At 59.0% G+C, this 103,869-nt stretch carries 90 protein-coding genes and 3 tRNA genes (1 of these 93 cut by a window edge); 64 read left to right on the forward strand and 29 right to left on the reverse strand.

From position 1 onward, the window contains the following. From HMPREF3175_RS06235 to HMPREF3175_RS06245, 3 genes are all read right to left on the reverse strand, one after another. Nucleotides 1-388, reverse strand: partial view of an acyltransferase family protein gene (locus HMPREF3175_RS06235; RefSeq protein ID WP_070491297.1) — the start only. 1,862 nt of this gene lie to the left of the window's left edge; 388 of the gene's 2,250 nt are visible here — the first part of the coding sequence; the start codon lies at nucleotides 386-388; its stop codon lies beyond the left edge, outside the window. 66 nt (nucleotides 389-454) lie between these two features. Beyond that, nucleotides 455-1,741, reverse strand: a complete 1,287-nt coding sequence (locus HMPREF3175_RS06240) for a M18 family aminopeptidase (RefSeq protein ID WP_070491299.1) — start codon at nucleotides 1,739-1,741, stop codon at nucleotides 455-457. Continuing rightward, a complete protein-coding gene (locus HMPREF3175_RS06245) occupies nucleotides 1,738-3,333 on the reverse strand; it encodes a glycosyltransferase family 87 protein (protein WP_083289456.1) in 1,596 nt (531 codons plus the stop codon). The genes HMPREF3175_RS06240 and HMPREF3175_RS06245 overlap by 4 nt, the downstream gene beginning before the upstream one ends. Nucleotides 3,334-3,450: 117 nt before the next feature. Between HMPREF3175_RS06245 and HMPREF3175_RS06250 the strand changes: the two genes are divergently transcribed. The 7 genes from HMPREF3175_RS06250 to HMPREF3175_RS06280 all read left to right on the forward strand — a co-directional run bounded on the left by HMPREF3175_RS06250 (nucleotide 3,451) and on the right by HMPREF3175_RS06280 (nucleotide 12,282). Next, nucleotides 3,451-4,755, forward strand: coding sequence for an acylneuraminate cytidylyltransferase (locus HMPREF3175_RS06250; RefSeq protein ID WP_083289457.1), 1,305 nt, complete (start codon nucleotides 3,451-3,453; stop codon nucleotides 4,753-4,755). Between the two features lie 76 nt (nucleotides 4,756-4,831). Further along, nucleotides 4,832-5,743, forward strand: a complete 912-nt coding sequence (locus HMPREF3175_RS06255; RefSeq protein WP_070491302.1) for an N-acetylneuraminate synthase family protein — start codon at nucleotides 4,832-4,834, stop codon at nucleotides 5,741-5,743. A gap of 56 nt (nucleotides 5,744-5,799) precedes the next feature. Then, nucleotides 5,800-6,924: a glycosyltransferase family 2 protein gene (locus tag HMPREF3175_RS06260; RefSeq protein ID WP_070491304.1), complete on the forward strand. Its 1,125-nt coding sequence runs from the start codon at nucleotides 5,800-5,802 to the stop codon at nucleotides 6,922-6,924. Next, nucleotides 6,921-8,405: a polysialyltransferase family glycosyltransferase gene (locus HMPREF3175_RS06265; protein ID WP_070491306.1), complete on the forward strand. Its 1,485-nt coding sequence runs from the start codon at nucleotides 6,921-6,923 to the stop codon at nucleotides 8,403-8,405. The genes HMPREF3175_RS06260 and HMPREF3175_RS06265 overlap by 4 nt, the downstream gene beginning before the upstream one ends. Then, nucleotides 8,402-9,469 (forward strand): hypothetical protein, encoded by a 1,068-nt coding sequence (locus HMPREF3175_RS06270; RefSeq protein WP_070491308.1) that lies wholly within the window; start codon nucleotides 8,402-8,404, stop codon nucleotides 9,467-9,469. The genes HMPREF3175_RS06265 and HMPREF3175_RS06270 overlap by 4 nt, the downstream gene beginning before the upstream one ends. Then, entirely contained in the window at nucleotides 9,459-10,967 is a 1,509-nt protein-coding gene (locus HMPREF3175_RS06275) for a DUF6716 putative glycosyltransferase (RefSeq protein WP_070491310.1), read from the forward strand. Before HMPREF3175_RS06270 ends, HMPREF3175_RS06275 begins: the two co-directional genes overlap by 11 nt. Before the next feature lie 229 nt (nucleotides 10,968-11,196). Further along, nucleotides 11,197-12,282 carry an inositol-3-phosphate synthase gene (locus HMPREF3175_RS06280; RefSeq protein WP_035755750.1) on the forward strand — a complete coding sequence of 362 codons (1,086 nt, stop codon included), beginning with the start codon at nucleotides 11,197-11,199 and terminating at the stop codon, nucleotides 12,280-12,282. Nucleotides 12,283-12,379: 97 nt separating this feature from the next. On the opposite strand, the gene HMPREF3175_RS06285 is transcribed toward HMPREF3175_RS06280, so the two are convergent. After that, complete coding sequence (locus tag HMPREF3175_RS06285) at nucleotides 12,380-13,792, reverse strand: CCA tRNA nucleotidyltransferase (protein ID WP_083289459.1); 1,413 nt, start codon at nucleotides 13,790-13,792, stop codon at nucleotides 12,380-12,382. A 113-nt stretch (nucleotides 13,793-13,905) separates the two neighbouring features. On the opposite strand from HMPREF3175_RS06285, the gene HMPREF3175_RS06290 reads away from it, so the two are divergent. From HMPREF3175_RS06290 to trxA, 5 genes are all read left to right on the forward strand, one after another. Further along, nucleotides 13,906-14,457, forward strand: a complete 552-nt coding sequence (locus HMPREF3175_RS06290) for an NUDIX hydrolase (protein WP_083285482.1) — start codon at nucleotides 13,906-13,908, stop codon at nucleotides 14,455-14,457. Further along, entirely contained in the window at nucleotides 14,447-16,168 is a 1,722-nt protein-coding gene (murJ, locus tag HMPREF3175_RS06295) for a murein biosynthesis integral membrane protein MurJ (RefSeq protein WP_083285466.1), read from the forward strand. The genes HMPREF3175_RS06290 and murJ overlap by 11 nt, the downstream gene beginning before the upstream one ends. Nucleotides 16,169-16,287: 119 nt before the next feature. Next, nucleotides 16,288-18,168 (forward strand): hypothetical protein, encoded by a 1,881-nt coding sequence (locus tag HMPREF3175_RS10310; RefSeq protein ID WP_070491311.1) that lies wholly within the window; start codon nucleotides 16,288-16,290, stop codon nucleotides 18,166-18,168. Between the two features lie 292 nt (nucleotides 18,169-18,460). After that, a complete protein-coding gene (trxB, locus tag HMPREF3175_RS06305; protein ID WP_035755745.1) occupies nucleotides 18,461-19,405 on the forward strand; it encodes a thioredoxin-disulfide reductase in 945 nt (314 codons plus the stop codon). A 160-nt stretch (nucleotides 19,406-19,565) separates the two neighbouring features. Beyond that, nucleotides 19,566-19,889: a thioredoxin gene (trxA, locus tag HMPREF3175_RS06310; protein WP_070491313.1), complete on the forward strand. Its 324-nt coding sequence runs from the start codon at nucleotides 19,566-19,568 to the stop codon at nucleotides 19,887-19,889. Between the two features lie 1,587 nt (nucleotides 19,890-21,476). Here the strand turns inward: trxA and HMPREF3175_RS06315 are convergent. The 8 genes from HMPREF3175_RS06315 to rpmH form a co-directional block, all read right to left on the reverse strand. Beyond that, nucleotides 21,477-23,021 carry a ParB/RepB/Spo0J family partition protein gene (locus tag HMPREF3175_RS06315; RefSeq protein WP_083289460.1) on the reverse strand — a complete coding sequence of 515 codons (1,545 nt, stop codon included), beginning with the start codon at nucleotides 23,019-23,021 and terminating at the stop codon, nucleotides 21,477-21,479. 1,587 nt (nucleotides 23,022-24,608) lie between these two features. Then, nucleotides 24,609-25,409, reverse strand: coding sequence for a ParA family protein (locus tag HMPREF3175_RS06320; protein ID WP_070491389.1), 801 nt, complete (start codon nucleotides 25,407-25,409; stop codon nucleotides 24,609-24,611). A 118-nt stretch (nucleotides 25,410-25,527) separates the two neighbouring features. Next, nucleotides 25,528-26,289: a 16S rRNA (guanine(527)-N(7))-methyltransferase RsmG gene (gene rsmG / locus HMPREF3175_RS06325; protein WP_083289461.1), complete on the reverse strand. Its 762-nt coding sequence runs from the start codon at nucleotides 26,287-26,289 to the stop codon at nucleotides 25,528-25,530. Then, nucleotides 26,289-26,873 carry a Jag family protein gene (locus HMPREF3175_RS06330; protein ID WP_070491315.1) on the reverse strand — a complete coding sequence of 195 codons (585 nt, stop codon included), beginning with the start codon at nucleotides 26,871-26,873 and terminating at the stop codon, nucleotides 26,289-26,291. Before HMPREF3175_RS06330 ends, rsmG begins: the two co-directional genes overlap by 1 nt. After that, nucleotides 26,873-27,844, reverse strand: coding sequence for a membrane protein insertase YidC (gene yidC / locus HMPREF3175_RS06335; RefSeq protein ID WP_035755736.1), 972 nt, complete (start codon nucleotides 27,842-27,844; stop codon nucleotides 26,873-26,875). The genes HMPREF3175_RS06330 and yidC overlap by 1 nt, the downstream gene beginning before the upstream one ends. After that, a complete protein-coding gene (yidD, locus tag HMPREF3175_RS06340) occupies nucleotides 27,841-28,422 on the reverse strand; it encodes a membrane protein insertion efficiency factor YidD (protein WP_256276302.1) in 582 nt (193 codons plus the stop codon). Before yidD ends, yidC begins: the two co-directional genes overlap by 4 nt. After that, the gene (gene rnpA, locus HMPREF3175_RS09980) at nucleotides 28,403-28,759 is read right to left on the reverse strand and encodes a ribonuclease P protein component (RefSeq protein ID WP_083289462.1); all 357 of its coding nucleotides are present in this window, start codon (nucleotides 28,757-28,759) and stop codon (nucleotides 28,403-28,405) included. Before rnpA ends, yidD begins: the two co-directional genes overlap by 20 nt. Before the next feature lie 72 nt (nucleotides 28,760-28,831). After that, complete coding sequence (gene rpmH, locus HMPREF3175_RS06345; protein WP_035755734.1) at nucleotides 28,832-28,969, reverse strand: 50S ribosomal protein L34; 138 nt, start codon at nucleotides 28,967-28,969, stop codon at nucleotides 28,832-28,834. A gap of 588 nt (nucleotides 28,970-29,557) precedes the next feature. Here rpmH and dnaA point away from each other — a divergent pair. From dnaA to HMPREF3175_RS06390, 9 genes are all read left to right on the forward strand, one after another. Next, entirely contained in the window at nucleotides 29,558-31,294 is a 1,737-nt protein-coding gene (gene dnaA, locus HMPREF3175_RS06350; RefSeq protein ID WP_070491316.1) for a chromosomal replication initiator protein DnaA, read from the forward strand. A gap of 472 nt (nucleotides 31,295-31,766) precedes the next feature. Then, nucleotides 31,767-32,891, forward strand: a complete 1,125-nt coding sequence (gene dnaN / locus HMPREF3175_RS06355; RefSeq protein WP_035755732.1) for a DNA polymerase III subunit beta — start codon at nucleotides 31,767-31,769, stop codon at nucleotides 32,889-32,891. Nucleotides 32,892-32,898: 7 nt separating this feature from the next. Beyond that, nucleotides 32,899-34,092: a DNA replication/repair protein RecF gene (gene recF, locus HMPREF3175_RS06360; RefSeq protein ID WP_070491318.1), complete on the forward strand. Its 1,194-nt coding sequence runs from the start codon at nucleotides 32,899-32,901 to the stop codon at nucleotides 34,090-34,092. Further along, entirely contained in the window at nucleotides 34,073-34,729 is a 657-nt protein-coding gene (locus HMPREF3175_RS06365) for a DciA family protein (RefSeq protein ID WP_083289463.1), read from the forward strand. The genes recF and HMPREF3175_RS06365 overlap by 20 nt, the downstream gene beginning before the upstream one ends. A 429-nt stretch (nucleotides 34,730-35,158) precedes the next feature. Next, nucleotides 35,159-37,165 (forward strand): DNA topoisomerase (ATP-hydrolyzing) subunit B, encoded by a 2,007-nt coding sequence (gyrB, locus tag HMPREF3175_RS06370; protein ID WP_141742488.1) that lies wholly within the window; start codon nucleotides 35,159-35,161, stop codon nucleotides 37,163-37,165. Nucleotides 37,166-37,279: 114 nt separating this feature from the next. Continuing rightward, nucleotides 37,280-39,949, forward strand: a complete 2,670-nt coding sequence (gene gyrA, locus HMPREF3175_RS06375; protein WP_070491320.1) for a DNA gyrase subunit A — start codon at nucleotides 37,280-37,282, stop codon at nucleotides 39,947-39,949. Then, on the forward strand, nucleotides 39,946-40,485 hold the full coding sequence (locus HMPREF3175_RS10515; RefSeq protein ID WP_083285473.1) for a DUF3566 domain-containing protein: 540 nt from the start codon (nucleotides 39,946-39,948) through the stop codon (nucleotides 40,483-40,485). The genes gyrA and HMPREF3175_RS10515 overlap by 4 nt, the downstream gene beginning before the upstream one ends. 298 nt (nucleotides 40,486-40,783) lie before the next feature. Further along, nucleotides 40,784-40,860 (forward strand) — tRNA-Ile (locus HMPREF3175_RS06385). Nucleotide 40,861: 1 nt separating this feature from the next. Continuing rightward, a tRNA-Ala gene (locus HMPREF3175_RS06390) sits at nucleotides 40,862-40,934 on the forward strand. A gap of 336 nt (nucleotides 40,935-41,270) precedes the next feature. On the opposite strand, the gene HMPREF3175_RS06395 is transcribed toward HMPREF3175_RS06390, so the two are convergent. Further along, nucleotides 41,271-42,215: a hypothetical protein gene (locus HMPREF3175_RS06395; protein WP_070491324.1), complete on the reverse strand. Its 945-nt coding sequence runs from the start codon at nucleotides 42,213-42,215 to the stop codon at nucleotides 41,271-41,273. Between the two features lie 175 nt (nucleotides 42,216-42,390). On the opposite strand from HMPREF3175_RS06395, the gene HMPREF3175_RS06400 reads away from it, so the two are divergent. The 3 genes from HMPREF3175_RS06400 to HMPREF3175_RS06410 all read left to right on the forward strand — a co-directional run bounded on the left by HMPREF3175_RS06400 (nucleotide 42,391) and on the right by HMPREF3175_RS06410 (nucleotide 44,620). Continuing rightward, nucleotides 42,391-42,933 carry a peptidylprolyl isomerase gene (locus tag HMPREF3175_RS06400; RefSeq protein ID WP_035756067.1) on the forward strand — a complete coding sequence of 181 codons (543 nt, stop codon included), beginning with the start codon at nucleotides 42,391-42,393 and terminating at the stop codon, nucleotides 42,931-42,933. A 97-nt stretch (nucleotides 42,934-43,030) separates the two neighbouring features. Beyond that, nucleotides 43,031-43,777, forward strand: a complete 747-nt coding sequence (locus HMPREF3175_RS06405) for a rhomboid family intramembrane serine protease (protein ID WP_083289464.1) — start codon at nucleotides 43,031-43,033, stop codon at nucleotides 43,775-43,777. 672 nt (nucleotides 43,778-44,449) lie between these two features. Continuing rightward, nucleotides 44,450-44,620: a DMT family transporter gene (locus HMPREF3175_RS06410; RefSeq protein WP_070491326.1), complete on the forward strand. Its 171-nt coding sequence runs from the start codon at nucleotides 44,450-44,452 to the stop codon at nucleotides 44,618-44,620. A 97-nt stretch (nucleotides 44,621-44,717) separates the two neighbouring features. Here HMPREF3175_RS06410 and HMPREF3175_RS06415 read toward each other — a convergent pair whose 3' ends face one another. Next, on the reverse strand, nucleotides 44,718-45,035 hold the full coding sequence (locus HMPREF3175_RS06415; RefSeq protein ID WP_232219275.1) for a cell division protein CrgA: 318 nt from the start codon (nucleotides 45,033-45,035) through the stop codon (nucleotides 44,718-44,720). Nucleotides 45,036-45,217: 182 nt separating this feature from the next. On the opposite strand from HMPREF3175_RS06415, the gene HMPREF3175_RS06420 reads away from it, so the two are divergent. Beyond that, nucleotides 45,218-45,958 carry a class E sortase gene (locus HMPREF3175_RS06420; protein ID WP_070491328.1) on the forward strand — a complete coding sequence of 247 codons (741 nt, stop codon included), beginning with the start codon at nucleotides 45,218-45,220 and terminating at the stop codon, nucleotides 45,956-45,958. A 259-nt stretch (nucleotides 45,959-46,217) separates the two neighbouring features. Beyond that, entirely contained in the window at nucleotides 46,218-46,871 is a 654-nt protein-coding gene (locus HMPREF3175_RS06430) for an anthranilate synthase component II (protein WP_070491398.1), read from the forward strand. Nucleotides 46,872-46,993: 122 nt separating this feature from the next. On the opposite strand, the gene pknB is transcribed toward HMPREF3175_RS06430, so the two are convergent. The 7 genes from pknB to HMPREF3175_RS06465 are packed head-to-tail and all read right to left on the reverse strand — an operon-like array spanning nucleotide 46,994 to nucleotide 56,457. After that, complete coding sequence (gene pknB / locus HMPREF3175_RS06435; protein WP_052048437.1) at nucleotides 46,994-48,922, reverse strand: Stk1 family PASTA domain-containing Ser/Thr kinase; 1,929 nt, start codon at nucleotides 48,920-48,922, stop codon at nucleotides 46,994-46,996. 8 nt (nucleotides 48,923-48,930) lie between these two features. Then, nucleotides 48,931-50,631, reverse strand: a complete 1,701-nt coding sequence (locus HMPREF3175_RS06440) for a protein kinase domain-containing protein (protein ID WP_052048436.1) — start codon at nucleotides 50,629-50,631, stop codon at nucleotides 48,931-48,933. Continuing rightward, nucleotides 50,628-52,085, reverse strand: a complete 1,458-nt coding sequence (locus tag HMPREF3175_RS06445; protein WP_035756059.1) for a penicillin-binding transpeptidase domain-containing protein — start codon at nucleotides 52,083-52,085, stop codon at nucleotides 50,628-50,630. Before HMPREF3175_RS06445 ends, HMPREF3175_RS06440 begins: the two co-directional genes overlap by 4 nt. Then, nucleotides 52,082-53,707: an FtsW/RodA/SpoVE family cell cycle protein gene (locus HMPREF3175_RS06450; RefSeq protein WP_070491330.1), complete on the reverse strand. Its 1,626-nt coding sequence runs from the start codon at nucleotides 53,705-53,707 to the stop codon at nucleotides 52,082-52,084. The genes HMPREF3175_RS06445 and HMPREF3175_RS06450 overlap by 4 nt, the downstream gene beginning before the upstream one ends. Next, entirely contained in the window at nucleotides 53,704-55,185 is a 1,482-nt protein-coding gene (locus HMPREF3175_RS06455; protein WP_070491332.1) for a PP2C family protein-serine/threonine phosphatase, read from the reverse strand. The genes HMPREF3175_RS06450 and HMPREF3175_RS06455 overlap by 4 nt, the downstream gene beginning before the upstream one ends. After that, nucleotides 55,185-55,682 carry an FHA domain-containing protein FhaB/FipA gene (locus tag HMPREF3175_RS06460; protein WP_035756056.1) on the reverse strand — a complete coding sequence of 166 codons (498 nt, stop codon included), beginning with the start codon at nucleotides 55,680-55,682 and terminating at the stop codon, nucleotides 55,185-55,187. Before HMPREF3175_RS06460 ends, HMPREF3175_RS06455 begins: the two co-directional genes overlap by 1 nt. Before the next feature lie 4 nt (nucleotides 55,683-55,686). Then, complete coding sequence (locus HMPREF3175_RS06465; protein ID WP_035756054.1) at nucleotides 55,687-56,457, reverse strand: FhaA domain-containing protein; 771 nt, start codon at nucleotides 56,455-56,457, stop codon at nucleotides 55,687-55,689. Nucleotides 56,458-56,806: 349 nt separating this feature from the next. Here HMPREF3175_RS06465 and HMPREF3175_RS06470 point away from each other — a divergent pair. The 5 genes from HMPREF3175_RS06470 (at nucleotide 56,807) to HMPREF3175_RS06490 (ending at nucleotide 60,781) form a co-directional block, all read left to right on the forward strand. Continuing rightward, a tRNA-Leu gene (locus HMPREF3175_RS06470) sits at nucleotides 56,807-56,890 on the forward strand. A gap of 309 nt (nucleotides 56,891-57,199) precedes the next feature. Beyond that, a complete protein-coding gene (locus tag HMPREF3175_RS06475; RefSeq protein WP_198020643.1) occupies nucleotides 57,200-58,162 on the forward strand; it encodes a metal ABC transporter substrate-binding protein in 963 nt (320 codons plus the stop codon). A 2-nt stretch (nucleotides 58,163-58,164) separates the two neighbouring features. Next, nucleotides 58,165-58,983: a metal ABC transporter ATP-binding protein gene (locus tag HMPREF3175_RS06480; protein ID WP_232219274.1), complete on the forward strand. Its 819-nt coding sequence runs from the start codon at nucleotides 58,165-58,167 to the stop codon at nucleotides 58,981-58,983. Continuing rightward, the gene (locus HMPREF3175_RS06485; RefSeq protein ID WP_035756052.1) at nucleotides 58,980-59,915 is read left to right on the forward strand and encodes a metal ABC transporter permease; all 936 of its coding nucleotides are present in this window, start codon (nucleotides 58,980-58,982) and stop codon (nucleotides 59,913-59,915) included. The genes HMPREF3175_RS06480 and HMPREF3175_RS06485 overlap by 4 nt, the downstream gene beginning before the upstream one ends. Further along, the gene (locus HMPREF3175_RS06490; protein WP_035756049.1) at nucleotides 59,912-60,781 is read left to right on the forward strand and encodes a metal ABC transporter permease; all 870 of its coding nucleotides are present in this window, start codon (nucleotides 59,912-59,914) and stop codon (nucleotides 60,779-60,781) included. The genes HMPREF3175_RS06485 and HMPREF3175_RS06490 overlap by 4 nt, the downstream gene beginning before the upstream one ends. On the opposite strand, the gene HMPREF3175_RS06495 is transcribed toward HMPREF3175_RS06490, so the two are convergent. Beyond that, nucleotides 60,732-61,406 (reverse strand): metal-dependent transcriptional regulator, encoded by a 675-nt coding sequence (locus HMPREF3175_RS06495; protein WP_035756047.1) that lies wholly within the window; start codon nucleotides 61,404-61,406, stop codon nucleotides 60,732-60,734. The two genes, HMPREF3175_RS06490 and HMPREF3175_RS06495, sit on opposite strands and share 50 nt — an antisense overlap. A gap of 134 nt (nucleotides 61,407-61,540) precedes the next feature. Here HMPREF3175_RS06495 and HMPREF3175_RS06500 point away from each other — a divergent pair, with 134 nt between their 5' ends. The 11 genes from HMPREF3175_RS06500 (at nucleotide 61,541) to HMPREF3175_RS06550 (ending at nucleotide 70,482) form a co-directional block, all read left to right on the forward strand. Further along, nucleotides 61,541-63,058: a SulP family inorganic anion transporter gene (locus HMPREF3175_RS06500; protein WP_070491400.1), complete on the forward strand. Its 1,518-nt coding sequence runs from the start codon at nucleotides 61,541-61,543 to the stop codon at nucleotides 63,056-63,058. Nucleotides 63,059-63,236: 178 nt separating this feature from the next. Further along, complete coding sequence (locus HMPREF3175_RS06505) at nucleotides 63,237-63,677, forward strand: prolipoprotein diacylglyceryl transferase (RefSeq protein ID WP_035756045.1); 441 nt, start codon at nucleotides 63,237-63,239, stop codon at nucleotides 63,675-63,677. Between the two features lie 234 nt (nucleotides 63,678-63,911). Further along, a complete protein-coding gene (locus HMPREF3175_RS06510) occupies nucleotides 63,912-64,274 on the forward strand; it encodes a hypothetical protein (protein WP_035756043.1) in 363 nt (120 codons plus the stop codon). A 120-nt stretch (nucleotides 64,275-64,394) separates the two neighbouring features. Continuing rightward, the gene (locus HMPREF3175_RS06515) at nucleotides 64,395-64,844 is read left to right on the forward strand and encodes a hypothetical protein (protein WP_035756042.1); all 450 of its coding nucleotides are present in this window, start codon (nucleotides 64,395-64,397) and stop codon (nucleotides 64,842-64,844) included. A 60-nt stretch (nucleotides 64,845-64,904) separates the two neighbouring features. Beyond that, nucleotides 64,905-65,360 (forward strand): hypothetical protein, encoded by a 456-nt coding sequence (locus HMPREF3175_RS06520; RefSeq protein WP_035756040.1) that lies wholly within the window; start codon nucleotides 64,905-64,907, stop codon nucleotides 65,358-65,360. A gap of 103 nt (nucleotides 65,361-65,463) precedes the next feature. Then, a complete protein-coding gene (locus HMPREF3175_RS06525; RefSeq protein ID WP_035756037.1) occupies nucleotides 65,464-65,895 on the forward strand; it encodes a universal stress protein in 432 nt (143 codons plus the stop codon). A gap of 19 nt (nucleotides 65,896-65,914) precedes the next feature. After that, complete coding sequence (locus HMPREF3175_RS06530; protein WP_035756035.1) at nucleotides 65,915-66,730, forward strand: LysR substrate-binding domain-containing protein; 816 nt, start codon at nucleotides 65,915-65,917, stop codon at nucleotides 66,728-66,730. 244 nt (nucleotides 66,731-66,974) lie between these two features. Then, entirely contained in the window at nucleotides 66,975-67,730 is a 756-nt protein-coding gene (locus HMPREF3175_RS06535; protein ID WP_052048434.1) for a FadR/GntR family transcriptional regulator, read from the forward strand. Between the two features lie 120 nt (nucleotides 67,731-67,850). Then, nucleotides 67,851-68,669 carry an enoyl-CoA hydratase/isomerase family protein gene (locus HMPREF3175_RS06540; protein WP_035756033.1) on the forward strand — a complete coding sequence of 273 codons (819 nt, stop codon included), beginning with the start codon at nucleotides 67,851-67,853 and terminating at the stop codon, nucleotides 68,667-68,669. Between the two features lie 35 nt (nucleotides 68,670-68,704). Next, the gene (locus HMPREF3175_RS06545; RefSeq protein ID WP_052048433.1) at nucleotides 68,705-69,667 is read left to right on the forward strand and encodes a carbohydrate kinase family protein; all 963 of its coding nucleotides are present in this window, start codon (nucleotides 68,705-68,707) and stop codon (nucleotides 69,665-69,667) included. After that, nucleotides 69,664-70,482: an HAD family hydrolase gene (locus tag HMPREF3175_RS06550; RefSeq protein WP_035756030.1), complete on the forward strand. Its 819-nt coding sequence runs from the start codon at nucleotides 69,664-69,666 to the stop codon at nucleotides 70,480-70,482. The genes HMPREF3175_RS06545 and HMPREF3175_RS06550 overlap by 4 nt, the downstream gene beginning before the upstream one ends. Here HMPREF3175_RS06550 and HMPREF3175_RS06555 read toward each other — a convergent pair. Then, nucleotides 70,474-71,712, reverse strand: coding sequence for a hypothetical protein (locus HMPREF3175_RS06555; protein ID WP_035756027.1), 1,239 nt, complete (start codon nucleotides 71,710-71,712; stop codon nucleotides 70,474-70,476). The genes HMPREF3175_RS06550 and HMPREF3175_RS06555 overlap by 9 nt on opposite strands. Before the next feature lie 51 nt (nucleotides 71,713-71,763). After that, the gene (locus tag HMPREF3175_RS06560; protein ID WP_070491336.1) at nucleotides 71,764-73,104 is read right to left on the reverse strand and encodes a uracil-xanthine permease family protein; all 1,341 of its coding nucleotides are present in this window, start codon (nucleotides 73,102-73,104) and stop codon (nucleotides 71,764-71,766) included. Nucleotides 73,105-73,245: 141 nt separating this feature from the next. Between HMPREF3175_RS06560 and HMPREF3175_RS06565 the strand changes: the two genes are divergently transcribed. Further along, nucleotides 73,246-74,685 carry an aldehyde dehydrogenase family protein gene (locus HMPREF3175_RS06565; RefSeq protein ID WP_070491338.1) on the forward strand — a complete coding sequence of 480 codons (1,440 nt, stop codon included), beginning with the start codon at nucleotides 73,246-73,248 and terminating at the stop codon, nucleotides 74,683-74,685. Between the two features lie 4 nt (nucleotides 74,686-74,689). Here HMPREF3175_RS06565 and HMPREF3175_RS06570 read toward each other — a convergent pair whose 3' ends face one another. Then, a complete protein-coding gene (locus HMPREF3175_RS06570) occupies nucleotides 74,690-76,282 on the reverse strand; it encodes an amidase (protein WP_070491339.1) in 1,593 nt (530 codons plus the stop codon). A 192-nt stretch (nucleotides 76,283-76,474) separates the two neighbouring features. Between HMPREF3175_RS06570 and HMPREF3175_RS06575 the strand changes: the two genes are divergently transcribed. Together HMPREF3175_RS06575 and pheA are read left to right on the forward strand one after the other, a co-directional pair. Next, complete coding sequence (locus HMPREF3175_RS06575) at nucleotides 76,475-76,804, forward strand: rhodanese-like domain-containing protein (RefSeq protein ID WP_035756021.1); 330 nt, start codon at nucleotides 76,475-76,477, stop codon at nucleotides 76,802-76,804. 128 nt (nucleotides 76,805-76,932) lie between these two features. After that, the gene (gene pheA, locus HMPREF3175_RS06580; RefSeq protein ID WP_370991839.1) at nucleotides 76,933-77,907 is read left to right on the forward strand and encodes a prephenate dehydratase; all 975 of its coding nucleotides are present in this window, start codon (nucleotides 76,933-76,935) and stop codon (nucleotides 77,905-77,907) included. Nucleotides 77,908-77,911: 4 nt separating this feature from the next. Here pheA and HMPREF3175_RS06585 read toward each other — a convergent pair whose 3' ends face one another. Continuing rightward, nucleotides 77,912-78,916: a diacylglycerol/lipid kinase family protein gene (locus HMPREF3175_RS06585; protein ID WP_070491343.1), complete on the reverse strand. Its 1,005-nt coding sequence runs from the start codon at nucleotides 78,914-78,916 to the stop codon at nucleotides 77,912-77,914. 137 nt (nucleotides 78,917-79,053) lie between these two features. Here HMPREF3175_RS06585 and serS point away from each other — a divergent pair, with 137 nt between their 5' ends. Together serS and HMPREF3175_RS06595 are read left to right on the forward strand one after the other, a co-directional pair. After that, nucleotides 79,054-80,346, forward strand: a complete 1,293-nt coding sequence (serS, locus tag HMPREF3175_RS06590; RefSeq protein WP_035756018.1) for a serine--tRNA ligase — start codon at nucleotides 79,054-79,056, stop codon at nucleotides 80,344-80,346. A 62-nt stretch (nucleotides 80,347-80,408) separates the two neighbouring features. Further along, nucleotides 80,409-81,254 (forward strand): HAD family hydrolase, encoded by an 846-nt coding sequence (locus HMPREF3175_RS06595; RefSeq protein WP_141742483.1) that lies wholly within the window; start codon nucleotides 80,409-80,411, stop codon nucleotides 81,252-81,254. Here the strand turns inward: HMPREF3175_RS06595 and HMPREF3175_RS06600 are convergent. Continuing rightward, on the reverse strand, nucleotides 81,251-82,171 hold the full coding sequence (locus HMPREF3175_RS06600) for a LysR family transcriptional regulator (RefSeq protein ID WP_070491344.1): 921 nt from the start codon (nucleotides 82,169-82,171) through the stop codon (nucleotides 81,251-81,253). The genes HMPREF3175_RS06595 and HMPREF3175_RS06600 overlap by 4 nt on opposite strands. Nucleotides 82,172-82,394: 223 nt before the next feature. On the opposite strand from HMPREF3175_RS06600, the gene HMPREF3175_RS06605 reads away from it, so the two are divergent. Continuing rightward, complete coding sequence (locus HMPREF3175_RS06605; protein ID WP_083289467.1) at nucleotides 82,395-84,062, forward strand: aminotransferase class I/II-fold pyridoxal phosphate-dependent enzyme; 1,668 nt, start codon at nucleotides 82,395-82,397, stop codon at nucleotides 84,060-84,062. Nucleotides 84,063-84,118: 56 nt separating this feature from the next. Here the strand turns inward: HMPREF3175_RS06605 and HMPREF3175_RS06610 are convergent, their stop codons facing one another. Both HMPREF3175_RS06610 and ppa read right to left on the reverse strand, forming a co-directional pair. Next, entirely contained in the window at nucleotides 84,119-84,721 is a 603-nt protein-coding gene (locus HMPREF3175_RS06610) for a hypothetical protein (protein WP_141739848.1), read from the reverse strand. A gap of 21 nt (nucleotides 84,722-84,742) precedes the next feature. Continuing rightward, entirely contained in the window at nucleotides 84,743-85,222 is a 480-nt protein-coding gene (gene ppa / locus HMPREF3175_RS06615) for an inorganic diphosphatase (protein ID WP_035756011.1), read from the reverse strand. A 110-nt stretch (nucleotides 85,223-85,332) separates the two neighbouring features. Here ppa and HMPREF3175_RS06620 point away from each other — a divergent pair, with 110 nt between their 5' ends. The 16 genes from HMPREF3175_RS06620 to HMPREF3175_RS06695 all read left to right on the forward strand — a co-directional run bounded on the left by HMPREF3175_RS06620 (nucleotide 85,333) and on the right by HMPREF3175_RS06695 (nucleotide 103,496). Continuing rightward, nucleotides 85,333-86,787, forward strand: a complete 1,455-nt coding sequence (locus HMPREF3175_RS06620; RefSeq protein WP_070491346.1) for a D-alanyl-D-alanine carboxypeptidase/D-alanyl-D-alanine-endopeptidase — start codon at nucleotides 85,333-85,335, stop codon at nucleotides 86,785-86,787. A 46-nt stretch (nucleotides 86,788-86,833) separates the two neighbouring features. After that, the gene (gene tilS, locus HMPREF3175_RS06625; RefSeq protein WP_070491348.1) at nucleotides 86,834-87,907 is read left to right on the forward strand and encodes a tRNA lysidine(34) synthetase TilS; all 1,074 of its coding nucleotides are present in this window, start codon (nucleotides 86,834-86,836) and stop codon (nucleotides 87,905-87,907) included. A gap of 150 nt (nucleotides 87,908-88,057) precedes the next feature. Continuing rightward, nucleotides 88,058-88,573 carry a hypoxanthine phosphoribosyltransferase gene (gene hpt, locus HMPREF3175_RS06630; protein WP_052048441.1) on the forward strand — a complete coding sequence of 172 codons (516 nt, stop codon included), beginning with the start codon at nucleotides 88,058-88,060 and terminating at the stop codon, nucleotides 88,571-88,573. Nucleotides 88,574-88,739: 166 nt separating this feature from the next. Continuing rightward, nucleotides 88,740-90,791: an ATP-dependent zinc metalloprotease FtsH gene (gene ftsH, locus HMPREF3175_RS06635; RefSeq protein ID WP_052048426.1), complete on the forward strand. Its 2,052-nt coding sequence runs from the start codon at nucleotides 88,740-88,742 to the stop codon at nucleotides 90,789-90,791. A gap of 156 nt (nucleotides 90,792-90,947) precedes the next feature. Beyond that, nucleotides 90,948-92,807: a variant leucine-rich repeat-containing protein gene (locus HMPREF3175_RS10575; protein ID WP_070491350.1), complete on the forward strand. Its 1,860-nt coding sequence runs from the start codon at nucleotides 90,948-90,950 to the stop codon at nucleotides 92,805-92,807. A 231-nt stretch (nucleotides 92,808-93,038) separates the two neighbouring features. Further along, the gene (locus HMPREF3175_RS06645) at nucleotides 93,039-94,367 is read left to right on the forward strand and encodes a variant leucine-rich repeat-containing protein (RefSeq protein WP_035756003.1); all 1,329 of its coding nucleotides are present in this window, start codon (nucleotides 93,039-93,041) and stop codon (nucleotides 94,365-94,367) included. Nucleotides 94,368-94,568: 201 nt separating this feature from the next. Continuing rightward, nucleotides 94,569-96,503, forward strand: coding sequence for an FAD-dependent monooxygenase (locus tag HMPREF3175_RS06650; RefSeq protein ID WP_035756002.1), 1,935 nt, complete (start codon nucleotides 94,569-94,571; stop codon nucleotides 96,501-96,503). A gap of 33 nt (nucleotides 96,504-96,536) precedes the next feature. Continuing rightward, nucleotides 96,537-97,250: an IclR family transcriptional regulator gene (locus HMPREF3175_RS06655; RefSeq protein WP_035756000.1), complete on the forward strand. Its 714-nt coding sequence runs from the start codon at nucleotides 96,537-96,539 to the stop codon at nucleotides 97,248-97,250. A 17-nt stretch (nucleotides 97,251-97,267) separates the two neighbouring features. After that, nucleotides 97,268-97,975 (forward strand): GTP cyclohydrolase I FolE, encoded by a 708-nt coding sequence (gene folE / locus HMPREF3175_RS06660; protein ID WP_083289473.1) that lies wholly within the window; start codon nucleotides 97,268-97,270, stop codon nucleotides 97,973-97,975. 79 nt (nucleotides 97,976-98,054) lie between these two features. Beyond that, nucleotides 98,055-98,981, forward strand: coding sequence for a dihydropteroate synthase (gene folP / locus HMPREF3175_RS06665; protein ID WP_070491352.1), 927 nt, complete (start codon nucleotides 98,055-98,057; stop codon nucleotides 98,979-98,981). After that, a complete protein-coding gene (folB, locus tag HMPREF3175_RS06670) occupies nucleotides 98,978-99,361 on the forward strand; it encodes a dihydroneopterin aldolase (protein WP_035755995.1) in 384 nt (127 codons plus the stop codon). The genes folP and folB overlap by 4 nt, the downstream gene beginning before the upstream one ends. A 14-nt stretch (nucleotides 99,362-99,375) precedes the next feature. After that, nucleotides 99,376-100,017: a 2-amino-4-hydroxy-6-hydroxymethyldihydropteridine diphosphokinase gene (folK, locus tag HMPREF3175_RS06675; protein WP_070491354.1), complete on the forward strand. Its 642-nt coding sequence runs from the start codon at nucleotides 99,376-99,378 to the stop codon at nucleotides 100,015-100,017. Next, nucleotides 100,014-100,496, forward strand: a complete 483-nt coding sequence (locus tag HMPREF3175_RS06680) for a DUF3180 family protein (protein WP_141742484.1) — start codon at nucleotides 100,014-100,016, stop codon at nucleotides 100,494-100,496. The genes folK and HMPREF3175_RS06680 overlap by 4 nt, the downstream gene beginning before the upstream one ends. Beyond that, nucleotides 100,483-101,034: a PH domain-containing protein gene (locus HMPREF3175_RS06685; RefSeq protein ID WP_176744709.1), complete on the forward strand. Its 552-nt coding sequence runs from the start codon at nucleotides 100,483-100,485 to the stop codon at nucleotides 101,032-101,034. The genes HMPREF3175_RS06680 and HMPREF3175_RS06685 overlap by 14 nt, the downstream gene beginning before the upstream one ends. Before the next feature lie 9 nt (nucleotides 101,035-101,043). After that, nucleotides 101,044-102,585: a PH domain-containing protein gene (locus tag HMPREF3175_RS06690; RefSeq protein WP_070491358.1), complete on the forward strand. Its 1,542-nt coding sequence runs from the start codon at nucleotides 101,044-101,046 to the stop codon at nucleotides 102,583-102,585. Continuing rightward, on the forward strand, nucleotides 102,582-103,496 hold the full coding sequence (locus HMPREF3175_RS06695; protein ID WP_256276304.1) for a DUF2520 domain-containing protein: 915 nt from the start codon (nucleotides 102,582-102,584) through the stop codon (nucleotides 103,494-103,496). The genes HMPREF3175_RS06690 and HMPREF3175_RS06695 overlap by 4 nt, the downstream gene beginning before the upstream one ends. Nucleotides 103,497-103,869 lie beyond the last annotated feature (373 nt).

Genomic DNA, 103,869 nt, shown 5'->3' on the forward strand with positions numbered 1-103,869 from the left:
CCGTGGGCCACCATATGAACGTTGCAACGATGATCACGCACGCGGTCACTGTCGCGGCCGGCATGATGCGGCGGATGCGGGCAGCCCAGAACTCAGCGAGGTTGATCTTGCCGTGCACTTCGGCGTCCCGCAGAAGCTTCGATGTGATCAAAAACCCTGAGATCACAAAGAAGATATCGACACCAACAAAGCCGCCCGGAACTGCCCTGGGGTAGAAATGCCACGCCACAACGGCGAAGACGGCAAGCGCCCGCAGGGCTTGGACCTCCGGGAGGAACTTCCGGCCGTCTCTGCGTTTCTGGGGCGCATCCTGCCCATGCGTGTTCTGCCCTCGCCTATCTAGTCCGCGAGCACCGTCCCCTTGGATCGTTGTGGCGTTGTTGGACATGCACGGCATTACATCACGTCTGGGTCCCCATCTCTACAAGCCCAGGTGAAGCGCAAGTGAACTAAGTTATGCGGTATAGAAAACCTTCGCAACCTTATATAGGTCGTGAAGATCGCTCACGCCTGCAAGCTCGCGGGCCGAATGCATCGACAGAATCGGGATACCCACATCCACGGTGCGAATCCCTAGGCGGGTCGCCGCGATCGGGCCGATCGTGGAACCGCACGGGATATTGTTATTCGACACGAACTCCTGGCTCTCAACCCCAGCCTCGCGGCACCAGCTAGCCCACGCTGCAGCACCGAGCGCATCAGTCGCATAACGCTGATTAGCGTTGATCTTCAAGATCGGGCCAGACCCCAGAAGTGGCTTGACCACCGGATCATGATGCCCCGCATAATTCGGGTGGATCGAATGCCCCACATCCGATGACACATGCCAGGATTCTGCGTACGCCCGCGCCTGATCCACAGCGGATGCACCCAAACCCGCATAAATACGGTTCAAAACATCCTCAAGGAACGGGCCAGCAGCACCCGAACGGGACGCCGAACCCAGCTCCTCGTGGTCAAAAGCCGCGAACATCGCAACCCGCTGAGCATCCTGGCCCACACCTGCATCCGCTACCTCACCGAGGGCAACGCAACCGGCGTGAACGGAAGCCAAGTTATCCAGGCGGCCCGCCGCGAAAAACGCTTTATCCTTGCCGAAAGCCTGACCACGAGCCGAGTCAGCGACCACCGCATCGAACCCATCGATCTGTTCAGGATCAACACCGGCGGACGAGGCGAGCTCGGCCAACAGATCATGCTCAGCAGGCACACCCAGACCCCACACCGGCTGAGTCTGGACCTGCTTATCCAACGCGAATTTCTCATTCACGCCGCGGTCCAGGTGGATCGCAAGCTGCGGCAAACGCAGCAGCGCACCCGTATCAGCCAAAACCACAGAACCGTCACGCATCGCCAAGCGGCCCGCCAAGCGCAGTTCACGGTCCAGCCACGAATTCAAAAGCGGGCCACCATAGATCTCAACGCCGGCCTGCAACCAGCCGTGGTTACCCGTGGTCGGCTTCGGTTTGAGCTTGAAGCCCGGGGAATCCGTGTGCCCACCAAAAATATTCGCTGGTATACACGGGTCCGCATTCGCCGGGACCGTCCACGCGATGACCGCGCCATCACGCACCACCACGAACTTCCCGCTCGGCTGCGCGGGCCACTCATCATGTTCAGCGAGACGCGTGAAACCCTGTTCTTCGAGGCGGCGAGCGCTTTCTTCCGCCGCGTGATAGCTCGAAGGGGACGCGTCAATGAAGTCCGCGAGGTCCTCTACATGGGTCAACGCCTGGGTCATGACTCTCCTTGTTCACTCGAAGCCGCGCGGGATGCGGATGCGCGGGTTGGGGACGTGCGGGTTGCGGATGCATCAGTTGCGGATGCGCGCGCCCGCGTTGGCTCGCTTGTGCCTGTTCTGGCTCGGGTCGGCTCGCTTGTGCTTCTACGGGGTTTGGTTCCGGCTTTGCGTCGGCCTTTCGCGGCCCTGGCACCCCGCCGTTGTGGGCTCGCGAACAGGCCGCCGAGCGGATCATCCAGCCCGACGCGCCGTACAGGGTCTTCCTCAGGGCGGAGGATGCATCTGATGACGAGGAACATCAGGGCACCGAGCGAGGCGATGTGGCCCAGGACGGTCATGCTGAAGATCCAGTCTGGGAAGAAGCCGCGCGCTTGATCCGGCTGCGCCATCCCGTAGAGGCGCATCCAGATCGCTACAAAGTGGAACACCTCAAACAGTTGCCACAGCAACAGTGCGCGCCAGCGCGGATACGCAAGGACAGCGAGTGGGACGAGCCACATCACAAACTGCGGCGAGTAGACCTTACCGATCAGCACGAACATCGCCAGGATCAAGAACGAAAGCTGTGCAACGCGCGGCCTATATGGAGCGATGAGCCCCAGCATCAAAACGCCGAGGCACCAGAAGCCAAAGAAGATGATGCCCAGCAGGGAGATCGTATCCGCCGTCAACACAAGATCAGGTGCGCTGCGGCCGATCGTCATGTTCCACAGTTCCCACGTCGAGGAGAAGCCCGCGCCGCGGTCGGAGGAGAACGTATAGAAAACAGCCCACCGTTTCGGGTCAATCAGATAGACCGGCAAGTTGATCACGAGCCAACCGATGCCAGCACCGCCTGCGATCTTGCCGAAAACATGCCAGCGGCGGGTGCGCCACGCCAACGTGAAAAACGCACCCAAAACCAGTAGCGGGAACAGTTTGACCGCCCCACCTATACCGATCAATATCCCGCCAAGCCACGGATGCTCGCGCGCAACCGCGAACAAGCCAGTGACCATGAGGGCGATCGCCCACATGTCCCAGTTGACGGTCAACGCGAGGATGATCGCGGGAGACAACGCAACCATCGCGGCATCCCAGATGCGGCGAGAACTCATCTTCGCAACCGCGATAACAACAACCGCCCACAAAACCACCGCGAGGAACGCGTTGATGTCAAAGTAAAGGAGGCTCTGTTGGCGGGGTTCAAGTGAACGCGGCACAAACAGTGAAACGAGTGAGGCGATGATCGCCATGCCCGCCGGGTATTCGAAAGGCTCCTGCCCGGAATCGAACGGCGCGAACGGGGTCTCGTTGAAGCCGCGGGCCCCCCACAGTGCCGTCCAGTCCGAATAACACATACCTATATAGCGGTACGGGTCACCCCAACCGTTGATGCGGCACGTGGTCTTGGTGAAAATAGCAATCACGCCAGCGATCGCGACCAGCACCAACAACACCCGTTCGATGCGCCAGAACCCAGGCGAAACAACCCCCGGAGCGGTTCTGCGCCCCAGCGGACCGCCGATCGCTCCCACCAGGGACTTCACCACGGAGTCGTTGCGACTCGGCACCGTTACACGCAACGGCCCCTTCTTAGGTCCTTTACTCATGCCTCTAAGCCTACTTTGAGCTAGTTAATCTGTCGTTCACGCTGGCCGCGATGAGCTTCATTTACAGTTCACGTCGAGCATGAACTCCGGACACATCAAGCCCATACCTTGTCATATGTGACCACAGAAACGACTCCCCCACAGCAAACCGCTGCACCGCAGGCCACACCGGCCAGTGTAGCCGCGCCAGACTCCCGAAGCGGCGCGACCGTCATCATCCCGGCCCGCGGCGGTTCCAAAGGTGTGCCGTTGAAGAACCTGCGCCCTATCGCAGGCCGTTCACTCGTAGGCCGCGCGATCGATGCCGCACTTGCAGCGGAATCGGTCACCACAGTCTACGTATCTACCGACCACCCAGGCATCGCTGACGAAGCCCGCCGATGCGGAGCCGGAGTCATCGAACGCCCCGCGGCCCTCTCCGGTGACACCGCATCGAGCGAATCCGCTCTGCTTCACGCCCTGGAAATCCTCGAAGCCCGCGGCGAACGCCCAGCCGTGACCGTGCTAATGCAGTGCACATCGCCGTTCATCCGGCCAGAAGACCTCCAGGCGGCCGTGACCGCGGTAGAGACGAAGTCGGCTGATGTAGCGTTCTCGACCGTTGAAGACCACGGCTTCCTCTGGACCCGCACACCCAACGGCAACGTGACCGCGGTAGGCCACCAGGTCGCCTACCGGCCACGCCGCCAAGACCGTGCGCCTCAGATGCGTGAAACCGGTGCGTTCTACGCGATGAACACTGAAGGGTTCATCGAAACCCGCCACCGTTTCTTCGGAACCCTCACCGCGATCGAGGTTCCAGCGTGGACCGCACCGGAAATCGACACCCTCGATGACCTCGAACACGCAATCCGCATCGCCGAACTACACGAAGCACCCGTCCAAGCGCTCGATGTTGACGCGCTCATCATGGACTTCGACGGCGTCCACACCGATGATTCGGTGACCATAACCCAAGACGGAACCGAATCCGTGAAGGTGTCCCGCTCTGACGGCATGGGCATCAAGATGCTGCGCCAAGCGGGCATCCCGATGGTCATCGTCTCCACCGAAACCAACCCTGTAGTGACAGCCCGGGGCAAGAAGCTCAAGGTCGAAGTCATGCAGGGCGTGGAACACAAAGCCGAAGCCGTATCCACGTGGATCAAAGAACACGGCCTCGACCCGGCCCGGGTCGCGTTCCTCGGCAACGACATCAACGATCTTCCGGCGTTCGCCGAGGTCGGCTGGCCGCTGGCTGTCGCAGACGCTCAGCCGCTGGTGACCCGCGCGGCCCGCATCTCCATCTCCGCACCCGGCGGACACGGCGCAGTACGCGAAGTATGCGACCGGATTCTGGCGGCACGCAACGAAAACCGCGAAGTCAATGACCCAGCGGGGCTACTGCCACGATCCATCCCCCAACCGGCACATATTGCCTAAACAGTTCAAACGTCCAAACAGTTCAACAACCAAAACTTCAAGCCATAACGGCTCCCTTGTGAAAGGACTCAAAGAAATGACGAAGCACCCAGCTAAGACCGTTCAGATCGGCGAGAAGACCCTCGGCGTAGACCAGCCTGTCTACGTCATCGGTGAAATCGGCATCAACCACAACGGTGACGTCGACATCGCAAAGCAGCTCATCGACGTGGCAGCTGACGCCGGCGCCGATGCAGTGAAGTTCCAGAAGCGCACCCCGGAGATCGCTGTCCCGGAGCACATGCGCAACAAGCCACGCCAGACCCCATGGGGCGAAATGACCTACATGGAGTACAAGCACCGCGTCGAGTTCGGTGAGAAGGAATACAAGGAGCTCATGCAGTACGCGGCAGCGCAGGACCTGCACTGCTTCGCTTCCCCATGGGACGTCCCATCCGTCGAATTCCTCGAAGACTTGGGCGTTGTCACCCACAAGATCGCGTCCGCATCCGTGACCGATAAGGAGATGCTGCGCGCACTCCAGCAGACCGGCAAGCCACTGCTGCTCTCGACCGGCATGTCCACCCTGGCAGAGATCGACGAGGCCGTAGCGATCCTCGGAACCGATAACCTCGTTCTGATGCACTCGTGCTCGACCTACCCGATGCCACCAGAGGAAGCCAACCTCCGCTCGATCACGACCCTCGAAGACCGCTACGGCGTCCCAGTGGGCTACTCGGGCCACGAGGACGGCCTGCAGATCTCCCTGGCGGCTGTCGCTCTAGGCGCTGTGACCGTGGAACGCCACATCACCCTCGACCGCACGATGTGGGGCTCCGACCAGGCCGCTTCCCTTGAGCCACGCGCTTTCGAGCAGCTGGTCACCGACATCCGCATCCTTGAAAAGGCAATGGGTGACGGCCGCAAGCGCGTCATGCCAGGCGAGGCAGCTAAGAAGGATTCGCTGCGCCGCGTGACCGAAGACCCAATGGCAGTCAAGGTCGGCTAAGCGCACATCAACCCAGACCGCGTTTCAACCCAGACCGCGTAGATATTGGAGGAGCCGTGACTGCTGCCGCAGCACCAACCGAGGCACGTTCGGATCAGCCCGAGCAGATCTCGCTGATTGTGACAACCCACAATCAGAAACACCTGCTACCGGACACGCTCGTCTCCACAACCCGGCAGATGCCTGCCGGTCAAGAAGATCAGCTGCACGTCATCGTGGTCGATGACGGTTCCGAGGAAGACGTAGAGGACGTCATCGATTCGTTCCGTCCGCTTCTTCCGCGTCTGACACTTCTGAGGAACCCGGTTGCGCTCGGCGTCTCTGCCGCCCGCAACCGGGGCCTCGAAGTGGCCCGTGGAACCTATATCGCGTTCCTGGATGGGGACGACTGGCTTGAGCCACTCAGCCTAAGTGTTCGGGCTGAGGCGATGCAACGCCTCGGCGTGGACTTCATCCGTGTGCCGATGATCGAAGAGAAAAACGGGACACGCACTGTACGCAACTTGCCAACCGGGCGCATCGGGACCGTGGAGAACCCGCGGGACTTCATCATGCCGCCCAACAACAGCACCATCATCGACAACCCGTGGGTCGCTGCCGGAATGTATCACCGCCGTCTCCACGACGTACTCGATGTGATGCGTTTCGACGAAAGCCTCTCGACCGCCGAAGACCGCTTGTGGCTGTGGGGCGTGATGCTCGCGGCATCCACGTGCGCTTTCATCGAAGGCCCCACTACGATGTGGCGCCGCGGCCTTGCCACAACGCTCACCCAGGTCGGTGACGAACGTCAGCTGCACTTCGCCCGCGCGTTCGGGAAGATGGCTGACCTGCTCATTAAGGACGCCGAAGGCGAGCGTTTCATGCCGAAGCTCGCCCGCCAGTTCCTGGCGATCACGTGCTTCCAGCTTGAACGTAAGGATCGGTTGAGCAGCGAACTCCAGGAGCAAATGAGAACCGAGATCCGGGCCACTGCAGGCAAATTCGATCGCGCGCTCATCATCCAGACCGTGAAAGAGATGGGCCCTAAACGCCTCAAGCTCCTGGGCCCCGTGCTACCGGAAGTGAAAAAGGAAATTGAGGGCGCAGGTTTCATGGCCGCTTTGCTCTCGTTCCGGCCTCCCGCTTCCCCCGCCTCTGATACCGCCCCCGCTTCTGATACAGCAAAGAGCAGCCGATGACTCAGCTTTTCCAGGCTTCAACCCTCTACCAGGTGGCCTCTCTCGCCGCGATGATCGACGCCGGCGCAGTCCCTGAAGACGGCGACCGCGTGCTGTGCGTGGTTGACTCAACCCGCCAACCAGAACTGGTCCCCGGGATCACCGGGGCGACCGGTTTCGAAGAGCTCGCCTCACGCTTTGACCGTGTCATCAACCTCGGCGAATTCATTCGCCCGCTGCGTCCGCACCAGTTCTCCCCACGCCAAGTAGAGGCGCCGATGTGGCGGCAACTGTTCTGCAAGTATTTCGATCTGCCCCTGACCCAGCCGGGCCACGCATCGGAAATCTCTTTGTGGCTTGAATCCCTCCAGGTCAACCCTGGCCGGGCGCTCGCGACCGTCTTCCACGACGCGCCTATCACCGTCCACGCCGACGGGCTCATGGCCTACGGGCCGCTGCGTGATCCCCTGCCCATCGAGATCGGTTCGCGTTTGGACCGCGTGGTGCACCTGGACATCGTGCCTGGCCTCAAGCCGCTCTACGGCGCGGAATGGGGTGCAGCCTCCGATGCGGTGGGGCTTGAACACTTCACTCGCGTGATCGATGCGTGGGCTAACAAGGTTGAACCGTCAGCTGCGTGCGCGAGCATCATGGCCTCGGGTAAACCTGCCGGGCTGATCCTGGGGCAATACCTCAATGAGTTGCGGCTCATCACCGATGAAGAAGAGCACGAACTGACCACCCGCATGGCGCAGGCAGCGCTCGATGCCGGCGCAGGGGTCATCGCGTTCAAGCCGCACCCATCGGCCTCCTACACTTCACGCATCGTGACCCGGGAAGTCGTGGAATCCCTCGGCCTCGAATACGTCGAGATCACCGATACCGTGCCGGCAGAAATCGTCGCCACCTGGATCAAACCAGTCGTGGCGGTCTCGATCTTCTCGACCGCACTAGCAACACTGCGCTACGGCTACAACATCCCCGCGGTAGCGGTAGGGGCCGAGGATGTGATCCACAACCTCAACCCGTACCCGAACTCCAACCGCGTACCCGTCATGCTTGCTGACGCGCTGTTCCACCGCGGCATCCCAGCACCAGCGGACGACCCTTCCAAGGAAGGCCGCCTCCAGGCACTTCTGAACACGGTCGCTTACACGATGCAGCCCGAACGGATGAAGGCCCTCTACCCAGAGGCGTTCGAGTTCTGCACCTCAGACCCCGAGTTGCGAAAGCTCTACCTGCGTAAAACCCGGCTGTATCAGCTCAACCTCATGAAAACCAACCCGACCAACACCTACGAGCGCCTCGTAGGTCACCTCGGTAACGCGATGGGGGCCAAAAACTTCAACGCCCTCAAGAACAAGGTTCAGACCTCCAAGCTGCTCAAGGTCCCATCCAAGGCGGCCGTCAAAGCCCTCTCCGCGCTGGGTAATCGGACAGCGCAGGGTAATCGGACAGCGCAGGGTAACCGGAAACCGCCAGGCCACCAGAAACAACAATGAAAAACTCACGCAAGCCCCGGTCACCGCGCGCGGCTCGCGCCCAACAGGAAACACCTCGCCCCAGGCTCGGCACCAGCGAAATCTGGGTTGAATCCCCACTCCAGCTGCTCAGCGCCATCGAAGCTCACGCGGCCGGCCTCACCGGAACCTCAACCACCGTGCGCATCCGCCCTGGCATCCCAGGTATCGGGAAAACAGTCGAAGTCCTCAACCGGCACGTACCCGAAGGCGTCACCATCAGCGCCGAAGGCCAAGACATCACCCCCATCGGCTCAACCCCCATGAACCGGTGGGGTGCCGGGGATATGCTCTCCGGGCGAGTCCAAAGAGCGATGCTGGGCCCACTCGGCGAGCGTGAAATCATCATCGTCGATGACGGCCTCGCCACGCTCGCGTTCCTCGACAAACTCACCGACCCTAAGCCCACGCCGCTCGTGCGAGACCGCGGTAAGAAAACCATCGGGCGCCTCGCCCTCGGGCTCACGGCGTGGCACCGGCTCCGGTGGGCCGCCAAAAACAACCGCGTACTGCTCATCACCGCGCTACCGCTCGTACCGGAGCTCTCGCAGCGGCTCACCAACATCGGCGTACGCGTTGAACACCATGCTTTCGAATGGGCCAGGAGCCAGCCTGCAGAAGAGACCTTCTGCGAACAAACCATGCTGATCGGTTCAGCGCTCGCCTATGACGGCCTCATCGGTGCCGAACCCTACATCGACTGGATCACCCAACTAGCCGCCGACACCCCGTTGGCCTACTTCCCGCACCGGCGAGAAAAAGGCGAACTGCTCGAGAAGATCCGCGCGATCCCGGGCGTCAACGTCCAAGACGTCACAACCCCGGTAGAACTGCGGCTCAGCGGCTTACGCCCCCTCCAACGCGTCATATCCCTGCCCTCGACCGCGGTGACTTCGCTACGCATCCTGCTGGCCGGGCGCGGCATCGACGTGACATATAAACGCATCCCAGACTCGTGGTGGACCCCGCAGGCGACACCAGCACTCAGGCAACACCTTCTTTCATCCGTCTCACTCAAACAAGGTAAGGAAAAACATGACGGTTAGGACCATCGCGGCCATCGCAGACTCCGACTCATACCTCAAATACGCCGTCCATTTCCTTGACCAGCTCAAAGACTGGCGGCGCCAAGTAGTGGTCGTGCGCTCACACGTGATCCCGACCTCCGTACAAACCCGTGCTGCACTAGCCGGAACGTTCCTCGAAGGCCGGCCGCCCGCCGTCGTACCGGTGCGCAAGCTCTCCACCAACCTCAACCCGATGCCGGACGTCGTGCTGGTTGCCGCTACCGGGCCGATCGCCCGCGAAGTACTCATCCACTTCGCGTCCCTCAAAAACCGCCCGGCGCTGATCACCGCGCTACCAGGCATCGCTTTCCCGGCAACCTCGCGCGCGCTGGGCTTCCGTGAACTCTCCGACACGTTCATGGTCCACTCCCTCGCAGAAGCCGACGCGTTTGCAATCCTCGGTGAGAAGATGAGCCTCGACGGGATCACCCCGCGCGCCGTCCTCCCGAACGGCAGCTTCGACAGCGGATTCGGTAGTCACAGCAGCTTTGGCGGCAATGGCTTCGGTTCCGGGGCCTACGATGGCGGGGCCTATGATGCCGGGGCCGCCGGTGACGCTGAGGCCGACGAAGACTCCGAGGCTGTGGAGGAAGCCGGCTTGGACCCTGAACGCCCAGCGATCGACGAGCCAGACCCAGCCGACGCACCAGAAATCGTCAAAGCGGCTCAAGAGCAAGGCCACGCCCCCACCCCGCCGCTCGAGGAAGAGAATATCCTTCCGCCGAGCTTCGCAGTCGGCAGGCTCCCGATGCTAAGCCACCATGAGCCGCCCGAGCCAGACGAGACCCCCGTCAACCGCATCGTCTTCGCGCCACAAGCGAAAATGCCATTCAAGCAATTCCAGCGCCTCGAAATCCTCAAAGCCCTGGCAGAGACCAAGCGCAAACATCCTGAGGTTGAGGTCATCGTCAAGCTACGTGCGTTGCGTGGGGAACCGCAGACCCACATCGAACGCTTCCCCTACGACTACCTGTGGGAGAACTACTGCGCCGAAACCGGCGAGGACCAGAGCCTGCTGGACTTCCAGACCGGTTCACTCGCCGAACGCCTCACGCCAGGTTCGGCACTCGTGACCGTGTCTTCAACGGCGGCGGTCGAGGCGATCGACCGCGGGCTGCGGGTCGGGATCATCTCCGACTTCGGAGTCACCAAGAAGCTACTCAACGCGATGTTCAGCGAATCCGGCCTCCTCATGACACTCGAGGAAATGCAGGACCTCAACATCCCGCACGCCAACCAACAGTGGCTGCGCCGCAACTACTTCCACACCCCGGAAGACGTCAAGGCCGCACACCGCCGCGACATGGAACACGAACTCGCAGCACTAGCCGATGCGGCACGCAAGGGCTACCTCGACGTCTCAGCAGCCGCGATGGCCCGCGCCCGCACCCGCGCATGGCGCGCACGCCTGAAAACCGCCCTTCCGGCACCCGTGTGGAAAGCGGCACGCAACGTACGCAACGCCGTCCGCGCATAGCCGCTCCAGCACTCGCGCTCAATACGGCTCACGCGTGTGTGGGATGCCGCACACGCGTGAGCCGCGTTGCCCGGCGACATGTTGCCCCTGTGACGACGTGTGGCGCTCGGTGACTTGTTGCCCCTGTGACATAGACGAACTTTGCGCGGGCCATGAACTAAACTGAGCGCAGATCTCAAGTGCCGCTTTCGCGGTGCCTTTATTCTCTATTTCCAAGGAGACGGTTTCCGTGTCGGATAACGCAATCCGCGTCGCTATCGTGGGCGTCGGCAATTGTGCGACCTCGCTCGTGCAAGGCGTTGAATACTACAAAGACGCCGCAGTAGACCAGACCATCCCGGGTCTGATGCACGTGCAGTTCGGCGACTACCACGTCAACGATGTGAACTTCGTTGCGGCATTCGATGTTGACGCCAAGAAGGTTGGGCTCGACCTCGCCGACGCGATTCAAGCATCCGAAAACAACACGATCAAACTCTGCGACGTCCCGAAAACCGGCGTGACGGTCCAGCGCGGCCACACCCTCGACGGCCTCGGCAAGTACTACCGCGAGACCATCGAAGAGTCCACCGAAGAACCAGTTGACGTCGTCGCGGCTCTCAAGGAAGCCGACGTTGATGTTTTGGTCTCCTACCTGCCTGTCGGCTCCGAGGAAGCGAATAAGTTCTACGCCCAGTGCGCGATTGACGCCCGCGTCGCGTTCGTCAACGCGCTCCCAGTGTTCATTGCCGGAACCACCGAATGGGCCGAGAAGTTCCGTGAAGCCGGCGTGCCCATCGTCGGTGACGACATCAAGTCCCAGATCGGCGCAACCATCACGCACCGCGTCATGGCCAAGCTCTTCGAAGACCGCGGCGTGATCCTTGACCGCACCTACCAGCTCAACGTGGGCGGCAACATGGACTTCAAGAACATGCTCGAGCGTGAACGCCTCGAATCCAAGAAGATCTCCAAGACCCAGGCCGTCACCTCGAACACGTCCGCGAAGCTCGCCGAACGCGACGTTCACATCGGCCCGTCCGACTATGTTGGCTGGCTCGATGACCGCAAGTGGGCTTTCGTACGCCTCGAAGGCCGCAACTTCGGCGACGCCCCGGTCTCGCTCGAATACAAGCTCGAAGTGTGGGACTCCCCTAACTCCGCTGGTGTCATCATCGACGCGATCCGCGCTGCGAAGATCGGCCTGGACCGCGGCATCGGCGGCCCGCTGCTTTCGGCTTCCTCCTACTTCATGAAGTCGCCTCCAGTGCAGGTCAACGACGAACAAGCACATGCCGACGTCGAAGCCTTCATCCGCGGCGAAAAAGACTCCTAAACATCAGGCATGAGCCCCAGGGCAACAGCCGACGGGGAGAACGATGCGGGGCGCCACCAGCTGTTGGTGGCGCCCCGCATCGCTGTAAGTAGTTAGCCTAGGCGTCCTGTTCAGCCCACCACTCGAGCAGCTCTTGTTTCGCTTGCTCCTCTGAGACCGGCCCGCGGTCCAGGCGCCTCTCAAGCAAGAACTTATAGGCCCGCCCCACAACAGGGCCCGGCTTGATGTCTAGGATCTCCATGATCTGCTGCCCATTCAGGTCTGGGCGGATCGCATCCAACGCCTCCTGCTCGGCGAGCTCCTCGATGCGGCGCTCAAGATCGTCATAAGCATGCTCAAGCCGTTCAGCCTTACGCCGATTCTGCGTCGTCACATCAGAACGGGTGAGTAAATGCAGGCGGCTCAAAACATCACCGGCATCATTCACGTAACGACGCACCGCAGAATCCGACCACGCGACATCCGCATAACCATAAAAACGCATGTGCAACTCAACCAGCCGCACCACGGCCTTGATCGTCGCATTGTCATAGCGCAACGCACGCAAACGCTTACGCGCCATCTTCGCGCCCACAACCTCGTGGTTACGGAAGCTCACCGCACCGTTCTCAAACCGGCGCGTAGCCGGCTTACCGATATCGTGCAGAAGTGCCGCCAAACGCAACACCAAGTCAGGGCCAGGCACCGCATCGTCAGCAGACGTGCCCTCATGCTCGATCGCTTGCCGCAAAACAGTCAACGAATGCTGATACACATCCTTATGGTGATGATTCGCATCCGTCGCCATCTGCAACGCAGGCAACTCAGGGAGCACATAGTCAGCCAAACCCGTTGTCACCATCACATGCAACCCCGAGGCCGGATCAGAACCCAACATCAACTTATTCAGCTCATCCCGAACCCGCTCAGCAGAGACAATCTCCAAGCGCGCTGCCATTTGCTGCATCGCCGAACGCTCCGGCCCAGCCAACTCAAAACCCAGCTGAGACACGAAACGGGCGCCCCGCATCATCCGCAAAGGATCATCCGAAAACGAAATCTCCGGGCCAGACGGCGTACGCAGAATACCGGCCTCGACATCCGCGCGCCCACCGAACGGATCCACCAACTCACCGGCAGGCAACCGCAACGCCATCGCATTGACCGTGAAATCACGGCGAGCCAAATCATCCTCGAGCTTCTCACCAAACCGCACATGCGGCTTACGCGAACCCGCATCGTAGACATCAGCCCTATACGTAGTGATCTCAATATCCTCACCACGCTTGCGCAAAGCGATCGTGCCGAACTCACGGCCCACATCCCACGTCGCCTCAGCCCAACCACGCACCACATCCAGAATCTGATCCGGAGTCGCGTTCGTCGTAAAATCCAAATCAGGTGCCGCCCGCCCCAAAAACAGGTCACGCACCGGCCCACCAACCAGCGCCAACTCAAAACCGGCAGCAATAAACCGCTCACCCAACTCAAGGGCAAGCGCCGGCAACTGCACATCACGTAGCTGAATCACGCTCCTTATCTTTCCAGATATCGCGGAAAGAACCCGAGCCGAGCCAACCAAAATTACCTCTAAACGGCACGGCACCCTGAGAGCCTCAAGCTGTATTAGCTAAAGTGTCCGATATGAGTGACCACGTTCCGAACCCACAGCGCCGCACGCCGTTGACGGCTGCTTTGGCGTGGGAACGTACCCGCACACTGCGGGCATCACAGCGTTTATCCCCCTCAACACCAACAGTTGAAGAGGTATCCGCAGGCGGAATCGTCATCGATCCCGACTCCCCTGACCTGCGCGTAGCCATCATTGCGCGCTACAACCGCGCAGGCCGCCTCGAATGGTGTCTACCTAAAGGACACCCAGAAGGCCAAGAAACACACGAACAAGCCGCAGTACGCGAAATCGCTGAAGAAACCGGCATCCAAGGGCAAATCCTCGTGCCCCTCGGATCCATCGACTACTGGTTCATGGTCCCCCAATACAGGGTCCACAAAACCGTTCACCACTTCCTTCTTATAGCAACCGGTGGCGAACTCACCATCGAAAACGACCCAGACCATGAGGCTGTTGACGTGGACTGGGTCCCCCTAGTCGAGCTCCCGCGCCGACTCACCTTCCTCAACGAACGCAGAATCGCCGAAATGGCCCGAGAGGTAATCGAGACGCATGAGCTCTGAGAGCACTAACGCCTCCGCACAGTCCAAGACCCCCGACCTCGGAAACGAAACAAGCGCAGGCGCATCCAATCGCCGAGGCAAAGCAGTCGCCCTCATGGCCTCCGGTACCCTCATCTCCCGGGTACTCGGATTCATGCGCACCGCGATGCTCGCCATCGCGATCGGCTCAACAACCCACGTGGCAGACATCTTCGAGAAATCGAATACGATGCCCACGATCATCTTCATGCTGCTGGCAGGCGGCGTTTTCAACGTCATCCTCGTGCCGCAGCTGATCAAAGCGTCAAAGAACGCTGACCGCGGCAGCGAATACACATCCAAGCTACTGACGCTCACGATCCTCGTGATGGCTACGTTCACCGCAGTCTTGACCGCCAGCGCCCACACACTCACAAGAATCTTGTCCTCCGGGTGGTCAGAAGCGATGATCGCGCTCGGAACCGTATTCACCTATTGGTGCATGCCGCAGGTCTTCTTCTACGGGGTATACGCCGTTGTGGGCCAGGTCTTGAACGCCCACCACCGCTTCGGCGCCTACATGTGGGCACCTGTGGCTAACAACGTCATCCAGGTCGCCTCATTAGCGATCTACATATTCTTCTTCGGCGCCTATACCGGCCGTTCTGATCTGTACTTCGCCAACTGGACCACCCACCAGACCGTGGTGCTTGCCGGTGGCGCAACCCTGGGCGTGGCAGCGCAAGCGCTCATATTGTTCTGGCCATTGAAACGGCTCGGGCTCAACCTACGTCCTGACTTCCGCTTCCGCGGAATGGGCCTGCGTAAAGTCGGCCAGATGGCTGCCTGGACTCTGTTAGCCATGGCGCTTGGCAACATCGTCAACCTCTACACCGGTAAGGTCGTCTCCGGCGCAACCGCGGTCCGTGAAGGCAACCCGTCCATCCCTGGTGAAACCGCGTTCAATCAGGCCCAGTTGATTGTGGTCCTCCCCCACAGCCTTTTCGCGCTATCGCTGGCTACCGTGCTGTTCAACGAGTTCAGCAACGCGTTCAGCGAGAAACGCGACAAGGACGTAGGCCACTTGCTTTCGCATGGCCTGAGGACCATCGCCATCCCGATGCTGTTCTCAACGGTCGCTTTGGTCGTTTTGGCTGGTCCGCTTGGAAGGCTTTTCGGCGGTACCAGCGTGCAGTCCGCGGCAGCCGGTTCCGCAACGGCGACGTTGATTCTTTTGATGGCGCTGGGGCTTCCGTGGCAGTCTTATAACTTCTTCCTTATGCGCGTCTTCTATGCAAAAGAAGATACTTTTACCCCGATGTTGTTGCAGGTGTTCTACTCCGCGCTGACCCTGGCAGCCGCCATTTTGGTCGCCTACAGCGTGCCATGGGAAATCCGCGCACAAGCCCTGTGCATCTCATTCCCCATCGCGCACATCTCACTCACCATCGTCGCCCACCTCACCATCCGTAAAAAATACGGCCACTACGGGGCCGGGCACGTCATGGACCAATACATCAAAATCGGGTGGTGCGCCGTCGGCGCCGGCCTCATCGGAGCAACACTGGCCTACAGCTTCGGCGCCTACGACTACGGGTGGGCCTGGAGCGGATACCTGCCAGCCATCGCCACCATCTGCATGACCGGCATCGTGATGCTCGCCGCCTACCTCGGAATCCTCAAACTGGCACGCATCCCAGAACTCGACGACTTCCTCGCCCCTGTTTTGCGCAAACTCAAGGTTTCGCGCTAACACATCCGCAGGAACTTCCCCGGTAGCATGAACAATAGAAACAGTTTCCAACACAAACGCACCAGCCGCACCGCACACCAACCAGGACCGGCAAGGCTGGTCGAGTTCGAGGAGTAAACGTGTCGGAAGAGATCGACAGCGGCACCGTATTAGGCGGGCGCTATCAGGTTGGCGAGCTCATCGTCGCGACCGAAGAAGGCGACCGCGTGTACGCAGGCACCGACCAAGTCCTCAACCGCGCCGTCTCCATCCTCACTGCGGCACCGCATAACGCGACCCGACTCGCCGTAGCCGCCCGCGAAATCGCGATCGAAACCCGGCCCTCCCCGGTGAAGGTCCTCGACCTCGGCATCAGTCAGTCCACTACCTACCTCATCGCCGCTGACGCTGAAGCGGCAGACATGCTTGACCTGGTCATCGAGAACGGCACTCCCTACGTTGAACCGTTCATGACCGACACACTCGGTTCCGAGATCTTCGGCGAATCCCGCTCCTACGAACCACAGGTCTACGACGACGACGCCGAATACTACGAAGAACTCGCCCACGAACAAGCCCGCAAACCGTTGTTCTCAGGTTTCGCCGGCCGGTTCCGCAACCGCCGCAACAGGAATCAGGAAGTCTACGACGACTCCTGGGACACCGATGATGAGAGCAATGACGAGCAGGGTTCCGGCGCCTGGGCAGCAGGTTTCGGCGCTGGCGCAGCGGCAGGTGCAGGTTCTGGCGCCGGTGCAGGTTCTGGCGCCGGGACTGGCAGTAGCGCCGGCACTGGCACTGGCAGTGACGCCGGGGCTGGGGCTGGATCGCAGCATCCAGCGATCAGCGACCCACACGAGACTCAGCCCGAGAACCTAGGCTCCTCGGAGCTTCCACCTGTTGAGCCATCGTCTGCCGGTGCTTCTGATTCTTATCAGAGCGGCCCGATCGCGAGCGTGCCCACCTCAGCCAGCGAGGCTTCCCAGGAGTCCGCACGGAACCGGGACACTGGTCGGGGTACCGGTCGCAGCGGTAGCAGGGGTACTGATGGAAGGGGTACTGGCGGGGGCGCAGCCGCGGGTGGTTTCACTGGGTTCGGCGGCTTTGACTTCGCTGATGTCCCGACTGAGATGAACCCCATCGTCACCCCTGGCATGCGTGAAAGCCGTGAGGATGCAGATGCGCGTGCCGCCCGTGAAGCTTCTGAGCGCGATGGCGAGATGCGTCCTGCATCTCGTTTCCCACGCCAGGCGTTCGGTGCCGGAGCTGCTGCGGGTGCTGGCGCGGGCGCAAGCGGCGCGGCCGCTTCCGCAGATGGCACTCAGTCGCAGGCGTTCGAAGATGCTGAACCGGAAGATAGCGGCAACAAGTTGACCCGTGTGATCGTCGGGGGTCTGCTTGGCCTGCTGATGATCGGCGGTGTCGTCTTCGCTGTCGGAAACCTCACCAAAGACAAGGAATCCCCGGCACCTGTTGCTTCTGCTTCTCAGGAGAACAAGAAGAAGCCGGAGAACTCAGGGGGTTCTGAGTCTCCATCTCCTTCCGAGAAGGAAAAGGAGAAGGAAGTTAAACCGGCTGTTCAGTCCATCAGCCGTCTGGTTCCTGGCGCGCCTGAATTGAATGCGGATACTGACGGCGAGTTGCCGAAGGCGATCGATGGCTCGCTAGCGACGTCCTATCAGACGTACAGCTACACCACGCCGCAGTTCGGTAACTACGCTCAGTCGATGGCTTTGGTTCTGGAGCTTGAAGAGACCGCGTCTGTCAAGCAAGTCAAGCTTGAGGGCTTGAATGGTGTTGGCGGAAACATGCAGATTCTAGTGGGTGACACGGAGAACATTTCTGATGCTAAGGAAGCCTATTCAGGCTCGTTCTCTGGCCCAACCCTAGAAGCCGGGCTCGGTAAAGGCGTTGAAGGGAAGTATGTTTTCGTCAACATTACCGAGCTTCCAAAGATTGCTAGCGGTGGCCCTTCTGGACGCCCTTATGGTTTCACTGTCGCAGAGATCAACGTCGAGTAAATGTACCGTTCCGCGACACCGTGGACGCCGTGCTGGACCACTTTGTAGATTCAGCACATCAGAATGGATAACGCGCCTCAGTGGACTAGCACTGTGGGCGCGTTATTCGTTTCCGCTCTGGAATAGCTCACCTGCGTTTCTTGTTTCTATTAACGAGTGAGCGCAGCTTGTGTTGGCGTTGCATTCTGCCCACGCTGGGCGGTCCTCCTAGGGTTTTGTAACGTCATGTGCGGCTGCCGGTCAGTACCGTGGGACCCATGACGGGTGGGTCCTCTATGAAAGGCCATGTTAGGTGAGCACTGAAAAGATTCATGATGTGGTGATTGTCGGTTCCGGTCCTGCCGGTTACACGGCAGCGATCTATACCGCCCGCGCTGATCTTAAACCGATCGTTATTGCGAGCTCCGTCGACGCCGGCGGTGAGCTCATGAAGACCACTGAGATCGAGAACTTCCCTGGCTTCCCTGAAGCGATCATGGGTCCTGATCTGATGACGAATATGCAGCAGCAGGCTGAACGCTTTGGCGCTGAAGTTATCTACGATGACGCTACCGCTCTTGAGCTCGATGGCGAGGTCAAGAAGGTTGTGCTCAGTGACGGCACTATCTACCAGGCGCGTTCTGTGATTGTCGCTTCTGGCTCGGCGTATCGTGAGCTTGGGCTGGAGTCGGAGACGCGACTCACCGGTCATGGTGTGAGCTGGTGCGCCACGTGCGATGGTTTCTTCTTCCGTGATCAGGAGATCGTTGTTGTTGGCGGCGGAGATTCTGCCATGGAGGAGGCGCTCTTCCTGACGAAGTTCGCTTCCAAGGTTACGATCGTTCACCGCCGTGATTCGTTCCGTGCCTCGGAGATCATGGCTGATCGGGCACTGAACCATCCTTCCATCGAAGTTCGGTGGAACAGCGAAGTCACAGAGATTCTGGGTGATGACAAGGTTTCAGGTGTTCGTCTACGTGACACGGTGACGGGCGCGGAGAGTGAACTGGACGCATCTGGTGTTTTCATCGCTATTGGTTCCGATCCTCGCGTTTCGTTGGTTGCCGGGCAGCTCGATATCACCGACGAGGGCACTATCGCAGTTGAAGGCCGTACCTCTAAGACCAAGATTCCTGGCGTATTCGCTGCGGGTGATGTTGTGGACCCAACCTATAGGCAAGCCATCACGGCTGCAGGTTCTGGTTGTACCGCAGCCATTGACGTGGAGCACTACTTGGCTTCGCTGAAGGAGAGCTAGGCCGCCCTCCCCCAGAACTAGGCCGCACTCTCCCCCCATAGATTTGTACATCGAGTTCCGTACATAGAGATCCGTACACAGTTCCGCAGCCGCCTCGCTGGTAGAGCGTGCGTCTGTCCCGAACCCAACAATCTTTTCCCATCGAGTTTTAGGAGTAGATATGAGCAACGTTATTGATGTAACTGAAGCAGATTTCGAGGAGAAGGTCCTCAAGAATGAGAAGACCGTTCTGGTGGACTTCTGGGCAGAATGGTGCGGCCCTTGCCGCGCCCTTGGACCGGTTCTCGAGGAGATCCAGGAAGAGAACGGAGGGAAGCTGCAGGTAGTCAAGGTCAACGTTGACGAGAACCAGGGTATCGCCGCGAAGTACGGGATCACCTCTATCCCTGCTGTGTTCGCTTTCAAGGGTGGCGAGCACGTCGCTACCTCTATCGGTGCGAAGCCAAAGGCTCAGCTGCTCGACGCCTTCAAGGACCACATCTAATCGACTGGGTTTGTTTCACATGAAACATGCCGCAGCTCGGCCGTTCCTTTGTTCCACGTGAAACACGGCGGAAGCTAGCTAGCGTTTCACGTGAAACGTAGACATGCATGAGGGAGTCAGTTCCAGTGGGAACTGACTCCCTCTCTTCTTATCCACTCGCTTCGCATACGCAGTCGCGTTCCTAACCGATCCTCCGTACCGCGCCACCTGCTCCGGTCTGTTGTTCGAAGTTATCTGCTCTGAGTCTGCTGTTCGGAGCCTTCTGTTCGGCGTCTGTGTTCTGAGCCTTCTATACTGAGGCATTGAGCCGCCCCGATACTCCGTTCCTTTCCATGTCTCCTACTTGGCCTGCGCGTCGATGGAGAGACCCTGTTGTATGTGCAACGAGCCTGGCTCGTTCGACCGTCGCTTGCAATCACTTGTTTGTGCCTTCTTCAGCTTTCACAGCGTCAACTTGGTCTGGGCACACGGGTACGAGTGCGCACGCATGTGGACGCCCACGAAAGACTGGCAATCAGGACGCGTGAGTGACAGTGCTATCTGCAGACAGGCGCCGGTCCTATTAGCTGATGTAGCCGCCATCTACTGGCCCAGCGTTCCTTCGTCCTGTCTTATCCGGCGCCTCTACCACTCCCCCGCATCGGCCTCGAACGTACCGCTTCTGATATTCCACGCAACCTATGCTCGCCTCGCATAGCGTAACGATGACGCGACTCAGTACATTCTGTTTCGTGCTGACTAACAGTCTTCCTCTGTTGTATCTGCAGCTGATGTGCACTGCCGACGCCACTCATTACTTCTGTCCTGGAAACCAGATTCTGCGTGTTGCTGCGTGGTCCTGCGTCGACGTGGTTGCCAGGAACGGCCGGCACACCTTGCCTCATGAAGAATCTGAACGCTGCCCGACGGACAATCCGCGTCCAATGTTTCACATGAAACAACCACTCCCCTGCTACCGCGTATCTCGGTGGGTGCTCGTTTGATACAACGGGATCCACACCGTCTGCAACTACGAAGTCAATAGCACGGATTAATGTGTTTGGGTCATGACCCACTGCAGCAACAATGTGCAGGTCTGATGAGTGTTTGGTTTCCCGACAGGGTTCACCCGCAACCACCCTGTCCACCCCAGAGATCTCTCATGACACTCTTCCAATCACGTCTCACGACTTCTTCACCCATGTGTCACGACATCGTTCACATCACGGGGCGAGGTGCGAGCCTTCCGTCATTGCATCCCACGTCAAGACACGGGCGGCGGCAAAATGAGCTTGTCCCGGCGGTCAGGAACAACGAATACATCAGTGTGCAGTAGCGGCAACCGGAACAAAACAGCCCTGGGAACACCGGAATCCGCAATACTGCAGAGACGTTCCCTAGCCGTCTTTGCTGACCGCACAACGCGGAACGATGTCCTGAAACATCCACCAAGAAGCGGAAGGCGGAACTATCACATCAATACAGTCACGACACATCACCACTATGGGACACAAAAGGTAGGGCCTGGTTCGGATAGCTTCCGAACCAGGCCCTACCTCGTTTCACGGTCAACACGTCAGTCAAGGACTCACGCGGGCAATACAAGAGCTACTCTCCGAGACCTGTCTCGCCCTTGATGATGCCCATGATGCGGTTGAGGTCATCAACTGAGGCGAAGTCAATTTGCACCTTACCCTTGCGGGCGCCAAGCGTGATCTTGACGTTAGTCTCGAGCCGGTCTTGGAGTTGGTTGGCGAAGAAGTCCAACCGCTCCTGCCTGCGAGGCTCAGCAACCTTCCGACGTTTCTGAGGCTCACCCTGACGTTCAGTAGCCTGAGCGAGCTCTTCAGTCGCACGTACAGAAAGGCCTTCGTTGACTACACGTTGCGCCAGCTTTTCCATATCCTCGGTGCTGCTCAGGGCCAGGATGGCGCGCGCATGACCTGCCGAGAGAACCCCTGCTGCCACACGGCGCTGTACCAACGCTGGCAGGCGTAGCAACCGGATCGTATTGGAGATCTGAGGACGGGAACGACCGATGCGTTCAGACAACTCCTCCTGAGTACACTCAAACTCAGCCATCAACTGCTGATACGCGGCTGCTTCTTCAAGCGGGTTGAGTTGAGACCTGTGAAGGTTTTCGAGCAGGGCGTCCCTGAGCAGGTCAGAGTCATCGGTCTCCCGAATAATGGCAGGGATGACATCGAAACCTGCTTCTTGGGTGGCGCGCCAGCGGCGTTCACCCATCACCAACTCATACCGTGGTCCACCTTCTTCGCGTGAAGGCCGCACGACTACCGGTTGAAGCAGGCCGATCTCTTTGATCGAATGAACTAGCTCAGCGAGTTCTTCTTCGTCGAATACCTGCCGCGGCTGTTTACGGTTCGGGTGAATGTCATCGACGGGAATTTCGCTGAACGTCGCGCCTGGCACTGCAACTAAGTCGTCACCTGCCGTCGCCGTCTCAATGTCGCCGCTACCAGCAGAGCCTCTCGTTCCACGTGAAACACTCTCTTGACTCCGAGTCGAGAGCACGTCTGGTACAGACATTCGTGATCGCGAGTCTCGCCTAGTCTCGTGGGCGCCACTGCCGTCTACTGAATCATGTTCAGTGCTGCGATCCGCCTCGGTGGTGAAGAAGAAGTCCACAGGGCGCCGCTTGTGGTTAGCTTTATCCCCCGTTGCTTTCCGCGCGGATTTACCACCCTGGACATTGGAGGCTGAAGTTGCCTGCGTTTCACGTGAAACCTCAGACGCCTTAGAGCGTCCAGTTGTGTTGCTTGCTATAGATTTCGCAGCGGGTGTACGCGCCTCACTCTTGGTTGCCTTCGCATCATCTTTGGTCGACGTGGGCTTACTCTGCGACGCCTGAGCGCTACCTGTCTTGGTCGTCGCAGATTTTGCCTTAGGGGTGGAAGACTTTTGTGTTGCTTGAGTCTTCGACTTTTTAGACCCGGTCTCGGCAGATGTAGCCGAGGACTGAGAAGATGCCTTCGTACGAGTCACGTCCTTCGCAGCCTCTGTACGGGTCTTGGCTTGTTGCTCTGTATCTTCGTTGTTCGCTGTAGTTTCGCTGGCGGATTGCTGCGGGGTGCTCGCCCCGATGAGTGCACCTAGTCCCCTACCGAGACCGCGCCTACGTGGTGTGGCCATCTAAACGCTCCTTCGCTCGCAACTAGTTTATCCGCTTTGGCGCTAATCGCGGCCTTGGATTCGGCAGGTTTCCCCGCAAGACATCTTTTCTGGTCAGTACAGTGAGCCGTGGGCTCCGCCTCATACGGATTCCATCCCTATTGGCGGCTAGTTTCATGCCTGGGTTTCACGTGAAACGGTCCAACGAGCACGTTTATCTCTCGCAGCGTTTCGTGTACTTACAGGACAAATGTAATGTGCCGGGACATCGTTCCGCTTAGCGCGGTTAACAAAGGCGGCCCGGCAACGTACTTGCAGTCTTGCGGATCCCGGTTCTCCAGGACGACTTTGCTGCCGCTGCGGCTGATGTACGCCGGTGTTGTCGTTCCTCCTTGACACCGGGATAGGCGCGTTTTTATGCAACCTCTGTCTCGGCATGGGCTACGTCGGCGGACTAGTCCCACCCTCTCTCGCGGTGGGAACGATGTCGTAACAGATGGGTGAAGGATGTCGTGAAACATGGTTTGAAGGATGACGTGAGAGATACGTGAACAGGTTGAGGTGACTAGAGGCTCACAATGGCGTGAACCAAAGATTCTGGCAGGAAGTAGCCAAGAAGCTGCGTCTACTCTCACCTTGCGCCCGTCCTAACTGCATATGGTAAGTAGGCAGGGATCCCCTTCGTTGCAGGCGTCCCCGCATAGCTCTCTGAGGTCATGTGCGCGAGAACTGAGACGCCTTCAAACGCACAAGACCCTATTTCAGTTAGCGTTGCAACGCTGCAACAATTCGCCTTGTCGCTTACCTGCTAACCACTCTACTCCCTGCGTTTCACGTGAAACGGGCACTGGCATTCAGCATCACCGGGTTCTCATAACATCACCTAGTTGCCACGTTCCTGCGGAAACAAGAACTACGCTCCTGCCGTTACTGAAGAACGCCGGGCTTCAAGGACAGAAAGCCGAACAACCGGGAAGATTGTCTGCCTATTGTTCAGAAGCACTCACGCACACCGGAGCCTACTCACCTGGCTCAACAGCTACGTGCATGGATCGTGCAGGTGGCAGGCGACCCTCCTACCCCACTGGCATCGTTTAGACCAGAGAACTAGTGCACATACGCAGTCAGCTAGTTAGACCAGAGCCATTCACCAGCTAGGCGGCATCTACCTCGACGAGTCAATGTCTCCAGTGACGCCCGGAGAATCCCTGCAGCATGTATCCGAAAGTCTAACTATCTACAGCTCTACCTCCGGCTCAGCTTCTGAACGCGTGAAAGCTAATAGAACTGACTCCACGCTGCAGCAAACCACTATGGATTCCGTCCGCTCCCCTGCCGGTTCGAAAGGTTCCGATCTGCGCCCATCGTATTGATGCGCCCGCCGCATTCAGAAGCACGTTGCATTCATGAGTCCGTAGTACTCGTAGACGCGTTGTATCCGTAGGTCCGCGTTTCACGTGAAACGCTCCGAAAGACTCGAATGGCCGAGAAGTGAGCCGAAATACGGAAATTGCGCCTTGGATACCCTTAGGGCAGGTCAGGTAAAAGGACTCGATCAAGGAATCCACTGTTGACAGCGGATCAACAGTGCACTCAAGTAAAAATGCTTTATTTGTTCAGAAGTTCCCGCGCAACGTTGATATATGCCAAGGCGCCAGTGGACGTCGGGTCATACGTCAGCACAGTCTGCTGGAAACTTGGCGCCTCTGAAATACGCACCGAACGTGGAATCACGGAATCTAGGGCCTGATCAGGGAAATGCCCCCGAACCTCTTCGGCAACCTGCGAGGACAAGTTGGTGCGGCCATCGTACATGGTCAACAAGATAGCGCTCACCGCAAGCTCAGGGTTCAGATGCTCACGGATCAACTCGATATTGCTCAACAGCTGGCTCAAACCCTCGAGTGCATAGTACTCACTCTGGATCGGGATCAGAACCTCACGCGCTGCAACGAAAGCGTTAACCGTCAACAGACCCAACGACGGCGGGCAGTCAATGAAAACGAAATCAAGACGAGGGAGGCCGTTGGCCTCACGGTACTCGGCGTAGTCCCGGATAGCTGTAGCCAACCGCACGTTACGGTCCTCAAGGGAGACCAACTCAATTTCGGCGCCAGCAAGATCGATCGTCGCAGGAGCAACAACCAAGTTGTCCACGTCAGGGCAATTCTGAACAACGTCAGACAAGGGTGTCCCCTCAATCAGGACATCGTAGGTCGAGGGAACTTCAGAAGAGTGAGGAACATTCAACGCGGTAGAGGCGTTACCCTGGGGATCGTTATCGATCACCAGAACCTGCATGCCCTCTAAAGCAAGCGCGGCAGCCAGGTTCACGGTTGTGGTGGTTTTCCCTACCCCGCCCTTCTGGTTGCTCACCGTAATAACGCGGGTCGCTTCGGGACGCTTCATATCGCCTGCAGGAAAAGAGACCTCAGCGGCAGAATTCGAATCACCAGAAATATTGTCGCCGGCCTGATTATTATCGAGCATTCCTGCGCCTCTCATCCATAACCTTCAGAGTTCAACCTTATCGAGGATCAACCACGATCCGCACTACGGTTGACGGCTCGGCGAGCCATTCCTCACCCACAGTTTCAATCCGGACATCGCGGCCCTTATATTTCCGGATCACCTTCGCAGCCTTTTCAACCTCAGCCGCAGCCGAACGGCCCTTCAACGCGATCAGCTCCCCTCCCCCACGCATCAGAGGAAGAGTCAAAGGAACCAGCTGACGCATCGCAGTCACTGCGCGGGCCGTCACCACATCGACATCTAAGGTTTCGGCCATCTGTTCGGCGCGAGCCTGAACCACATCGACTCGCTCGCTCAGGCCTAAGTCCTCGATCACTTCATCAAGCCACTGGCAACGGCGCTGCAGCGGTTCAATCAAGACAAGAGTCAGGTCAGGGCGCGCTAGAGCCAAAACGATGCCCGGCAAACCAGCTCCGGAACCGACGTCAGCAACCAGTGCGCCTTCAGGCATCACATCGGCCAAAGCCGCACAGTTGAGAACATGCCGCGACCACAGAATAGGGATCTCGCGTGGACCAAGCAGGCCACGCTCAATACCGGTTGAAGCCAGATGCCCCACGTATCGCTGAGCGAGCCCCGCGCGGTCACCAAAATAGTGTTCAACCGCGGGAAGCTCCTGCTCATTCGGTCGCGGTGCATCTTCAGGAGCTACCGCGATCTCCGAGGAATCAATCCGCGGGCCTTCCGGGCCAGTACCGGGACGGCGCTGCTCATCATCCTGTGGACGATGCTGCTCACCGTTGGTCTGTGGAGTCATTAGCTCGCGTCCTCAGCAGGGTGCACGACGACGTGGCGGCGGGTGCCTTCACCTTCAGATTCGGAAACAAGCCCAGCTTCAGCAATGACGTCGTGAACGATCTTGCGTTCATACGGGGTCATCGGTTCCAGAGCTTCCGACTCACCTGTCTTGTTGACGGCGTCGATAGCTTTCTTCGCGATGTCCTTGAGTTCTTCGGCGCGTTCCTTGCGGTAGCCGGCAATGTCTAGAACGAAACGTGAACGCTGGCCGGTGTGCGCCAGAACTGCCAGCCGGGTTAGTTCCTGCAGGGCGTCCAAGACCCGGCCGTCGCGGCCCACGAGTTCTTGAAGGTCCGCATCGTCATCTTCGGTTTCTACTGAAACGTAGACGCGTCCGCCACGAACCTCGATGTCGATGTCGCCATCCAAGTCAGCGATGTCGAGGAGTTCTTCGAGGTAGTCAGCTGCGGCGTCGCCTTCTTCTTCGAGGCGCTGCATCGTGAGGGATTTACCGGTTTCACGCTCAGGCTGGGCATCATCCGAGGCACGCTCGGCGTCGTTTTCGGAGGTGACTTCGAGGTCCTGCAACTGTTCGTTATTCATCACTTACGCTTCCTCCGGTTCTTACGCTGCGGCTGGATACGCTGGCCACGTACGTGCGTCTGATTTGTTTTAGTGTTCTCTTCTTTTGCAGGTGCATCCTTCTGCCCGATGGGCGGAAGACCGCGTGCGGCGCGGCGGATGTTGAGTTCCTTTTCGGCAAGCGAACCAGGCGTTGGGTTGTGCTTGATAACCCACATCTGCTGGGCCAGAACCCACATGTTGGTTGCAGTCCAGTAAACCAGCAGACCCAGTGGGAAGTTAATACCACCGATACCGAAGACCACTGGCAGGAAGTACATCATCATGCGCTGTTGGCGTGCGAACTGGCCCTGCTGGGATTCGGGGGTCATGTTCTTGGTCATCAGCTGGCGCTGCGTGATGAACATGAGGGCGACCATCGCGATGATCAGGATGATCGCGACGATGATCACGGATGCCTTAGGTGAGCCGCTACCGAGCGTGCCAACGAAGGTGTCGGAGAGGCGGGCGCCGAAGATCGTGGCGTCGTGGAAGGAGCGGACTTTCTCTGCGGAGAGTGCCGCGATGTTTTCGTTGGCGTTAGCCGCGTGGGTCGAGCCGTTCAGCACCTGGAAGAGCGCGAAGAAGAACGGCATTTGAATCAGCAACGGCATGCAGGACGCGAACATCGAGGTGTTGTGCTTCTTGAACAGTGCACGCTGTTCGGCAAGCATCGCCTGCTGTGACAGCTGATCGCGTTTGCCTTTGTATTTCTGCTGGAGCTTGCGTAGCTCTGGCTGCACAACCTGCATTGCGCGCTGGGCGCGAATTTGGCGTGCGAACACAGGGATCAAAGCGGCGCGGACTGTGACCGTGACCAGCACGATCGCGAGAGTCCAGGTCCAGCCGGAGTCCCGGTCCATCCCAATCAGGGTGAAGAAGCTGTGGAACATGTCCATGAGGAAGGACATGACCCAGCGGAATGGGGTCAGAAGCCAGTTAAAGAAATTCATAAAGCGCCGCTTTGCTCCTTAGCCGCGGTGTGCGGCTGAGATGAATTCAGGGGATGGTTTAACACCATGATCTTCGGTGCCTTCGACTCTGGCCAAATCCGTTTGCCGGGTGGCACCGGGTCGATTCCCCCTTTGGTCCATGGGTGGCATCGAGCGATTCTCGATACGGTGAGCCACGAGCCTTTGATGGCGCCGTGGCTTGTTACTGCTTCTAGCCCGTAGGCGGAGCAGGTTGGATAGTAGGGGCACACATCTCCGTAGAGCGGGGAGATGGCAAGCCGCCAAAACTTGATGAAGCCGATGATGAGGTTGCGTGGGATGTCCACGATGTGGCGCCACCACGGTACTGCGGGTGCCTGGTTGTCAGGGACGATGGGTGCGGGACCCAGCTGCTCGGCGAGGCTGCGCTCATCATTGCGGCTGTGTAGTTCCGCTGAACTGTGTTGTTCAGCTAAGTCGCGCTGTTCGGCTGAGTCGCGCTGTTCAGCTGCTTTGTGCTGTCGGGTTGAGTTTGATTCCGTTGCGCGGGCAGGGTTGAGGTGGGTGTGTGGTGTGCGTCTATTTTTGTTGCGTGCCACTGATGTCCACCCCGATTCTGCGTAGTCCGTTGCGGAGGTCGGTGTTGAGGGTGTTGTAGTCTGCGTGAGCTGCGGCCGGTAGGCCACGAACCACCACGTCGTGGTTTGGGATGCCTTCTTTAATGATCTCCCATGCGCTGGCGCGTAGTCGACGCTTGACTAGGTTTCGTACTGCCGCGTTTCCTACTTTTTTGGAGACGATGAATCCAAAGCGTGGAACCGGGTTCTTGGTAGGTGTAGCGAAGACAACGACGTTCCGGCACCCTTTACGGGTACCGGAACGCATTACGTTTCGCAGTTCGTTGCCTTTGCGTACTCGATGTTGTTGTGGGAGCACGAAAACACCCGTTGTTGGGTTCGCTTGAGCTGCTCCGGTTACCGTGTGGTTCCGGACGCGGGCTCGAGCGGGTTAGGCAGAGAGGCTCTTGCGACCCTTGTTGCGGCGGGTCGAGAGGATTGCGCGGCCGGCGCGGGTGCGCATGCGCAGGCGGAAGCCGTGCTTCTTGCTGCGGCGGCGGTTATTCGGCTGGAAAGTCCGCTTGGTCACGTTGAACACTCCGAGACGTCAGTTAGGGCATCGCCCGCTGTGCCTGAGGGGTTGTGCCTGAGGAATGTAACGGGATGGATGCATTGTATCACGTTTACAACCGTGCTCTAACGACGACTAACCGGGACGATGTTGTATCCGTTTGGCCAGTTCATTGTCAGGTTCGCGGGTGCACCTTTTGGGCACGCCGCAACGCACGGAACTGATCCAGTGTAGCCAGTTTGATTGTTGCGGGTCAAACCCGGGTTAGGTGAATCACGCTGATGTGCGCAGCTGCATGCACGAAACAGCTCAAATCACCTTAATTAGGCATTCTTTTCACACCCTGTTCACGAAAGTTATCCACAGCCTGGGGAGAACTCTGGGGATTACTTGCGTTTACAGTCCAAGTTATCCCCATTTTCCTGTGCATAAGTTCGTCAACCTGTGGTGGGTACGGGTACGGTAGTGCCGTTGGGGTCTATCTTTTGCACAGGCTGTACCGTAGTCTCAGCTGTGTGTTCGCTGTGTCGGCGCCGAGTCCTTTCTTGACTCCCCGCCTGATCGCACCGTTCACGTCATCTATGCGCTAACAGAAGGGAAACTGGGATGAGCACTCAGGACGCAACCGCCGATCAGTGGCGGAAAGTGGTCCAAGAGTTGCGTGCAGACCCGCGCGTTACACCCCGTCAGCGCGGCTACCTCGAATTAGCGCAACCACAGGGGCGTGTTGGAACCACGTTCCTGGTAGCTGTCCCTAACGAATTGACTCGCGACACTCTGCAAAGCGTGCTGAGTGAACCGCTCGATGATGCTCTGCGCACCGTTTTTGGTCAGGACATGCTGTGCGCTTTCTCAATCGATGCAACCATCGAAACCCGTGCTGACGATGCGGATACCTCAGTTGCGGAAAGCCCCGACCGCTACCGCGGCAACGAGGTCTCCCCCGCCAACGAGCTGCAAATCCTGGATCCACACCCCGTTTCTTCGAATGTCGATCCGCGCCGTCGGTTCGATCGCGGTGAATATGATGACCGCGGCGAGTATGCCGCAGCTGAGCGGCCGCGCGAGAACTTCAACCACCAGGAATTTGATAGCAACCGCTATCAGACAATTGCCCCTTACCCTCTTGAGCACGAGGACACATCGAGACAGCCGCACGATAACGGTGAATTCTTGCGTGCAGAAGCGGATGTGCAGCGTTTCCAACTCGCGGCTGAAAGGCTCGATGCGAGCCAGGGCGCGGCATCTGGCTCAGCCATGCTTCCGGTTGGCCGTGCCGTGCCGCAGCCCCCATCGACATCGGCGGAATTTGGGCGGCTGAACCCTAAATACGTTTTCGATTCGTTCGTGATCGGTTCATCGAACCGTTTCGCCCACGCCGCGGCCGTGGCTGTAGCGGAGGCGCCCGCTAAGGCATATAACCCACTTTTCATATACGGGGGTTCGGGGCTCGGTAAAACCCACTTGTTGCACGCCATCGGGCACTATGCACGCGATCTGTATCGCGGAATCCGGGTGCGCTACGTCAACTCGGAAGAGTTCACGAACGACTTCATCAACTCGATTCGTGATGACGAGGGCACCAGCTTCAAGGCGATGTACCGCAACGTAGACATCCTGCTGATTGACGACATCCAGTTCCTTGCGAACAAGGACGCAACTCAGGAAGAGTTCTTCCATACGTTCAACGCGTTGCACAACCACAACAAGCAGGTTGTGATCACCTCGGATTTGCCGCCCAAGCAACTCTCAGGCTTTGAAGACCGCATGCGTTCGCGCTTCGAGTGGGGTTTGACCACTGATATTCAGCCGCCTGAGCTGGAGACGCGTATCGCGATTCTGCGTAAGAAGGCTGAGGCTGAAGATCTTTCGGTGCCTCCCGAGGTTTTGGAAGCGATCGCCTCGCGAATCTCAACGAACATCCGTGAGCTTGAGGGCGCATTAATTCGCGTGACGGCATATGCCTCGTTGAACCAACAGCCCGCCACTTTAGAAGTGGCCGAACATGTGCTGAAGGACCTTGTCACGGATGAGGGCGCGCAAACGCTGACGCCTGAAACGATCATTCACACAACTGCCGAGTACTTCGGGTTCACAGTGGCTGAGCTCAATTCCAAGTCGCGTACCCGGGCTCTGGTTACCTCACGGCAGATCGCGATGTATCTGTTGCGTGAGCTGACAGAGATGTCGCTTCCGAAGATCGGTGAGTTGATGGGCGGACGCGACCACACAACTGTGATCCATGCTGAGCGCAAGATCCGTGAGCTGATGGCTGAGAGGCGCGAGATCTATAACCAGGTCACGGAACTGACCAATACGATGCGGCAGCAGCAGCGGGATTAACCCTGTAACTACGCGGTTAAATCCGAATATTTTGTAGTTATCCGCAAGAAATGTGCAAAGAGCTGTGGATAACTGTGGGTAACATGCCTTTCGCTTCGCATGGTCCTAGCTCACTCTTATATGCTTCACAGTGATGGGAATAATGCGTTAGAGTTCTCCACACTTTATCCACACTCAGTGGATAGCTGAATCATGCGGATCTGACGGGTTTTGCACAAACTCCACAACGGTTGCTACTCCTCCCACCTTTAAACATCTATCCAAATTACATTTTGTGATTCGGCCGGCCCCGGCTCGAACTACACGCCCCTACAGGCTGATTTCTAAATCTCAGTGAACAAGTTATTTGAACCAGGTAGGCTAAACACGTGCCCTGTGTGACTTTTGAGCACAAGAGTGAATAAGGTCTTACTCTTGTGCTTGAATCTCATGCGCACCGAAAGCCTCGTATTTCGCATCGGAAGGTGAATCTGTGAAGATCAGCGTGGACCGTGATGTGCTCACTGAAGCCGTGACGTGGACTGCTCGAGCACTCGCTCCTCGTCCAGCGACCCCTGTACTTTCCGGTATTTTGATCACAGCCGCGGATAACACTCTGACGTTTGAGGCTTTTGACTACACGACTTCGGCACACCTTGACGTGGATGCCAACATCGAAACGGAAGGTTCGGTGCTTGTCTCTGGCAAGATGCTCGCCGACATCGCCCGTACTTTGCCTGCGGCTCCAGTGACTCTTGAACTTGAGAACGCTAAGCTCACGGTTTCGTGTGGCCGTTCCCGTTTCCACTTGGCCACCATGCCGGTTGATGAATACCCGAGCCTGCCTAAGATGCCCGATGTTCTTGGCACTGTTGATGGCACAGAATTCTCTCGGGCTGTTGCTCAGGTTTCGGTTGCTGCTGCTCGTGATGAAACCTTGCCGATCCTCACTGGCATCAAGGTTGAGTTTGAAGATGACACGATGACGCTATTGGCGACTGACCGCTATCGTCTTGCGATGCGTGAGTTGAATTGGAAGCCAGCTGGTTCGAGCGTTTCAACTTCGGCTCTCGTGAAGGCTAAGACCCTCTCGGATGTCGCTAAGACGTTAGGTTCTGCTGGTGAGCTCAGCATCTGCATGGAGGAAAACGGCGATATTGTCGGTTTCGTTTCGGGTTCGCGCCGCACCACTACGCTTTTGGTTGATGGTGATTACCCTAAGATTCGCTCTCTGTTCCCGGAGGAATCGCTTATTCACGCATCGGTTTCTACTCCTGAGCTGATTGAGGCCGTTCGCCGTGTTTCGATTGTGGCTGAGCGAAACACCCCTGTGCGTTTGCAATTCACTGATGCCCAGGTCGCGCTCGATGCGGGAACGGGTGAAGAAGCCCAAGCTGAAGAAGCCATCGAAAGCCAGCTCAACGGCGATGAGATCACGGTCGCGTTCAACCCTCCGTTCTTGTCCGAGGGTTTGTCTGCTTTTGACACTGAGAATGTTCAGTTTGCGTTCACTACCGCGCCGAAGCCTGCGATGTTGACCGCGCTTGATCAGGAAACCGGCCAGCCGGATATGTCTTTCCGCTATTTGGTGATGCCGGTGCGTCTGCCTAACGCGTGATGTTTGGGTGTATCTGACGCATCTTTCGCTGCACGATTTCCGTACGTATCAGCATCTCGAGTTGCCTTTGAGCCCTGGCACTACTGTTTTGGTGGGGCCCAATGGTGTGGGTAAAACCAACATTGTTGAGGCAATCGGCTATTTGGCTACACAGGATTCTCACCGTGTGAGCCAGGATGCACCGCTAGTGCGTTTCGGTGCGGAGCGCGCGTTGATCGCGGGCCAGGTTAACCGCGGGGACCGCCTGACGCGTGTTGAAGTTGAGATTAATCCGCGGCGGCGGAACCGGGCACGGGTCAATCGCGCTGATTTTTCGCGAGCTCGTGAGGCTTTAGGCATTCTCCGTTCGATCCTGTTTGTCCCTGAAGATCTGGAGCTGGTCAAGGGCGAGCCGGAGGTTCGGCGCCGTTTCCTTGATGATCTTGTGGTGCAGCTTCGGCCGGATCAGGCCGCGGTGCGCAACGAATTTGACCGGGTATTGCGTCAACGCAACGCACTTTTGAAGTCGGCTCGCGCATCGGGCGGTTTCACTGAAGCGCACGAGGCCACTCTTGATGTGTGGGATATGCATTTCGCGCAAGCTGCGGCACCGCTTGTGCGGAACCGGATTCATGTGGCGAAATTGTTGGCTCCGCATGTTGCCCAGGCTTATTCGGAGCTGACGAATGGGGCCAAGGCGGCTACGTTGCGTTATTTCGCGACAGTGGTTGATGAGGCGGAAACGCTGGGTTCCGTTGATGGTCCGGTCGCGGAGCAGACGTTGTTGACCCCTGATATAGTGCACATCACTGATGTGGTGAGCCAAGCGTTGGAGGCTTCCCGCGCCCGTGATATTGAGCGTGCCACGACAACGGTTGGTCCGCATCGTGATGATGTGATGCTGGGGCTCGGGTCCGCGCCGGCTAAGGGTTTTGCCTCTCACGGGGAGACGTGGTCGTTAGCGTTGGCGTTGCGGTTGGCGGCGTTTCGGGTTCTGATGGAGGATGACCCTTCCGATGCGGCGCGTCCTGTATTGATTCTGGACGATGTGTTCGCTGAGTTGGATGAGTTCCGGCGGCAGCGTCTGGTGGCGGCGTTGGCGGATGCCGAGCAGGTTGTGGTCACTGCCGCGGTGGGTAGCGAGATTCCTCAAGGGTTGGATGCCACGGTGGTGCGTGTTTCGCCTGGGGAGGTGATGATCGATGACGCCACAAACGCCTGAGCCGCGCCCTGAAGAGGACAGTTTTGAAACGCAGGGTGGTGATTTTGAAACGCAGGGTTGTGATGCGCAGCCGAATGAGGCTGAGGCGTTCGAAGCTGAACTTGAGGGGCTTGATGCTTTGGTGGATGATGCCCCGGCGGTGGTTTTGGCTCGCGCGCGGAAGCTTGCTTTGTCCCAAGGTGATGTGCGCCGTGATGCGGCGATGGTTCAGCGCGCTAAGCAGAAGGCACGGGCCCGTAAGAGCCGTAAGCAGAAGTGGGATGATCCTGATGCTGGCGGGCGTGATCCGGTGGGTTTGGGTGAGCTACTGGAGCGGATGATGCGTTCGCGGGGCTGGGCTGAACCGGTTGCGGTGGGTTCTGTTTTGGCTCGGTGGCCTGAGATTGTGGGGCCGCAGGTTGCCGCGCACGCGGTTGCTGAGTCTTTTGAGGATTCGGTTGTGGTGGTTCGGTGTTCTTCTACTGCGTGGGCTACGAATCTGCAGCTGATGCAGCATGATTTGTTGAAGCGTTTGGATGCTGCGGTGGGTCATGGCGTGGTGACGCGGATCAAGGCTTTGGGGCCAGCGGCGCCTTCGTGGCGTAAGGGGCCGCGGTCTGCTCCGGGCGGGCGGGGCCCCCGGGACACATACGGGTGAGGCACGCGAGGCATCGTGTGTTTCGCACCCGGCGCATCATTCCCACCACTGCCCTCCCGAGCCCCGCATTCTGAGCCTTGTATCGCGTACTCCGCATCCCGCTCGATCGGTTCTGAGGGGATGGGAGGGCCGGAGGGGATGCCCTACATATATGGGGATGCATCGTGTCTAAGGGGCGTTTACGGGCCTGCTAACGCGACGAACGTACTTATTCCGCGCTAGAATGGATCTAAATTGGCGTTTTTGTGTGCCCGCGTGCTTGTTGTTGTGCGTGTGGTGCAGGCGCCCGCTGTAGATGATTGAAGAACTGGGAGTACCGTGGCGGAGGATATCCAGCCGGAGAACGGCGTTTCGGAGCACCATGAGGGGTCTGGGGATCAGACTCATGGTGAGACACATGAGGGCACCGGCCATGTCGGCAACCATAAGGTGACTGAAGAATACGGTGCGTCTGCGATTACGGTGCTTGAGGGGCTTGAGGCTGTCCGGAAGCGCCCGGGTATGTACATCGGTTCGACGGGCCCGCGTGGTTTGCATCACCTCGTGTATGAGGTGGTTGATAACTCGGTCGATGAGGCGTTGGCCGGGTATGCGGACACGATCCGGGTGACCCTGCAGGACGATGGTGGCGTCCGTGTTGAGGATAACGGCCGCGGTATCCCGGTGGATATGCACCCGACGGAGGGCCGCCCGACCGTTGAGGTCGTGATGACCATTTTGCATGCTGGCGGTAAGTTCGGCGGCGGCGGTTATGCGGTTTCGGGTGGTTTGCACGGTGTTGGTATTTCGGTTGTGAACGCGCTTTCGCGCCGCATTGACACGTGTGTTAAGCGTCAGGGTTACGAGTGGAATGTGACGTTTGAGAACGGCGGCCACGTTGTGGGTGAGGGGCTCACGCGTGGTGCTGCGACTGATGAGACGGGCACGATCCAGACGTTCTATCCGGATCCGGAGATTTTCGAATCGGTTGAGTTCGATTTTGAGACCCTACGTGCGCGCTTGCAGCAGATGGCGTTTTTGAACAAGGGTTTGCGCATCGTTTTGACTGATGAGCGCAGTCTTGATGATGCCGGTGATGAGGTTGTTGATGAGGCCGATGCGGACGCAGGCGAGGCTGAGAAGAAGCCGCAGCATCGCACGGTGGATTATAAGTATGACGAGGGCTTGCTTGATTACGTCAAGTTCCTGAACGCGTCGAAGAAGGCTGAGCTGATCCATGAGGATGTGATCGCTTTTGAGGCCGAGGATACTGACCGGAAGATTTCGGTTGAGATCGCGATGCAGTGGACTTCGGCGTATTCGGAGTCGGTGCACACGTATGCGAACACGATTAACACTCATGAGGGTGGTACTCATGAGGAGGGTTTCCGTGCCGCGTTGACCTCGTTGATCAACCGTTATGCGCGTGAGAACAACCTTCTGAAGGAGAAGGACGAGAATCTCACGGGTGACGATATCCGTGAGGGTCTCACCGCGGTGGTTTCGGTCAAGCTGGGTGAGCCGCAGTTTGAGGGTCAGACCAAGACGAAGCTGGGTAACTCGATTGCGCGTGGTTTTGTGCAGGGTGTTATCCACGACGGCTTGGGTGACTGGCTGGAGCGTAACCCGATGCCGGCGCGGGATGTGATCCGGAAGGCTATGCTTTCGGCGCAGGCTCGCATGGCTGCGCGGAAGGCTCGTGATCAGGCTCGGCGTAAGTCTCCGTTGGAGACGTTCGGTATGCCGGGTAAGTTGTCGGATTGCTCGTCGAAGAACCCAACAGAGTGCGAGATCTACATTGTTGAGGGTGACTCCGCGGGTGGTTCGGCTAAGCGTGGCCGTGATCCGCGGACTCAGGCGATTTTGCCGTTGCGCGGCAAGATCCTCAACGTTGAGCGTGCGCGTCTGGATAAGGCGCTGGCTAACCGTGAGGTTCAGTCGATGATTACCGCGTTCGGTACGAACATCGGTGAAGAGTTCGATATTGAGAAGCTGCGGTATCACAAGATTGTTCTGATGGCGGATGCGGATGTTGACGGTCAGCACATCACCACGCTGTTGTTGACGGTTCTGTTCCGGTTCATGCGTCCGCTGATTGAACACGGCTATGTGTATTTGGCGCAGCCGCCGCTGTACCGCATCAAGTGGTCGAATGCCCCGCACGATTATGTGTTCTCTGACGCTGAGCGTGATGAGGCGTTGGAGAAGGGCCGGGCTGCTGGCCAGCGTTTGCCTAAGGATAATGCGATCCAGCGTTATAAGGGTTTGGGCGAGATGGATTATTCGGAGTTGTGGGATACGACCATGAATCCGGAGTTCCGTACGTTGAAGCAGGTCACGATGGATGATGCTGCGGCTGTGGATCAGGTGTTTTCTGTTCTGATGGGTGAGGACGTTGAGTCTCGCCGTGAGTTCATTCAGCAGAATGCCCGTGATGTGAGGTTCCTGGATATTTAGGTTCGTCAGGGTGCGCAGCGTTTCACGGTGTGGATCGAGTACGTGGATCTGACGGTGGCGCTGTTGCTGAGGAAGACTTTTGGATTTTGAGGCTAAGGAAGAAGCTGTAATTCGATGAGTGAGAACAACACTCCTGATCCGGATGTGAACGCTGAGGGCGCTGAGGAGTCTTTGGCTCCCGCGGTGGTTGCTGGTGACCGTGTTTCGCAGGTTGATCTGCAGACTGAGATGCAGCAGTCGTATCTGGATTATGCGATGGCTGTCATTGTTGGCCGTGCGTTGCCGGATGTTCGTGATGGTTTGAAGCCGGTGCATCGTCGTGTGATTTATGCGATGTATGACGGCGGGTATCGGCCGGATCGCGGGTTCAATAAGTGTGCCCGTGTTGTTGGTGAGGTGATGGGTCACTTCCACCCGCACGGTGATTTGGCGATTTATGACACGTTGGTGCGTCTGACTCAGGATTGGGTCATGCGGTACCCGTTGGCTACGGGCCAGGGTAACTTCGGTTCTCCGGGTAACGATGGCGCTGCGGCTCCTCGCTATACGGAGACGAAGATGGCTCCGTTGGCTATGGAGATGGTTCGGGATATCCACGAGGACACCGTGGATTTCATGCCGAACTATGACGGCAAGAACCAGGAGCCGACTGTTTTGCCGGCTCGTTTCCCGAACCTGTTGGCGAACGGTTCGGCTGGTATCGCCGTTGGTATGGCAACGAATATTCCTCCGCATAATATGCGTGAGCTTGCCGATGGTGTGCAGTGGGCTCTGCAACATCCGGATGCGAGCCGTGAGGAGTTGCTTGAGGCGCTGATGCAGCGCATTCAGGGCCCGGACTTCCCTACGGGTGCCCGTATTTTGGGGCGTAAGGGTATTGAGGATATGTACCGCACTGGTCGCGGTTCTATCCCGATGCGTGCGGTGGTTAATGTCGAGGAGATCGACGGCCGTACGTGCTTGGTTGTGACTGAGCTTCCGTATCAGGCGAATCCGGATAATTTGGCGATCAAGATCGCTGATCTTGTGAAGGACCACAAGATTCAGGGCATCGCGGACTTGCGGGATGAGACCTCTGGCCGTACTGGTCAGCGTCTGGTGATTGTCCTGAAGCGGGACGCTGTCCCGAAGGTTGTATTGAACAACCTGTATAAGCACACGGAGCTGCAGCAGAATTTCTCGGCGAACATGTTGGCGCTCGTGGACGGTGTTCCGCGCACACTTTCGCTGGATGCGTTCATTATTCACTGGATTAATCACCAGATCGATGTGATTGTCCGCCGCACTAAGCATCGTTTGAAGAAGGCCAAGGCTTTGGCGCATATTCAGGTTGCTTTGTTGATGGCGCTGGATGTGCTCGATGACGTGATTGCGTTGATCCGTAAGTCACCGACTGTTGATGAGTCGCGTGAGGGTTTGAAGAAGCTCTTGGGGATCGATGATGATCAGGCGAACGCGATTCTGGATATGCAGTTGCGCCGGCTGGCTGCGTTGGAGCGTCAGAAGATCCAGGACACGTATGACGCGTTGATGGAGGAGATCGCGGGTTATGAGCGGATCCTTGCTTCTGAGACGTTGCAGCGTGAGGTGATTTCTGAGGAGCTCACGGATATTGTGGAGCGTTTCGGTGATGACCGCCGCACTGAGATTGTGCGTGGCTATGACGGGGATATGTCTGTTGAGGATTTGATCCCTGTTGAGGAAATGGTTGTCACGATCACTCAGGGTGGCTACGTCAAGCGGACGCGTTCTGATAATTATCGGGCGCAGAACCGTGGCGGTAAGGGCATTCGTGGCGCGCAGTTGCGTGGCCAGGATGTTGTGGAGCATTTCTTTGTGACCACGACCCACCATTGGATTGCGTTCTTCACGAACTTCGGCCGCGTCTATCGCTTGAAGTGTTACGAGTTGGCGGAGGCTGCGCGCGATGCGCGGGGTCAGCATGTGGCGAATGTGTTGGCTTTCCAGCCTGGCGAGCAGATTCAGCAGGTTTTGGCGCTGGAGAATTATGAGCAGTCGCCGTATCTGGTGTTGGCTACCCGTAATGGTTTGGTTAAGAAGACTCGTTTGGAGGAGTACGACACGAACCGTACGGCCGGTGTGATCGCGGTGAATCTGCGTGAGGGTGATGAGCTTGTTTCGGCTGGTTTGGCCAGCGAGCATGATGATCTGATGCTGGTTTCGAAGAAGGGTATGTCGGTTCGTTTCACGGCTACTGATGACGCTCTTCGCCCGATGGGTCGCGCGACGTCTGGTGTTACGGGTATGAAGTTCCGCGCAGGCGATGAACTGTTGGGTATGAGTGTTGTTCGTGACGATGAGGCTTCGTTTGTCTTCACTGTCACGGATAGCGGTTATGCCAAGCGCAGCCCGGTATCGGATTACCGTGTTCAGGGTCGTGGCGGCCTCGGGATTAAGGTTGCGAACTTGCCTGAGGATCGTGGCGAGCTGGTTGGTTTCAAGGTTGTTCAGGAAGATGACGAGATCCTGGTTGTGATGCAGTCGGGCAAGGTTGTCCGTACGGCTGTGAACCAGGTTTCGCCTACTGGCCGTGACACGATGGGCGTGATTTTCGCTAAGCCGGACAAGAAGGATCACATTCTTGCGGTTGCGAAGAACGCTAATCATGACTTGGAAGCTGCCGGTGAGGAAGCCGGCGATGACGAGACTGATACTTCAGGTGTAGACGTGGAGGGTACCGAAGCGGGTACAGTTGCTGAAGTGCAGATAGATGATCAGGGCGAGGGCGCTGATTCTGAGCCAACTGACGGAGGAGACGAGTGAGTACCTCAAAGAATCCTGGTGCGCAGCGGCCTAACGCGTCGTCTGGGAAGGGCCGTAGCCCGGCCCCGCAAACGGTGAGTTCGCAGGGGAAGGCTCGTCCGGCGTCGTCGGGGGCTCGCCCAGCTAATGCGCGTGGCAGTAACCCTACCCTGGTGCGCCCTGCGCCTAAGGCGAAGGTGCGTAAGGCACGCCTCATGGTGTCCAAGGTGGACATCTGGAGCGTTTTGAAGCTTGCGTTCTTGTTGTCTGTGGCTTTGGGCGTGGTCACGGTTGTTGCGACTGTGGTGCTCTGGGCTATCTTCGACGTCGCTGGTGTTCTTGACCAGATCAACAACTTCTTGGGCACGATTATGGGTGAAGGCAAGAAGTTTGATGTCAAGGATTATGTGTCGATGGGTAACGTCACGAGCTTCTCGGTGATCATCGCGGTAGTCAACGTGATTCTGTTGACGGTGCTTTCGATGGTGGCTGCCGTGATCTATAACTTGTCGGCTTCCCTTGTTGGCGGAATTACGGTAACGTTAACTGACGACTAGACGCCTGCAGTGACGTTGGCGGTCTCGTCCGGTTTACGTGAGTTTCACATCACATCACGTTCGATTTGGAACTTAGAAAGAAACCAGGTAGAGTCTTTCAACGTTGCTCCTGCTAAGGAAACAAAACGAATGAGAACTGAATACTGAATCTCTTGAAAATTGAGAGATGCAAAGTTGAAGTTTAGATTTCGTTTCGATTTTGTTCAAGAAGGTTCTAGGAATAGAATCGACTGAAGAAAGATTCCTTAGCGGAATTCCGTAGCAAAACTCCTCACGGAGTGAGAGACGGAAATGGTGCGGGCGTATAGCTCAGACGGTTAGAGCGCATCGCTGATAACGATGAGGTCCCTGGTTCAATTCCAGGTACGCCCACCATGGGGGATTGGCGCAATTGGTAGCGCATCTGCTTTGCAAGCAGAGGGTTAGGGGTTCGAGTCCCCTATCCTCCACAAAGTGAAGGTCCGGATGATCGAAAGGTCATCCGGACCTTCGTCATTTAACTCACGGCCACTGCGCAACCAGGCTGCGGGACAGCCCTAAGCCCCGCGCGGCCCCTTTTGACCCTTAACCCTGGTTGCCTGTGGAGCCTTAGGCGCAGACTGATGGGCCGGTGGCTCAGGAGGGCCTCAGGGGAAGGGCCTGAGCGCCTTGACGCCCCGTGGGCCTGTTGACGCCCTTGTGAGGGCCGTTAAAGGAAGCGAGGCATAAAGAGAGCGCCCCCTCACCAACGTGTGGTGAGGGGGCGCTCTCGCGTCTTTGAGCTCGCTGTCTGCGAGCGGGAACGCTTACTTGTTCAGTGGGTTATCCGAACCGGTGCTTGCGTTCTTCAGCGGCTTCTCCGCAGCCGGCTTCTCAGCAACTGGCTTATCGGCTGCGCGGCGGCCGGACTGCTTAGGCTTCTCGCCAGTGACCTTCTCCTTGACGTCTGCAGCCTTGTCCTTGGCGGCGTCAACTGCGGTGCCAGCGGCGTCCTTAGCCTTGCCAGCAGCCTCCTTGACGGCGTGCTTAGCGTCGTCGCTGGCTACCTTGTCTTTGACGTCTGCAGCTTTGTCCTTAGCGGCATCGACACCGGTCTTAGCGGCGTCCTTAGCCTTCTCCACAGTGGACTCCTTCTCGGAAGCTGGCTTCGAAGCCAAGGTCGGGGCCTTCTCCTGAGGAGCAGGGTTCTTCCAAGGGTCCTCGACTGGACGGGATGCACGCCAAGCAGCAACAGCGGCAGCACCAATCGCTGCGAAGAGGACGAACAAGAAGAACTTCTTGCCGCCGGACTTCTTCTGCTTCTTACGCTCCTTAGCGGCTGCCTTACGAGCCGCCTCGGCCGCCTGCTTAGCCTGCTTCTTCAACTGACGCTTGGACATCTTCTTGCCCTTCTTCGCTTTCTTAGCGGACTTTTCCAACTCTGCACGGCCAGCGTTAGCTCCAGCCTGAGCCTGGGCTGCCAGCTCGGAAGCTTTGGTCTTAGCGTTCGTAAAGGTCTCGTTAGCGGTTTCTTGCGCGCGGGAGGCGAAGTCCTTAGCTGCGGGGACGACGTCGTCCTGAACCTTTTCCATCATGTCTGCTGCCTTCTCCTTAGCGGTGTTCAAACCATCGGCAATAACCGGGGAAACCTGCTCATAACCGTGAGCAAGCGCTTCGGTGGCCGCATGGAGCTTAGGAGCAGCCCAATCGCGTACATTCTCGACAGTGCTGGCAATTGCGCCTTCTGTCTTCTTAACTGAACGGTCTTTCATGACTGCTCTCCTGTTTTAGTTGTTCGTCCACACATGAGTAGACGTTGTTCCATACATTTACCCTAGACGGAAAACGAGGTGTTGTGTTGGGATTTGTAGAACTTGCCCCAACCTGTTCACTGAACGCGTATGATTCGGCCACATAGACAGGGGCGCCTCATGGGATGATGGGGGCATGAGCATTGCAACGCATGAAGCAACTATTCATACGAGCTTGGGCGACGTAGTTCTGAATCTGTTCGGCAACCACGCGCCACAGACTGTTGAGAACTTTGTTGGTTTGGCAACCGGCGAGAAAGAATGGACCGACCCTGCAACGGGTGAAGCCCGTAAAGGCACTCCCCTGTACAACGGCACCATCTTCCACCGCATCATCAAGGACTTCATGATCCAGGGCGGTGACCCTCTGGGTCGCGGCATCGGTGGCCCGGGCTACCAGTTTGATGACGAGATCCATCCCGAACTGACGTTCGCTGAACCGTATAAGCTCGCGATGGCCAACGCAGGTAAGCGGATGGGCCGCGGCACCAACGGTTCCCAGTTCTTCATCACGACCGTGCCAACCACATGGCTGCAGGGCAACCACACCATCTTCGGTGAGGTTGTGGACGATGCGTCCAAGGCCGTCGTGGATAAGCTCAACGCAGTCCCTACGGGCCCGGCCGATAAGCCACTCGAGGACGTCGTTATTTCCTCGATCGATATTAAGAAGCTGTAACTTGTGGCTCGCTTAGGTGCCCCGGTGCTGTAACAGCGCCGGGGCACCTGCCTTTAAGGGCTCTCACCATGGAGACATCAAACGAACGGGGATATCAATGAGGAATCTGCTGGTGCGTTACCCGGGAACAATCATCATCACTGTGGTCTTGGTGGCGTTCTATATCGTCCAGCTTGTGGTGGAAAGCTTCACCGAGGACATGTTGATCCGCGGGGTCTACGTTAACGAGCAACCGTGGCGTCTATTGAGTTCAGGGTTTGTCCACAGCACCGAGTTCCTGCCTTCAGCGCACCTACTGAGTAACCTGCTGATGCTGTGGTACGTGGGGCTGCTGCTCGAACGGATCCTAGGCACAATCCGGTTCATAGCAGTCTTCCTCGTAGGCGTCGTGGGAGGAAGTGCCGCGGTCGTATTGCTAACAAGCCCCATCGACGGGGCGCTGGGTGCCTCCGGCGGGATCTTCGCCCTGTGCACTTCCCTACTCATGGTCCTGCGTAAAGGAGCAACCACGGCGTTCGCAAGCCTCACGACCGTTGTGGTCATCATGTTTCTCCAGGGGCTGTTCATGCCAGGAGTTTCGTGGGAAGGCCACCTCGGCGGAGCAATCACAGGTATCGTGCTGGGCGCGACCGCACGCTTCCAGCCCTATGTTCTTGAACGTGTAAGCGACCTCTTCGATGTGACAGAAGGAATCAAACCCTCCGTGTCGCGGCAGAAGATCGTGACGGAAGTACCGCGCCGCATTGCAGAAGTTGCGATCTATGCCGGAGTGGTTGCCCTCGCCGTATGGCTGAGCACGAGCCACGTAACATCAACGCTCACGAAATACGGCATCACACCGTGATGTGCAACACCGTGACGTACAACATTGCGAGCTAAGCCTTGTGAGCCTGACCTAGGGCTGAGGACTGACCCTGACCTCTGCTCCTGATGGCGACCCCTGCACCAGATGGCGACCCCTGTCCCTCATCCTGACTGACCTCTAGCCCAGACGCCGCGTAAAGCACGCGGCGTCTTTACTTATCCACAGTGGTTCTCCACAGTGTGGACAAGAACACAACGGTGTAATTCGAATAAGGGACAAATATTCGAAGAAAAACTGTGCTAACTATAACCTAGGCCAAGATCCAGCTTAAAGATTACTTAAAGCAAGCACTAGCGAAGATATGTTCGAATGTTTTCCCACTTTTTATCCCCACCTGTGGATAACTTTGTGCACGGGTGTTGACAGAATCTTGGAATTCTCGTTAATTTTCGCCACCTGCCGTTATCTTCATGTTTATCCACAGTCGTTTTCCACAGTGTGGAGAACTTACACCGTTGTGATTTATGAAAGATCTTTCAGATCTTAAGATACGGGGATAACTGTGATTCCGGGGATCCGGACATCTTTCTGTGCATAGACTGTGAGAATATTTCGCAATCCACACACTTTATCCCCACCTGTGGATAACTCAAGTTCACACGTCCACAGCTCTTGTCATCCACAGCTGCCGTTTCTCGGCCTGCATGGGCCATGAAAACCCTGCCAACCGGTTCGGCTTACGCCATCTGGGTCTCTATAGGAGCCTCCGCGGCCGTCGCCTACGGGATGATCACCGGTGACGAAAACTTCAGCATCATCAAAGTGCTTCTCCTGTTAGGGATGATCGCATGCGTGATTGGGCTCAAACTCGTATCGAGCTGAGCACACGCACCTATTGAGGCAGATACGAAAGAGGCGGAAGCCCGCAACTCATGCGAACTTCCGCCCCTCAAAAGCTGAGTAGATAAGATGACTGGCTCTATTCTCGCCAGCCGAACATCATGATGAAGCCGATCATGGAGATACCGAAGCCAATCAGAATGTTCCAGTTACCGATCTTCGGGATCGGCAACTCGACACCGACCATGTGGGCAACATAGAACGTCACGATCCACACCAGACCGAGAATCATGAAGCCAAACATGATGGCCTTATATACAGGAGAAACAGGCTGGAACTCGCTGGCTTCACGGCGCTGACGACGAGTCAGCTCCTGCTGCTTGATCGCAGCGTTACGTGCAGCAGGGTTCCCAATCTTCTTCGGATTAGAAGATGCGCGCTTGGAAGATTCAGACACGTGTCCTCCTCAACCCATTCAACGTAGCGGTGTCAACGGCTCAGTGTTCAACACCTGGATATGAACAGGTTGTAATATTGGTTAGTGTTCCCGGGCTCGGGCTCAACATCACATTCTAACGGTACATAACCCTGAAAATGCTAAAGAGTCCACAATAGAGCTAACAAACTCAGGAGGGGCTTGTGACAGCAGAGCCAATTGCCCGACGGCCTCGCAGGCGACGCAGCGTCGGGTCAGTGATCATCGGGATCATCGCTGAACTTTTGCTCACCGCAGGTCTCTTCGTCCTCCTTTTCATTGGTTGGCAGCTGTGGTGGACCAACATCGAAGCCGAATCCGTTCAGCAAAACGCCATCAGCCAGGTCACCCAAGAATGGGATCAAGCCGAGAAGAAGAGCAAGGACGGTAAACCCACTACCCCGATCGAAGGGGAAACCTGGGGAATCCTCTATATCCCTAAATTCGGCCACAACTATGCCAAGCCCATTGCTGAAGGCATTGGGATGGATGTCCTCAACACCGTGGGCGTAGGCCGCTACCCACAAACCCAAATGATTGGCGAGAAGGGCAACGTAGCGTTCGCTGGCCACCGCCAAACCCACGGGCAAGTGTTCTGGGACATGGACAAACTCAGCGAAGGCGACACCGCCTACATTCAAACCAAGGACGGCATCTACTCATATAAGCTCCGGCAACTCCAGTACGTCAGCCCGGAGCAATCCGACGTACTACTTCCAGTACCTGGCCAGCCCGGAGCGAAACCGCAAGAGAAACTTATGACGCTGACAACCTGCCATCCGCCGTTCAGTATGGCCGAGCGCATCATCTCAACCTTCGAACAAACCGACTTCTCTAAACGCGGTGAACCAATCCCTGCCGAAATCGAAGACATCGTCACTAAAACTACGGGAGGAAACGGCTGATGTACGGCTTCATTTTCAGGCTCCTACCTGGCCCACTATGGATCCGGGTACTCCAAGCGATCCTCCTTGCAGTCTTTGTGATCCTCTTGCTAATGAACTACGTCTTCCCTCTGCTGAACCCCTATAGCCCGTGGCAAGACTCCACGGTTAGCGGGAGCATTCTGGGAACGTTAGGCGGAGGCAAGTGACACACGGGTACCAACTAGGGGGCCGTGCGCACGAGCGGCTGAGCCCTGAGGCAGCGCAGCGTCAGGAATCGTTGCAGGGTGGTCGGGTACTTGTTGTCGACAACTATGACTCGTTCGTCTATACGCTGGTGGGTTATCTCCGTGAGCTCGGAGCGCAAGTCAGAGTTATTCGCAATGACGAATATTCACTCGAAGAAGCCCGGAATCTAGCAGAAGATTTCGATGGCGTACTCATCTCCCCCGGCCCAGGCAATCCACTAAATGCCGGAATAAGCATAGGTCTAATCCGTATATGTGTTGAACGGAATATTCCGCTGTATGGGGTCTGCTTAGGTCTGCAGTCTCAAGCTGAGGCGTTCGGCGGCATAGTGAGCCACGCAGAACAGCTTATGCACGGGCGAACCTCACTCGTAGAACACACGGGCCACCCCATGTTCGAAGGGGTCGCCAATCCGTTCACAGCAACCCGGTACCACTCGCTGGCAGTGCAAGCCGGTACGGTCCCAGATGATCTCGAGGTAACCGCCCAAACCCAGGACGGGGTGATCATGGGGCTAGCTCACAAGACCGCACTGGCATGGTGTGTGCAGTTCCATCCCGAGTCCGTCCTGACACAAGACGGCTATCGGATGCTCGGTAACTGGCTCGAAGCCCTTGGCCTGCCGGGCGCAACAGAGCGGGCTGAGAAACTCAGCCCGCTCATCAGTAGTGTCAATCAGCGCTAGTCAGCGGCCTCTACGGCATAAGCGAGCAACCGGTGTGGCAAGGCCGAACGCTGATATGACCATCGGCCGCTGATACTAGATAGCGGCCGATGGTCAACGGTGACTACTCGACGATTCCGAGACTATTCGTCGGCTCCGATGGTTGAGGACGGGGATTCCTCAGAATCCTCTCCGGAATCGGATTCATCTCCCCCATCTTCAGACTCATCGGACGGGCTTTCACTCGGTTGTTCCGGAGCCTCCGCAACCACGATCACAACGATGCTGCCCGGCGAGGTCTTAGTGCCCTTGCCTGGACGCTGAGAAACCACGGTCCCCTCGTCAACAGAATCATCCACGGCGCGGGTCACCTGGACCTCAAGCTTGTACTCATCCGAGGTCAACTTCTTGACGGCTTCGGATTCCTCAAGCCCCGTCACGTCAGGAAGGCTGACCTCACCCGAAGAAATTGTTAACTGGACTTCGTCACCGAAACGCAACTCAGTCCCAGGTTTCGGGCTCACCTCAAGCACCGTCCCCTGCGATTCGCTAGCGGAGTCCTTCGTCTTGACGTCATCCGAAACCGTGAGCTTCGCTTCTTCCAAGATTCGACGGGCTTCGCGCTCATTCTTACCGATCACGTCACGGGGAACCTTAACCTTATCGGTACCCTCAGAAACCATGAGCGTCACCACGGTCTGCTTCTTCACGCTCGTGCCAGCCGCAGGGTCAGTCGAGATCACATGGCCCTCATCAACGGAATCCGAGTGCTCTTCTTTGACCTCATAGTTGAGTTCAAGCTCACTCAGCTTCGCTTGCGCCTGCTCGAGAGAGAGGTTTTCCAAAGAAGGAATGTTGACTGGCGCGTTCCTTTCGCGTTCAGCCTGCATCCACAGCAGCCCGAACACCACGCCGACGATCAGCAACACACCGAAGATCGAAGAAGCGATCCACAGACCCTTCCGGCTGCGCCTATCGCGCTCCTCAAGCTCCTCATCGTCATTGCTTTCCTGCAACGCAACAGGCTGGGCGTTCAAAGGCTGCCCGTTCATGGCATGCCCAGAGCCGTTCTGCGGCATTTGGGTTGCACCCATAATCGCTGCCGCAGGTGCCGCAGCAGGCAGGGTGCGCGTCGCGAGCGTAGCCGGCGACGGCGGTGTCTCTCCACGCTGCACGGAACGCAACGCAGCGGCGAACTCATCCGCGGTCTGGTAGCGGTCCTCGCGGTCCTTGGCTAACGCGACCTGCAAAAGCTCTTCCATAGCCTGCGGGATCTCAGGGTTGAAACGCTGAGCACGCGGTGGAGCTTCACTCACGTGCTGATACGCGACTGAAACTGGAGAATCGCCTTGGAAAGGAGGGCGGCCCGTCAACAACTCAAACAGCAAGCAACCGGCCGAATACAGGTCCGAACGCTGATCAACATCATCGCCACGAGCCTGCTCAGGTGAAAGATACTGGGCAGTACCCACAACCGTTTGTGGCTGTGTCATGGTCGCGGCGGAATCCGCCAACGCACGCGCAATACCGAAGTCCATGACCTTGATAGACCCGGAATTGGTGACCATCACGTTGGCAGGCTTGATGTCGCGGTGCACAATGCCTTGCTTATGAGATGACGACAACGCCGCTAGAACACCGAGGGTCGCGTTGATCGCGTCCTTCTGCGACAACGGGCCATGCTTGAGGCGTTCCTTGAGCGTATGGCCTGCCACGTACTCCATCACGATGAACGGGACCTTGAGGCTCGAATGCTCCCCCGGGATGCGAACATCCGTGTCACCAGTATCAAAAACAGAGACGATCGTAGGGTCATTCAGGCCAGCCACAGCCTTCGCTTCGCGGCGGAAACGAGCCTGGAAAATAGGGTCCCGCGCCAAATCGGAGCGCAGAATCTTCACGGCTACATCGCGGCCCAACAAAACGTCGCGAGCCAGCCACACATCGGCCATGCCCCCGCGGCCAATCAAGCGGTCAAGCTCATAACGATCATTCAGAGTGTGCTGGCGTGGCTGCGCCGCCTGCTCTTCCTCCCGATGACGGGGGCGGTCTTGCTGTTCGTCCTCAGTCACGAGTCACCTCAGTTGCTACTTGGAGGGTCAATGGATGGCAACGGCCTACCTGATCGTTGCGGGGCACTCTGGCTAGGCTCTGCGCTCGGCTGCGCAGTTTCGCTAGGCGGCTCCGAGGTCGGGCTTGGCTGCTCTGTCTGTGAAGGCTGCTCAGATTGAGTTGGGCTCGGCTGCTGCGTCCGCGAAGGGCGCGGCTGCTGAGTCGGTTGTTGCTGAGTTGGCGACGGGGCCGGCTGCGGAGAAGTGAACGCACCGTAATAGATGGTGATCTTGCTACCCTTCTCGAGCTCACCCGTCGGGTCGATATCCACAACCCGAGCCGCTTGAGACGCCGAGGAAACCTGACGAGGCTCTGCCTCAACCTTAAAGCCACGCGATTCAAGCTCACCCATGGCCTGTTGATACGGCTGGCCAAGGTACTTCGACTTGGTCACCAGCACAGTATCGTCCGCGCTCTTGGACTCAGACTCGGATTCCGATTCAGATTCGGATTCAGACTCTGACTCCGAAACAGACTCACTCACCGACGGGCTCGGCTTCGCCGAACCACCCGTCAACTTCGGAATCAGAACCGCGCCACCAATAATCAGCGCAAGCACCAGAAGACCAATGAGCCACCACAGCCACGTCTTCTTACCGCCATCATCCTCATCATCATCCGGATCCGAAGGCCCAGGGAAGCCGCCTTCTTCCTCACCCGATTCGAACATCGGGAAGGAAGGGGCCGCGGACCCAGAAACAGAATCCACTGCAGGCAACTGGGAGGTCGACGGGTTCGCGTCCTGAGAATCAACCACGGTCGTCGCGGCAGTAGGGGCGTCATTGGCGGCATCAGAGTCCTGATTCAGGAACAACTTCATCCCCGGCACCGCAGCAACCGCATCGGAGACACGACCCGCACGCAACGCATCGGCAGCAATCGCCAGCTTCGATGCGTTAGCCGGCCGGTTCAGAGGATCCTTAGCCAGCATCGACATGATGAGCGCATTCACCGGGGCATCCACCGTGTCAGGTAACGCCGGCGGGTTGTCATTGACCTGCGCCAACGCGATGGCGATCTGCGACTCACCCGTGAATGGGCGGCGACCAGCCAAGCACTCGTAACCGATAACGCCTAAGGAATACAGATCAGACTGGCCCGTAGCCTGCTGCCCGGTAGCCTGTTCCGGCGCTAAATACTGCGCTGTACCCATAACCTGGCCCGTAGCAGTCAACGGAACCTGATCAGCCAAACGCGCAATACCGAAATCAGTGATCTTGACCTTGCCGGACGGCATGATCAAAAGGTTGCCCGGCTTCACATCGCGGTGCACCAAACCACGCGCATGCGCAGACCCCAACGCGCGCGCCGTCTGAGCGATCACCGAAAGCGTGAAATCAGAGTTCAGGTTGCGTTCACGCTCAATGATGGTGGAAAGCGGCTCGCCGGGAACCAGCTCCATCACCAGATAAGCAGAGCCATCGGCCTCGCCGTAATCGTAAACATTCGCGATGCCGTCATTATTAAGCAGGGCCGTATGCCGAGCCTCAGCCCGGAAACGCTCCCTAAAGCCCGGGTCGCCCATATATTCCTCTTTGAGGATCTTGATGGCAACAACCCGGCCCAAGACATCGTCTAGAGCTTTCCAAACCTCACCCATACCGCCGATCGCGATGCGGTCAGTGAGCTTATAGCGGCTTCCAAGAACCATTCCGCTGGATGGTCTCATCGGTTCATCACCGCCCTCTCAATCTTGCTCATGATGGTGCTAGACAAGCCAGCGCTTTCCTCATAAGTGACGTTCTTGACAACAATCGTGACCGCATATTGAGGCTCATCTGCTGGGAAGAAACCGGTGATCCAGCCGTTGACCTTGCCTGATTCGCCAATATCTGCGGTACCGGTCTTGGCTGCAAGGTCCACACCGGACACACGCGCCCGCGTTGCGGTACCCGACTTCACAGGCTCGCGCATCAGCTTGGTCATATCCTGAGCTACCTCAGAGCTGGTGGCGCGGCCAAACTCCTCGGCCTTGAAACGCCTCAAAACACGCAGGTCAGGGCTCGTGACCTGCTTGATCAACTGCGGACGCATGATCACCCCGTCATTCGCGATACCCATCGCAACCATGTTCATCTGCAACGCGGTTGCCTGAACATCGAACTGGCCGAACGACGAGTACGCCAGCTGCGCGGGGTCGGAGGTGTCCGGCCACACCGATGCTGAGGTTGGAGCCAAACCCATCCAGTCCGGCTTCTCACCGAAACCGAACCGCTTGGTGACGTCCTTCATCTTGTCCGCACCGATGTCTTGAACAACCTGAGCGAACGGAGTGTTACAGGACTGCGCAACGATGAAGGTAAGCGGGGCCTTATCCGGCTTGCTAGCGCAAATACCGACGCTGAAGTTCTTCAACTCCCTCTCCGTACCAGGTGGTGACCAGGACGGAGGGTTGTCATATTCCTCATCCATCTGGAAATCGCCTGTCTCCAACCCCGCGATCAGGGTCAGCAACTTGAACGAGGAACCAGGCGGGATGCGGTCATAGACAGCGGGATTCCAGTTGACCGACAGCCCCGGAACAGATTCGAGCTTGGCGCGGTTCTGCTTAGCTTGATCCGCGTTCTCTACAGACAGCTCGTTCGCATCGAAGGTCGGCTTGTTGACCATCGCGAGAATCCGTCCGTCGCGGGGATCAGTCACAACAACGGAACCCTGCTTACCGTCCGGTAACGCATCGTAGGCGGCTTTCTGGATAGCCGGGTCGATGGTCAGCTCGATATCAGCGCCGCGGTCTTCCTTGCCCGTGAAGAGGTTGCTCAAACGGTCAAAGAACTGATCATCGGAGGTGCCAGACAAGGTCGACTCTTGAGTCGATTCAAGCTGGGTTGCGCCACTGTTGATCGAGTAGAAGCCCGTCAAGCCGGAGTACAGCTTGGAATCCGTGTAGGTTCGCTTGAACTTATATGGACCGTTTTCAGTCCTCACGCTCTGGGCGATCGGTTTGCCGTCCACAAGGATCGCGCCACGCGGGCGGTCATAGTTAGCGAGGATGGGTCGACTGTTCAACGGGTTGGTGTTGAGCTTCTCAGCACCGATGAACTGAACATAGGTTGTGCCCATGAGGATAACTACGAACAGGGTTACGACAGCCAGCCAGGTACGGCGGATTGCTGGATTCATGCTGACGTAGCACCTCCTGCGTTCGGACGGGCATCACTAGGGCGGGAATCATCACGATGGCCTTGGTGTCCTGCCCGATGTGCGGCGCGGCGGCCGCTTGGGCGAGCCTCTGGATGGGCACCTGGGCGAGCGTTGGACTGGTTCGGCCGGTTTGCCTGGCTAGTGTGGTTGCTTTCGGGGCGTGGCCGGTCGTCTTCACGCGCGTCCAGAGCAGACGGCGTCTCAGGTGCCGAAAGTTTGCTTGCCAGTAGCGAATCATCTTCGCTTGTGAGCAACCCACCGGTTGCTGGGCGCCGCGCATTGTGGCTGATGAGCAGCAGCACGGCCGCTAGAACCCAGTTAGCAAGCAAGGATGAACCACCTGCGGACATGAACGGGGTGGTCAAGCCGGTCAATGGGATGATGCGCAGCACGCCGCCTGTAACGATGAAGAACTGGAACGCGACCGCGAAAGACAGTCCGGTGGCTAGTAGCTTGCCGAAGCCATCACGGGCACCCAGGCCCGCGCGGATACCGCGCGAGGCAAACAGCAAGAAGAACATGACAACGGCGAAGAGGCCAACGAGGCCGATTTCTTCACCGAGAGCGGCATAGATCATGTCTGACTTCGCTACCGGGATGCGTTCAGGGGAGCCGGCGCCTAGTCCAGTGCCGCCAAGACCACCGTGAGCCATACCGAATAGGCCCTGAACCACCTGGTAGCTGCCGCCTGGGTCGCGGTAGTAGATGTCTGGGTTGAAAGCGTCGTACCAAATCTGGAAACGGGCCCGGACGTGCCCCATGAACATGTAGGCGAAGAGGCCGCCGAGAGCAACGAGCCCACCGCCGATGAGGATCCAGGAGATCCTGCCGGTTGCTACATAGATCATGACCATGAAGAGGCCAAAGAACATCAGGGCGCTACCGAGGTCCCTCTGCATCACCATGATGCCCATCGCAATGCACCATGCGATCAACATAGGCGCTAGGTCGCGATAGCGAGGCAACTGGAGGGGACCGATCTTGTGGCCTGCCAGGAGGATGAGGTCACGTTTGGAAGCCAAGTAGCTGGCGAAGAAGATTGCGAGGGTGACCTTGGCGAACTCACCAGGCTGAACCGAGAACGAGCCGATGCGGATCCAAATTCGGGCGCCGTAGGTTGCGAAACCGAGGCCGGGAACCATCGGCAAGAGCAGCAATACGACGGAGACTGCAAGCCACACGTACGTGAACTTGCGTAGTACGCGGTGATCGCGGATGACCCACAGGATGATGACGGCAGAAGCCATGCCGACGCCGGAATATAGCAGCTGAGACGTAGCCGCGGTGGCCAATTCGGGCGGTCCAGCGAGGTCGAGGCGGTGAATCATCGCCAAGCCAATCCCGTTCAGCGCAACCAGAACAGGAAGTATGTATGGGTCGGCATATTTAGCCCAGATGCGTAGCGAAATGTTCACGCCCACGCCAAAGGCGCCCAGAACGAGAATATTGGGAAGCCACGACTGATCATTACGCGAAGAACCCGCAGTTGTGGAAACCAAGAACTCCGCTAAAGCCGTGACACCCAACGCAAGAACGAGCAAGAAGAGCTCGGTATTACGCCGGGTTGGCAACTTCTTTGCACGATTCGCGGTAACGCTCACTCAACATCACCACGCAACTCATGGCACCACTCCGGAGCCTCATCACCAGGGTTTCCGTCCTGTGCCTTCTCCGGCGAGGACTGCGAACCCTTACCGGAGCTATCCGGCGCAACAACATCAGGCGGTGCTGGCGCCACAACAGGGCACGACTGCTGGGCGGTGATCCGCACATCGTGCATAATCTGCTGGGCATCCTTACGCGACTGTGTTGCGATGCCGCTCTTAAGCTGGGTCTGGGTGTATTCGGGCAGCGCCTCGAGTGGAATCTTCGATTCGGTGTCCACACTCGACATCTTGATAGGGCCAAGGTCTTGGGAAATACCCTTAAACATCGCGACCTTACCCTGGTGGACCCCCACGTAATACTGGGTTTGGGTCCAGGCGTACCCCAAGTAGCCGCCCGTGAGCAGGATCAGCACCAAAACAACGAGCGTGGTAGGCAAAACCCACGCGAACCGACGCCGTGGCGGCTCCTCATCAAGTGCCGCGAGCGCCAGTTGGCGTTCACGTTCGGTAGAACGATGCTGAAGCAGCGCTGCCGCGCGACGCTCACCGGAACGCTGCGTGACAATCGGGATCTGCCCCGACTCGGTCGCCAGCTGCGCGGCGCCAACGAGTTCGTGCGGGCGGTTAGCCATCGCGTGACGCAACAGCGCCTGATTAGCGGCGAGGTCACCGCCGCGAGCGACCTCGATCTGACCTGTGTCAGGGGTGGGAATCTCTATGTTGCTGAACTCTTCCGACAGTGGTTTGTCAGCATCGTCCACGATGTCCACGACAGCGACAGTGACGTTATCTGGTGAACCGAGTTCGAGGGTCCGCTCAACCAGGCGGTCCGCGGCTTCCCGCGGAGTCGCGGCGCTACGAACGATCTCCTCGGTTTCTTCCTCGGAAACCACGGCGTTCACGCCGTCGGAGCACAGCATCCAGCGTTCCCCGGCGGTAGCGGGGATTACAGACATATCGAGTTCGGGGGAGGCGTCAGAGTCCCCAAGAACACGCATGATCACGTTGCGATGCGGGTGGATTTTCGCTTCGTCTTCGGTGATGCGACCCTCAGCGAGGAGCTTTTCGACGAACGTGTGGTCCTTGGTGATCTGTTCCCACTCGCCGTCACGCAACCGGTAGGCGCGTGAATCGCCGATGTGGGCGAGGTGCAGTTCGGAACCTTCCAGCAGGATAGCGCTGACGGTGGTTCCCATACCGGAGAGTTTGGGGTTTTGTTCAACGAGTTCGTTGAGGATGATGTTCGCTGACTGGATCTCGTCAGCGAGGATCGTGTTGGGTTCCTCGACATCGGGCCGGTCTAGGTGGACGAGGTCCAGCACGGTCGATGCGGAGGCGACGTCACCGCCTACGTGGCCGCCCATACCGTCAGCGACGACCGCGAAGTGACGGCCCGCGTATCCGGAGTCGTCATTTTTGCGGCGTACACAGCCCACATCGGAGTGGGCGGCAAAGTCGAAATATAGGGCCATTATGGGCGCAGCTCCATCACGGTTTTGCCGATGCGGATGCGTTGGCCGACCTCGATTGGCTGGGCGCGGGTCAGCTGTACTTCATCCACATAGGTTCCGTTGGTTGATCCGAGGTCTTCGAGGAACCAGCGGGTTCCTTGCGGGAACAAGCGGGCGTGGCGGGATGATGCGTAGTCGTCCATCAGCACGAGGCTCGCTTCCTGCGCGCGGCCGAGCAGGACCGGGCTGGCAGCTAGGCGTACTGACGTGCCGGCCCCGGGGCCTTCAACAACCACGAGGGCGTGGGCGATGTTGCGGGGCGCCTGTGAGGGCTGGCTGGGCATACCGGGGCTAGGCCCGGATGGTCCGGACGGGCCTGCTGGGGCGCCGGCTGGCTGTATGCGTGCACGCTTTCCTACCCCGAGGTCTCGGCGCATCGACATCACGATGATGAGGACCAAGATCCAGAGGAATACGAGGAAAGAGATACGCAGTAGCGTCACTACCAATGGGACCATGCGGTTAGCTCATTCCTTCGGGGGCGTCCTGCCAGGAGAAGGTCAGGCGGGCGTGACCGATCGAGATGATCGTTCCGTCGAGTAGCTCTTCGTCGCCTTCGATGCGGGATCCGTTGACGTAGGTTCCGTTGGTGGAGCCGAGGTCGCGGATGAATACGCGGTTTCCGCGGCGCACGATTTCGGCGTGCCGGCGGGAGGCGCCTTGGTCGTTGATGTGGAGTCCGGCATCGCCTGCGCGGCCCATGACGACGCTGTCGCCGCTTAGGGCGTAACGGTTGCCGTCGATTTCGATGACGGGTGTCCGGTTGCCGGTGGGGCGGATGTGTTGGGTGCTGGCTTGTTGTTCCGCGGAGCTCAGTTGTGGGCGCGCGGATGGACGGGGCTGTGGCGTGCTTGGTGCTTTGGTTCCGCCGAGGGAGGCATCGACTTCGATCTGTGTTGGCTGGATCGATTCGTCTTTGCGGAAGGTTACGGTTACGGCGTCGCGTAGTGAATAGTCTTGGCGCTGCGCGTGTTCGAGTGCGACGTCAGCGAGTTCTTGGGCGAGCGCGGTACCCCATTCGCGTGCCTGGTCGAACGCGTCGGCGCCGAGCCGGACTGTGAAGGAGTGCGGTGCGACGGTGCGGCCTTCTGAGATCGAGAAAGATTCGTCATCCATGGTGTTACGGATCAGATTGGCGATCTCTACGGGTTTGATGGTCCCGTTGGAGTTGCCGCGGAATGCGCGTGAAACGAGGCGCTCGAGTCCTTTTTCGAATCCTCTGACAATTCCCACAACGAACCTCCTCTCAACTGTGTTTGCTGTGTGCTCGCGGTTCACGAGGCGCTACGGTGCGTCCCGTGTTCTGCCGTGATTCTGGTTTTCAGGCACGGCGGATGCGGGGCACATCGTTCTCCGATCTTACCTAAAGCACCTGTTCATGCCTCAACCTGTCTGAAATCAGCGCAATCTCCGTGCGTTACAGCCGCCTCAATGTGGCACTCAGAGCGGCACTGTGACGAGGTGGTGGATGTGTCGATTATGAAATCTTTGGAACCTCAGTTAAGCTTTTCTCTGTTGTCTTCACATGATGTGTTCACACTGTGGTCTTCACATCAGGCGTGGAGGGAATGAATAAGTTTACGCGCGAGTGGCGGAATTGGTAGACGCGCTGGCTTCAGGTGCCAGTGCCCGCAAGGGCGTGGGGGTTCAAGTCCCCCCTCGCGCACGTTTTCTGAGCGGTGTTGTAACGCAGACCGAATAGGTCTGGTTACAACACCGCTCTTTTCGTTTCTGCTCTTTTTTAGGCTGCTTGGTTGCACTGCTTATACGCGGCCTGCTTGCGCTCCCTTCCGGTAGATCACGCGCCAAATTCACCTTCCTCGAATCGACTACGAGCTATCCCTGTTTGCAACTACGGCGCATCGAACATTATATTTAGGCATGCCATCATGATGCGCTCTGGGCGGGGCACATCAACAGTCCTAGTGGGTGGAAATCCCTTCACCCACTTACTGACATTGGAAGGTTGCCTCTCTTGAAGCACATCAAGAAACTCCTCTCTATAATCGCGATCACCGTACTTGCCACATTCGGGCTCACAGCATGCTCTGACAGCGGTTCCAACACCGAGGCGGGCGGTGACGGCAAATCGATCAAGGTTTACGCGACCACCGGATACCTCGCTGATGCGGTCAAGAACATCGCGCCCGATGCTGAAGTCACGACCATGGTCGGCCCCGGCGGCGACCCACACACCTACCAGCCGTCCACCAAAGACATCGAGACCATCCAGAAATCAGATCTCGTGTTCTGGAACGGCCTACACCTGGAAGCCCAGATGACGGACCTGCTCACAAGCCTCGGTGACAAGCAGGTGGCCGTGGGGGAGAGCCTCCCCAAGAACCTCTTGCTGGACTGGCCTGAAACTGATGATCAGGGAAATGCGTTGCATGACCCGCACATATGGAACAGCCCTGACGCGTGGTCGCTCGTTGTGAAGAACGTCGCCGATAAGTTCGCCGAAGTGGACCCGGACAACGCCGAAAAATACAAGGCGAACGCCGACAAGTACCTCAAGGAGATCGATGCAGCGGTAGATGAGGCACGCGGCCTTCTAGCAGAAGGCAAAATCAACCCCCGCATCCTGGTTACTGGTCATGACGCTTTCAACTACTTCGGTAAAACCTTCGACCTTGATGTTCACGCGACCGACTTCGTCTCCAGCGAAGCGAAACTCAGCGCCTCTGAGCTGGCGAAACTCGCGAAGTTCATCGCCGATAAAAAGGTCCCGGTGATCTTCCAGGACAACCAAGCTAACCCCCAGGCGATCACGAGCCTTAAAGAAGCTGTCCGCTCCCATGGCTGGCACGTCAAGGTCTCCAACCAGGAGCTGTACGCAGACTCCCTGGGCGCTGAGGCACCCATGGACACCTACATCGGTGCCCTCAAACACAATGCCCGCGCTATCGCTGACGCCCTGAAAACCTCAGGAGAGTAGACGTGACCAACCTGAGCGATCCACGCGGGCCTGCCGCAACACCAGATCCACAAGAGGGTAGCCCTCTTCACGGCGCCGCCACGCCTGCGTGCCGTACCCATAACCTCTCGGTTGCCTACGATGCGGTGCCGGTTCTACGCAACGTTGACTTCACGGTCCCGCAGGGGGTTGTGATGGGAATCGTTGGCCCGAACGGCGCAGGGAAATCAACCCTCATCAAAGCGATGCTCGGGCTCGTGAAGCCGTTGACTGGCACGTCCGAGTTCTTCGGTAAACCGCTGGCGCGTGCGCGCAAACGGGTTGGTTATATGCCTCAAACTACGAGTGTCGATTGGGATTTCCCGACCACGGTGCTCGATGTGGTCACGATGGGCACGTACGGATCGCTCGGTTGGATTCGTCGGCCAGGTAAGAAGGAACGCGCCCGCGCTGTCGCTGCCCTCGAACAGACGGGGATCGCTGATCTGTCTTCGCGGCAGATCGGTGAGCTTTCCGGAGGGCAGCGACAGCGCGTGTTCCTCGCCCGCACACTCGTGCAGGCCCCCGACCTGTACTTCATGGACGAACCGTTCCAAGGCATCGACGCGAAAAGCCAACAAGCTATCGTCTCGGTTCTGCACACCCTCAGAGAGCAAGGCAGGACCGTTGTGATCGTGCACCACGACCTCGCAACCGTACGCCAATACTGCGACTACGTGACCCTACTGAACCGGCGCGTGATCGCCTCCGGCCCGGCCGAACAAGCCTTCACGCGGGAGAACATCCGCATCGCTTATGAGGTTTCAGTAACGGATGAAGCGTTCCTGGAGTCCGCGTCGTGAGCCTTATCGAATTCTTCAGCAATCACACCTACCGGATGGTGTTCTTCGGCACCATGACCATCGGGCTTGTCGCGGGCGCGCTCGGTTCCTTCGCTTATCTGCGTAAACAGTCGCTCATCAGCGATGTGATCTCTCATGCCGCTCTGCCAGGCACGCTGCTCGCGTTCCTCACCGCGGTCGGCGTGCTGGGCGCTGACGGCCGCAACATGCTTGGCCTGATCCTCGGCGCAGTCATCGTAGGCACCATCGCGGTGCTGATCGCCAACGGCATCAGCCGCATCTCCAAGATCCGTATCGACACCGCGATGGCGATATCTCTCACCGTTTTCTTCGGTGGCGGGATGCTTTTGATGCGCATCATCGCCAACGGCGCCTACCCAGGCAAAGGCGGCATCCAAGACTACCTGTTTGGTAACGCCTCCGTGGTCACCGTCGCGGACCTGGTAACCAGCATCAGCATCGGGGTGATCGTGCTCGCCCTCGTGGTGGTGTTCTGGAAAGAATTCACGCTACGGACCTTCGACCCGGACCACTCCACGGTGCTCGGGTTCCGGGCCCGCACCATCGACACCCTCATGTTCGCGACCATCGTCATCGCGACCGTGATCGGCGTCAAAGCCGTGGGTCTAGTGCTCATGGTTGCTTTCGTGGTCACCCCACCTGCAGCGGCTAGACAATGGACTAGGACCCTGCCCGGCATGGTAACGCTCTCGGCCGTGATCGGTGGCGTCGGCAGCGGGGTAGGGGCATACCTGTCGATTGTGCTCGGCAAAGTTCCAACCGGGCCGCTCATCGTTCTCACACTGTTTACGATCTTCCTGTTTTCGCTCTTGTTCGCGCCACGGCGCAGCATCATCACTCGTGCCGTTTCTCGCGCCCGTGCACGCGCGAGCCTTAAACAGGAACTGATCGAGGAAGGCGGGCACGCATGAGCTTCTTACTCGGGACCATGTTGCTTGCGGTAGTGACCGCGCTCGCCTGCGCACTGCCCGGCGTTTTCGTTGTGTTGAGGCGAAACTCGATGCTCGTGGACGCCATCAGCCACTCGATTTTCCCCGGGATCATCTTCGGATATTTCCTCACCCGCAACTTCAACTCGCCTTTGTTGATCCTCGCGGCTGCACTGGCAGGGTTAGCTGTAGTCTTGGGAAGCGAATGGCTCGCCCGCACCGGCTTACTGTCCGGTGACGCCCCGCAAGGTCTGATCTTCCCCGCCCTGTTCAGTGCCGGCGTGATCTTGGTGACCCTCGAATTCGCGAACATCCACCTTGATACCCACGCGGTTCTGGCAGGCGACCTCAACATCGCGGCCTGGCAGCCCCTCATCATCGCAGGAACACACTTAGGGCCTGCCTACCTCTATGTGATGCTGGGTGTTCTGCTGATCAACATCGTGTTCCTTATGTTGTTCTATTCAAAGCTCAAGGTCACAACCTTCGATCCCCAGTTCGCAACCAGCCTCGGCATCCGCTCCGGGCTCATGAATACTGCGTTCATGTTCCTCGTCTCCGTCACCGTGACTGCCGCGTTCAACGCAGCCGGCGCGATCCTGGTTATCGCCCTCGTGGTTGTTCCGCCCGCGACAGCTTACCTGCTCACCACCCGTTTACCGGCAATGATCGCGCTCACTGTGCTCATCGCCATCGTGGGCGCGCTGGCTGGGTTCTGGATAGCGTATGTGCTCGATGCTGCAACAAGTGCGGGTATGTCGCTGTTCTATGGGCTTGTGTTCGGTGCTGTGCTGTTAGCTACAAGGCTTCTACCCAAACGGCATCAGAAGCAGCACGCCCTAGCATGAGCCGTTCGGTTTGCCCCTCAACAAGAAGCTCCACGGTTTCTGAATAAGGCGCGCTCGGGTGCACTTCGAGCAGCGTGCCGAAATGTATGCCGTTTTCTGCAAAGAACTGCAGCAGTTGCGGATCATCGTCAGAGATCCGCTCGACCCGAGCTTTCGAGCCCGCCGCGAGCGTGGTGAGGAGCGTTGCGTTGGGGCGTGCCACATCGCCGTCGGTCGTTGGGATCGGATCGCCATGCGGATCACGAGCAGGGTGGCCCAAGAATTCGTCGAGGCGCTCGATCATGAAATCAGACACCGCGTGTTCGAGTGTCTCGGCCTCATCGTGCACTTGATCCCATCGGTATCCAAGGGTTTCTAGCAGGAACGTCTCGATCAGACGATGCCGGCGTACCATCGCAATCGCGTGCGCGCGCCCCGTATCCGTCAACGTCACTTCGCCGTACGGCGCATGATCAAGAAGACCTTGTTCGGTGAGTTTGCGCACCGCATCCGATACCGAGGACAGCCTCAGCCCCATCCGATCCGAAATCAGTTTCGGCGTGACCGGGGCATCTGACCACTCACCGAGGTACCACACGGTTTTCAGATAGTCCTGGGTGCTCGCAGACAACTCAGAAACAGACATAGCGAACAGTCTAGCTGTCCAAAGACCTGCGAAGGCCTACGCTTAAGGTATCGAGGCAGCGTCCAAGATGAGTCTGTATATGAGGAGTAAGGGTGTCGCCGGGACAGGTTAATAAGCCGCATAGCGATCCGTTGATGAGGCAATACGATATTTCGACGCTGGGCGCGTTGAAGTCTCCGCGGAAGCTGGTGCGCGAGGTTTTGGCAGGTCTCGTGGTGGCGTTGGCTTTGATCCCGGAGGCGATCTCATTCTCGATCATCGCGGGCGTGGACCCTGCGGTGGGCCTGTTTTCTTCTTTCATCATGGCGGTCGTGATCGCGATCGCCGGTGGCCGTACCGCGATGATTTCCGCCGCTACGGGGGCTGTCGCGTTGGTGATTGCGCCGCTGATGCGGGATTACGGTTTTGACTACTTCATTGCCTGCGTCTTATTGGCCGGAGTTTTCCAGGTTGTTTTCGCGCTCCTGGGTGTATCGAAGCTGATCCGGTTTGTGCCGCGTGCGGTGATGGTCGGGTTCGTGAACGCGTTAGCGATCCTTGTGTTCATGGCGCAGATGCCGCAACTGATTGATGTGCCGTGGGTTGTGTATCCGCTTCTGGCGGCAGGGATCGTGATTCTGTGGCTTTTCCCCAAGATCACCGGCGCTGTTCCGCCGCCACTGGTAGCGGTGGTCGTGATTACCGCTGTGGTGATGATCTTCGATATCAAGGTTCCGACGGTTGGCGACCAGGGCGAGTTACCGCATGGGTTACCGCAGCTGTTCATCCTGAATGTTCCACTCACGTGGGAGACCCTGCAGATCATCGCCCCGTATGCCGCGGCGATGGCTTTGGTGGGTCTCATGGAGTCATTGTTGACGGCCCAGCTGGTTGACAACATCACCGGTACTTCTTCAGATAAGAAGCGTGAATCCTGGGGTCAGGGTCTCGCCAACATCACGTCCGGATTCTTCGGCGGTATGGGTGGTTGCGCGATGATCGGGCAGACCATGATCAACGTCAAAGTGTCAGGTGCACGCACACGTATCTCTACATTCTGTGCCGGCGCGTTCCTGTTGGTTCTGGTTCTGGTATTCGATCAGTGGGTGGCGCAGATCCCGATGGCGGCATTGGTTGCGGTCATGATCATGGTGTGTATCGCCACGTTTGATTGGCACTCGATTCAGCCACGTACGCTGCGCACTCTCCCGAAGTCAGAGACGGTAGTCATGCTGGTGACGGTCGCTGTGGTTTTGATGACTTCGAACCTTGCGATCGGCGTGATCGTGGGTGTTTTGACTGCCGCTGTGGTGTTCGTGCGTCAGGTTGCTCACGTGGTGCGGGTCGAGCGGGAACTGCAGGACGAGGAAGGCAACGTCCTTTCTGCGGATACACCAGCGGATCAGGTGGCCCAAGCCGTCTATAAGGTGCGTGGGGCGTTGTTCTTCGGTTCGAGTAACGATTTCACGACGATGTTCCGGTACGGCGAGGACGCGGACCTCGTGTGCTTGGACTTGTCTCAAGCGCAGGTCTGGGATGCGTCATCGGTCGCCGCGCTCGACAGCGTTGAGGCAACATATGCCGAACAGGGAAAGCGTCTGGTGATTGCGGGCATGAGTGAGAAGAGCCGCCGGATCCATGACCGTTTGAGCGGTGAGCTAGGGGAGAGCTAGCTATCGCGAATTCGCGCGGTGTTCACGTGATATTTACGTCCTATCTGCGCTCGGATTATTCCCCGCAGGTCCGATTAACGTACGCTGTCGGACGTAGTACGGGACTACTTTTTGCGCGACGAATAACGTGTGAAAGGTAGTAGCGTCATCATTTTGGTATGAACTCTAAGGAGAGATTGTGAAAGCTTTCACCAACACTCGTCGCCCAGGCGCCCGCCTCATCGCTGGCCTGTCCATGGTGGGCCTTGCAGGCGCGCTGCTGACCGGTTGCTCGGGTGATAACAACCCAGATGGCAAGCTGTGCGATGACGCCACCAAGGCGCTCAAGGATGCTGGCATCGAAAAGCCTACTGAAGTCCTGCAGATCGAGGACAGCGCTAAGATGTCCAAGCTCGGCCAGGATCTCAAAGCAGCAGCTGAAAACAGCAAATCGGACCTTGCAGAACCTGTCAACCTCTTAGGTAAGTCAGCCGAGCTCGCCGCTAAGGTGAAAGAAGACCCATCGAACGCTGATCAGCTCAAGTCTGAAATGGATGAGATCGGTGAACAGCTCCGGGACGAGGATAACGGAGAGAAGGCTAAGGAACTCTCTAAGAAGTGCGACGCCTTCAAGAACTAGTGGAACCTAGCGCAGGCTAGGTGACATGCTCCCCGTTGGCTGGACTGAGAAATCAGTACCTGGCTAGCGGGGAGCATCTTTATGCGATCCGTGCTGAGATGAGTAGAGATCAGTTTTGAGTAGGGCTGAGTTGCCTAGGAAGTTGAGGAATGGATCATCGCCGCACGTTCTAACGCACGCAGTGCCCAGCATTCTGGTGCACGCCTCATCGCAGGGTTATCGGTTGCTGGTCTTGTGACTGCCTTCCTCGCTGGATGCTCGGCTAAGGACCCAGATGAGGCCTTGTGCGAAGACATGGTCAAAGCAGTAAACGCGACCGGTGCCAGAAGTTCCGACGAGCTCGAGGACAGCGACAAGAAACTTAAGGCCGGGAGGAACCTTCAGATAGCGGCTCACAATAACAAGGGTTCGCAGTACTCAGATGCTCTGGAACTTTATGGTCGCTTCACAGAGGCTGAAGCCAAGGCGGATCACGAGAGCTCGAACCCTGAATATCGTGAAGAGAAATGGGTGCTTGAAGTCAGGATGAATGAAGAGCGCACAGAGGAAAAGGTGGACGAGTTCTACAAGAAGTGTCTGGCCTTCCGGGACGAGTAAACAACTGAGCGTGCATGACCACTTCAATATGAAAGTTGATGGTCGCCACACTAAAGTGCCCTGTTATTGGTGTGAAGTAACAACTAGCATCGTTTTTAAGCAGGAAGCAGGGAGAAGGTCATGAAAACACGTTCTAGTGCACCCAGTACCCATCGCCCAGGCATTCATCTCATCGCGGGCTTGTCCGCACTTGGCCTTGCGGCCGGGCTTCTGACTGGTTGCTCGAACAAGGACCCCGATGAGGGTCTGTGTGAAGAGGCGACCAAGGCACTCGAGTCCGTTGGCTTGGACAACGGGAACGATATCCCGAACCTCGAGAAGGCTGAGAAAGTGAGTCAGCTCGGCGAAGGGTTCGTTGATGCAGCCGAGAAGTATGACGATTCTGAGTACGCTGAACCCATTGAAGTCGTAGGCAAGATGGCGGTTACTTCCGCCAAGCTTGACCAAGACCGCGAGAATCAGGAACTTCAAGCGGAGTTATACAACCTGTCGCAGCAGGCCGCCCAGCCAGAGCTAGGGGAGAAGGCTAAGAAGTTCGCTGAGAACTGCCCTGCCTTCGATGAGGACTAGCTACCAGCGTTGTTCCCCCCCAAAGCGTTGTTCCCTGAGTAGGAACTTAAGGAGTAGATTATGAAAGCACGTTTCAACACACGCGGCACCAAGCACCCAGGTGCCCGCCTCATCGCTGGCTTGTCCGCACTTGGCCTTGCGGCCGGGCTTCTGACCGGTTGCTCAAACAAGGACCCCGACGAGGCCCTGTGTGAAGACTTCTCTCAGGCGCTGAAGAATGCAAACATCGAAAGTTTCAGTGACTTCATGCGCATCTCAGACTCCGAAAAGCTGGCTCAGTTCGGCCAGGACCTCAAAGGTGCCGCTGAGAAGAACAGTACGTCGGAGCTGTCCGATCCGATCTACCTGCTTGCCAAGATGATTGACGTTCAGGTCAAGATCTCAGAAGACATGTCGAACACTGAAGCTCAGGCTCAGATGCGTGAACTCGGGGAACGAGCCACAGACCCAGCGATGGACGATAAAGCCAAACAGTTCGCTGAGAAATGCCCTGTCTTCGAAGAGGGACGCGAGTAGTTCCCGCAACGGGCCAACGTTTTTCTTGTTTAGGACTGTTCTCACACGTGTTCTGCGGTTAGTATCAGTTCAAGACTGACCTGAAACAGATACGGAGTACACCATGGGCACCTTCATCGTCGGCGTTGACGGCTCGCAGACTGCATTCAAAGCTGCATCCCGCGCAGCGCATGTAGCGGCACGAACTGGCGACACCCTCGTTGTGGTTTCGGCTCACTCCAAAGACAACACTGAGGTTGTCAACATCGGTACCGACACCTGGGTTCTCGACGACGCCGACCTCGCAGGTGACCTTGCTCGCCGCGTGGCAGACCGACTCCTCGAAAACGAGCCCGACCTCAAAGTAGAGACCGCCGCGATGTTCGGCAAGCCCGTGGATGCCTTGATCAAGGCCGCTAAAGAACACAAGGCTGACGTGATCTTCGTAGGTAACGTCGGCACTCACGGCCTGGGCCGTGTGCTCGGCTCCGTAGCCACCGGCATCGTGCACAACGCACCGTGTGACGTCTACGTTGTCCGTACCTCCGGAAACTAATATCCCGCACCCTTCTGAGATGCCCGCGCAGCTGAACCGCCTGCGTCTGTGGTGTGCACCTGGAACCAGCCCTGACAAGTGGCTTAAGCGTTTTGGTGACGCACGCCCTGATGTTTCGGTCCAGCTGACCGCGGGCACCTCTGATTCTGAGGCAATCGAGGCGCTACTGAACTTCCGCTCGGACGTCGCTTTGGTGCGCCACAGTGTTGACGAGGTCCTCACCCGCCGCGAGTTCCCCCGGGGCGTCCGCCTGCACGCGGTGAGGCTCTACGACGAGGATGTTGCGGTTGTAACGGCCCGCGAGCATGACGCGGAATACTGGGATGAACACGATTCAATCCCGCTAGAGGAAGCCGCGGCGTGGGCGCGTCTTGACCCTGCCGATTACCCAGATGATGTTGCGGGCCAGCGCATGATGGTCGAGGTCGCTGCCTCGGGTGCTGGCGCGGTAGCTGAGCTACCTTTTCCGTTGGCGCGCATGCTCTCCCGCAAGGACGTTGTGGTGCGCCGCCTGCAGGCAGAACCTCGAACACGCGTCTCCGTTGTATGGGTGCACCCGGACGCGGTCCCAACAGTGAGTAACGGGGATTGGAGCCTGGCTGAGCGCGAGACGCGCGAGGCTGTGATCCAAGACTTTGTTGGAGTGCTCAGAGGCCGCAGGGCAGGGTCATCCCGCGGATCAACATCATCTCGCGGATCAACCCAGACTTCCCAGCAAGAGAGCTCTTCGCAACAGAGTTCTTCTCGGCGGTCTTTTTCTCAACAGAGATCTCTAAAGAGCCGGACTTTACGAAGAAATACAGCTAGTTCTCGAAAATTACGTAGGAAGCGCTAATTTTCCACATATACGATAAATCCACGCGCTTGCTCATGTGGGCTTAATGGTGACCCTGAAAACGCGTGCTTATTCCGAATAAATCCATCTAACAAATTTCGTTCGTCAAAATGGGAGCGATATTTGCGCAAGGTATGTGGGAAATAAGTCAGGTCGGATAGTGACACCTATCAGCATCAAATGACTGGCGGCTCATAGCTATCCGTGACCTCACACAAGAAAAACATCAGGAGAATTCAACCAAATGGCCACAGCTGACCATGACAATCTGAAACAGACCATCAATGAGGGCATAGGATCTTCCTCGCACGTTCTGCGCAACACGGTTGTCGCGAACCTTGGACGGCGCATCGTTCATGGCGAGATCGGCACTGGCTCACGCTTCACGCTCGATGACATCCAGGACCATTTCGACGTGTCCCGCACGGTGGCACGCGACGCGATGCGCATCCTGGAATCTATGGGCCTGATGTACGCCAAGCGCCGCGTGGGCCTCATTGTTACCGGCCTGGAGCACTGGCGTGTGCACGACCCGCAGGTCATCACGTGGCGATTGTCCGGCCCAGACGGTGACACTCAGTTCCGTGAGCTGACTGAGCTGCGCCGCGCGATCGAGCCGATGGCGGCTGCTGGTGCCGCGATCCACGCCCCACGCGAAGTCAAGAACGACATCATTGCGTTGGCTGGCCAGTTGCGTGACACCGCTGCGTCGAATGACATGGAAGCGTTCGTGCGCACGGACACCGAGTTTCATGAGCTGATTTACCGTTACAGCGGAAACTCGTTGTTCCGCATGTCTGGGCATGTGATCCAGCAGATTATGCGCCGCAGCTTGACCGTTAACGGTGAGCTTGTGTCTCCGAGTGAAGCGGTGCTGGATCAGCATGACGCTCTCGCTCTTGCGATCTCTTCCGGTAGCGCTGAGCGCGCTCGGGAGGCGAGCGAATGGATTACGAGCGAAGCTAACCGCACCGCGCACACTGAGCGTGAGGCCGCCTAGCAGCCTCGCTACCGCGACACCCCTCTAGGTGTTACTTTCTAAAGGTGACAATGGGCACACTTCGGTGCACCCTGGTAATAGTCAGGAAGAATCGATTGCTCATCCGGCAGAAGGTGAACCATGGAATTTGGGGAGTTCTCAACAGTAAACGTTTCTGAGCGTGGAAGCGCTCTGCTTGTGAGCATCAACAGGCCGCGGGCGATGAATGCGCTCTCGACCCAGGTGGTCGCTGACCTCGATGCCGTGGTCACCACGTGCTCCCAGTTGCTGGAAACAGCGTCCGAGTCCGGGTGGCCGTTCCGTGCTGTGATTATCACCGGTGAAGGTGAGAAGGCTTTCGCGGCAGGGGCCGACATCGTTGAGATGAGCGAGTACGGCTCAGAAGAAGCACGCGCCTACGCCGAGTCGATGCATCAGGTCACGCTCGCGTTGGAGGCGTTGCCGGTTCCGGTGATCGCTGCGGTGAACGGTCACGCGCTCGGTGGCGGCTGCGAGCTGGCGTTGGCGTGCGATTGGATCATCGCGTCTGAGAACGCCTCGTTCGGCCAACCTGAGATCACGTTGGGGATCATCCCGGGTTTCGGCGGCTGTGTGCGTTTGCCGCGCCGCGTCCCGTTGGGTGTGGCTCGCGAGATGATCCTGACGGGTAACCCGTTGCGCGCACAGCGTGCTCTGGAGGTCGGCCTGGTCAACTGCGTGTGCCCAGATAAGGATGCGCTGCTTGAGTGCGCTGATGAGCTGGTTGCTTCGGTTGCACAGCGCTCCCCGGTTGCTGTTGCCCAAGCTAAGCTAACGATGGCCAAGGCGGATGCGCTCACGGTCCGTGATGGTTTGGATGTTGAGTTGGGCGCGTTCTCTGCCGTGTTCGGTTCTGAGGATTCGCGTGTAGGGCGGCAGGCTTTCGTGGATAAGCAGACCGCTCAGTTCCCGGGTCGGTAACCAAGACGGTGAGTGATGGTTACAGGGATACTGGCATGTTGGTGATCGGTGAGGCGCTCGTCGATATTCTTCAAAAGACTGACGGCAGCGTTGCGGCGTACACAGGCGGTTCGCCGCTGAACGTCGCTATGGGTTTGGCCCGTTACGGGGCCCAGGTGACGTTTGCGACGCGTCTGGGTGATGACGATGCCGCGCACGTTGTTTTGGAGACGTTGGCGCGTGAGGGCGTTGAGGTCTTCACTCCGCCTTTGCGTGGAGCCACGACTGTTGCGCGCGGCCAGGTGGACTCCGATGGTCAGGCGGATTATCTTTTTGAGTCACTCACGTGGGATCTAGGCCCGGCTGATGATGAGTTGGCTGCGTTGGCGACTGACGCGTCGGTGGTTCATTCGGGCTCGCTTGCGGTTTCGTTGGATCCGGGGCGCTTCGCCGTGTTGAACGCGATGCGGGCGGCCCGTGGGCGTGCGCTGGTGACGTTTGATCCGAATGTGCGCCCTGATACGGCGGGGACCCGTGAGGTCGAGGCTGAGCGTATCGAGGAGGTTGTTGCGCTGGCTGATGTGGTGCGGGCCTCTGACGAGGATTTGGAGTGGCTGTATCCGCAATGCCCTGCTGTTGATACGGCGCGTAGGTGGCTTTCGATGGGCCCTTCGCTTGTTGTGGTGACGAGCGGGGGTAGTGACGCGTTGGCTATGACTCACGAGCATCTTGTGACGCGTGCGGCTCATTCGGTTGATGTGGTGGACACGGTGGGTGCAGGGGACGCTGTAATGGCTGCGTTGATTTCTGCCTTGGTGGATGCCGGTTGTGGCGGTATTGGTGCGGCTGAGCGGGTGCAGGGCTTGTCTGAGGGACAGGTTTCGCGTCTGTTAGATGTCGCGTTGGCGGCGGGTGCGTTGGCGGTTGAGTCTGAGGGGCCTGATGGGCCCTCGCGTGAGCAGCTTTTGAGTGTTGTTGGTCCGGTGGCGGATGGCGGCAGGGAGGGGGTGTTGCTGTGAAGCTTTTGGCGACTGACCTGGATGGGACGGTTGTGCGTCGTGATGGGACGATGTCTGACCGTACTGTTGAGGCTTTGCACGCCGCGCGTGCCGCGGGTGTGCACGTGGTTTTGGTGACGGGGCGGCCGTTGCGGTGGCTTGGGTCGGTGCGTGAGCGTTTGGGTGATCTGGGGCCGGTGATCGCCTATAACGGCGCTGTTTTGTTCGATGATTCGCGTGGCGTGGTGGTGGATGCTGCGGAGATTGATGCGGCTGCGATGCGTGAGGCGCGGGAGCGGATTCTGCGTGCGGCTCCGGATGCATTGTTCGCGGCAGAGACGTTGGAGGGGATTGTTGCGGAGCCGGGGTTCATTCCAGCTCAGGCTCGCGCGGGTTTTGTTGATGCGGGCGCGCGTGTTTCGGATTCGGGTCTGGATTTCGATGCGGCGGTTGCTCAGCGTACTGTGAAGCTTTTGGCTAAGCGGCCCTCGGGTAAGGCTTCGGAGTTCGCCGCGGTTGTGGGGCGTGCCGTGGATGATGTTGTGACGATGACGCATTCAGCGTTTGATGTCGCGTTGCTTGAGATGTCAGCCCCGGGGGTTGATAAGGCGGCACGTTTGCGTGATTTCGCGGCGTCTTTGGGGGTTGCGCGTGAGGATGTGTGGGCGTTTGGGGATATGCCTAATGACATCCCGATGCTCGCGTGGGCTGGCACGGGTGTTGCGGTGGGCCCGGATTACCAGGTGGTGGCGGACGCCGCGGATCGTGTGGTTGGCCCAGTGCACGAGGACTCGGTTGCTGTTGAGATTGAACGGGTCCTGAAACGCTTAGCTTAGAGCCGACCGGCGCCCGTGGCGGCGCCCGTTTCTGCTAGCCCCGCTCCTACTAGCGTTGTTCCTGCTGTTTCCGTTCCGGTTGTCGCTGTTCCCGCCATCACCGTTCCCGCGGGCGACGTTCCTGCCAGCGCCGTTTGCGCGGGCGCTATTTCCATTGGCGCGGTGGTTGTGGTGGCGTGGGTCTGAATCGACCGCGTAGTGCAGGAGTGCGCGGAGTTCGCCTGCGTATTTCGTTTGGGTTTCAGGCGGGGCGTCACGCATGAGCTCCATGAGCGCCAGATAGTTCCGCACGTGCGCAAGCAGGGTTGCTGGGATGAGGTAGTCCAGCAGGTTCTCTGGTGAAACAGGGGAGTCCGCGGCGAGTGGGGTGATGTAGTTGACCAGCAGGGAGCGCATCGGTTCCTGGAGTGGTTCTGTGCGTAGCACGTTGCCGAGTTCCAGCGCGATCCCTGCGATCGCGAGCAGCGGGTTGGTGAAGGTTGCCCCGCTCCAGCCAACGAACATGATGGGGTTGCGGTGGGAGTCCGGTAGCAGGATGCTTCTGCTTTCCGGGTTGAGCTGGTTATAGACCAGGGGGAGCTTGGTCGAGGCGAGCGCGGCGGAGGCGTCCTTGAGGTGACGTGATTCACGCCGGAGGAAGTCCAGGGTTGTGGGCTCGATCCATAGCGGGTGGTAGTCCGGCATGCTCTCGTGGATGTCGAGCGCGTCTGTGTACAGGTCTGGCCAGGACTCATCGGTGTAGGCGAGCGCTCCGAGGTTCATGAGGCGGTCCTGGCTGGTGGCCGTGGCCTGGTGCAGATCCGATGCCTCGGTCAGTACCCGTCCAATGAGTTTGGTGGCTGCTTCGGCATCTTTAGGGCTCAGCGTGGAGCTGCGGCGCTTGCCGTGTTGCCGTTGCGGCATGAGGTCGGAGAGCGGGGTTCCGATGCCGGGGGTTAGGATCCAGCCTTGTTCGGGCTCAACCGCGATGGGGACGGGGACGTGGCCTTTCGTGACGGCGGCCAGATGTGCTGACAGCGTCGCTTCCGCGGCTCGCGCGGGAGCGGTGGCCTTGAAATAGATGGTCCCCTCGGGTGTATCGATGCTGTAGACGGCCGCCGCGAGGGTTGCTGTGACAGGTTTGAGGCGGGCTACACACTCGATACCGAGGGTGTCGAGAGCACGCTGAATCCAGCCGCGGGCAGTGTCTTTCCACCCTGCGGCTTTCCAGGTGTCTTCCCATTCACTCATATCTGTACCATCTTAGGTTGGCCCGGCCTTCTTGTGTACCTCTCGGATCTACTAGCCTAGCTTGCCTGGCTGGGCGCCTTGAGGCTCGTCTACGTGGGTGGGGACGGTCTTACGCCACAACGCAATTCCTCGCATCACGTGATAAATCAGCAGGGTTGCGATGGTTCCCAACGCGATCCCGTCCAGCGTCAGGCCCGCGATCATCAGGACGTTATCGCCGCCGTTGAGTGCGATCGCGATGATGAGGCCCGCGCCCGCGGTCATGAGGTTGATCGGGTTGCCGAAATCCACTTGGTTTTGAACCCAGATGCGGGCACCCATGATCCCGATCATCCCGTAGAGCACGATGCCCGCCCCGCCGAGCACGCCCGGAGGGATGGTTGCGATGACGGCCCCGAATTTAGGCATGAAAGACAACACGATCGCCACGAAACCAGCGATCCAATACGCCGCGGTGGAATACACTCGCGAGGAAGCCATGACGCCGATGTTCTCTGCATAGGTCGTGGTGCCCGAGCCGCCAGCAGAGCCTGCGAGCATGGTCGCAATACCGTCACCCATCAGGGTTTTACCGTTGAGGTGATCGTAGCTTTTGCCCGTCATGACGCCCACGGTGCGGACGTGGCCCACGTTCTCCGCGATCAGGACGAACAGAACCGGCAGGAACAGCAGGATCACGTGCAGATCAAACGTCGGGGTGTGGAACGCTGGCAAACCAACCCACGCGGCCTCCTTGACGGGCGCGAAGTCGATCTCGCCCTGAGGCAGTGCCACGAGGTAGCCGATCACGATGCCCAACAGGATCGACAACCGTCCCAACATTCCGCGGAACAGAACCGAACAGATTACTACCGCGGCCATCGTGCTGAAGGTCGTGAGCGTGTATTCCTTCATTTTCGGCACGGTCGAACCGGCAAGGTTAAGCCCGATGAGCGCGACGATGGTCCCCATGACCGCCGGCGGCATGAGCGCGTGAATCCAGCCCGTACCGGTACGGTTGACAATTACGCCCACCAAGAACAGAGCGAAACCCGTAACAAGCACACCACCGAGTGCCGCACCGAAGTTGTCCCGGCCAGGCCCCATCGCAGCGCTGACCGGCGCAATGAACGCGAACGAAGAACCGAGATAACTCGGGATCCGGTTGCCCGTAACCAACAAGAAAATAATGGTTCCAAGCCCCGAGAACAACAGTGTTGTGGTGACAGGGAAGCCCGTGAGAGCCGGAACTAGAACCGTGGCTCCAAACATCGCCATGACATGCTGAACACCGATGCCGATAGTCTGCGGCCAGTGGAGGCGCTCATCCGGGGCAACAGCTGTATTCGGTGAAACCGTGCGGCCATCGCCGTGCACAGTCCAACTGAACACAGGCTTGCTTTTCTTGGGCATGGAACTTCCTGAATGGCGCCAAAAATGGCACCGTTAAAACATGTGGGGCTGAACGAGTATCTTACTCTTCAGTACGCGAAGAAACTAACTCGTAACTCAGATGTCCTTGGCCGGCCGATACCCACCCCATAGGATCGAAATATGATGGCCACCAATCAGACTCCCGAGAACGCCGCCCGCATCCGTACCGCCCCAGACGACGCGGAGAACCGCGGGATCCAGGAGACCGTGGCGCACCTGCGCGAAGGCGCGCTCTCCCGGATCGCTCACGTGCGTCGCTTCAGGATCGCTCAACTCGATGCTCTCGAGGCGATGCTCGCTGAAAACCGCGAGGAACTACTCGAAGCGCTCGCGCAAGACCTCGGTAAGTCTGAAACCGAATCCTCCGTGGCCGAGCTGCAGGTTGTTGAAGGCGAAATCGCGCACGCCCGCCGCCACCTCGATGACTGGATGATGCGCCGCAAAGTATCTTCACCCATCGCGCTCGCGCCAGCATCAGCCACCGTGATGCCGCGGCCTAAAGGGCTCGTGCTCATCATCTCGCCGTGGAACTACCCCGTGAACCTCACGCTCGCCCCACTCGTAGCAGCGCTCGCGGCGGGCTGCTGCGCCGTGATCAAGCCGAGCGAACTCGCGCCAGCCACAGCACAGATCCTGACTGAACTGATCCCTAAATACCTTGACCACCGCACCGTGGCCGTCATCAACGGTGGGGCAGAGGAAACCCAAGAGCTACTGAAGGAACAGTGGGACCACATTTTCTTCACCGGCTCAGAAAAAGTGGGGCGCATCGTCTACCGTGCCGCAGCCGAACAAATGACCCCGTGCACACTCGAACTCGGGGGCAAGAGCCCCGTAGTGGTTGTGGACGGCAACATCAAGACCGCGGCACGCCGCATCGCCTACGGCAAGTTCATGAACGCCGGGCAGACATGCGTGGCACCGGACTACATTCTCGCGGTGGGTTCACGCGTGAGCCGGGCGCTGGAAAAAGAACTGCCGGCCGCGATCCAGCAGTTCTACGGGACAGACCCGCAACAATCCCCGGACTATCCACGCATCATCACCACACGCCACGCAGAACGCCTTAAAGGCTTCCTCGACCAAGGCCGCGTGGTCACCGGCGGAACCACCGATATTGAAGACCGCTACATCGCCCCGACCGTGCTTGCCGATGTTGAGCCGGACCAGCCCGTGATGCAAGAAGAGATCTTCGGGCCCATCCTGCCGATCATCACGGTGGAAACCTTCGATGACGCCCTCGACTTCATCGAAGACAGGCCAGACCCGCTGGCCGCCTACCTGTTCTCAGGCAAGGCAGGGCTCCAGCGGATCTTCGAAGACTACGTGCGCGCAGGCGGGGTGTGCATCAACGCGACCGTGATCCAACTAGCGATCCCGTCCCTACCATTCGGCGGCATCGGAGCCTCCGGGATCGGTCAGTACCACGGCAAAGCCGGCTTCGACGAGTTCAGCCAAGACCGCCCAACCCTCTCCAAGCCGCTGCGCTTCGATACCCTGCGGGTCGCCTACCCGCCATATAAGGGAACCAAATCGAAGCTCCTCAAAGAGCTGCTGTAGGGAGCTAGATCAGGCCGGCTGAGGCCAACTCGCGTTGCATGAGAGCCGCGATGCACAACAGGTGGACTTCCGAACCCATCCGGCCAATCAACTGAGCCGACATCGAGAACCCATCAGGGGTCCACCCCACCGGAACCGTCACGGCCGGAACCCCAGCCACGTTCACCATCGACGTGTACGGGGTATACAGGCACTGTAAGCGGTAGTCCGTCTCGGCATCGTTGTCGATGAAATAACCGAGCGGCGGCGGGGTTTCAGCCATCGCAGGAGTCACCACGACATCGAAGGAACCCCACGCGGTGGACATCGAACCACCGATCTCCAGAAGCCGCTCGTTGGCCCGTTCTTGTTCGTTCTCTGAGCGGGCCTGCGCCTCCGCGCGGAACGATGCCGCCAACTCGCCCAGCTTGTCCTCATACGGGATCGGAGTGCGCCCCAACCAGGCCGTCCACACCTTCCGGAAAGTTTCGTCATAATCACTCGGGGCCTGCCACGGGGACTCCTCGACATCGGCACCCAGGCGCTCCAGAACCGCGCAAGCCCGCGCAAACGCGGCCTCAGCGGCAGCAGAAATCTCAACCGGCAACGCGGAATCGAAAGCGCTGGTGCGCGTGAAACCCACATGCAACCCAGCCAGGCCCTCCGAATGGTCCAACGCAGCTTCTACGGAATCCAGCGCCGGGGTAGCGGAATGGCCAGCGGCCAGCCGCGAACGGTCAAAAAGCAATCCATCCAGCATCAACGCGGCATCCCGTGCATCTCGACCCAACGGGCCAGTGACCGATAGCTTCGGAGCACCCCAACGGTCGATCGGTGACGCCGCACCGGTTTCATCCGTGATGTCTTCGACCATCGCGCCGCGGCCCAACTTCAGACCAATCAGCCCGGTGGCTGAAGCCGGAATGCGAACCGAACCCCCACCATCACTACCCGGAGCGACCGGCATCAAACCGCCAGCAACTGCCGCCGCAGACCCACCCGAAGAACCGCCCGGAGTCCGGGAAACATCCAAAGGATTCTTAGCCGGCGGAAGGATCGGGTTCTCCGAATGGCACGAAAGCAGAAACTCCGGAACCGAGGTCTTAGCAAACAGATTCGCCCCAGCTGAACGCAAACGCGCAGCATGTAGCCCATCCTCGCCCGCCACTACATGGTCCATCGAGGCGGAACCATACGTAGTAGGCAGACCGGCAATATCGAGGCCATCCTTCAACCCCATCGGCAAGCCAAGCAACGGCGGAACCCGCTTACCCAGGGAAGCCGCTGAGGTCGCTGAAGACGATGACGCTGAGTCACCGCCCGTAGAGTCACTGCCGCTGGAGTTAGCGCCGTCGGCCGGGCTGCCGGATGAGTCCCGGTAACCAGCCAGCGCATCGTCGGCTTCACGCGCTTGCGCCAGCAACATGTCCTCATCCCACGTCACGACAGCGTTCAGGTCAGGGTTCTTAGACCGCACCCGTTCAGCAACATCGTGGGCAAGCTCAACCGCGGAAACTTCGCCCGCAAGCAAGCTGTTTCTCAACTGGACGGCCAACGGCAAACCATCATCAACCCTGCGCGGAACACCAGACAACGCTTCTGGAATCTCAAAACTCATACACCCATGATGCCAACCCATATCCACCACGTCACACGAACGCCACGAAAACTAACACCACCCTGAAAACAAATCGCACAGAGAGACTCGATACAGTGAGAAATCTGTAGGCTGGGAACCACCGGCACCCGGACACACAGTTTCCGGGGCACGCAACACAGCTACCGGGACACCGTCAGCAAGGAGCACAGCATGTCAGACCTCTTCGAAAACGTCAGCGTCAGCGACGTCCCAGATGGTGCAGCCATCCTCGATGTCCGCGAACAAGACGAATGGGACGCAGGGCATATCGTCGGGGCACGCCACCTCCCACTCAGCGAACTCATGCAGCGTTACGAAGAGCTCGATCCGGATGAGGACCTCTACATCGTGTGCCGCACCGGTGGCCGTTCGATGCAGGCTTGCGGCTGGCTCGCGAACCAGGGCTACAGCGTCTTCAACATCGCTGGTGGGTCCGGCGCATGGCTTGATGCCGGCAAACCCATCGAAAGCGACAACGGAGAAACCCCGCGCATCAAATAGGGCAGCGCCGGATATGAGACAACACTGTGCATGCCTACCAAACCGTGCATGCATACCAAACTGTGTATGTCCACCAAGGCATACACAGGCGTTGTATGTCGGATTGCTTATATAAGGACAGAGTGAGCGTGAAATACACCTATCTGGGACCAGCCGGAACCTTCTGCGAACAAGCCCTCCTGACACTGCCGGGGCCCGCCGCGGAACCGGAACACAACCGGATCCCGGCCACCAACGTGGACGCAGCACTCCAGCTAGTTCGCACAGGTGAGGTTGATGCGGCCGTTGTGCCGATCGAAAACTCCGTTGAGGGCGGGGTCTCCGCGACCCTCGATGCGATCGCCGCAGGGGATTCGCTCCACATCGTCGCAGAAGCCGTGATCCCCGTGACCTTCCAGCTCGCCGCATTGCCAGAAATCAACGCCCTCGACCAGATCCGCACCATCTCAACCCACGGCCACGCGTGGGCCCAATGCCGGCAATGGGCGCAGAACGCGATCCCGGAGGTCAACTTTCTGCCCGCATCATCCACCGCGGCAGGCGCGCTCGGCCTCCTCGAAGACAACCCCGCCTACCAAGCGGCAATCTGCTCACCCTTGGTCGCCCAACGCCACAACCTCAACGTCCTAGCTGAAGGCATCGAAGACAACCAAGGCGCGGTCACCCGCTTCGTCATGCTCCAAAAACCCGGCCGCATCCCAGGGCCGACCGGGTCCGATAAGTCCACCATCGTCGTCGAACTCACCCACGACCGCCCCGGCGGCCTGCGTGAAATCCTCGACCACTTCGCAACCCGCGGCGTGAACCTCACCCGCATCGAATCCCGCCCCACAGGCCTGGGACTTGGCCAATACTTCTTCTCGATCGACCTCGAAGGCCACATCAGCGAACCCCGCGTCGTAGAAGTGCTCCACGGCCTCCACCGCATCAGCACCTACATCCGCTTCCTCGGCTCCTACCCATCCGCAACCCCGATAGTCGTCAACGTTCCACCACACGCAACCCCCGAGGCCTATCAAGCCGCCGACGCCTGGCTCAACGACATCCTGACAAGCGGCAACCAGGCCGATGCCACCCAAACAGACGGCAACCAGGCGAGGTAGTCGCCTAACTACGCAGAGAATTCAGGGCCTTACGGAAACCGCGCGGCAGCATCGCAAGCAAATCCCCACCAGGAGCACACCGATCCACAGGGCGCGGAACCCGCAAAGTCAGCGCATGCTTGACAACCTCAGTCGTCATGGTCGTGACCTTACCCACCGGGTCACCATCAATCTGAGCCATCACCGGCTTCAAAGGACGCACCGAAATCTTCCGCATCTGAACATGCGCCATCAACCGGGTGCGCAAACGCTTATGCCACAACGTCTTCACACCCACAATCGACCACCCCAACGCAGTACGCGGCCTATACAACACAACATCCTGCACACCATCAGACATCGAAGCACCCGGCGCGAACTCGATACCACCCTGAATGTAGCCAGCGTTCGCCATCACAATCGTGCGGAAATCAACCGTCTCCCACGCACCATCATCAATCCGCACACGAGCCTCCTTAGGGAAACCCGCTAACCGCTGCAAACCAGCCGCAACATAAGCCCCCGGACCAATCAGCCTCTTCAACCGGGAATTCGTGTTCGACATGACCTCCGCATCGATCCCCACACCAGCAGCGACCAAACTCAACTGCGAATCCACAGACTTATCCGGGCCCACCAACTCAACCCGCAAGGCATCCACCCGATACGTCTCCCCCAACAACGCCGTACGGATAGCGCCTGAAACATCGTCCGGATCAATACCCACATTCCGGGCCAACAAATTACCCGTCCCCAACGGCAAAACAGCTAACTCAACATCGCCACGCCCCACCAAATACTCAGCGACCAACCGAACCGTACCGTCACCGCCACCAACAACAATCAGATCAGCGCCCGTAGCCAACGCCTCCGCAGCCTGCCCAGCCCCCGGATCATCCTCCGTCGTCTCAAAAAACAAAGGCTCCGCAATACCCTCCGCCAGCGCAACCTCACGGAACTCATCGCGGATGGCCTCCAAACCGGGCTTACCGCCATTCAAAATCACCGCAGGCTGAACCAACGAACCCACCAAAACCTTCCACTACAACAACCACAAACAGACACAAACGTGCCGTCCCCATAGATTACCGACCAAGCCACCATCCTGTGAACCACATAAGACACAACAAACCCGTCAAGAAGACCGTGACAGGTAGGCTTATAACCATGATCGACTTGAAAGACCTGGCCGAAAACCCAGAGAAATACCGTGCATCCCAACGCGCCCGCGAAGCCGACGAACAACTCGTCGATCGCGTTCTCACGGCCGACGCCGAACGCCGCAGCGCGCTCGCCGAGTTCGAAACACTGAGAGCAGAACAAAAAGCGTTCGGCAAAAAAGTCGCCCAAGCCACAGGCGAAGAAAAACAAGCCCTCCTCGAAGGCGTGAAACAACTCGCAGGCCAAGTCAAAACAGCAGAAGCCGCCGCCAACACAGCCCAAGAACAGCGCGATACGATCGCCGCATCGTTCCCCAACCTCATCATCGACGGCATCCCAACCGGCGGCGAAGACGACTACACCGTCCTCAAAACCGTAGGAACCCCACGCGACTTTAGCGCCGAAGGATTCGAGCCACGCGACCACCTCGAACTCGGTGAAATTCTCGGGGCCATCGACATGGAACGCGGCGCGAAAGTATCCGGCTCCCGCTTCTACTTCCTCAAAGGAGTAGGCGCACGCCTTGAAATGGCGCTCATCAACATGGGTATGGACCTCGCGCTACGCAACGGCTTCGAGCCGATCATCACCCCAACTCTCGTACGCCCACAAACCATGCGCGGTACCGGCTTCGACGTCGAACACGACGACGAAATCTACCGGCTCGAAAAAGACGACCTCTACCTCGTCGGAACATCCGAAGTCGCACTCGCCGGCTACCACGCCGACGAAATCCTCGACCTCACCGCCGGCCCCCTCAAATACGCCGGCTACTCCACCTGCTACCGCCGCGAAGCCGGCTCCGCAGGCAAAGACACCCGCGGCATCATCCGCGTACACCAGTTCAACAAACTCGAAATGTTCGTCTACTGCCAGCAAGAACAAGCAGAAGAACTCCACGAACAACTGCTCGCCTGGGAAGAAGAAATGCTGCAGTCCCTCGGGCTCGCTTACCGCGTCATCGACACCGCGGCAGGCGACCTCGGAACCAGTGCGGCACGCAAATTCGACTGCGAAGCCTGGGTACCAACCCAAGGAACCTACCGCGAACTGACCTCCACATCGAACTGCACCACATTCCAGGCCCGCCGCCTCAACATCCGCGAACGCGTCACCGACGTCGAAGGCAAGAACAAAGGCACCCGCTCCGTAGCAACACTGAACGGGACGCTGGCAACCACCCGCTGGATCGTCGCGATCCTCGAAACCCACCAGAACGCCGACGGCTCCGTGACCATCCCAGAAGTCCTGCGCCCATACATGGGCGGAATGGAAAAACTCGAACCCATCCAGCGCTGAAGACGCACCATCACCTTGAGGGCCCGCCCAATAACGAAACCCCGCTGAAAGAGCAGGTTGAAATGAGTGAGCTTGAGATGACAAAGGTTGAGACAATCGAGACTGGGAACCCTGAGCACAGTCGGTACATGATCTGCCTGGATGTAGACGGCACCATCGTTGACCATTCAGGTGAACTCTTCGAACCCGTCCGTGAGGCCGTCCACGCAGTGAGGCGGGCGGGCCACGAAGTGATCATCGCTACCGGCCGCTCGCTTCCAGCAACCTTGCCGGTCGCGGAAGCCTTAGGCATCGATAAAGGCCACGTGATCTCCTCCAACGGTGGGGTCACAGCCCAACTCGACCCCACGTATTCGCGCGGGTTCTCCGTTGTCGACCGGAGAACCTTCGACCCGGAACCCGCACTGAGGGCCCTCCAGGAAGCCCTGCCGGTAGCGAAGTTCGCCATCGAAACAGACACCGGAGACTTCCTCTCAACCGAACGTTTCCAAGACGCCAGCTTCGGCGTCCAAGCCCGCGGCGTGAGCCTAGAGGAGATGATGCAAGCCGATGCGGTGCGGCTCGTCGTGTTCTCAACCGACTCAACCGCTGAGGACTTCGGCCGCGCCGTCGAAGGCATCGGCCTATCCGGGGTGACCTATGCGGTCGGCTGGTCCGCGTGGCTCGACATCGCAGCCCACGGCGTCACGAAAGGCTCCGCACTCGAAGCGCTACGTTCACGGCTTGGCTTCCCGATCGAAAAGACCGTGGCGGTCGGGGACGGCCGCAACGACATCGAAATGCTCGCCTGGGCCGGACGCGGCGTGGCCATGGGCCAAGCAGTCGAAGAAGTCCGCGCCGCCGCCGGTGAAGTCACAGGCCATGTGGACGAGCACGGGCTCGCCGACGTCCTCAACTCGCTGCTTTAGTCCTCGACTTCGGCGATGGCGCCGCGGACAGCGGCCTCCAGCCGCTTCGCCGCATGCCCCGTATGCCCGGGTGCCCACGGAGCCACCAGCTCCAGATGGCGCGCGAAACGTGCGTTATCAAACGGAACGAGTGCGACGTCGTCGTTGGCCATGTGCTGCGCAAGGAGCGGGATCAAACCCACCGCAAGCCCTGCCCCTACCAGGCCAAGCAGGGATGGAAGATCATCGGTGCGCAGCGTGGAAACATTGAGCTGGAGCCCGGCGTCAGAGAACACGTCCATGACCACCTGATCCATAGGGTCACCCTCTTTGGTGCCTAAAGCCCACTTCTCTTGAGCCAACGGAACCAGGTCTTGAGCGCGGACAACACTCAGCCCAGCCGCCCAATGGTCTGTGGGGACCGCGAGTAAAAGTTCGTCCTCATACAGCGGAATACGTAGGGCGCGCGGCCCAAGCGAGAGCGGATAGCCGTCCACCGCGTAAATGATCGCGGCATCCAAGGCGCGGCGGTTGATGCGCTGGATCAAGTCCGGGCTTTCCTCCAAGGTTGGCTCGACCTCGAAACCCAGCTGCTCAGCGCTACGAACAATCGAGGGCAGAAGCCGCGCCGCCGCGGTAGGGAAGAGGCCCAACGTGAGGCGAGTACGGCCCAGACGAGCAAGATCCCGGGTGTCGCGCAGCGCGGAATCAGACAACGCGAGGATCTCCGCGGCGCGCTCCGCCATGAGCTCACCCGCATGTGTGAGCCGTGTACCGCGCGTATCGCGCACCGTGAGCGGGGCACCCACAGCGCGGTCAAGATTACCCAGGTGATGATCAACCGTGGGCTGCGACCAGCCCAAAGCCCGCGCCGCCTTAGCCACCGAGCCGTGACGAGCTATCGCATCCAGGGCCTGCAACTGCCGCGTATCGAGCATGAACCTGCCTCTATCGTCTTTGGAAGTGAGAGTGGAGCGCCCTAAAGCTGGGTCACCTAGAGCTTGCTGAGTTTGGAATGTGGCGACCCTAGAGCTGGCTGACCCTAGAACTGGTTAAACCGAGGGCCGGCTCCATACTGAGTATAGAGGGATATAGAAAAATGACCCGTTCACAGCATAGATTTCGCATGTTTTCATAGAGGTTATGCTCAAGGAAACCTTTATGCGCAAGCCGGGATCTGACCTCCAGAAGACCGCCCGCGAGGTTGGCGACATCGCCCGCGGAAACCCAGCACAGCATCGTGCCCCGTTCGGCCATGCCCTCCTTGAGTATGCCCAGCGCGACACCCTCCAGGTCATGGTGCCCGGCCATGCGTGTGATGCTGAGCGTTCGTATCCGGAGCTCGTGGACTTCATGGGCGCCCAAGGTGTAGCGCTCGATGTTCCACCGATGACCGACGGCATCGACCTAGGCGAAAACACCCCGCTCGATGAGGCGCTCGAGCTCGCCGCTGAGGCGTGGGGTGCCTCCCGCACGTGGTTCATGACCAACGGCGCGTCCCAGGCCAACCGCACCGCCGCGATCGCGGTGCGAGCGCTCGGTGAGCGCGTCATGGTTCAGCGTGCTATGCATTCGAGCTTCACCGACGGGATTCTGCTGGCGGGGCTCATGCCGTCTTTCGTTGTCCCGAACGTTGATTCACGCAACGGCGTCACGCACGGCTTGACCCCTGAAGCGCTCGATGAGGCGCTCACTTCACAGGCCCAGGCCGGTGAGAAGGTCGATAGCGTCTATGTGGTTTCGCCGAGCTATTTCGGTGCGGTTGCCGATGTCGAGGGGCTCGCTGAGGTTGCGCACGCACACGATGCAGCACTCATCGTGGATGGCGCGTGGGGCCCGCACTTCGGTTTCCACCCGGATCTGCCCGGCTCGCCGGTGGCGCTCGGTGCGGACCTCGTGATTTCTTCGACGCATAAGCTCGTTGGTTCGCTCACCCAATCAGCGATGCTGCATTTGGGGCACGGGCCGTTGGCGCGAAAGCTCGAGCCGTTCGTTGAACGCGCGTACACGATGACCGGCTCGACCTCGGCCTCCAACATCCTGAAGGGCTCTCTGGACGTGGCCCGCCAAGGCCTCATCAACGGCCGTGACCGCATCGAGAGCGCCTTGCGTGGTGCCGAACAGCTACGCGAGGCGCTACGTGAGGATGATCGTTTCCGTGTTCTTTCTGATGATTTCGGTGGTTTCGCGGACATCCATGAGATCGACACGCTCCGCATCCCCGTGGATGTATCCCGTTTGGGGCATACGGGCCATTGGGTGCGTCAGCGGCTCATCGCGGACCACGACGTCTACTGCGAAATGTCCACTGCCACGACCATCGTCATCATCTTCGGTGCCCTGGCTACCCCTGCGGTTGACCGGACCCTCGAGGCGCTGCGTGCTGTAGCTGATGCCGCGCAGAGCCCGAATGTCGACGCCGATTCCGCTGACATCCCGGTTGCTTCCGGTAACTCGGTGGTTGCGGCAACGGACGCTTGGGAAGCAACCACCCCAGGCCATGCAGTTGACGCGCTCAGCGGTACCGCGGAACAGCCCGGTACTGAGGAGCGTTTCCCCGAGCTCCCGAAAGCCGGAACTATGCGGCTGCTGCCGCGCGATGCCTACTTCGCGGACGCTTTCGACGTGGTTTCAGATCAGGACGCGGTGGGCCGGATCAGCGCGGACACCCTGGCCGCTTACCCGCCAGGCATCCCGAACGTTCTGCCGGGCGAGGAAATCACGCAAGAGATCGTCTCGTTCCTGCAGGCCGTAGCGACCTCGCCCACCGGATACGTGCGCGGTGCGCAAGACGCGAAAGTAACGACCTTCCGCGTAGTCGCAGAATAGGGCCAGCCGTGTAGCCCCGGTGTTGCCGGCCCAGCCGCTGCTGACCCACCCGCATGTTAGACGAGGGTCTCTGCGAGCCGTAACAGGAGCTCAGCTGAGGCGCGGCCCGCTACTTCTTCGCGCCAGCGGGCGCGCGCTATGGTCTGCGATACCGCTTGAACGGTGACCCCTAAAGCCTCGGCTACGGCCTTCTGTTGGCCACGCACACCAGGGAGAAGTAAGTCAATGACCGCCCAGTCGGCGGCCGAGCGGCGTGAGATCACGTCCCCTAAGAGGACGAGCGCGCCCTCAGCGGCGGCAGCGGTTTCCGGCGCGGTGGGTAGCCCATCGAGCGCTATACCCGCCGGTCCGGCCTCAACCGCGACGGGCACCGTGGCCCGCACCGTACGTTCAACGGCCACCCGAGACCGAGCCGCCGCGGCATCGTGTGCATCAACCCCGGCAATACCGACCCCCACCCGGAACACGGCACCGTCAGGGCCGGGCCGCAACCCCGTCAGAACAGCCAACACCACATCGGCGGGGTCAGCGATAAGGCCCGCGGCCTCATCGCCCACGGTCCGGTCGAAACCATCCGCGGCATCGCCCACCGACCGTTTAAGTGACTGCAGCAGAACACCCACGCCATCGCCGACGTCGCGGGTGTTCTGCTGCGTCAAAGTCACATGGAACAGAGGTGCTCAGCCCTTGAAACGTTCGATGGACTCCTGAAGTTCCTTCTCGGCGGCCTCACGGTCAGCCCATCCCTCAACCTTGACCCACTTGCCAGGCTCAAGATCCTTATAACGAGTGAAGAAGTGCTCGATCTCCTGGCGCAAGAACTCGCCCAGGTCCTCAACGGACTGGATGTGATCGAAACGAGGATCAGACGGAACGCACACAACCTTCGCGTCCTCACCGCCGTCATCAGTCATGTTCAAAACGCCGATCGGGCGAGCCTCAACCACAACACCTGGGTGCAAATCCACGCCTGGGATGTAAACCAAAGCATCCAGCGGGTCGCCGTCCAAACCGAGGGTGTTGTCAAAGAACCCGTAGTGGGTTGGGTACTGCATAGGGGTGAACAGGACGCGATCCAAGTGGATGCGGCCGGTTTCGTGGTCCACCTCGTACTTGACACGGGAGCCGGCAGGGATTTCGATGGTCACATCATGCTTCATGTGTGCACTCCTTTAAGTGGTGGGTAAATGGTGGGGTGTCCCGCGCGTTGCCGGCGCGCGGGCGTTCTCTGTTTAAGGGTAACTGACGTGAGCTAAGTAGAATTTCATTGATGACCAATGCTTCCCGACCCGCGCGTCGCTTCCTTGTCCCTGTAGTTGTGGCCCTGTTGTTGGTGGCCGCAACCCAGGTGGTGTCTGCGTTTTTTGGGCGGCCGGATGATCCGGCCGCGACCGCCGAGGTTCCTCAGTTGCCGGCCCCGGCGTTCAGTACGTCGGGGCCGGCCCCGGATGCCGCGGTGCTGCAACGCAAGGTCGATGCAGCACTTGAGGACAGCCCGGGCACGGTTGAGGTTTCAGTGGTCGATGCGGTCACAGGCAAGCAGGTCGCTCACGTTGGTGAGGGGGAGGCGTTGATCCCGGCGTCTTCCTTGAAGGTTCTGACAGGTACCGCGGTGGTGTCCACGCTGGGGCTGGAGGATCAGTGGGTCACGCGGACCGTTCTGGACAAGCGGGGCTCCGGGGCGCCTGTCGTGTGGCTGGTTGCTGGTGGCGATGTGATGCTCAACCCGGGCGCAAGTGATGCGAAGGCCGTGAATGGTCGCGCAGGTTTGAAGACGTTGGCTGAACAGACCGCTAAAGAACTCAAGGCCTCCGGGGCGCTTGATGAAGCGGATGGTTCGCTCAAAGTGGGTGTGGATACCCGGATGTTCACAGGCCCAGCGTTGAACCCTGACTGGGCAGATGATCTGGTTTCAACCAACAACGTCACCGAGATCGCCCCGATCGCCCTTTACGCGGGCCGCTCTGAAGCCTCACACACCTCCCCGGTGGTCCGGAACCCGGACGAACATGCTTTAGAGGTGTTCACCGACCACCTGCAGTCTGCCGTGAAGTCAGGGAAGAAAAGCGTTGAGGTCAAGCAGGCGTCTGGGAAAACTAAACCGGGCTTTGACGCCGTAGACCCGTTTGAGCCCGGCAGCGTCGAAGGTCAGCTCGCGGCCGTGCATTCAGCGACGGTGCGTGAACAACTCGCCTACGGCGAAGCGCATTCAGACAACGTGATCCTCGAAACATACGGCCGCCTCGTGGGGATCAAACGCGGGCATGAAGGCTCGACTCAAGGCGCCATCGAGGGCGTTAAACAAGCCCTCGAAGAACTCGGCGTAGAAACAAACGAGCTCGTGATGCGAGACACCAGCGGGCTCTCAGACAAAAACCGCGTCCAAGCAGGCACGCTCGCCGACGTCATGGCGCTGACCCTCAACGATGGCTCGGCAACCCAGCCTGCTCGTCGTGATCTAGCGTTCGTGCCATCCTTGCTACCGCGCGCGGGCGTCAACGGAACCATGGAAACCCGCCTGGATGGGAAGAGGACCAAGGCGCTCGTGCTCGCGAAAACCGGCACGCTCGCAGACGTCATATCCCTCACCGGCGTCGTCACCACCAAGGAAGGCCGCCCACTCGGGTTCTCCATCATTTTCAACGACGTCGAAGGCAACCTGGACGCCGCACGCGCCTCAGCCGACGCCGTGGCCACCGCGCTCGCCGACTGCGGTTGCCAATAGAGCGCGGCTGCCAATAGAGCGTCACCATGAACGAAACCCGGCCACGATGAGTAGCGAACGCATCCCACCCGCAGTATTCAGGCGGATTCAGCGTGCCCGCGAGGCGCTACGCCAGCGGCTGCCGGGCGGGCTGAATTATGTGCTCGCGGTGTCTGGTGGCGCGGATTCGCTCGCGCTCGCCGCGGTGTGCGGGCAGATGCGTCGCGACGGGGACTTGACTGGTCGGCTCACCGCTGTGGTTGTGGACCATCAGTTGCAGGCCGGAAGCGCTGCCGCCGCGGAAGGGGCGGCGCGCGCATGCCGCGTTTTGGGTGTGGAGCAGGTGGTGGTCCGCCGTGTTGAGGTGCCGGGTAAAGGCACAGAGAACGATGCGCGGGAGGCCCGGTATCGCGAGCTTGAACTGGTGCGTGAAGAGGTTGGGGCCGAGTTCGTTCTTACCGCCCACACCGCCAACGATCAGGCTGAACAGGTGCTGCTCGCACTCGCGCGGGGTTCAGGCACACGCGCTATAGCTGGGATCCCGGACCGGCGGGGACGGTTCCTGCGGCCGTTCCTGGAGGTGTGGCGCGAGGATACCGAGGCGGTGTGTGAGGCTTATGGGGTCCAGCCGTGGGAAGACCCCACGAACACGGACCCCGAATTCGCGCTACGGAACAAGGTCCGGCTCGAACTGCTACCAGAATTCACGCGAGTGCTGGGCGATGGCGCGCTCACCAACCTTGTTCGCACCGCAATCCAAGCCCGCCACGATGCCGAGCACCTCGATAACGAAGCCGAAGCCGCACTCCAAACGTGCGCACTGACCGAAACCCCAGAAGTCCTCGAGGGGCCCCGCGCATCAGGGCGGGCACCGATGCAGTGGGACCTCGACCGTTACCTGCTGAAAAACGCGCCGCAAGCCATCCGCACCCGCGTATTGCGTTTCGCCGCGCAAACCGTAGGGGGGCGTGCTCCCACCGCAGAACGCACAGCGGCACTCGAACGCCTCACTGCAGGTGAAGGCTCCGCAGGCCCCATCGAGCTCGACGGCTACGTTACCGCTCACCGCATCAAAACCACACCTAACCACAGCGTGATCCGGTTCATCGGGCGGCCGCCGGCGGGCGCATCGGACGCATAAATCTGAGCACAAATCCTGCAGAGAGCACTATCGTGTGCAAACATGGAGGGAAGCGGCTTTCTATATCGCTAGCCGCCGGCCGCCACATCGTGTAAAAAGGGGAAGTCCGTGAAGCCAGATCACGTCGCCGATGACCTAAAAAACGTACTCATGTCGCGTGAGGAAATCGATCAGGTGGTTCGCGACCTGGCCGCAAGAATCGACGAGGACTACAAGGGCCGCGACCTGCTGCTCGTCGGCGTCCTCAAAGGTGCCGTGATGATCATGGCTGATCTTTCCCGCGAGTTGAAGATGAACGTCTCGATGGATTGGATGGCGGTGTCCTCCTACGGATCCGGCACGCAGTCCTCGGGTGTCGTACGGATCCTCAAGGACCTCGACACTGACCTCATGGGCCGCGACGTGCTCATCGTTGAGGACATCATCGACTCCGGTTTGACGCTCTCGTGGCTTGTCTCCAACCTGAAGTCGCGCGGGCCGCGTTCCCTTGAGATCTGCACGTTCCTGCGCAAGCCTGACGCGATCAAGGTCGATATCGACGTCAAGTATGTGGGCCGCGACATCCCGAACGAGTTCGTGGTCGGTTACGGCCTAGATTTCGCAGAGAAGTACCGCAACCTCGATGCGCTCGGCACGCTCGCTCCGCACGTGTACCAAAGCGAGTAGTACCTCGGGTTGATTCTGGCGCGGTAGGCGACAGGTAATCTAGAACGTTAGAAGTATGTAAGCGGGTTCGCAGCTCCCCTTTGAACAGCCGGCCGTGTTGAAGAACAGCCGGTTTTGACGGGTGGGGTAGGGGCTGTGGCTAAGAGGAAGGCGCGTCAGCGCATCAATGGACAAGACGACTCAGCCTAAGAAGAAGCTGTATCAAACCTGGTATTTCTGGGTCATTCTGGGTGTTGTTGGACTCATGGTTGGTATGTCCGTTCTGTTGAGCGGGCAGCGCAACGAGGTCCCGACCTCGGTTGGTCTGAAGCTTCTTGAGGACAACAAGGTCACGCGTGTTGATCTGAATGATGACGGCAACCGGGTTGAACTGAAAACCACGGAACCGGTCAAGCATGAGGGCCGTGACCTTGGTAAGAAGGTCACGTTCAAGTATTCGGTGACCCGCGGCCCGGAGGTCGCTAAGGCGATTGCGGCCGCGGAGCCAGAGAATGGTTTCGAGGACCGCCCGCAGACCAGTAACTGGTTCTTGTCCACGTTGGGTCTGTTGTTGCCGATGATCATCATCCTCGGCTTGTTCTTGTTCCTGATGTCGCGCGCCCAAGGTGGTTCCGGCAAGATCATGCAGTTCGGTAAGTCCCGAGCGAAGATGATCAATAAGGACATGCCGGAGGTCACGTTCAAGGATGTGGCTGGCGCGGATGAGGCTGTTGAGGAGCTCCGGGAGATCCAGGAGTTCTTGCAGCATCCGCAGAAGTTCGCTTCAGTTGGGGCGAAGATCCCGCGCGGTGTTTTGCTGTATGGCCCTCCGGGTACCGGTAAGACGTTGCTTGCTAAGGCTGTTGCCGGTGAGGCTGGGGTTCCGTTCTTCTCGATTTCGGGTTCCGATTTCGTTGAGATGTTCGTTGGTGTGGGTGCCTCCCGCGTGCGTGACTTGTTCGAGCAGGCTAAGAGTTCTTCGCCGTCGATCATTTTTGTTGATGAGATCGATGCGGTGGGCCGCCAGCGTGGTGCCGGCATCGGTGGCGGTAACGATGAGCGTGAACAGACGCTGAACCAGTTGCTGGTTGAGATGGATGGTTTCGATGCGAACACCAACGTCATCTTGATTGCGGCGACGAACCGTCCGGATGTTTTGGATCCGGCCTTGTTGCGTCCGGGCCGTTTTGACCGTCAGGTGCCTGTTGAGGCGCCGGATCTTGCGGGACGTAAGAAGATCCTTGAGGTGCATGCGCGCAATAAGCCGCTGGTTGATGGGATTGACCTTGAGGCTGTCGCGAAGAAGACACCGGGGTACACGGGTGCTGATCTTGCGAACGTTTTGAATGAGGCCGCGCTGTTGACGGCGCGTTCCAACGCTCATTTGATTGATGATCGAGCGATCGATGAGGCGATTGACCGTGTGATGGCGGGCCCGCAGAAGCGTACGCGTTTGATGCGTGAGCATGAGCGCCAGGTGACGGCTTATCACGAGGGTGGCCACGCATTGGTTGCGGCTGCTTTGAGGCATTCGGCTCCGGTCACCAAGATCACGATTCTTCCGCGTGGCCGTGCGTTGGGCTACACGATGGTTGTGCCGACGGAGGACCGTTATTCGATAACCCGCCAGGAGTTGTTGGATCAGCTCGCGTATGCGTTGGGTGGCCGCGTTGCGGAGGAGGTCGTGTTCAACGATCCGTCAACGGGTGCCTCGAACGACATTCAGAAGGCCACCGAGACGGCCCGGAAGATGGTGACCCAGTACGGCATGAGTTCCGAAGTGGGTGTTGTGCAGCTGGGTACCGGTAGCGGCGAACCGTTCCTGGGCCGTGAAGCCGGGCAGACCCGCGACTATTCCGAGGGCATGGCTGAGGTTGTGGACAAGGAAGTCCGTCAACTTCTGGATAACGCTCACGCTGAGGCGTATCAGATTCTGACTCAGAACCGGCACGTCCTGGATCGCTTGGCTAAGGAACTTTTGGACCGTGAAACCTTGAACCAGGCGGAGGTCGCAGAGATTTTCCATGATCTGGTGAAGCTTCCGGAACGTGAGCAGTGGCTGTTCGATGAGGCCCGCCCTGGCCAGGACCTCCCACCGGTACGTGGTGAACGTGACATCAAGCGCGACCCGCAGGGTAAGGGTACCGAGCCGAAACCTGGAGAAGGTGTCACGGTTGTGGACCCTCCGGCTGGGGGAACTGAACTGCCGGGAGGGGAACCGCAAGGGCCAGGAACATAAGACCAGGCACGTAGCCGCGGGGGCGTTTTGCCCTCGCGGCGTAATTGTGTACGCGTGTGCGGACGGAACGGTGTTTGAGGTTCTCCGAGCTAGAACCTGCAGGCTGGTCTGATCTAAGATCAAACTGATCTGTCTCCGAAGCCACGTTAGGTTGTCATGAACACCTCCGATTACTCCTCAATGACTGAGGAAGACGTCAGAAATAATCCCCAACTGGATCAGACTACGCTGATGAATGTGGCGCAGTCGCGCCCGGATCTGCGCGCGGCGGTGCGCCAGCACCCTAACTGCTATCCAGGCCTCGCGGAATGGATCGATAGCCAGTCAGCTGGCGGGCAGCAGCCACAGCAGAACCAGTCCCAGCAGAACCAGTACCAGTACCAGTACGGTCAGCAGCAGCCGCAACAGAGCCAGCCTGCGCAAGGCTATGCGGCCCAGGGTTATGGAGCGCAGGGCAACGGGGCTCAGGGTTATGGGGCTCAGAATCCGTCGCAGCAGTCGGGGTATAACGCCGGCTATGGTCAGCAGGCTCAGCAGTACGGTCAGCCACAGCAGGATGGGCAGCCTCAATCGCAGCAGTACGGGCAGAACCAGTACGGCCAGAATCAGTACCAGCAGGGTCAGTACCAGCAGTATCCGGCGCAGCAGCAGTCGGGCTACAACCCTGGCTATGGTCAGCAGGCTCAGCAGTACGGTCAGCCACAGCAGGATGGACAGACTCAGTCCCAGCAGTACGGGCAGAACCAGTACGGCCAGCCACAGTATGGGCAGCCACGTCCGGGCGTTGTGTTTCCGAAGGAGTGGACAGGGTGGCTTCCTGTCATCATCGCGGGCTTGGCTGTTCTTGCTTTCATTGCGATCTTCTTGCCGGCTGTCAGCGCGAAGAGTAGGTTCGGTAGCCACACCGGTTCGCTTCTTGATGCCCCGGCCGGCGTCAAGGTGCTTGCGATCATTTCGATGATCTTGGTGATCGCGGCCGCAGCTGTGCCGGCCGTGGCGTTCTTTGTCCGAAGGAAACCGCTGCCATTGATCTATCCGATTGCGGGGATCGCGGCAGGCGCTTTGGGCATCATCACCTACATCGTCATGTTCATCCAGGTCGGCGCCGAGGCGAACAAAGCGCGTAAGCAGCTTGAAGAGTATGGCTATTCCCTGGAGGACACGGGCACTTCGGTAGGCCCAGCGTTCGGCACGTTCTTCGGTCTGGTTGTTTTCGGCCTACTCCTTGCGGCGGGTGTTGTTGCGCTTCTCATGGAGCTGAAGGGTAAGGGCATCAGCGCGAATCTGCAGCCAGCTTTCGCAGGCGGCTCGAACGGGGCAGGCTGGAATCAGCAGCCGTACCAGAACAACCAGTACGGTGGCTACGCCCAGCAGTCGCAGCACCCACAGCAGGGCCAGCACGGTCAGCAACAGCAGCAGCAACATACTGGCGAACAGCAGTCTGGCCAACAACAGTCAGACCAGTCGCAGGATGATCAGCAACAGGGCGAGCCGCAGCGGGGTGAACAGGCACAGGGAGTCCAGCAGCAGGACAGTGGCCAAGCGCAGGGTCAGCGGGCGGCTTGGCAGTCGCCGGACCAGCAGCCTCAGAACGTCGAGGCCAAGCTTCCGGACTCTGAAGAGTCTGCTCAGAGTGAGGCGAAGGTTTCGGAGACCGCGGTTTCGGAGCCGGTTGCGTCCGAGCCTGAATCTGTTGCTACTGGCGAGCCGGTATCCGAGACACCTGAAGAGGTTAGCGAGGCGCCAACGCAGGCTGCAGATGCTGAGCCTGTCGATGAACCAGTTGTAGCCCCGGTTGAGGAACCAGTTGTAGCGCCGGCTGAGGAGCCTGCCAAGGAAGAGAGCCAGGAGGCGCCGACTGAGGCCTCGGGTGAGACGGTGCCGGCGGGGGCGTCGGCAGTTGAGCTGCAGCAACTTGCCGCGACTAAGCCTCAATTGTGGGAGCAGATCCGTCAGCACCCTAACTGCTATCCAGCGTTGGCGGAGTGGATTAAGCAGGCACAGAGCACAAACTGACCTGCTCAGAAGTAGTTAGCAGAATGCCCCAGGAGGCAAGATGCCTCCTGGGGCATTCTCTTGTTAACGATCCATACTTCTCAGCGCATACTTTTCAACGCATTCTTGCCACAAGCTTGGTGGCGGAATGTGGTCATGGTCACTTAACCTGGGTTAGCCTTAGACCAGGTTAAACCGCCAGTAGCTTCACAAAACACAAAGAAACAGTTGATTACTTCAAGGTAGGTCGCCATGAGCACCCCTGATTTTTCTTCAATGACTGAGGCAGACGTTCGTGACAATCCTCAGTTGGATCAACATACGTTGATGAATCTGGCGCAGTCGCGTCCCGATCTGCGGGCGGTAGTGCGTCAGCATCCCAACTGCTATCAGGGACTCGCGGAATGGATCGACGCCCAATCAGGCGGTGGGCACCAGCCACAGCAGTATGCCCCGACGCAGTACGGTCAGCCTGGTGCGGGCGTTGTGCTTCCGAAGGGATGGTCGGAGTGGCTTCCGGTAATCATTGCAGGCCTAGCTGTTCTCGGTCTCGTTGCATTGTTTTTGCCCTTGGTGAGCGTACGGGTTGATATCCACTCAAGTTCTGTCGGTTTCTTCTCGGGGGGCAATTTAATTAAGGAAGCTAAATTAGTTCCGCATGAGGCGACGATACTTGCGATCATCTCTATGGTCCTGGTGATCGTTTCCGCGGCTGTGTCGGTCGCGGCATTCTTCGCTCGTAGAAGAGCGTTGTTATCGACCTACCCGATTGTGGGGATCGTGGCGGGCGCTATGGGCCTCACCGCGTACATCGTGGGGATTGCTGGAGTGAACGGCAAGCTCAGCGAAATACGCAGATTTGCTGAAGCACTTGGAGCATCCTGGGAAACTGAAGACACCATGATTGGTCTAGGTTTCGGTTCATTCTTTGGTCTGGTTGTGTTTGGCCTGCTCCTGGTGGTGAGCGTTCTCGTGCTTATTATGGAGCTGAAAGGCCGGGATCTCAGAGCGAATATTCGGCCAGCTGTGTTCGTGCCGGGGTCGGCAGCTCAAGAATTACCAGCTGAGGCAGCGGGTCAGACGGTGCCTGCTGGGGCGAAGCGAGGGGCTGTAGCGATGCCGTTCATGGTGGCCGGTCTCGCCGCCCTGGCATTCGCGACCATGTTCATTCCAGCTTATGTTCTTAACATCGAGGGCCACGGAGGGCCTGCCTTTGTGTGGAGGCTTGAGGATCCGGTCTTGATCCTGGCGGTCATTTCTATGGCTCTGTCGCTTGTTTCAGCAACCCTTTCCGCCATAGCAATATTTATTCGCGTCAAGCCGCTCCAGGTGACCGGCGCGATTAGCGGGGCTATTGCCGGGGTTGCAGGTGTCGCAACTTATATTGTGTTTTTCCCTCATCTGGCGATGATGAACGATAGGTTGAAAGATCTCGAATATTCCAAGTATTCATTTGCTGCTGCCCCTGGCGCTTTCATCGGCCTGACCGTTTTTTCCATCTTGCTTATAGGCGGAAGCATCGCTGCTGTTCATGCATTCAGGAGTCGTGGTCGTTCGGGGGGATTGGCTAAGTCTCGATAGAGGTTCCGCTGATGTGGGCGGCGACGGGGACGTGGAGTGTGATGCTCCACGTCCCTTCCTGTTTAAGGGCGTAAAAGACTGTTCGAAGCTCACCGTTCGCGTGTACGATAGATCACAGTTGCGAATACAGAATGCAGTGTTCGCATATCGAACTAATCTGTGATCTTTTATCCCAATGACTTTCACCGCAATGGAGCCAGAATGCAGTTTCACCACAACGGCTATGTGACCGGAGACCCCCTTATCAAGGAAGCCGCAGGAGTCGGCATCGACCGTAGTGAAGACCTGCCGGAGGTTATGGACGTACTGATCGTGGGTGAAGGTCCCGCCGGTATGACTACCGCAGCGCAACTCTCGGTCTTCTCGCAGCTCGAGGTGCGCCTCATCGAACGCCGCGAACACGAACTCCAGGTCGGCCAGGCAGACGGCATCCAGGCCCGCTCCGTCGAAACCTTCCAAGCCTTCGGGTTCGCAAACCGTGTGATCGATGAGGCCTACCATCTCCGCGAAATGGCGTTCTGGAAGCCAGACCCAGAAAACCCAAAGAACATCGTCCGCGCGGCACTCGCCCCGGATGACCCGCACGGTGTCTCCGAATTCCCGCACCTGATCATCAACCAGGCCCGCATCATGCAGTACTTCGGTGAGTTCATGCGTAACCAGCCTTCCCGCATGAAACCGAACTACGGCATCGAATACGTCTCCCACGAACGCGACGACTCCCAGGAATACCCGCTGCTCGTCAACCTGCGTTACACCTTCGGTGAGAAGGCCGGCGAAGAGTTCTCGGTCCGCACCAAGTACCTCGTCGGCGCTGACGGTGCGCGTTCACAGATCCGCCGCGACATCGGCGCAACCCGCGTAGGCCAACAAGCCGCACACGCGTGGGGAGTCGTGGACTCCATCGTCGAAACCGACTTCCCAGACTGGCGCACCAAGTGCGCGATCCAGTCCCATGACGGCGGCTCGATCCTCCACATTCCACGCGAAGGTGGCGCGATGTCGCGCATGTACGTCGACCTCGGCGAAACCGCCGCAGATGACGACGGCAAGGTTCGCCAGACCCCGCTCGATGAGATCGTGCGTCACGCCAACGAGATCCTCCACCCGTACACGGTTGAGGTGAAAGACGTCGCATGGTGGTCGGTTTATGAGGTCGGCCACCGCGTCACCGACCGCTTCGATGACGTCCCAGTGGAAGAAGCCGGGAACAAGATGCCGCGCGTATTCATCCTCGGTGACGCATGCCACACTCACTCCGCTAAAGCCGGTCAGGGCATGAACGTCTCGATGCAGGACGCATTCAACCTCGGTTGGAAGCTCGCGCACGCCCTGCTCGGTACCGCTCCGTTGGAGATCCTCTCGACCTACACGGGCGAGCGTCAGGTGATCGCGCAGAACCTCATCGACTTCGACATGGAATGGTCCTCGATGATGGCGCGTAAGCCAGAGGAGTTCGAAAACCCGAGCGACCTCGAGGACTTCTACGTCCGTACCGCCGAGTTCCCGGCAGGTTTCATGACCGAATACGAGCCGTCCATGGTGTGCGGTGACACCAAACACCAAGAGCTCGCTGCCGGTTTCCCGGTCGGTAAGCGCTTCAAGTCGGCGTGGGCTACCCGCCGTTGTGACGGAGTCCGTTTGCATCTGGGCCACCTTGCAGAAGCCGATGGCCGCTGGCGTATCTATGTGTTCGCTGACGGTGCGCACCCAACCGAGCACTCCGCGGTGGATGATCTCGCAGCATGGCTCAAAGACGACGAAGCATCGCCGCTGGTTGGCAGCGAGCTGGGTGGACGCCCACGTCACGAATGGTTCGACGTCAAGGTGATCTACCAGCAGTCCCACGAGGAGTTCGAGGTCTTCGACGCACCAGAGGTGTTCCGTCCACGCTACGGCGACTTCGGCATCATGCAGTGGGAGAACGTCTTCGCCTCGGCTCTTGGTTCGGCTGACCGTGAACGTCAGGAAATGAACCCTGTCGCTTTGAGCCGCGACATCTACGATGCGCGCGAGCTTTCGCGTGACGGCGTGATTGTTGTTGTGCGCCCTGACCAGTACGTTGCCCAGGTCCTGCCGCTGGATGCCACGGATGAGCTGAGCGAGTTTTTCAAGGGCGTCCTCTCGGAGTCCTAAGGAAGCCACGGAAGATAGAGCCAGGTTGTCTTTGTGACGGTTGATGCTGAGGGCCGTGCGGGGGCGTCTGCGGCAGGTTCGCAGACGCTCTCGCGCGGCCTGAGTTTGTTGGAGGCCATCGCCGAGTATGAGCAGGGCCTCACGATCCCGCAATTGTGTGAACGGGTCGGCTTGCACCGCTCTATCGTCTACCGGTTGCTGCGTACGCTAGAGGCGCACAACATGGTGGTGCGGGGCGCCGATGGTGTTGTGACGTTGGGCCCTAACTTATTGGTTTTGGCGCGTTCAGTGAGCCGTGATGTTCAGGCTGCCGCGTTGCCGGAGCTAACGAGGTTGTCTCAAGGTCTGCAGATGACGGCGTTCATTGCTGTTTTGACGCAGGATCAAGTGGTGACATTGGTTTCGGTTGAGCCGAAGGTCGATGGTGCCACGCTGGTTCAACGTCCGGGTTCCGCCCATCCGTTGGACGCTGGCGCCCCGGGGGCCGCCATCCGGGCGCAGCTGGGGACTGCGGAGTTGGCGGCGCGTGGTTTAGCGCATCCGGAGTTGCTTGGGGATGCCGCCGCACCGTATACCAAGAGCCGTTCGCAGGTTTTGACTGGCGTGAGTTCGATCGCGGTCCCGTTGCGGGTCCCGGGCTATGCGGCGGCGTCGCTCGCGGTGGTGTTTGTGGGTAGTGAGGACGATGCGGGGGTCGCTTCCGCGTTGCACCTGTCGGCTTCGGTGATTGAGGCTGAGCTGTTGTAGGTCGGTAGGCTGTGATCATGTCGAACGTGGACTCTAATGGTTTTGGTGTGACGGGCAAGAGCCCTGACGCTGCACCCGGTGACGCTGGGCTCGGCGGCGCTGTTGCTGGTGACGTTGAGCTTGGCGAGGTTGAGCAGGGTTGGACGGAGCAGAGTCGTGTTGATCAGGCTCGGATTGAGCGTGCTGTCCGCGAGATCCTGTTGGCGGTCGGTGAGGATCCGGACCGGGATGGTTTGGTGGATACGCCGGCGCGTGTGGCCCGAGCGTATGCCGAGGTTTTCTCGGGCCTGCATATGGATCCGGCTGACGTGTTGTCCGCGACCTTCGATATTGATCATTCGGAGATGGTCTTGGTCAAGGACATCCCGTTCTATTCAACGTGTGAGCATCACCTAGTTCCGTTTCATGGGCGGGCTCATATCGGTTATATCCCGGGTGTTTCAGGCAAGGTCACGGGGTTGTCGAAGCTGGCCCGGCTGGTTGATCTATTTGCTCGGCGTCCGCAGGTTCAGGAGCGTTTGACTACGCAGATTGTGGAGGCATTGGAGGATCATCTGCAGCCGCGTGGGGCGATTGTGGTGATTGAGGCGGAGCATTTGTGTATGTCGATGCGGGGCGTTCGTAAGCCTGGGTCGACGACCACGACTTCGGCTGTGCGTGGTCAGTTGCGTGAGCCGGCTACGCGTGCTGAGGCGATGGGCCTGATTATGGGGCATGGCCGGTAGCTTTTTCGGCTGGCGGGTAGGCTAGTGGTGTGCGGCCGTGTGCCGCGTGTTCGTTGCGTCTCGTCTGGAAGGTCGGTTGATGTTCAACCTCGCTGCAACCCCTGGTACTGGCCCTAATACGTCTGCTTTGGCTGTGATTCGTGCGAAGTCGCGTGAGGATGCGTGGGCTGATTTGCCGCGTGATCGTTGCTTGGTGATGGGTATTTTGAATGTCACTGAGGATTCGTTTTCGGATGGCGGCCGTTTCCTGAATGTTGATGCGGCGATTGCGCATGGTCTTGAGATGATGCGTGCCGGCGCTGACATTATTGATGTTGGTGGTGAATCGACGCGTCCGGGCGCTGATTTTGTGGATCCTGAGGTTGAGGCTGCCCGGGTTGTGCCTGTTGTGAAGGGCCTGGTTGCTGCGGGCGCTGTGGTTTCGGTTGATACGACGCATGCTTCGACTGCGCGTGAGGTGTGGGAAGCTGGCGCGCACCTGATTAATGATGTTTCTGGCCAGACGTTTGAACCGGATATGGCTCAGGTTGTTGCCGAGTTGGGTGCTCGGGTTGTGCTGACGCATCGCCGTGGTGATCAGAAGACGATGGCGGATCACGCTGAGTATGGCGATGTTGTGGCTGAGGTTGTTTCGGAGCTGGTCGAGGTGCGGGATCAGTTTGTTGCCGCGGGTGTGGCGCAGGAGAACATTATTTTGGATCCGGGCGTGGGTTTCGCTAAGAACGCCGAGCATGTTTGGGCTGTTTTGAATGCGACGGATCGTTTTGTGGCGTTGGGTCATGACGTTCTGATTGGCACCTCGCGTAAGCGTTTCTTGGGGCGGTTGCTGGAGGAGCGTAAGCGCCCGCATGAGGTTGCTGACCGTGATGCGGCAACGCATGCGACGAGCGCTTTGGCTGCCGCCGAGGGTGCGTGGGCTGTGCGTGTTCATGATGTTGCCGGTACCCGCGATGCGGTTGAGGTTGCGCGTGCGTGGGTGAACCCTGCTGAGGCGGTTGAGGCGTGAGGCCTTTCCAGTGGGATGGTCATGACGTCATCACGATCAACGGGATTTCTGCGACGGGTTTTCATGGTGTTTTTGATCATGAGAAGCGGGAGGGCCAGAGGTTCGTTGTCGATGTGAAGGTTGCGACGTCCTTCCGGGTCTCGGCCGCATCGGATGATGTTTCGGACACCCTGGATTATGGGTCGATGGCCCAAGCCGTTGTCGATGAGATTCAGGGCGGGCCATACAACTTGATTGAGAAGCTGGCTTCGGTGATTGTTGACCGTTTGATGCGGGACTTTTCTCCGCTCGCGGTGCAGGTCACGGTGCATAAGCCCGAGGCACCGATCCCGGTGCCGTTTGGCGATGTGGCTGTGACGATGAGCCGTAGCCGTTCATAACGTTGGAGGCTGTAATGTCGCAGGGTTCTGAACCGTATGAAGCAGACGGTGGCCCGCTCCCGGAGGTTTTGACGCGCGAGCCGGGTTTCCCGGTGGTTGCGGTGATCGCGTTGGGCGCTAATTTGGGTGACGTTGTTGAGACGTTGGCGTTGGCGCGCGCTGAGATCGCGGCGTTGGATGGGGTCACAGTCACGGGTGAGTCGCCGATGGTGTTGACGGATCCGGTGGGCGGCCCCGAGGGACAGCCGGAATACCTGAACCAGGTGATCGAGGTTTCAACAACGCTGGCGCCGGCGACGTTGCTGGAACAGTTGCAACGTATTGAGGCTGAGCACGGCCGTACTCGTGAGGTGCGGTGGGGTGCCCGGACCTTGGATTTGGACATCATCACGTTCGGCTCTGTTGTGAGCGATCACCCGGTCTTGACCCTGCCGCATCCGCGCGCGCTGGAGCGCGGGTTTGTGGTGATCCCGTGGTCGTGGATGGACCCGGGCGCGTTTGTGGGTTCGGAGTCCGTGTTCCGTGTTGCGCGTGAACTTGAGCCTTTAGGCGGGGTGCGCCCGTACATGGATCCCGCGCATCGGCTACCGGACTCGCGCGATGACCGTGAGGCCACCGCAACCGCTCCGAGCAATGGTGGGGCGTCCGCATCGTGATTAAACTACGCGTTGTACCGATGCTGGGTGGATGGCTTGTGTTCGCGGCCCTCGGGTTGTTGACCTCGACGTTACTCGCCGTTGTGAGCGCGGACCTGTGGGCTATGGGGCGGGCGTCCTCGGTCGCGTTGGTTGCGGTGGCTGTTGTCGCGTTAGTTCTGGGTCTGTGGGTGTTTCTATCGCGCACGCGGCGCACTGATCGCCGGATTGACCCGTTGGCGGCGGTGCGTGTTGTGGTGTTCGCGCAAGCCTCGGCGCTGGTGGGGTTGGCGGCATCGGGTTTCCACGCCGGCGTTGTGATCGATGTAGTGGTGAATGGTGTTGTGGGGTCACCGATTTTCTTCCGCGCGCTCCTTGCGGCGGCGGCCGGCGTGATCGTGGCAGCGGTGGGGCTGGTAGTGCAGCGGTTATGCACCGTGGACTCAGACGATGACGACGATGCCGCCCCGACGGAAGGAGCCGCAGATGCAGCACAATAACGATGCGGCGCAGGGAGGCTCGCCGGCGCAGACTGGGTGGGTTGCGGATCACGAGTGGATTCCGGTGGATCCGCGGTTGGCGCGGGTTCAGCATCTTTCGAATATTTTCACGGTTCTGTGTCTGGGGGCGGCGGGGTGTGCGCCGTGGATCTTGAAGCGCCTGGGTGTGTTCGATGCCTCGACGTGGCTCGTGTGGGCGGGCTGGATCGTGGCTGGCTACACGCTGGTGAGCGGGGTTGTTCAAGCGTTCCTGATCGGGCCGCGCGTACGCAGCATGGGGTGGATGCTGCGGGAGAACGATTTCACGTACCGGGTGGGGATCGTGTTCCGCCGGGTTGTGGTGGTGCCGTATGGCCGGCTTCAATATGTTGATCTGAAGTCGGGGCCTCTGATGCGCGGGTTCGGTTTGTGCCAGGTCTCCTTCAAGACGGCCGCAGCAGAAGGCTCGCCGGACATCCCTGGCCTGACTCAAGCTGATGGCGAGCGTCTACGTGATGAGCTCGCGGCGCGGGGTGAGCAGAAGCTCGCCGGGATTTAGGGGGGCGTTGTGTCAAACGTGCCTGAAACGGTTGAGTGGAAGCGGGTTCATAAGGCGACCCCGTTGGTGCGCGGGTGGATCATTTTCGCGCTGTTGGCGTTCAATTTTGTGCGCAGTTGGGCCGAATCGTTTGTCAGCGGTAGCCCCTCCGGCGGCGATGGCGGGCGCGAGGGCGAAGGTGAGGGCGAGGGGTCTTCGGACTTTTTCGGCCTGTTCTCCGATGACACGTGGGTGATGTGGGCGTGGCTCGCGGTCATCATCGGCACGATCGTGTATTCGTGGTTCGCGTGGCGGGCCATGGGGTACCGGATCACAGCGAACCGTGTCGAAGTTCGGCAGGGCATCTTCATGAAGAACGTGCGCCACGCCCGCATCGACCGGATCCAAAGCATCGACATCAACCGCCCCATTCTGGCCCGTATTTTCGGTCTCGCTGAGCTCGAGTTCCATGTGGCCGATGCGCAAGAAGCAGCCGCGAAACTCCAGTACGTGACCTACCGGCAGGCCCAACAGTTACGCGAGGACATCCTGCGTGCCGCCCGCGGCGAGCAACAACCCGTGGCCCAGGTACAGACAGAGGGGAACGCGGCATCGACCGAGACTGCCCCGGCAACTGCCGAGGTAACAGCGGCAAAGACCCAGGCAACGGGAGTAACCGCCGAGGCAACTGCAGCATCGGAGGTAGTGCGTCCTCTCGTCAAAGTTCGCATGAATCGGCTCGTGGCCGCGGCCTTGCTGAAGAACGTGGTTTTCGGTGCCGTGGTGATCATCGGGTATGTGGTGAGTGCGATCGAGACGTCCTCGTTCACGCAGCCGCTCGTGGTTTTCGGCCCGCTACTCATAGCGTGGGGTGGCCTCGTGTTCTCGATGATCAACACCAACGGCGGCTTCGTTGTCAGCGCGGGGCAGGACGGGCTGGTGCTGACACGCGGCTACACCGAATCAAGCAACACCACAGTCCCGCCGGAACGCGTGCACGCGCTGGGGCTCCAACAGCCTTTGCTGTGGAAACTCACCGGCTGGTGGCGGGTTGTCGCGAACGTCCCCTCCGATGGAGCCTCCGCAGAGAAAAGCAACGTCTTGCTGCCGGTGGGCACGTTCCAGGAGGCCCTCGCCGTGGTGGCGGTGTTGATCCCGAACCCGGGGACGGACCGGACCCAGCCGCTCGTTGTGGCTGCCGTGGAACGCCCGGGAGCTGAACCGGAGTTTGTGGTGAGCCCACGCAAGGCGCGCTGGCTGTCCCCGATCGCGGGGCCGCGGCAGGCGTTTGCGCTCACGCAGACGATGCTGATCATCACCTCAGGCCGTCTGGTGAAGAAGGTCGCGTTTGTTCCGCATCAACGCACCCAAGGGGTTGCTTTGGGGCAAGGGCCGTTCGCTAGGGCGGCCGGTGTTGCGACTCTCACGGTGGCTACGGCTGCGGGGCCGGTCAACACAAAGATCTACGATGTTGAGCAACAGACCGCGGACACTTTCGTTTTCAGGCAGTGTGAGCGGGCCGCAGCCCTGGCGGGCTGGGCAGACAAGAACCACTGGGGTGAGGTGCGGTGAGTTTTTCCTCCTTAGGCTCGGCTTCTTTGGGCGCGCATGCGCCGCGTTTAGGCATCGGGATTATCGGTGCAAGCCGCGTAGGCCCTGTGGTTGCTGCCGCGTGGAGGTCCGCGGGCCACCAGATCGTGGGGATCTCGGTCACGGATGAACGTTCCGCCGACCGGGCCGAGGCGATCCTGCCAGGCGTCCCCCACACGAGCACCGCTGATGTCCTCGAACGCAGCGAAGCCGTCGTGTTCGCCCTGGATGCCGCGACCATCCAGCAAGAGGTCGCATCCGCGGCCGCTGCTGGCCGCTTCCAGATGGGCCAGCTCGTGCTCCACACATCACCGGCGGTAGGCATCGACGTTCTGACTCCAGCCGCGGAAGCTGGCGCCATCCCGTTAGCGATCCACCCTCTGCTGCGGTTCACGGGCACAAGCATGGACGTCACCGCGCTGAACGGGGCGCGCGCAGCCGTCTCTGCGCCGAAGCTCATGGTCCCGGTCGCGCTGGCGCTCGCCGTGGAGCTGGGTTGTGAACCCTTTGTGCTCGATGAGGATGACCGCGATCTGTATGCCGCGGCCGTCGCTGTGGCTACGGAGCCGGTCTCTGCGTCGCTTGCGTATGCGTGGGATGCGTTGAACAGCGTGGGTGTTGAAGATCCGAGCGCGGCCCTGGGACCGTTGGTGCGCTCCTCTGTTGATGCGGCGATAGCGAGCGGTTCGAGCGCGGGCACAAGTTTTGCTCGCACGCTGAGCCCGGAGGCCGTGGCGTCCGCGCGTCGTGGTTGGTCAGGGCCCGATGCGCCAGTTGGGGCGCACGGCTTCTATGTTGCGATGGCCACAGCGGCCATCACTCGAGCTGTTGGCCGTGGTGAAATAACCGACGCTCAAGCCGCCGCGGTGCTGGATGCGCTACAGAGCGAATAGCTGTTTTGTAGGGCGAACGAGTGATCCCGGGCACGAATTCGAAGGAATTTCGGTGACGGTGGCCACAAATTTTTACGAGTTTTCAGTGGTGCAGCACACCTTGAACCAGCAGGTTCCGCGGAATCATGCGGTTTTCGGTGCTGGTTGGAGCTCTGGAGGGGTTCATCGCCGATTTGCATGTTGTTCTGAACTCCCGTAATGTTTTCTCTTGTCGCCGCGAACGGCTCCGACTGAAAAAGATCGTGAGAGCACTGAGGCGACCAACCCACTGAAAATCACCAAGAAATTGGTTGGTATTCAGTGCGCCCTTCGGAGTGGACTATAGATAACTGTAGCGAGCTGGTTGGGTGTTTGTTGTTTGAGAACTCAATAG

This window comes from Arthrobacter sp. HMSC08H08 (genome assembly GCF_001807575.1).
Classification (GTDB): Bacteria; Actinomycetota; Actinomycetes; order Actinomycetales; family Micrococcaceae; genus Pseudoglutamicibacter; species Pseudoglutamicibacter albus.

Coding starts and splice junctions, on each gene's coding strand:
- HMPREF3175_RS06650 (WP_035756002.1), top strand. CDS start 94,569: ATGCAGTTTCACCACAACGGCTATGTGACCGGAGACCCCCTTATCAAG.
- HMPREF3175_RS06245 (WP_083289456.1), bottom strand. CDS start 3,333: ATGAGTAAAGGACCTAAGAAGGGGCCGTTGCGTGTAACGGTGCCGAGT.
- HMPREF3175_RS06495 (WP_035756047.1), bottom strand. CDS start 61,406: ATGTCTGTTTCTGAGTTGTCTGCGAGCACCCAGGACTATCTGAAAACC.
- HMPREF3175_RS06515 (WP_035756042.1), top strand. CDS start 64,395: ATGAAAACACGTTCTAGTGCACCCAGTACCCATCGCCCAGGCATTCAT.
- HMPREF3175_RS06595 (WP_141742483.1), top strand. CDS start 80,409: ATGAGTGAGCTTGAGATGACAAAGGTTGAGACAATCGAGACTGGGAAC.
- HMPREF3175_RS06410 (WP_070491326.1), top strand. CDS start 44,450: ATGAAAACCCTGCCAACCGGTTCGGCTTACGCCATCTGGGTCTCTATA.
- serS (WP_035756018.1), top strand. CDS start 79,054: ATGATCGACTTGAAAGACCTGGCCGAAAACCCAGAGAAATACCGTGCA.
- HMPREF3175_RS06290 (WP_083285482.1), top strand. CDS start 13,906: ATGAGTGACCACGTTCCGAACCCACAGCGCCGCACGCCGTTGACGGCT.
- HMPREF3175_RS06520 (WP_035756040.1), top strand. CDS start 64,905: ATGAAAGCACGTTTCAACACACGCGGCACCAAGCACCCAGGTGCCCGC.
- trxA (WP_070491313.1), top strand. CDS start 19,566: ATGAGCAACGTTATTGATGTAACTGAAGCAGATTTCGAGGAGAAGGTC.
- HMPREF3175_RS06620 (WP_070491346.1), top strand. CDS start 85,333: ATGACCAATGCTTCCCGACCCGCGCGTCGCTTCCTTGTCCCTGTAGTT.
- ppa (WP_035756011.1), bottom strand. CDS start 85,222: ATGAAGCATGATGTGACCATCGAAATCCCTGCCGGCTCCCGTGTCAAG.
- rsmG (WP_083289461.1), bottom strand. CDS start 26,289: ATGACTCCACAGACCAACGGTGAGCAGCATCGTCCACAGGATGATGAG.
- HMPREF3175_RS06645 (WP_035756003.1), top strand. CDS start 93,039: ATGAGCACCCCTGATTTTTCTTCAATGACTGAGGCAGACGTTCGTGAC.
- HMPREF3175_RS06240 (WP_070491299.1), bottom strand. CDS start 1,741: ATGACCCAGGCGTTGACCCATGTAGAGGACCTCGCGGACTTCATTGAC.
- HMPREF3175_RS06605 (WP_083289467.1), top strand. CDS start 82,395: ATGCGCAAGCCGGGATCTGACCTCCAGAAGACCGCCCGCGAGGTTGGC.
- HMPREF3175_RS06395 (WP_070491324.1), bottom strand. CDS start 42,215: ATGAAAGACCGTTCAGTTAAGAAGACAGAAGGCGCAATTGCCAGCACT.
- HMPREF3175_RS06365 (WP_083289463.1), top strand. CDS start 34,073: ATGACGCCACAAACGCCTGAGCCGCGCCCTGAAGAGGACAGTTTTGAA.
- ftsH (WP_052048426.1), top strand. CDS start 88,740: ATGGACAAGACGACTCAGCCTAAGAAGAAGCTGTATCAAACCTGGTAT.
- HMPREF3175_RS06560 (WP_070491336.1), bottom strand. CDS start 73,104: ATGCCCAAGAAAAGCAAGCCTGTGTTCAGTTGGACTGTGCACGGCGAT.
- HMPREF3175_RS06400 (WP_035756067.1), top strand. CDS start 42,391: ATGAGCATTGCAACGCATGAAGCAACTATTCATACGAGCTTGGGCGAC.
- HMPREF3175_RS06685 (WP_176744709.1), top strand. CDS start 100,483: ATGCAGCACAATAACGATGCGGCGCAGGGAGGCTCGCCGGCGCAGACT.
- HMPREF3175_RS06525 (WP_035756037.1), top strand. CDS start 65,464: ATGGGCACCTTCATCGTCGGCGTTGACGGCTCGCAGACTGCATTCAAA.
- dnaA (WP_070491316.1), top strand. CDS start 29,558: ATGAGCACTCAGGACGCAACCGCCGATCAGTGGCGGAAAGTGGTCCAA.
- HMPREF3175_RS06440 (WP_052048436.1), bottom strand. CDS start 50,631: ATGAGACCATCCAGCGGAATGGTTCTTGGAAGCCGCTATAAGCTCACT.
- HMPREF3175_RS06500 (WP_070491400.1), top strand. CDS start 61,541: ATGAGGCAATACGATATTTCGACGCTGGGCGCGTTGAAGTCTCCGCGG.
- hpt (WP_052048441.1), top strand. CDS start 88,058: ATGTCGCGTGAGGAAATCGATCAGGTGGTTCGCGACCTGGCCGCAAGA.
- HMPREF3175_RS06460 (WP_035756056.1), bottom strand. CDS start 55,682: ATGGTCCCATTGGTAGTGACGCTACTGCGTATCTCTTTCCTCGTATTC.
- HMPREF3175_RS06600 (WP_070491344.1), bottom strand. CDS start 82,171: ATGCTCGATACGCGGCAGTTGCAGGCCCTGGATGCGATAGCTCGTCAC.
- tilS (WP_070491348.1), top strand. CDS start 86,834: ATGAGTAGCGAACGCATCCCACCCGCAGTATTCAGGCGGATTCAGCGT.
- HMPREF3175_RS06575 (WP_035756021.1), top strand. CDS start 76,475: ATGTCAGACCTCTTCGAAAACGTCAGCGTCAGCGACGTCCCAGATGGT.
- HMPREF3175_RS06490 (WP_035756049.1), top strand. CDS start 59,912: ATGAGCTTCTTACTCGGGACCATGTTGCTTGCGGTAGTGACCGCGCTC.
- HMPREF3175_RS06255 (WP_070491302.1), top strand. CDS start 4,832: ATGACGAAGCACCCAGCTAAGACCGTTCAGATCGGCGAGAAGACCCTC.
- HMPREF3175_RS10575 (WP_070491350.1), top strand. CDS start 90,948: ATGAACACCTCCGATTACTCCTCAATGACTGAGGAAGACGTCAGAAAT.
- murJ (WP_083285466.1), top strand. CDS start 14,447: ATGAGCTCTGAGAGCACTAACGCCTCCGCACAGTCCAAGACCCCCGAC.
- HMPREF3175_RS06405 (WP_083289464.1), top strand. CDS start 43,031: ATGAGGAATCTGCTGGTGCGTTACCCGGGAACAATCATCATCACTGTG.
- HMPREF3175_RS06570 (WP_070491339.1), bottom strand. CDS start 76,282: ATGAGTTTTGAGATTCCAGAAGCGTTGTCTGGTGTTCCGCGCAGGGTT.
- HMPREF3175_RS06555 (WP_035756027.1), bottom strand. CDS start 71,712: ATGAGTGAATGGGAAGACACCTGGAAAGCCGCAGGGTGGAAAGACACT.
- HMPREF3175_RS06545 (WP_052048433.1), top strand. CDS start 68,705: ATGTTGGTGATCGGTGAGGCGCTCGTCGATATTCTTCAAAAGACTGAC.
- folE (WP_083289473.1), top strand. CDS start 97,268: ATGTCGAACGTGGACTCTAATGGTTTTGGTGTGACGGGCAAGAGCCCT.
- HMPREF3175_RS06565 (WP_070491338.1), top strand. CDS start 73,246: ATGATGGCCACCAATCAGACTCCCGAGAACGCCGCCCGCATCCGTACC.
- HMPREF3175_RS06330 (WP_070491315.1), bottom strand. CDS start 26,873: ATGAATAACGAACAGTTGCAGGACCTCGAAGTCACCTCCGAAAACGAC.
- HMPREF3175_RS06275 (WP_070491310.1), top strand. CDS start 9,459: ATGACGGTTAGGACCATCGCGGCCATCGCAGACTCCGACTCATACCTC.
- HMPREF3175_RS06445 (WP_035756059.1), bottom strand. CDS start 52,085: ATGAATCCAGCAATCCGCCGTACCTGGCTGGCTGTCGTAACCCTGTTC.
- yidC (WP_035755736.1), bottom strand. CDS start 27,844: ATGAATTTCTTTAACTGGCTTCTGACCCCATTCCGCTGGGTCATGTCC.
- gyrA (WP_070491320.1), top strand. CDS start 37,280: ATGAGTGAGAACAACACTCCTGATCCGGATGTGAACGCTGAGGGCGCT.
- HMPREF3175_RS06320 (WP_070491389.1), bottom strand. CDS start 25,409: ATGAAGCGTCCCGAAGCGACCCGCGTTATTACGGTGAGCAACCAGAAG.
- HMPREF3175_RS06535 (WP_052048434.1), top strand. CDS start 66,975: ATGGCCACAGCTGACCATGACAATCTGAAACAGACCATCAATGAGGGC.
- folK (WP_070491354.1), top strand. CDS start 99,376: ATGTCGCAGGGTTCTGAACCGTATGAAGCAGACGGTGGCCCGCTCCCG.
- HMPREF3175_RS06270 (WP_070491308.1), top strand. CDS start 8,402: ATGAAAAACTCACGCAAGCCCCGGTCACCGCGCGCGGCTCGCGCCCAA.
- folP (WP_070491352.1), top strand. CDS start 98,055: ATGTTCAACCTCGCTGCAACCCCTGGTACTGGCCCTAATACGTCTGCT.
- HMPREF3175_RS06315 (WP_083289460.1), bottom strand. CDS start 23,021: ATGGCCACACCACGTAGGCGCGGTCTCGGTAGGGGACTAGGTGCACTC.
- HMPREF3175_RS06530 (WP_035756035.1), top strand. CDS start 65,915: ATGCCCGCGCAGCTGAACCGCCTGCGTCTGTGGTGTGCACCTGGAACC.
- HMPREF3175_RS06540 (WP_035756033.1), top strand. CDS start 67,851: ATGGAATTTGGGGAGTTCTCAACAGTAAACGTTTCTGAGCGTGGAAGC.
- HMPREF3175_RS06265 (WP_070491306.1), top strand. CDS start 6,921: ATGACTCAGCTTTTCCAGGCTTCAACCCTCTACCAGGTGGCCTCTCTC.
- HMPREF3175_RS06455 (WP_070491332.1), bottom strand. CDS start 55,185: ATGGCCCTATATTTCGACTTTGCCGCCCACTCCGATGTGGGCTGTGTA.